Source organism: Streptomyces sp. BoleA5 (genome assembly GCF_000373665.1).
In the GTDB taxonomy this organism is placed as follows: domain Bacteria; phylum Actinomycetota; class Actinomycetes; order Streptomycetales; family Streptomycetaceae; genus Actinacidiphila.
The window spans coordinates 1-115343 of the sequence record NZ_KB892103.1 but is presented as its reverse complement, the minus strand read 5'-3'; the positions used below and the strand labels follow the sequence as shown (position 1 = coordinate 115343).

Here is a 115343-nt window from a genome sequence, read left to right as displayed (position 1 = left end):
ACATCCGATCGATGACCGATGATGGGCCCCCGCCGGGGAGCCGTCAACGCCCCGCACAGGATCGGCCGCGTCCCGTCAGGTCCCCGGACGGACGGTCAACTCGACCTCTTCCGCATTCACTTGATGGGCCCACGGCGGGTTCGGCCCCGGGGCGGCGCAGGTCAGCGCGGCCACCCGGGCCGCGTATGCGCAGGCCGCCGTGACGTCCTCGATCCGCAGGCCGTCGAGCCGGCCACCCAGCAGCCCGCTACCGCCGAGATGGTGCAGCAGCCCCGCCGTGAAGGAGTCCCCGGCGCCGACGGTGTCGACCACCCGCGCCGGCACACCGGGCACGGAGATCCGCCTGCCGTCGAGCGAGGCGAGGACGCCCCGCGCGCCGCGGGTGACCACCACCAGCCGGGCGCCCGCCGCGTGGAAGCCGTCGCAGGCCTCTTCGGGAGGGGTGCCGGGAGCCAGTACGGCGAGGTCGTCCTCGCTCAGCCGGAGGATGTCCGCCGTCGCGCACCACGTCGGGATCCGGTCGCGGTAGACCCGCGGATCGACCAGGGCGGGCCGGACGTTGGGGTCGATGCTGACCGTCGCATGTCGTCGCGCCCCCGCCAGGACCTCCTCCACGAGAGCGGCACCCGGCTCCCTGACCAGGGCGAGCGAACCCGAGTGGACGCAGGCCGGGTCGCCGAGTGCGGGGCGGCCCAGCTCCTCGCGCGTCCACTGCCAGTCCGCTGTGCCCTCGGCGTGGAAGGAGTAGGCGGCCTGCCCGTCGCCGTCCACGTCGGCGACCGCCAGCGTGCTGGGTTCGGGAGCGGCGGGGGCGGCCGACAGGTCGACGCCGGACTCCAACAGGTGGGCGCGGAACAGCCGGCCGAAGACGTCCCCGGACAACCGCGCCAGCAGCCGGGTCGGGGTTCCGAGGCGAGCGAGGCCCACGGCGGTGTTGGCCGGCCCGCCGCCCGGCAGGACGCGCAGCCGCAGCCCCTGAGCGGCGTCCGGGGAGCCGCCGTGCGCACCGGACGGGAACCGCCCGTCGCCGGGTTCGGGGAAGGCATCGGCGACGCACTCTCCGATGACGGTGACCTGAGGCGGCTGCATGGGGAGGTTCCTCCAGGTGGGGACGGGGACGCGGGCCGGATCCCGGCGGCGGCCCGGGGCGGGATGCGGGGGTGGGCTCTGCCGGTCGCCAACGGGCTTTCACTGCTGGGGCATTGACGTTGCCGGAGCGGGAGTCCATCATCCTCCGCAAGCGGTGTCAACGATGACATGTGTCAACGTTGGCACTCTCCTGGCGAGATCCCTTCGCCGACGCAGCGCCACACGGCTGTCCCCGCTCACTGCATCCCCGTAGGAGTCGCAGATGTCCCGTAGAGCCCGTCCGGTCCTCGTCATCGGCGCCGCCGGCCTCGCCCTGTCACTGGCCGCGTGCGGTTCCGGTTCCGGCGGCGGCTCCCCGTCCGGGGGCAAGGTCAAGGTCGGCCTGATCACCAAGACCGACACCAACCCCTACTTCGTCAAGATGAAGCAGGGCGCGGAGCAGGCCGCCAAGAGCGAGAACGTCGAACTGACGACCGCGGCGGGCAAGTTCGACGGTGACAACGCCGGCCAGGTCACCGCGCTGGAGAACATGGTCGCGGCCGGCGTCAAGGGCGTGCTCATCACCCCCAACGACTCCAAGGCCATCGTCCCCGCGATCGCCAAGGCACGCGCCAAGGGCGTGCTCGTCATCGCGCTGGACACCCCACCGGAGCCGCAGGACGCCGCCGACGCGCTCTTCGCCACCGACAACGTGAAGGCCGGCGAGCTGATCGGCGCGTACGCAAAGGCCGCGATGGCCGGCAAGAAGCCGAAGATCGCCACGCTGGACCTCGCCCCCGGTGTGTCGGTCGGCGTGCAGCGCCACGAGGGCTTCGTGAAGGGCTTCGGCGTCAGCGCCTCCGACCCTTCGATCGTCTGCTCCCAGGACACCGGCGGCGACCAGGCCAAGGGGCAGACCGCCATGGAGAACTGCCTGCAGAAGGCGCCGGACGTCAACCTGGTCTACGCCATCAACGAGCCCGCCGCACTGGGCGCGTACACCGCCATCAAGGCCAAGGGCCGCGAGAAGGACGTCATGATCGTCGCCATCGACGGCGGCTGCACCGGCGTGCGGGCGGTCAAGGACGGCAAGATCGCCGCGACCTCCCAGCAGTACCCGCTGAAGATGGCCGCCGACGGCGTCAAGGCGGTGGCCGCGTTCGCCAAGGACGGGAAGAAGACCAGCGGCTACACCGACACCGGCGTCACCCTGATCACCGACAAGGCGCAGCCGGGCACGCAGGCCGAGGACACCGGCTTCGGCCTGCAGAACTGCTGGGGCTGAGCCGTGACCGCATCCACCTCGCTCCCCGCCGTGGGCAAGGAACCGGCGGCGCTGCGCCGGTTCCTCACGGCGCCCGCCGCGGGACCGTTCGCCGCCCTCGTCATCGCCTCGGTGTTCTTCTCCCTGGCCACCGACCAGTTCCTCTCCGGCGGCAACTTCTCGCTGATCCTCCAGCAGGTCATGGTCGTCGGCACGCTGGCCATCGGCCAGACACTGATCATCCTCACCGCCGGCATCGACCTGTCGTGCGGGGCGGTGATGGCCTTCGGCGGCATCCTCATCGCCAAGCTCGCCGTCCAGGGGCCGCTGCCGCCGCTGCTCGCCATCGGCCTGGGCATCCTGGTCTGCGGGGTGTTCGGTCTGGTGAACGGGCTGCTCGTGCGGACGGTGCCGCTGCCCCCGTTCATCGTGACGCTGGGCATGCTCAACGTCGCCTTCGCCCTCACTCACATCTACTCCGACGAGCAGACCGTCACGGGCCTCCCGGAACCGCTCATCGCGCTGGGGCGCACCTTCCCGCTCGGGAGGACGGACGTCACCTTCGGGTCGCTGGTCACCGTCGCCCTCTTCCTGGGCTTCGCCTACGCGCTGAGCAGCACCGCCTGGGGCCGTCACGTCTACGCCCTCGGCAACAGCGCGGAGAGCGCGCGGCTCAGCGGCATCCGGGTCTCCCGGCTGACCGTCGGCGTCTACGCGGTGGCCGGGCTCGTCTACGGGGTCGCCGCACTGCTGCTGGTGTCGCGGACCGGGGTCGGCGACCCCCAGGCGGGGCAGACCGACAACCTCGACAGCATCACCGCCGTCGTCCTCGGCGGTACGAGCCTCTTCGGCGGCCGGGGCACCGTCCTCGGGACCTTCGTGGGCGTGCTCATCGTCGGCGTCTTCCGCAACGGCCTGCAGTTGATGGGCGTCTCGTCCGTCTACCAGACGCTGGTCACCGGCGTGCTGGTGATCCTCGCGGTGACCGTCGACCAGCTCTCGCGAAAGGGGACCCGATGACCGGCCCCGCCCCCCACGAACCGGCACCCCCCGCGCCGGAGACCCCCGCGCCCGCCGCAGGGCCCGAACCCGTGCTCAGCGCGCGCGGCCTGGTCAAGCGCTACGGCCACGTCACCGCCATCGACCACGCCGACTTCGATCTCATGCCGGGTGAGGTGCTGGCCGTCATCGGCGACAACGGCGCCGGCAAGACCAGCCTGATCAAGGCGCTCACCGGCGCCCTCGTCCCCGACGCCGGCGAGGTCCGGCTGCACGGAAGGCCGATCAGGTTCGCCGGGCCGCAGGACGCGCGGGCGCACGGCATCGAGACGGTCTACCAGGACCTCGCCGTCGCCGCGTCCATGGACATCGCCTCCAACATGTTCCTGGGGCGCGAGATCCGCCGCGCCGGTGTGCTCGGCTCGGTGTTCCGTCTGCTGGACAAGAAGGCGATGCGCCGTCAGGCCGCCGACCACATGGCCGCCCTCAAAGTCGGCGTCGGCTCCATCACGCAGCCGGTGGAGACGCTCTCCGGCGGCCAGCGCCAGGCCGTCGCCGTCGCCCGCGCCGCCGCCTGGGCGCGCAGCGTGGTGGTGATGGACGAGCCGACCGCCGCCCTCGGCGTCAAGGAGTCGGGGCAGGTCCTCGACCTCATCCGCCGCGTACGGGACAAGGGCATCCCGGTGATCCTGATCAGCCACAACATGCCCCATGTCTTCGAGATCGCCGACCGCGTCCACGTCCACCGGCTCGGCAGGCGGGAGGCCGTCATCAAGCCGTCGGACTACTCCATGGCCGAGGTGGTGGCCATCATGACCGGCGCGCTCGGCGTGCGTCCGGACGGCGGTACGGTCGTGGCGGACAGTGACGCAGCCTCGGCCGCGGGGGTCCTGGGGAGCTGACCGACGCGCTCCGGTACCCGCGCGGCCGACACACGGAGAAAAGGTGGTCCATGACAGCGACCCGCAGACCGACCCTCGCCGACGTGGCCCGCGAGGTGGGTGTCAGTGCCAAAACGGTCTCCCGGGTGCTGAACGAGGACGGACCCAGCTCCCCGGAGACCAGGAGGCGGGTGCTGGAGGCCGTGGCGAAGCTCGGTTTCCAGCCCAACCTCATGGCCAGGAGCATGCGGGTGGGCGGCCCCGACACCACCGTGGGGCTCGTGGTGCCGGACCTCGGCAACCCGTTCTTCGGCGCCGTCGCGGGCGGGATCGAGGACGCCGTGCACGGCCACGGACTGACGCTGCTGATGGGCTCGTCGGACGACGACCCGGAGCGGGAGCACGCGCTGATCCGCACCTTCCTGGCCCGCCGGGTCAGCGTGCTCATGGTCGCGCCGGCGGTGGGCGCCGACCACGCCCACCTCAAGTCCCACCGCGCCGCCGGGATGCCGGTGGTCTTCCTCGACCGGCCCGGCGACGGCCTCACCACCGACACCGTGGTCAGCTCCAACCGGGCCGGCACCCAGGAGGGCGTCGCCCACCTGATCGCCGGCGGACACCGCAGGATCGGGTTCATAGGCGACCTGCCGGCCCGGCTCTACACGCGCCGCGAACGGCAGGCCGGCTACCGCGCGGCGCTCGCGGAGGCGGGCCTGCCCCACGACCGCGGCCTCGTCGCCGACGCGCACGACCCGGCCGGCGCCGCCGAAGCGACGGCCCGGCTGCTCGCCCTGCCGGATCCGCCCACCGCGCTGCTGTCGGGCAACAACGTCATGACGATCGGGGTCATGACCGAGCTGTCCCGCAGCGGGCGCAAGGACGTCGCGGTGGTCGCCTTCGACGACGTCCCCATGGCCGGCATCCTCGAACCCGCGCTCACCGTCGTGGCCCAGAACCCCGTCACCATGGGCGAACTGGCGGGCTCCACCGCCCTCGAACGCCTCGAGGGCGACCGCACCCGCGCCCGTACCCTCCTGGTCGACACCCGGCTCGTGCCGCGCGGCTCGGGCGAGCTGCCCCCACCCGCACGCACCCGCTGAGCGCCGGCCTCCGCGCTGCGCGGCGGACGGGTGGCCGGGAGCCCTGCCGCCACCGAACGGGTTGCCGGCCCCGCCCGCAGTGCGCGTTACCACCCATACCGACCGTCGTGACCTAAGGTGATCGTCCTGTCGCGAAAGGGTCGTGGTCGATGTGATGGCGGTGGCGAACACGGGCGGTCCGGGTCGGAAGCCCCCCGCGGACGGACGGTGCGGACGGTGACGGGGGCCTGGGACCTCCTGGCGCAGGGCCTGACCTCGGCGGGCGAGCCCGACCAGTTGCTGCCGGCCCGTCAGCAGATGGCGTTCACCCTGGGCTTCCACATCATCCTGGTGCCGTTCGGTGTCGCCCTCACCGCGCTGATGCTCATCGCGAACCACCGCGGTCTGCGCCGCGGGGACGCCGACGCCCTGCTGCTGGCGCGGCGCTGGTCGAAGGTGGCCGCGGTGCTCTTCGCCGTGGGGGCGATCACCGGCACCGTCCTCTCCTTCGAGCTCGGCATCCTCTGGCCGGGCCTGATGCGCGGGTACGGGCCGGCGTTCGGCTTCCCGTTCGCCATCGAGGGGCTGTTCTTCTTCCTGGAGGCGATCTTCGTCTCCCTCTACATCTACGGCTGGGACCGGCTCTCGCCCTGGGCGCACTTCTGGACGGGCGTACCAGTCGCGCTGTCGAGCATCGGCGGCGCGGCCGCCGTCATCGCGGCCAACAGCTGGATGAACCAGCCCGGCGGCTTCACGATGCGCGACGGGATGATCGTCGCCGTCCGGCCCGCGGAGGTCTTCTTCAACGGGGCCTTCCTGTGGGAGTTCCTCCATATGCTGCTCGCCGCCTACATCGTCGCCGGCTTCGCGGTGGCGAGCGTCTACGCGGTGGGCATGCTGCGCGGCCGCACCTCCCGCTACCACCGCACCGGGTTCCTCATCGGGTTCGTCACCGCCGCCGTCGCGCTGCCCCTGCAGGTCCTGGTGGGCGACACCATCGCCCGGTACGTCTACCAGGCCGAGCCCGCCAAGTTCGCGGCGATCGAGATGCTGCCGGACACCGGTACGCACGTCCCCGAGACGCTCGGCGGCGTGCTCGTCGACGGGAAGGTCCGCTACGGCCTCCCCGTACCGGACATGGCATCCCTGCTGGCCGGCTTCCACCCCTCCACCGAGATCAAGGGCCTCGACGCGATCCCCGCCGACGTGCGCCCCTCGGACCGGATCGTCAGCACCGTCCACCTCGCCTTCGACATCATGGTCGGGCTCTCCTTCGCGCTGCTGGCGCTGGCCGTGTGGTTCGCCTGGCTGTGGTGGCGGCGGCGCCCCCTGGACCGGCAGCGGTGGTTCCTGCGCTGCTGCGCGGTCAGCGGGCTCGCCGCGGTGGCCTGTCTGGAGAGCGGATGGGTCGTCACCGAGGTGGGCCGCCAGCCCTGGACCGTCGTCGGCCACCTCCTCACCCGGGACGCGGTGACCACCCAGGGCAACCTGTGGCCGTTCTTCGGGTCGGTCGTCGTCATCTACGCGGCGGTGGGCACCGGCGCGGTGACCGTGCTGCTGTCGATGAAGCGGCGCTGGCGGGCCGAGGGCGACGACAGCGTGGACGTCCCCTACGGCCCGCGCACCGGCCCGGAACCCGTCGGCGCGCGCGCCGGGACGGAGGAGTGATGCCCGACGCCGTCGCCGCCTTCCTCTTCCTCGGCGTCATCGCCTACTGCCTCTTCGGCGGCGCCGACTTCGGCGCCGGGTTCTGGGACCTCACGGCGGGCGGGGCCGCACGGGGCAGACGCCCCAGGCACCTGATCGACACCTCCGTCGCCCCGGTGTGGGAGGCCAACCACACCTGGCTCGTCTACTGCCTGGTCTTCCTCTGGTCGGGGTTCCCGGCCGCGTTCACCGCCATCACCACGACCCTCTACATCCCGCTCGGCATCGCCGTCCTCGGCATCGTGCTGCGCGGCGCGGGCTTCGCCTTCCGCAAGGTGTCGCTGCGCACCCCCGAACAGCGCCTGTACGGCGTGGCGTTCGCCGCGTCGTCCGTCCTGACCCCCTACTGCTTCGGGTCGATCGCCGGCGGCATCGCCTCCGGGCGCGTCCCCACGGCGGGCAACGGGGACGCCGTCACCGGTTGGCTGAACCCCACCTCGGTGCTCGGCGGTGTGCTGGCCGTCCTCGTCTGCGCCTACCTCGCCGCGACCTACCTGTACGTGGCCGCCCGTCAGCAGCGCGACCACACCCTGCAGCGACACTTCCGCGGCAGGGCCCTGGTCGCGGCCGTGCTGACCGGGGCCGTCAGCATCGCCGGAGTGTTCGTCCTGCGGCACGACGCGCCGCACCTGTTCCGCCGGCTCAGCCACGGCGCCCTGCCACTGGTGCTGCTGGCCGCCCTCTGCGGGATCGCGACCATCGTCATGGTGTGGCGTGAGCGGACCCGGTTCCTGCGCGGGCTCGCCGCGGCGGCGGTCGCCCTGGTCGTGCTGGGCTGGGGCGTCGCCCAGTACCCGTACCTGCTCGGCACCCATCTGGAGATCGAAGCGGCGGCGGCCCCGGAGGCCACGCTGGCGGTGACGATCGGAGTCGCCGTGGTGGCCGGACTCCTCATCTTCCCCTCGATCGCGCTGCTCTTGCGGCTCGCCAACCGGGGCAGCCTGCGGCCGTCGGACCAGGAACCGGCCGAGCCCGGTCCCTGAGGGCGCGTGATCGCCTGCCGACGGCGCGCCGCGCCACCGGGGGGTGCCCCTATGTCTTCGGTCAAGGGAAACGAGGGTGCGTCGGGGTAGGGCAGGGGGGCAGCATGGCGGGGTGGCTGATCTGCTCTGGGATGACGTGAGTGCTGTCTTCGACCCGGACTCGATGGGGTCGCTGCCGGACGTGCGCGTCCCGGATGTCTCGGTGGAGGGCTGACAGGCGGTCCTCGATCTTGTCGCGGAGAAGGGCTGGAAGTGCCAGTACTCGGAGGGAGAGACGGTGCTTCCGGTGCCCCGGGCGGAGGTCGTGCTGTCCCGCCCGGTGGATGCCGAGTGTCCGAACCTGCTGGTCCGGCCGACTGCCGATGTGCTGGCGATCTTCCGTTTCCTTGACGACGAGGTTGTCGACTTCGACGTCGATCTGCGGGAGTTGCAGGGGCAGGAACGACTCGATGTGCTGTGCGGCTTTCTCAGGGAGATCGGACGGCGGTTGGGCAGACCAGTGCTGATGGAAGGGGAGGGTGCCTACGGCCATCCGATCCTCGGCTTCGATGTCGAGAGTGATCGGGTCGTCCTTCTCATGGAGCCGTAGGTGAGGCGGCTGAGCCCGGTGGCCGGGGTTCGTGGAAGGTGCCGTCGCGGAGCGTGGCGAAAAGGGCGGGCAACGGACCGGGCGCGGCCCGGCCGGCCTACCCCTGGGGGCACGCCGGCCGGGCCCACCGGTCAGCCGGTGACGCCGAGCACGGTCTCGCCGGAGCGGCCCGCCCCGGTCCCGGTCACCCGTACCGTCAGCGTCCGGTCGTGGCCGTGCGGGACGGGGACGAACGCGTGGGCGAAGCCGCCCGCCGTCGCGCGGCCGGAGCCCACGACCCGGCCGTCGAGCCGCACGGTGAAGCGCTCACGGGGCGACAGGCCCGCCGCGGTGACCGACGCGGTGCTGCCCGCGGCCGCCTCCCGGGGCATGGCGTCCACGACGAACACCGGCCGGGAACCCGAACCGCGCACCGGCTGGAGGTCCGCCGCGGCCACCGGCGGCACGATGATCCGCCGCACCGCCAGGGCCTGGAAGATCGGGCCCTGGACCTCGTAGTACGCGGTGGCCCACAACGGCCGCCCGGCGGGCACCGTGACGGTCCGCGAGACGGGCGCCCCCTCCTGCGCGCTGCGCGGGACGGGGATGCGCTCGTCGAGGAGGAGCGACGTGCCCGCGTAGATCTCCGGGCCCTCGCCGACCGTCAGGGCGAATCCCCCGCTGTACGCCGCGGGGCGGTTGGTCACCGTCATCTTCAGTGATGCGGTACCGCCTTGCTGCTTGGCCGAACCGCCACGCTGGAAGGTCGTGTAGAACGGCTCCACCATCGCGGGGCGGCCGGTGAGCCCGGCGCGGTCCTTGTTCCGGTAGGTGGCCACGGTCGTCCCGTCGATCACGAGGTCGAGGCGGTCCACTCCGGTCGTGTCGTAGGAGCGGGTGAACGTGGACTCCGGATCGGTCTGCAGGGTGGCGAGGACCAGGTCGCCGTTGGTCAGCTTGTAGCGCAGCGTCGGGAAGACCGGCACCTGCGCGTTGTTGGTGTAGTTCACCTGCGCGGTGTGGGCCGCGGAGCGGTCCTCGGTGATCGACGCGCTGCTCGCCTTCACGGCTTTCGGGGTCCACGTCAGGGACGTGCTCTGCCCGGGCCGGCCGTGGCCCGCGACCACGGCGAGCGTGGCGGTGAGCTTCTCCGGCCTGGTCTCGACCGGCTCGGACTTCCAGGCGTACCAGCCCAGTTCACCGGCGTCGACGGCGAGGGTCCGGCTCAGGTAGGTGCCGGACGCGCCGCGGACGGTGATGCGCACCGCGCCCTTGCCTCTGACGGCCGTGGTCATGGCGGCCAGCGGGTTGCCGTCGAAGGCGTGGGCGTCGGAGTGCTCGGAGTCGCCCAGGACGAGCGGGGCGACGGTGAAGGAGCCGCCCGCGCTCCGCTTGCCGTACCTGACCTCCAGGGTCTGCCTCCCGGTGGTGATGTCGGCCGGCAGGGTGACCAGGCGGCCCACACCGCCGTCGTCGGTGGTGCGGCCGCTCGCCAGCACCCGGTTGGTGCCCTTGACCCGGATCTGGAAGTCGACGGCCGGGGTCAGACCCTTCGCCACGACGACGGCGGACTGGCCGGGTACGGCGTAGGCGGGCTGCACGGCGACCGAGGGACGGGTGCCGGGCGAACCGCCGGGCGGGCCACCGCGCGGGTCACCGGTGACGGTCACGTAGGTGGTCCGTCCGGTGTCCCCGTAGGTGACGCGGCCGAGGTACACCGCTCCGGCCCGCAGGCCCTTCCAGGACAGCGTGACCGGCGTGGTGCCGCCCGCCCGGAGGGGCGCCGTGGCGGGCTGCGCGCTGAACGAGCCCTCGGCGCCCTTGTCGTTCAGCGAGAAGCTGGTCACCGTGAAGCCGAGAGGTCCGGACCCGGCGAAGAAGTCCACCTCGACCTCGTACAGACCGGGCTCGGGGTCCTCCAGGTCGAGCTGCTCGTCGGCGGAGTCGGTGGCGGCCCGCTCGACCAGCGCCGTGTCGCCGTACTGGTTGAGCCGGTACACCGACAGGTCGAGGTCGGCGGAGTCGTCGGCGGCGTCGAGCGCGAAGCGGGCGTGCCGCGTCCCGGCGGGCACCTCCACGACGTGGGTCCGCGCGGGACCGCCGACGGTCCCCGAGTCCTGGACCCGCAGGCCGCGGGAGAGCCCGGTGAGGTCCAGCGGCACGTCGCGGTCCTCACCGCCCTTGAGGGTCACGGTGGTCCGGCCGGTGCTGCCCGTGGCGGAGACCGCCGTGGGTGCCACCAGGGTCACCGGTCGTACGGCGAGCGCGCTGCGCACGCTCTGCCCACCGTCGCGCCAGGTCAGGTACCCCGTGGCGTACTCGCCCAGCGGGGCGGTGGTCCGGGTGAACGTCACCTTGAAGGTCCTGGACTGCCCCGCCGCGGTGAACGTCAGCGACCGAGGCTCGACGACGGTGTCCACGCCGGGGATCCGCACGGGGTCCGAGGTGAAGGTGCCGGGCCCGGTCGAGGTCACGGTGCGGGTCACGGTCTGCCGGCCGGCCAGCGAACCGACGCCGATCGACGCCAGGTTGAGGTCGGACGGCGCGGGGGCCGTGCGGTCGCCCTTCACCGCGGCGACGTACCGCTCCCAGTCGTCGGGACCGTTCAGGTACAGCAGCCCCGGTTGCAGGTAACGGGTCGCGTCCACCTGGCCGTTGCCCTGTGCGAACACGTCCTCCGACGCCTCTCCCGCCCCCGTCACGGTGGGCCGGGTGGTGGTCATCAGCGCGGACTTGATCTCGGCCGGGGTCGCCTGCGGATGCAGCCCCAGGTAGAGCGCGCCGAGACCGGCCACGTGCGGGGAGGCCATCGAGGTGCCCGACATGAAGGTGAAGCTCGGCCGCCCGCCCGCGGCGTTGGCGCCGTCGGCGAGGACGGCCACGCCCGGCGCCGCGAGGTCGGGCTTGATCAGGTCGCCGCCGTCGGCCTGGACCGGGCCGCGCGAGGAGAACCCGGCGATCTGCGGGACCGGCGCCGACTCCAGGTGGTGCGGGTTGCCGTCGACCAGGGTCGCCGTGGGCGCCTCGGAGGCGGCGTAGGAGAGCAGCGCGTCGTAGCCGTCCGCGTCGACGGCGATCGTCGGGACGGCGTGGGTGTCGAGGTCCGTCGAGTCCGGCGAGGGGTTCACCAGGACCATCCCGATGCCGCCCGCGCGCTTGACCTCGGCCGACTTGGCGGCCCGGTCGTACGTGCCGCGCTCGCACAGCACGATCGCGCCCTTGACCTTGGCGCCGTCCAGGTTGTCCGGGCCGCACAGCTGCGGCCGGACGGAGATGTCGGTGCCGGCGCCCGAGGCGGCAACCAGCCGGCCGGTCACCTTGCGGCCGTCCGCCGGGAGCGAGACGGACGCGCCCAGCACGTTCTGGCCGTCGCCGAGCTCCACCGTGGCCTCACGGGTGGGCATGGTGCTCGCCGCCGCGGTGGTGATCCACGGCGAGGCGTTGTCGACCGTGCTGTCGCCGGGGCCGGAGTTGCCGCCGGCCGTGGCGACGAAGATGCCGCCGGCGGCTGCGTTGCGGAACGCCTCGTCGACGACCGAGTCGGTGGTGAGGGCGCCGCCGGCCGAGCCGATCGAGTAGTTGATCACGTCGACGTTGTCGGCGACGGCCGCGTCGATCGCGGCGAGCAGGTCACCGGTGGCGCAGCCGTCGTCCGTGGTGTCCTTCGCGTCGGGACCGCTCCAGCAGGCCTTGTAGGCGGCCACCTTGGCGGCCGGCGCGACGCCGGAGACCTGTCCCATCGGCACGCCGCCGAGGTCGGCCTCGACACCGTTGGCACCCGCCGCCGTGCTGGCGGTGTGCGATCCGTGCGCCTCGCCGTCACGCGGCGAGAGGTACTCGCCGATGGAGGGGCCGCCGATGTGGGTGGCGCCGAAGTTGTCGACGAAGTAGCGCGCGGACACCAGCTTGGTGGAGCAGTCCGCGGCGGTGAACTGGACGCCCGCGGTGCAGGCACCGGTGAAGGTGCCGCCGTCCGCCTTGCGGTAGGTGACGGCGGAGCCGTCCAGGTACGGTTCCCGGCCCGGCGCGGTGCCCAGCGGCGCACCGGAGAACGAGGGGTTCTCCGGGGCGATGCCGGTGTCGATGACGCCGACCACCACGCCCTTGCCGGCGCCTTCGACGCCGCCGTTGCCGGCCCACACCCCGCTCTTGCCGCTCAGGCCCAGGTAGTCGGTGGAGTTGACGGCCAGCGGCTTGCGCAGGTCGTCCTTGACGACCGACACCACCGTGGGGTCGGCGCGCAGTTCGTCGACCTGCCGCGGCTGGAGCTCGGCCGTGAAGCCGTTGAGCGCCGCGGAGTACGACGAGATCACGCGGGCGCCCACCGCGCGGGCCGCGTCGTCCTGACGCGAGCGCAGGTAGGTGCGGTAGGCCTTCACGGGGGCCGAGCCGGCCTTCAGGCCCTCGCCGTCGCGGGGCGCCGTGCGGGCCTTGCCGGCCACACCGCCGGTGTAGGCCGCCGCGGCCGGTTCGCGCAGGGTGACGATGTACCGCCCGGCGGACGGCTGTTCGCCGGAGCCCGGGTCGTGCGCGCCGAACGGCGCCGGGACGGCGGGTGGGGTCGGGAGCGGGGCCGCGACGGCGGGCGCCGGGGCGGCGGCGCCGAGGACCGTCAGGCTGACGCCGGCGACGAGGGCCGCGAAGGATCGCGGTATCGCCGAGCGGCGCGCAGGAGGATGGGCAGGTGGTGCCACCAAGGCTCCTTCGTCAGGGGGTGGCCGGGGAGGTCCGGCCGAGTGACACGCCGTTCGGGCGTACACAAGTTCTAGCCGGGTGATCCTTTGGTGACCAACGTCCTCCGCTGCCGAAACCGGCCAGTGGCCAGAAAGGGCCACCGGTCGCGGTCAGATCCAGTTGCGGCGGGCCGCGGCGACGCCCGCGCCGAACCGGTTGGTGGCGCCGAGCTCGGTGAACAGCTCCTGGATCCTGCGGCGCAGCGTCCGCGGAGAGATGCCCAGCCGGCGGGCGATCGCCTCGTCCTTGACGCCGGCGGCGAAGAGCGCCAGCAGGTTCCGTTCCTCGTCGGTCGGCCTGTGGGACCGGTCCGTTCCGGGCGCAGGCGCCTCCGGCGGCGCTGCGGGCAGGGTGCCGGATCCGGGCTCGCCGGTCAACGGGGAGGCGACCGCCCAGTAGTTCTCGAAGAACTCTCCCAAGGTCGCCAGCAGCGGCGGGGATTCGGTGTACAGGTACTCCGCGCTTCCGACCGACAGGCTCAGCGACACCATCGCGGCCGAACGGTCGGCCATCGCCAGCTTGACCGGCAGCGCCGGTACGACCCTGGCCTCCTCCCCGCGCGACACGAGGCTGCCCAGTTCCTGCCATCCGCCGTCGGCCTCGAAACTGGCGGCGGCGTAGACCGCGCGCACCCGCACCCCGCGCCGCACCGCCGCCTCGTCCAGCGGCTCGTTCGGGGCGAGCAGGAACGGCGGGCGGTCCAGGGCGCACAGTTCGCTCCGCGCGGCCTGCTTGAGCCGGTAGTAGCGGTCCCCGACGGCCTCCAGGCCACTGATCACCGCGGTGCCGGGACCGCCGTCCCCGGCCCTCCTCGCCGCGTCGAAGAGCGCCCCGAGCGGGCCGGCCGCCTCGCGCACGGCGGCCAGCTGGCGCTCCCGCGACTCGACCAGCGCGCGCAGCGCGTGCCGCGGGTCCACGGTGAAGAACTCGCCCGAGGAGCGGCGGCTCATCAGCCCCGCGTGGTGCAGCCGTTCGAGGACCGCCAGTCCCTCGGCCGCCGGCACGCCCAGCGCGGACACCACGTCGTCGACGGTCGTGCTGTCGCGGGACAACAGGAGGCGGTAGGCCCGCTCCGCCACCGTGTCCACCCCGACCCACGCGAGCGGTGCGTCATTCTCCACCAGAGCATCCATTCCTGCCGTCCACATGGCCGACGCGATGGAACCAAGAACGGGCATCAACTTCAACGCGGCGGCCTGACGCACGGCTGCAGGGTTGCGAGGGTATGCGGACAGGGGAGAGCGGCGGTGAACGCGCGATGAAGAGTGTCCGGCCGGATTCGGCATCGTCCCGTGCGGGGGACGCCGCCCGCCAGCCGTGCGAGCGGTGACACCTCCCGGCGGCTTCGTCCCTCTGCCGTTCCGGCCGCTGGCGGCCCCGGCAGCCACCGGGTGCGAGGTCGCGTCGCCGCCCGGACCCGACATCGTCGCGGCCCCGGCTCCGGGCGCCCTTCCGGGGGCAGGACGAGGTGCCCGGGGGGCCGCCGAAACGGACGTCCGGGCCCCGCACCCGCGCCGCGCACCCCGCGTGGCGCGGTCTACTGCGGCCGGCGCGGGGGCGCGGAAGCGGACCGGGTGACATTCGTCGCACGGGCTCCGGTGGACAGCGGCGCCCCAATGTTGTTTATTCTTCAACCAGTGAAGCGCGGCCCGCCCTCACGGGCCGCGGGATCCCTTGGATCGTGCACCCCCAACGCGTGGGGCAGGTCCTCCTTGAAAGGAACCACCTTGTCGATCAAGCTTGCGATCGTCTACTACTCCTCCACCGGCACCATCACCGAGATCGCGAAGGAGATGGCCGAGACCGCGGAGAAGGCCGGCGCCGAGGTGCGCCTGCTCAAGGCCGCGGAGCTCGCCCCGCAGGCCGCGATCGACTCCAACCCCGCCTGGGCCGCCAACCACGCCGCCACCGCGGACATCCCCGTGGCCACCCCGGCCGACGTCGAGTGGGCGGACGCGGTCATCTTCGGCACCCCGACCCGCTTCGGCAACATGTCCTCGCAGCTCAAGCAGTTCATCGACACCCTCGGTGGCCTGTGGGCGCAGGGCAAGCTGGCCGACAAGGTGTACAGCGCCTTCGTCTCCACCGCCACCTCCCACGGCGGCCAGGAGTCGACCCTCCTCGCCCTGTACAACTCCATCCACCACTTCGGCGGCATCGTCGTGACCCCCGGTTACACCGACCCCTCCAAGTTCGTCGACGGCAACCCCTACGGCACCTCCCACGTGGACGCCCAGGGCAACAACCCCGTCAACGACACCACCCGCACCGCCGCCCGCATCCAGACCGAGCGTGTCATCAAGCTCACCGCCGCGCTGAACAGCGGCCTCGCGGGCTGATCCCATGCCGACGGCGCGCCCGCTCGACCGATGGGTCGCGGGTGCGCCGTCAGTTCACTCGGCGGCGTCTCCTCCTGTCGTGCCGGAGGCGCCGCCGACCCGTACCCGCGTCGTCGTCAGGCGCGGGAGCGGGTGAGATAGACCCACCCCAGCGGGTTCCACCGCAGGCGCCGCACCTCGACGCCGTCCATCTCGGCGTCGTCCTCGCGCGCCCGGCGGGAACGGGGGAGCGAGGCACGCGCCATCGCGATCGCCACCGCGTCCTCGGCGTCGGCGGCCTCTCCGACGACGAAGAACTGCCTGCCCACCGAGCCCCGGGAAGTGCGGAAGCGGAACCCCACGAACCACCGGTCGCGGCCCGTGCCGCCGGCGTGCTCGCGGACCTCGGCGGTCATGGGGTGACGGTTTCCGATGCCGGTCATGGTGGGGTTCCCCGCTCCTCGACTGATGGGCTCGACGTGACCCAACCGTGACATGGCCGACATTTTGCGAAAAGGGGATAAAAGCCTCCCCCTGGTGTCGGGAATATCCCCCGGGCCGAGGGCACCGCGGCTCCTGTCCGGCCGGTCAGCGGCCGTCCGAAGGCGCCCCGAGCGGTTGCTGGGCCCACACCGTCTTCCCCCGGGCGCGCCGGCGGACGCCCCACTGGTCCGCGATGCCCGCGACGATGAACAGCCCGCGCCCGTTCTCGTCGACGGTGCGCGCGTGCTGCACGTGCGGCGCGCCGGCCGCGCCGTCACTGACCTCGCAGGTCAGCATCTGCTCCAGGATCAGGCGCAGTTGGAGGGGCGGCGCGCCGTGGCGGACCGCGTTGCCGACCAGTTCGCTGACGATGAGCTCGGTGGTGAACGCCGTCTCCTCGGCCACACCCCAGGCCTCCAGCTGCCGTCGCGCCGCCGCGCGGGCGATCGGCGCGGCCTCGGCGCCCGCCGGCAGCGCGCGGGTCATCACCCGGTCCGCGGGCAGCGCGACCGTGCGGGCGAGCAGCATCACCGTCTCGTCGCTCGCACCCGAGGCGGTGAACGCGGACCCGATGGCGTCGCACACCTCCGGGAGGGACCGCGCCGCCGCGCCGTCCAGCAGGGGGCGCAGGGGAGCCGACGGTGCCAGGACCCGCTCCGCGAACGAGGTCGTCGCCATCGCCAGGGTGCTCCCCGCGGGCAGGCCGACGGTGGTCGCCGGGAAGGGGGCGTCGGCCGGTCCGCTGAGCAGGGGACCCGACGGGACGGCCAAAGTGGCCGGCGTGCCGTCCGGGAGGACCGCGACCGGCTCGGGCAGGCCGGCCCGGGCGATGGTGCAGGTGAGATCCACCGGGTCGTACACGGCGATGGCGCAGCCGATGTCCAGCGGCTCGCTGTCCAGTTGCGGCAGCGCGGCGGACGCCGCGGCGAGACGGGCGGCCGTCTCGCTCAGCCGGGCCAGCAGTTCGTCCGGCGGCAGGTCCAGGGCGGCGAGCGTGTGGAGGGCCGTCCGGACCAGGCCCATCGTGATGGCCGCGACGATCCCCCGGCCGGCCACGTCACCGACGACCAGCGCGGTCCGCGCGCCGGGCAGCGCGATCGCGTCGGACCAGGCCCCGCCGCCCTCCGGGCCGGCTTGGTGCAGCCGGGAGACCTCCACGGTGGGCCGTCCCGCAGGCTGCCCCGGGAGCAGCCTGCGCTGCAGGGTCGAGGCGATGATCCACTCACGCATGTACTGCCGGGCGTTCTCGATGCACAAGGCGGCGTGCGCGCACACGGCGGAGGCGACCCTGAGGTCGTCCTCGTCGAAGGGCTCGCGTTCCTGCTCGCGGTAGAAGCTGACCACGCCCAGCGCATGGTCGCGCAGCGTCAGCGGGGCCACGATCAGGGAGTGGGCGCCGCTGCCCAGGATGGCGTCCGCCCGGGCCGGGTCGGCGGCCAGCCACGGGGCGTGCTCGTCGATCGGCACCAGGCGCGCCCTGGCGTCGGCAAGGACGTCCGCGAACGGGGTGCCGGGCGGCAGGGGACGCACCTCGCCCACCGGGTACGCCGACAGGCGGCCCCGGAACGCGGCCCGCCGCAGTGGAACGTCCTGGTGGACGGGCACCTTCGGTGGTTCCTCCCCGCGGACGACGTCGTCGACCATCTCGACGACCGCCGTGTCGGCGAGGGCGGGCACGACCGCGTCCACCAGCTCCCGGGAGACCAGCCCCACGTTGGGCACCTGCCCCACCCGGGCGCGGACCCGCTCCATGAGGTCCAGGCGGTCCCGCGCCTTCTCCCGGTCGGTGACGTCCACCGCGGAGGTCACCAGTCCGAGCGTGTCTCCCCCGGAGTCCTCCAGGCGGAAGTAGCAGACGGAGCGGCTGCGGTACCCGCGCCGCTCCGGCGTCCCGGGGCCGTGGACGATCCGGTCCAGGACCGGCTCCCCGCTCTCCAGGACCCGCCGTGCCACCTCGGCCTCCTCCTCGGGGCGGTCGAGGTCGTACACCTCGGTGAAGTGCCGCCCCAGCGGACTGCCGGCGCGCGCGCCACGCGCCGTGCCGAAGGCGGCGCTCATGCGGACCACACGCAACCGGCGGTCGAGGACGAGCAGTTCCACGGGAGTGCGGGCGAAGACGGTCCTGAGGACCGCCACGTCCTGCCGCGACAGCTCCGGGTCACCCGTCGCGCACACCCGCCACAGCACCGAGGCGCCGCGCAGCACCGGCTCGACCCGTACCGACACCCCGCCCGGCGGTCCCGCGTGCGGGTGTCCGGCGTCCATGGCGGTCGCGCGCAGGAGCGCGCCCAGGGACCGGCCGACGGCCTCCTCGGCCGGGCGCCCGAACAGCTCCTCGGCCGGACGCCCCCATTCGACCACCCGGCCGTCCTCGTCGACGAGAAGCAGCACGTCACCGCTGGGCATGGACCACGCACCTCCGGCTCCATGCCTGCCCGCGCGGTGCCCGCGGCAGGCCCGTCCGAGTACCGGCTCCGCCGATCGGCGCAGCCCTCCCGGGCGCTCCCCGTACGCGCGAGCACCCGGAAGGGCCGGCCGCCCGGGCCCGGCCGCGGTGTACGGCGATCGTCCGCTCGGCGGTCATGCCGTTGACGGCCACGCGCGGCACCGCGGTGCCGGTGCGCAGCGCCTTGAGCGCACCGGTGGCGGGGTCGTAGGCGACGACGGGCGCCGGGCCACCGGGACGGTAAGGGTGCCGTCCTGGCTGATCGTGGCCGAGGCGTGGCCCGCGCCGCCGACGGTGAGCGTGGCCGGGGCGACGATGTCCACCGCGTTGGTGCGGGCGTGCACCTCGGCGCGCAGCCAGGTCCCGGAGTCGCCGGAGAGGACTCGAACGGGTCGGCGACCCGGGCCGTGGCGCGGGTCGACGCGCGGCATCCTCCAGCCGGTGAAGCCGCCGTTGTCCCGACTGGGGCTGTGGTCGCCGTCCAGTTGACGTGCCGTCGGTGTCGCGTTGCCGTGAAACGGTGGTGATCCGGGATGCGCAGTGTGAACATCCGTCACCGCCGCCTCTGTGAGCAGCGGCGGCGTCCGCGAGGCGCCGGCCACGCCGTGCCCGGGGCCGGCGGGCGGGGTGAGGGGCGCGTGAACGCGTTGCGGGCGCCCGCGGTCACATCGCCCCTGGGGTGCCTGGCGCGGGGGCGTCACAGCCGGTGGGGTCATCCCGGTCTTCTCCACGGGTGAGCGCGTGGAGGGAGGCAAGTGCTTGACTAGTCAAGGATAGCCTGACGGCCCCGGCGGGGCGTGCAGGGAGTCCGCGCGTCACCGCCTTGACAGGTTACGTATCGCTGGGCCATGCTCGTCACCAGTCAAAGCGGTGACGAGATGCGGAACTGCTCGCAGAACTGGGAGAACGTGATGGAACTGAAGCTCGAGGTTGTGGTGCTGCCCGTGTCCGACGTGGACCGGGCGAAGGACTTCTACGCGGCGCTGGGCTTCCGGCTGGACGTCGACTACGTCGGCGACGACGGATTCCGCGTCGTCCACTTCACACCGGACGGGTCCGGGGCCTCGATCCTCTTCGGCGACGGCGTCACCACGGCCGCCCCGGGCTCCGTGCAGGGCCTCCACCTGATCGTCGAGGACATCGTGGCGGCCCGCGCCGAGCTGGCGGCCCGAGGCGTCGGCATCAGCGAGGTCTTCCACGACGCGGGCGGCGTCTTCCACCACGCCGGCGAGACCGCCCGGGTCGCCGGTCCGCACCCCAAGCGCGCCAGCTACGGCTCCTTCGCGACGTTCACCGACCCCGACGGCAACGGCTGGGCGCTCCAGGAGGTCACGGACCGCCTGCCGGGACGCTGACCCCTCCCTCCCCGACGACCCACCCTCCCCCGAGCCCCCGCGGTGCCGCGGATCCCCCCTCCGCGGCACCGCGGGCCCCTGATCGGGTCCCCTCCGGCCACCTTTGGAAGCAGGTTATGCAGACCGACGGAATGACGGGTCAAGCGATGAGCGGTACTTCCCGGGAATACGACGTCGTCGTCATCGGCGGCGGACCGGTCGGCGAGAACGTCGCCGACCGGACGAGCGCCGCCGGACTGGCCACGGTGCTGGTGGAGGGCGAACTGCTCGGCGGCGAGTGCTCGTTCTGGGCGTGCGAACCCAGCAAGGCGCTGCTGCGGCCCGTGGTGGCACGGGCCGACGCCCGCCGGATACCCGGCCTGCGGGGCGCGGTCGGCGGACCGCTGGACCTGGCCGAGGTCCTCGCCCACCGCGACCGGCTCTCCGCGCACTGGAAGGACGACGACCAGGTGGAGTGGCTGGACTCCGTCTCCGTCGACCTGGTGCGCGGCCACGGCCGCCTGGACGGCCCCCGCCAGGTGGTGGTGGACACGCCGGACGGCGGGACGGTCCGGCTCACCGCGCGGCACGCCGTCGTCGTCGCCACCGGGACCACGACACGGCTCCCCGGCCTGCCGGGCCTCGCCGAGGTCCGTCCGTGGACCAATCGCGAGGCGACGAGCGCCCGCGAGGCGCCGGGCCGCCTGGTGGTGGTCGGGGGCGGCGTCGTAGCCGTCGAGATGGCCACCGCATGGCAGGCGCTCGGCTCCGAGGTGACCATGCTGGTGCGGGGGAGCGGCGGACTGCTGCCCCGCATGGAGCCGTTCGCCGGCGAGATGGTCGCCGGCGCCCTGCGCGAGGCCGGTGTGGACCTACGGCTCGGCGCCTCGGTGACCGCCGTGGCCCGCGACGACGGCCCGGACGGTCCCGTACGCGTCACGCTGGCGGACGGCGGGACGGTGGTCGCCGACGAGATCCTCTTCGCGACCGGCCGCGCCCCCCGCACCGCGGACCTCGGCCTGGAGACGGTCGGCCTGACCCCCGGCGACTGGCTGACCGTGGACGACACCTTCCTGGTGACGGCCGTCGCCGGCGGCTGGCTGTACGCGGCGGGCGACGTCAACCACCGCGCCCTGATGACGCACCAGGGCAAGTACCAGGCCCGCATCGCGGGTGCGGTGATCGGGGCGCGGGCCAAGGGCGAGCCCGTCGACGACCGCAGATGGGGCGCACACGTCGCGACCGCCGACACCGAGGCCGTGCCGCAGGTCGTCTTCACCGACCCGGAGGTGGCCTCCGTCGGCCTGACGACCCGTGAGGCGGAAGCCGCGGGACGGCGTGTGGACGTCGTGGACTACGACTTGGGGCGCCTCGCCGGCGCCGTGCAGTACGTCGAGGACTACCGGGGCAGGGCCCGCGTCCTGATCGACCCGGACCGCGGCACGGTGGTCGGCGTCACCTTCGTCGGCCCGGGGGTGCAGGAACTGCTCTACTCGGCCACCGTCGCCGTCGCCGGCGAGATCCCGGTCGACCGGCTGTGGCACGCCGTCCCCGCATTCCCGACGATCAGCGAGGTCTGGCTGCGCGTGCTGGAGACCTACCGGGACATGCGGAAGGCCTGACGCCACGGCGAACGCCGAGGACCCGCCTCCCCTCGGGAGAGGCGGGTCCCGACGGCGTGAGGTCAGCGGTGGTGGCGGCCGACGGCACGGAGCACCGCGCCGGCCACGGCTCCTCGCCCCTGGCGTTGGGGTGCGCGGGCGCCGCGGCGCTCGCGGGGGCGAGGGACTCGATCCAGCGCGTACCCGCCGGGTGTCGGCGTACGCGCGCCGGCTTGGCGGGCCTGGGTGGGCAGCACGGCCCGCCCCGCCGGAGTACGCAAGTTGCTGCCGCTGTGCGCCGAGCGCGGGATGGCCGCCGGGGTTTACCAGTCCGGGCTGCTCGCGGACCCGCGGCCCGGCGCGCCCCACGGGTACACCGCCGTGCCCGCGGAACTGGCCGCGCGGGTGGCCGCATGGCGGCAGGTGTGCCGGAGGTACGACGTGCCGTTGCTCGCGGCGGCCGTGCGCTTCCCGCTGGGGCCCCGCGGTCGCGAGCGTGGTCGTCGGTGCCCGCTCCCCTGAGGAGGTCGCGCAGAGCGTCGCTTACTTCGACCACCCGGTGCCGGAGGAGTTCTGGCACGCGGTCAAGGCCGCCGGGCTGCTCGCGGAGCACGCGCCCACGCCGTGACCGGGGCGCCGCGGACGCGGCCCGTCCGGCTCACCGGAGCCGGAAGACGGGCCGCGAACGGTGGCGGGTCAGACGTCGGAGTCGGCGCCCTCGGCCTGCTCCTCGGGGACGAGCAGCACCGCGATGCGGCTGGCGTGGGCGACGGCGTCGCTGACGCGGGGGTTGAAGAAGGCCGCGACCGAGCCGCGGTGATGGGGGCTGAGGACCAGGAGGTCCGCCTTGAACTGCTCCGCTGCGGCGGAGATCGCGCCGGCGACCTCCTGCGTGGTCACGTCGCGGACGACCTCACCGTCGGCCTCCTCGACACCCAGGCCGCGGAGCGTGGCGACGGCCGCGTCGACGACGGCGCCGGCGTCGGAGTCCTCTTCCAGGTTCATGACGGTGTCGAAGGCGACCGCCGAGGCGAGCACGTGCACGACGTGCACCGCGGCGCCGGTCAGCCGGGCCATGTCCCCGGCCGTGCGCAGGGCGGGCTGGGCGAAGGGGCTCGAGTCGACGGCAACCAGAATGCGCTGGTACATGGATACCTTTTCTCTTCTTGCGGGCTGAACAGGGTTCGCGGACTCAGTAGAGGCCCGCGCCGGTGGAGCTTTCCTGACCAGCGCTGATGTGCGGCGTGAATATTCCGTTCACAGTGTGCGCCGACCATGGACGCCCTCCGAGGCCCGGGGGGTGTGCCCTCGGGCCTCGTCCCTGGCGTACCCTTCGCCCCGTCAGCCGGGCAGCTTCGCCGCGAGCACCTCGACCGGGGTGATGACGGGCGGTGCGGCGAACACTTCGTCGCCGAGCGCCTCGATGCGCTGACGCACCTTGCCCCGAAGGTGCGTCTCGCGGTCCTCCTCGGTCTCGAAGGCGTCGAAGATGCGGAAGGAGGAAGGCCCCAGGCGGAAGCCGAACCAGGTGAGCGTCCCCGGCTCCGCGTCCACCAGCGTCTTGGCGTCGACGAGGAAGCGGGCGACGTCCTCCTCCCGCCCCGGTCGGGCCTCGAACTCCACGAAGAATCCGTACGCGGGCATGGCGGTGCTCCCGGTCGCCGGTGGGACGGCCCCTCGGGGCCGCTGGTGAGGGCGACGCTACCCGGCCGTCGCGGCGTGTTCCGCGAAGCCGGTTCGGTGTTTCGGCCCGTTGCACGAGTCTCGGGCCTGCCGGACCGGGCGGGTGCCCGGCTACGCTCGAGTCGTGAAGAGCGAGCCTCACGACACGTCCGGCCCCGGCCGGCGCCGGCCGGTCCGGCGGCCGCACTCACCGCGTGGCTGACGGTGATCGGGCTGATGGTGATGGGCGTCCTCGCCCTGCTCCTCTGGCCCTTCGGCCTGCTGCCCGACGTGAGCCTGCTGCCGGTCGGGACCGCGCTGATCGCAGGTGGCGGTGTCGTCGGCTCGGACCGTGAGCGTCCTCGCCGGTGGGTCCCGGCCGCCGCGGCCGGCATCTGCGTCGTGGCGGCGACGGCAACGCTCGGCGCCACCGTGGCCCGGCTGGTGTCGCCACCCGCCGCGGACCTCGGTCCGCACGTCGGCATCATCCTGGGATTCCCGCCCGCCGCGGCCGTGTTCACCTGGGTGGGCAACCTGGGGAACCCGCCCGCCCCGCCCGCCGCGGCGGGGCCGGACGCCTGACGGAACCCGTTGCCGGGGCGGCACGTCACATCGGCGGGGTCCGAGGGGGCCCGCTGCCCGGGGAGGCGTCATGAGACCGTTCGTGCTGGTGGGAGTCGTCTGCCTGGTGTTGGGATCCGCCGGCTGCGGGTCGCTGACGGGTTCCGGCACGGACGGCAGCGCCGGGGCCGCCGCACGCATGCGGAAGGTCGCCGAGGCCTGGGAGGGCTCGGAGGCGGCGCGATCCTGGCGCGAGGGCTTCTACCCGCTGGAGGACGTCGTCCGCCTGCCGGACAACGCGTTCCGCACCGACACCGACAAACTGGCCTATCTCGCACGGAACTTCGAGCACCGCGGACCGCTGCCCCGCACCGAGCGGGAGGGCCGCATCCGCTGGGCGGACGGCACGTCGAGCCCCGTCACGCCGATGACGGCGCGGGAGACGTACGACCTGATCGACGACGGCCCGCAGGGCCGCGCGGACCCGTTGACCGTCACGAAGGCCACCTTCGGCGAGATGACCCTGCTCACCAGCCGCGGCCGGGCCCGCGTCCCCGCCTGGCACTTCACGCTCGAGGGATACGACACCCCGCTGGTGCGCGCCGCGGTCGACCCCGCGCGGCTGCCGCGCTCGCCGATCGCCGCCCTTTCCGAGGCCACCGACGACGGGGTGCGGCTGTACGGGCTGCGGAAGGTCGCCGGGGACGGCCGGAGCGTCACCGTCCTTGCGGGGCACGGCGGCTGTGACGACGGTCCGGCCGTGGAGGTGCTGGAGACCCGTGACAGCGTGGTGCTCCGCGGCACGGTCCCCGGCAGGGACGACGGCCTGTGCACGAAGGAGCTGCTCATCGAGCCGGTGACGGTCCGTCTGGACCGGCCGCTCGGCGGACGGCTCCTGCTCGACTCCTTCACCGGCGCGCCCATGGCGCTCGCCGGGCGGTAGACCTTCCGCCGCCCCCCGCGGTCACCCCGGTACGACAAAGGCCGCCGCGCCCCGAGGGGTGCGGCGGCCGTCGCGTAGTGGCGGTGCGGCGTCAGGCGGCGCTCCTGCGCCGTACGAAGACGATGATCACGGCGCCCAGCCCGAGGGCCAGCAGCGCGGAGCCGCCGAGGAGCAGCGCGCCGCCGGCGCCGGTGAAGGCGAGGCCGCCGCCGGAGTCACCGCCGGAGGACGAGGTGGCGTCGCTGCCGGACGTACCGGTGGAGCCCGCGGTGTCGTCGCCGGAGGCCGTGGGGTGCGGGGTGGCCGACGGTTCGCCGGAGGACCCCTGCGATCCGTCGCCGCCGCCGGTGGCGTTCAGGACGATCCAGGCGGTGTTGTTGGACTGGTTGGGCTCCACCGGGTTGTCCCACGTCGGCAGGGCGACCTTGCCCTTGGCGTTCTTCACCACCTTGTCGATGCGCAGCTCGAACGGGAAGCTCAGCTTCGTGTTCTCCAGCAGCGGGGTCCCCACCCAGCACAGGTAGCCCTTGACGCCCTCCTCGATGGTGGTGAGGTTGCAGTGCTCGGGGCTCTTGGTCACCTTCGCGCCCTCGGGGACGGCGACCGAGAAGGCGATCGACTCACCGCCGCTGCGCAGCGCGCTCAGCCAGGCCGGTCCGTCGTTGCGGAAGCCGATCTCCGCCTTGACCGTGTCGCCGGCCTTGCCCTGGGCGGAGGCGCCGGTCAGCACCAGGTCGTACGTGTTGGTGGTGGGCAGGTCGAGATCGGAGTAGCGGGCGTAGTCACCCGCGGAGGCGCCGGGAAGCTCCTCGAGGGTCAGCGGCGCCCCGGTGCCCGGCGTGTAGCCGTCGTTCTCCAGCAGCGCCTCGGCCTTCTTCGCGCCGACCGCGGAGAAGCCGTAGGCGAAGCCGTCCCTGAGGGCGAACGCGGCCGTCTTGACCTTCAGCGGTTCGGACAGGGTGTAGGCGGTGCCAGCCTTGTACGTGCCGGGGAAGGTGCAGATCGCGTCGGTGCCCTGGTACAGCAGCGACCCCTCGGTGGTGTGCTTGTAGGCGCAGTTGCCGTAGCTGTCGGGGAAGCTCAGCCCGCGCGAGCCGTGGAAGTGCAGCACGGTGCCGTCGGCCGCCATGCCGCCGACGTTGCGGAAGCCGACCGGTGCCTCGTACGTGTCGCCGGCAGCGAAGCCCTTGGGCTCGGACAGCTTGCGGCCCCGCAGTTCCGGGCCGCCGACCAGCACGTCGATGGTGAGGGGCGCGAAGTCGACGCCCTCGCCCTCGCCGGTCACCTTGATGGTGCCGAAGTCCCCGGCGGCGCTGTCGGCGTCGATGTCGAGGCGGATGCCGCCGATGCGGTTGTAGGCCTCCCCGGCGTTGATCTCGTTGCGGTCGCAGACGGCGGTCAGGCCGGTCGCGTCGCAGGGAAGTTTCACGGCGGCGACGCCCTTGAGGCCGCTGGCGTCGATCTTGATCGTGTACGGGCCCTGGTGGACGACCGGGACCACCCCGTCGTCGCCGGGCTCGTCACTGCCGGGCGCGGCGAGACGCAGTACGACCTGCGGCTGGCTCGGATCGTCGTCGTCGTCACTCTGGAGCGAGAGATCCACGTGGTTCTCGCCGGTGATCGCCACCGGCAGCGGGGCCCCGTCCTCGGCGAAGGCGGTGGAGGCGGGGCCGAAACCGGCGGCCAGGGCGGTGGCCGCCAGGAGTCCGATCGCTGCCCGGAAGACGGATCTGCGGACGGGACGTCTCATCAACGTGTCCTTGTCGGATGTCGGAGTCTGGGGGGTGCGCCGTCCTGGGCACACGCCTGTCAGACCTGCCGGACACCCTCGGCGTTGTACACAGGAAGATCACAGAGGCATCACAGTTGGGGCTGCTGTGCCCCCAGGGATCCCTTTACGTCGGCACCAAAGGCAAATAAGCCGGTCAAATGCATGTTTTACGGCTTCCGGCCGGCGGAATAGTTGCCTCGGCATACGGGGTTGCACTCCCTGTACACCGCACGCACGACCGTCACCACGGTCCTACCTCTGCCCGGAGGCCTCGTCCCATGGCGCTCACGACAACCGATCTGCCCGCCCGGAGACCCGGTGGGGCGGTCGTCCCGGTACTCGCCTTCGTGGGCATCGTTGTCGCGGTCATGCAGACTTTGCTCGTCCCGGTCATCAAGGACCTGCCGCAGTTGCTGGACACCGCGCCGAGCAACGCGACCTGGGTGCTGACCTCCACCCTGCTCGCGGGCGCCGTGGCCACCCCGATCATGGGCCGCCTCGGCGACCTCTACGGCAAGCGCCGCATGCTCATCGGCAGCCTCTCGGTCATGGTCGTCGGCGCCGTGATCAGTGCCGTCACCAGCGAGCTGCTCACCATGATCGTGGGCCGTACGCTGCAGGGCTTCGCCATGGGCGCCATCCCGCTCGGTATCGGGCTCATGCGCGACATGCTGCCGCGTGAGCGTCTCGGATCGGCGATGGCCCTGATGAGCTCCTCGATCGGCGTCGGCGGTGGCCTCGCGCTGCCCGGGGCGGCGCTGATCGCCCAGCACGCGAACTGGCACGCGCTCTTCTACGCCGCGGCCGGCCTCGGGGTGCTCGCCATCGTGCTCGCCCTGGCCGTCGTGCCGGAGTCCACGATGCGCGCCAAGGGCACCTTCGACCTGCCCGGCGCGCTCGGCCTCTCGGCCGGACTGATCCTGTTCCTGCTGCCGATCACCAAGGGCAGCGACTGGGGATGGTCGTCCGGCACCACCCTCGGGCTGTTCGGCGCCTCCGCCGTCGTCCTGCTGCTGTGGGGCGTGATGGAGCTGCGGGTCAAGGCCCCGCTGGTCGATCTGCGCACCACCGCCCGCCGCGAGGTGCTGCTCACCAACCTCGCCTCGATCATGGTCGGGGTCAGCTTCTATGTCGTGTCCCTCGTCCTGCCGCAGCTTCTGCAACTGCCCACCGCCACCGGTGCCGGACTCGGCCAGTCCATGGTCGTCGCCGGTCTGGCCGTCGCCCCGCTCGGCCTGACCATGATGTTCACCGCCCCGGTCTACGCCCGCCTGTCCGCCCGCTTCGGCCCGAAGACCACGCTGATCATCGGCCTGCTGGTGATCGGCGCCGGGTACGGCGGCGGCATCGGGCTGATGGACGCCGTCTGGCAGACGATCCTCACCTCGGTGATCCTCGGTGCCGGCATCGGCCTGGCGTACTCCTCGCTGCCCGCGCTCATCGTCGGGGCGGTGCCGGCCTCCGAGACGGGCGCGGCCAACGGCCTCAACACCCTGATGCGGTCCGTCGGCACCTCGGTGTCCAGCGCGGTGATCGGCATGGTGCTGGCCAACAGCGCGGTGGAGGTGAACGGCGTCGCCGTCCCGACCATGCACGGCTTCCGCCTCTCGTTCCTCATCGCCACCGGCGCCGTCCTCGTCGGCCTCCTGCTCGCCTTCGGCCTGCCCGGCCGGCGGACCGGGCTGCGGCTGCGGGCCGGCAGCGAGGAGCAGGCCGCCCCGGCGCCCGCGGAGCAGGTCCTGAGCGGCTTCCGCGGCCGGGTCGTGGGATCCGGGGGCGCTCCGGTAGCCCGCGCCAAGGTCACCCTCATCGACCGCCGCGGCCGGCAGGCGGGCGCGACGCTGTCCGCGGAGGACGGCAGCTACGCGCTCGCCGTCCCGGCCGCGGGCCCGTACGTGCTCGCCGCCCTCGCGACGGGGCACGGCCCCCTCGCCTCGGCGGCCACGCACGCCGGGGACGAGCGGCTGGTCGACCTCGACCTCGCGCTGCCCGGGGAGACCGTCCCGGCGTGACTGCCGCGTGCCCCCCCGGCCCGCCGTGGCGCGGGCCGGGGGGCACCGGGATCAGTTCCTGCCCGTCAGGCGTGATCCGGCGGGGGTCCGCCGGTACAGCACCGTCCGCCCCGACCGGGCACGGGTCACGAGCCCGGCCCGGTGCAGCACGCCCAGGTGGTACGAGACCGTCGCCGCACTGAGGAAGTGGCGCGCCGCGAGCTGCGTGGTGGACGCCGGCCGCGCCAGCGCCCCGAGGAGCCCCGCCCGGGTGGGACCGAGCAGCCCGGCCAGCTCGGCCGACGGGGGCGCCGGTGCGACGGGCCGGTCCCGCACGGGATAGGCCACCATCGGCGGCCGCCGTCCGCCGGGCACCGGGTCCACGACCACCGCCGGCTCGGTCGCCACCAGCGACGGCAACACGATCACCAGGGGAACGGGGATCGCCACCGTGAAGCGGCTGTCGACGCGCAGCGTGCCGCCGGCCCACCTGATCCCCGGGTGCAGCGAGTTGAACAGCCCCGCGGCGCCCTGCCGGGCCAGCACCCCCGCGCACCGGTCGACCTCGGCGTCGAGCGCGGCCTTCGCGTCGGGCCAGTGCGGGGCGAAGGCGAGCTCCCAGTACCGCCGCAACTCCTCCGCGGCCTGCCGGGCGACGTGTCCGCCGCCCCGCGTCATCGCACGCCGCACCCCGGGCGGCAGCTCCGCTCCGGCCAGCCCGTTGCGGGGGCGGCCGTTGCGCAACGTCTCCAGCTCGTCGAGGACGCGGCCGGGCGGCGTGGCACGGACCCGGTCCAGTTCCTCCTCGACGGTGGGCGAGGGGCCGGACGGATGCGGACTGAGGAAGTCCGGCAGGTAACCGCCGCCGTCCAGGGCCAGTTCGGACAGCAGCGGCAGCCGCGCGCGGCGCAGCACACGGCGGGCGCGGGTCACCCACGGATCGGCCTCCGGATCCCGGCGCAGGCCCCAGGGCAGCAAGGTCGCGGCGACCTCGTGCAACGGCGAGACCACGAAGCGGGAGCGTGCCAGCCCGGCGGCGTCCACGGTGAGTTCGATCATCCTTCTGCCCGCCGTCCTTGCCCCGGGTTGCTTTCGAACGTACTCGAATCGTGGCACGGACTCTCGCTGTGGCGAGCCCTGTTGGCGCAGTCTGATGGCCGACGGACGACAGGGGCTCGAAGGACACCGGAAGACGGGGGTGCGTGCGATGCGGGCGCTGCGCAGGGCCGGAAGGGCACGGGGGACGCGGAGGTCCGGAGCACGCGCGGCGGTGGCGCTGGCCGCCGCCGGTCTGCTGATGGTGTCGGGCACCTGTACGTCGTCGGCCCAGGACCGGGGCGCCGCGGGGCCGTCCGGGGGGAGCGGGGGGCTCTCCGGCACCGCGGCGTGCCCCGGCCTGGAGGGCTTCAGCTGCGCCACGCTGACGGTTCCGCTCGACCACGGCGGCACGGTGCGGGGCCGGCTGGGCCTGAAGGTCGCCATGGCGGACAACGCGAACGCTCCCAAGGGCGTCCTGCTCTTCCTCACGGGCGGCCCCGGGCAGCCGGGCGTGCCCTTCGTGGAACGGATCGCCAAGGCCATGGGGCCGGTGCTCGAGGACTACCGCCTCGTCATGATCGACCAGCGCGGCACCGGCGGCAACGCCCTTCAGTGCCCCGAACTGCAGGCGCAGATGGGGTCGTCCGACCTCACACCGCCCACCGCGGGCGCGGTACGCGACTGCGCCGCTGCCATCGGTCCCGACCGCCGCTTCTACAGCACCGGCGACACGGTCGCCGACCTGGAACTGCTCCGCCGCGCACTGGGCGTGCGGAAACTGACCCTCGACGGGGTCTCGTACGGCACGTACACCGCCGAGCGGTACGCCCTGGCCCACCCCGGGCGCGTGGCCCGGTTGGTGCTGGACTCGGTGGTGCCGCAGACGGGTTACGACCCGATGGACCTCGCCGCCATGCGGGCCGCGCCGCGCGTGCTGACGGACGCGTGCGAGAGCATCGGCTGCACCACGGATCCGGCGGCCGACCTCGCCGAGGTCGTGGACACCTACGACAACGGCGTCGACGTGCTGGACGCCCTGACCACCTGGGGGTTCGTCGACGCGGACTACGCGGAGATGATCGACGCCCTCCACCAGGCCGCCGAGGGGGACCCCGGACTGCTGGGCGGCCTCATCCAGGGCGTGCGGCAGGGCAGCGCAGCGAGCGCGGAGGAGCTCAGCCAGGGACTCCACGCGTCGACGCTGTGCCTCGACGGCCGCTACCCCTGGGGCCGGTCGGACGCCCCGCTCGCCGGCCGCCGTGCCGCACTGGAGAAGGCGGGCGCCGAACTCACCCCGGCCGACCACGGCCCCTTCGACGCCGCCACGGCGACCGGACTCGGCTCCATGCTCAGCTGCCTCGACTGGCCCCGCACCCCAGCCCCGCCCCTGCCCGCCGCGCACCGCCGCCTCCCCGGTGTCCCGGTGCTGCTGCTCGGCGGCGACCGGGACCTGTCGACACCCGTGGAATGGCTGTACGACCAGAAGAAGCTGACCCCGGGGGCCCGGGTCGTCGTGGTCGCCGGCGCCGCCCACTCCGTCCAGAGCCGCGCTGCGAGCGACGAGGGCCGCCGGGCGGTCCACGACTTCCTGCTCGGACGCTGAAGGCCGCGCGGGCCGTCCCCGGCGCCGTGTCCGGAGATCCGGATGCGGCGCCGGGGCCGTTCGCGGCCCCAGCGGCCCGTGACCGAGCCGCGAGGCCGCGCGCGGGCCTCTTCTACGGGATCGGCGTGCCGGGCTTCCTCGCGGTCGCCGTCCGTCTCGCCGTCCGTCTCGCCGTTCGCAGGGTCGCGCGCCGGTTCGGAGAGCCGTGGACCGTCCGGCTGACGGAGGCGACCTGCACGCTGCGCACGGCCGCCTCCCAGGCGGAGGTCGGCCGGGACGACTACCGCTACGCGCGGGAGCGCGCGGGTTTCTGGTACCTGCGCCAGGTCGGCGGGGCTTGCGGGTTCTTCCCGAAGCGCGTCTTCGACAAGGCCCAGCAGGCGGCCGTGGCCGCCTTCTTCGCCCGGCGGCGGCTGCCGCCGGTGAAGCGGCCCTGGTACCGGCCCTTCTCCTGACCGAGGGCGCTGCGGGGGCCGGCACGTGCCACCGGCCCCTTGCGACGCTCAGGCGCGGGCGAGGAGTTCGAGGGTGTCGACGACGCGGTTGGAGAAGCCCCACTCGTTGTCGTACCAGGCCACGACCTTGATGTGGCGGCCCTCGACGCGGGTGAGGGCGGCGTCGAAGATCGACGAGGCCGGGTGGCCGGTGATGTCGCTGGAGACCAGCGGCTCGGTGGCGTAGTCGAGGACGCCCTTCAGCTTGCCCTCTGCGGCGGCGCGGTAGGCGTCCAGCACCTGCTCGAGGGTCACGTCGCGGGAGACCGTGGTGTTGAGCTCCACGATCGAGCCCACCGGTACGGGCACGCGGATCGAGTCGCCCGAGAGCTTGCCGTCGAGGTTCGGCAGCACCTTGCCGATGGCCTTGGCGGCCCCGGTGGTGGTGGGGACGATGTTCACGCCGGCGGCACGGGCGCGGCGCATGTCGCGGTGCGGGCCGTCCTGGAGGTTCTGCTCCTGGGTGTAGGCGTGCACCGTGGTCATGAAGCCGTGCTCGATGCCGGCCAGGTCGTCCAGCACGGACGCGAGGGGGGCCAGGGCGTTCGTGGTGCACGAGGCGTTCGACACGATGACGTGCCGGGCCGGGTCGTACTCGTCGGTGTTGACGCCGTACGCGAGGGTGACGTCCGCACCGTCGGAGGGGGCGCTCACCAGGACCCGCCTGGCACCGGCGTCCAGGTGCGCGCGGGCGGCCTCCGCGGAGGTGAAGCGGCCGGTGGACTCCAGCACGACGTCGACGCCCAGTTCGGCCCACGGCAGCTTGGCCGGCTCGCGCTCGGCGAGCACCTTGATCCGGCGGCCGTCGACGACCAGGTCGGAGCCGTCCACCTCTACGGTGCGGCCCAGCCGGCCGAGGGAACTGTCGAACTTGAGCAGGTGCGCCAGGGACTCGGGCGCGGTGAGGTCGTTGACGGCGACCACTTCCAGGTCGCTGTCGCGCTCGACGAGGGCGCGGAGGGTGTTGCGTCCGATGCGGCCGAATCCGTTGACGGCGATGCGGGTCATGGGGGGTTCCTTTCGTTGCCGTCTCCATGCTCCGCGGCGGGGCGCCGCTGCGGCAGTGGCCCGAACGACAGTGTGCGCAAGGATCTCGCCAGAGGTTTCGCCATCGTCCGCAAGGATCCCGCCACTAGGCGGAGAAGGTGTTCCGGTACTCGGTGGGGGAGGTGCCGAGGATGCGGTGGAAGTGCAGGCGCAGGTTCGCGCCGGTGCCGAGGCCGACGCGGTCGGCGATCTGCTCCACGCCCAGGTCGGTGCGTTCCAGCAGTTCGCGGGCGAGGTCGACGCGGGCGCGGAGCACCCACTGCATCGGCGTGTAGCCGGTGTCCTCCACGAACCGCCGGGAGAAGGTGCGCGCCGACACCCGGGCGTTGCGGGCGAGGGTGTCGAGCGTGAGCGGTTCGGCGAGGTGCGCCAGCGCCCACTCGCGGGTGCCCGCGAACAGGTCGCCGAGCGGCTCGGGCACGCTCCGGGGGACGTACTGCGCCTGGCCCCCGCTGCGGTAGGGCGCCGCCACCAGTCGCCGTGCCACGTGGTTGGACAGGCCGACGCCGTGGTCGCGTCGCACCAGGTGCAGGCACAGGTCGATGCCGGACGCCGCTCCGGCCGAGGTGAGCACGTCGCCCTCGTCCACGAACAGCACGTTCTCGTCCACCCGTACCAGGGGATGCCGCTCGGCGAGGGCCTTGGTGTAGTGCCAGTGGGTCGTGGCCCTTTTGCCGTCGAGCAGGCCGGTCGCCGCCAGCGCGAACGCCCCCGTGGAGATGGCCGCGAGGCGGGTCCCGCGTTCGTGGGCCGCCATCAGCGCGCCGACGACGGCCGCCGAAGGTGCGGTGCCCGCGGGCTCCCGGTAGCCGGGGATGAAGACGGTGTCGGCGTCCTCGAAGGCCTCCAGGCCCTCCGCCACGTGGTACGACAGCCCGTCGCCCCCCGTCACCAGCCCGGGTGCGGCGCCGCACACCCGCACCTCGTAGGGCATGCTCGGCCGGCTGGAGAACACCTGCGCCGGGATACCGACGTCCAGCGGCTTGGCGCCCTCCAGCACGAGCACGACGACGCGATGGTTCTTCCCGCGGTTCAACGGGCCTCCTCCGGTTCTCCCGTCCGGTGGCGTGGCCGGCCACCACCGCAAGCATCCTGCCATCGGCCGCCCGGCGCCCGCCCGGCCCGGAGGCGGCGGTGAGGCGAACGCGGGATCTACGCGCGAAGAAATTTTAACATTTCATTGTCATGGACACTTCCATCAGGCCGGTTTCGGGGCTACCAAGTGGTAGTCAACTCTCCGCCCAGGGAGGTTCCGTGAGACGCACCACGTCGTTGTCGGCCCTGACCACCCTGATCGTCACCCTGGCCCTCGGCCTGTTGTGGACCACCCCGGCACACGCCGCCGGACCCGCCTACGTCGCGCTGGGGGACTCGTACGCCGCCGGCAACGGTGCGGGCAACTACGACAGCGCGAGCGGCAGTTGCCATCGGAGTCTCAGCGCGTACCCGTACCTCTGGAAGAACGCCCACGCCCCCTCGTCGTTCGCCGACACCTCCTGCTCGGGTGCGGTGACCACGGACGTGACCAACAACCAGCTCGGCCCGCTGAACTCCGCCACCGGTCTGGTCTCCCTGACCGTCGGGGGCAACGACGCGGGCTTCTCCGACGTCATGACGACCTGTGTGATCGGCTCCGACACCGACTGCGTCAACCGGGTCAACCAGGCGGAGAACTACGCCCGCAACACCCTGCCCGCCCGGCTGGACGCCACCTACAACGCCATCCGCGCCAAGGCCCCCAACGCCAAGGTCGTCGTCCTCGGCTACCCCCGCGTGTACACCCTGAACGTCCTGTGCGTCGGCCTGTCCGACACCAAGCACCGCAAGATCGACGAGGCCGCGGACGTCCTCGACGGTGTCATCGCCGCCCGGGCCGCCGCCCACGGCTTCGTCTTCGGGGACGTCCGGGGGACCTTCAACGGCCATGAACTGTGCTCCGGCGACGACTGGTTGCACTCCCTGGTGGTCTCGCCGAGCTGGGAGTCCTACCACCCCACCGCCAAGGGCCACGCGAGCGGTTACTACCCCGTCCTGAACGCCAACAGCTGACCGCCCGCCCTCCCGCACCCCGTGGGGCCGGCCCCGCCCGGCCCCCTCCGGCGACCCCGTACGGCCACGCCCCAAGGCCGGTACGGGGTCGCGTCGTTGCCGTACGCCGCCGTCGCCCGCCACCACCGGAAGGTGGAGGAGAGACAAAGTGGATGAGTGGCTGTACCACTCCTTGCGTACCGGACCCTCCCTTTGCCAGGCTTGGCGGGCCCGGTCCCGCGCTCCACGGCCGGGTGGTTCGCGCGCCTCCCTCGTCCCCCCCTCGCCATGCCGTGCTGCCCGCGCACGGCGGCTGACGACCGAACAGGATTCGGAATGTCTCTGACGCGCCGAAGAATGCTGATGGCGACCGCCGTGAGCGTGGTGACCGCCGCCGTCGCCCCGGGCGGCCTCGCCGGCCTCGCGGCCGCCGCCCCACGGACCACCGCCGCCGACGGTTCCGTACCGGGCCTGTCGACCCTGGACCGCACGCTGCTGCGCGGCCCGGACCTCGGATCCGGCTACCGCGGGATCGTCGCGGGGCCCGGCGAACCCCACCTCGTCCGCAAGGACCTGGCCAACGTCACCGCGCCCACGGTGACCCGGTCGCTGATCGCCTTCGCCCAGATGTCCGACCTGCACATCGTCGACGACCAGTCACCGCTGCGCGTCGAGTGCCTCGACCGGCTCGCCGACCACGGCCCACCGCACTACAACTCCTACCCCACCGAGTCCGCCTACCGGGCGCACGAGTTCCTGTCGACCCAGACGACCGACGCGATGTGCCGCGCCGTCCGGCAGATCGGCCGCGGGCCGCGGACCGGCGCGCCGCTGGCGTTCACCGTCGTCACCGGTGACGCCGTCGACAACTGCCAGTACAACGAGACCCGCTGGTACATCGACCTGCTGGACGGCAACACCGTCACCCCCGACTCCGGCAACCCCGCCCTCGACGAGAGCGTGAGCAGCGGACGCTTCGGCACCGACGTCCACTACTGGCACCCGCAGGCCCGGCAGAGCCCCGCCGACAACAACGAGCTGGCCGGCTTCCCCCTCGTGGCCGGCCTGCTCACCGCCGCCCGCAGGCCGTTCGCCGCCGGCGGGCTGCGCATGCCCTGGTACGCCGCCTACGGCAACCACGACGGACTCGTCCAGGGCAACGTCGCACCGGACGTCCTGCCGTTCGACCCCCTCAAGAGCATCGCCACCGGCTCCACGAAGATCACCCAGATCGAGGGCGTCCCCGACGTCTTCGACAACGGGCCCGCCTACTACATCGAGCTGCTGACGGACATCATCACCGGCGACTTCACCCTCGACACCGAGAAGGTCACCGCCGACCCCGCGCGACGCCTGCTGGAGCGGCGCGAGTTCGTCGCCGAGCACTTCCGCACCACCGGTGCCCCGGCGGGGCACGGCTTCACCTCCGGCAGCGACCGGGCCTACTACGCCATACCCTCCGGGCCCTCCGACCTCGTCCAGGTGCTCGTGCTCGACACCACCAACGCGAGCGGCGGCGCGAACGGCGCCCTCGACGAGGCGCAGTGGGAGTGGCTGGACGCACAGCTCAGGGCGAACAGCTCCCGCTACGAGACGGACCGCGCCAACGGCACGGGTCCCGGTACCGTCGTCACCCAGCCCGGGGTCAAGGACAAACTGATCGTCGTCTGCTGCCACCACACGCTCGACTCGATGGACAACACCGACGACGACTCGCCCTACAGCGGCGCCGACCTGCGCGACAAGCTGCTGCGCTTCCCGAACGTCGTACTGATGGTGGACGGCCACACGCACACCAACAACATCACCGCGCACAAGCCCGCCTGGACCTCCGCGCTCAGCCGCGGCTTCTGGGAGGTGAACACGGCCTCGCACATCGACTGGCCCGTGCAGTCCCGGATCGTCGAGATCGCCGAGGGCGGCGGCTACCTGTCGATCTTCACCACCATGGTCGACGCCGACGCGCCGCTGTCGTTCGGCGGGGACACCGGCACCCCCGCCGCTCTCGCCTCCCTGGCACGCGAACTCGCCGCCAACGACATCCAGTCCGTCGGCCGCGGCATCGACCTGCGGCGAGGTGCGCCCGCCGCCCGCAACACCCAACTGCTGCTCCCGCTGCCCTTCGCGCTGCCCACCGGCGCCGGCACGCCCGCACCCGACTGGCCCCTGCTGCAGCAGGGCCAGAGCGGCACCCGCGTCAGGGCGCTGCAGTACCTGCTGAACGCCCGCGGGACAGGGCTCGCCGTGGACGGTGTCTTCGGCATCACGACCGCCGCCGGGGTCCGCTCCTTCCAGACCGCGCGCGGTCTGCCCTCGAACGGCGTCGTGGGTCCCGCGACCTGGCAGCCGCTGGTCTTCGCGGGGCTGGGGCAGGGCGACTCGGGTCCCGCGGTCTCCGCCGTGCAGTACCTGCTGAACACCCGCGGAGCGGGACTGACCGTGGACGGAGTCTTCGGCACGGCGACGGACGCCGCGGTGCGCTCGTTCCAGTCCGCCCGAGGCCTGCCCGCGGACGGCACCGTCCGGACCGGTTCCTGGCTGAACCTGCTGGCGCCCTGACGGCCGCGGGCGCCGCCGGCGGAGCCGGTGTACGCGCGGCGGCCGGTGCCCGCACCCTCACGGGTGCGGGCACCGGCCGCTCGCCGGAGGCTACTTCAGGCCGAACGCCCGGATGACGGTCTGGGTGACACCGCCGCCATTGTGCTGCTTGGCGGTCACTCGGACGGACACGTGACCCGCCCGGGCCGGCGCGTGGAGCTGCGCCTGCCAGGTGCCGTCGGCCGCCTTCAGGGCCTGCGGCTGCCAGGAGGCCCCGTCGTCGTAGGACACCTCGAGCTCGACCGAGGAGACCGCGTCCTCGGCCGCGTCACTGCCGGGGACCACGGGCTTGACGGAGAACACCGACGTGCGCTTCGCCCGGCCGGCGAGGTCCACCTCCGTTCCGTAGTCGAGTTGGACCAGGGGGAGGGCCTGGTTGTCGGCTGTGCCGGACTGGAAGGTCCACTCGGTGTGCGTGGTGGTGGAGTAGGGGGTGACGTCGGTGTTCCCCCGCCCGTCGACCACGAGCCGGTAAGGAACCTTCCCGGGGGCCAGGTCGCCCACTCCGAAGTCAGGGACCGGGCCGCCCTGCAGCAGCTTCCTGTCTCCCTGGTAGAGGGCGAAGTCGCGTGACATCAGACCGGTGTCACCACTGTGGGCGGATCCTCCGTCACCGAAGGCGGTGATCGTTCCCGCGATGACGTCGCCGACTCGGTGGGGAAGCTGGAAGCTGAGCAGGCGCGGCCGGATGAGGGGGCCGAACCAGTGCTCGCTCTGCACGCTGCCCGGCCGGTAGCCGACGATGTCGGTGAAGGCAGACAAGCCGTCGGCGACGCCGGCGTACTGCTGCCATTTCACGCCGTCGCCCGCGGACACCCAGTCGGTGCGGGGGCCTGGTGCAACCGGTTCCCGCGGGAACGGCGGTACGCGCGTCATCCCGGGCTGATTGGCGTAGGGGTAGGCGGCCGGCCAGTGCTCGTACGACGGGCTGTCCTCCCGGCTCTCCTTGATCTGCCCCCCGGTGGGCGAGGTGAAGACGTTGTCGATCCGCGCGAGACTGCCGGGGTCCGTCGCCGCGGAGGGGTCGTCCGGTATGCCGCCGTGGTGGTAGTCGGCCAGGTCGTACAGGTACCGCGGAGAAGGATGGGCCTCGATCGCCAGCGTGGTCCTCCCCGGGGCCGTGATCCTCCTGATCAGGTCCGCGCCTTCGTCGACGGTGAGCGAGGCGACCGGAATGCGCCCGGCCGTGCCGTCCTGGTTGCCGTACCAGTCGCTCAGCCGGCCGTCGCCGTCGTTGACCACCAGGAGCATCGCCGCGCCCGCGGCGCGGGCGGCCGCCGCCCGGTCCGCCGGGGCCACCCACGCGTCGGCGCGGACGACCACGGCCTTGCCGCGGGCCGACAGGCCGGCGTAGTCGGCGGGCCTGCCGGTGCCTGCGAACACGGCCTCGACGCGCGAAGTGCCGTCCTGGAAGGGAGCGGAACCCGGCTGCACGAGTACGGTGTCGTCGAGGCTGCGCCCGCCGTAGGTGATCTTCAGCGGTGTCTGCTTGGCGCGGATCCTGGTGGTGAAGACGAAGCTGCCCTTCTTCACCTTGCCCTTGGACGGAAGCGCCCACAGGCTGTCGTACTCGGGCGAGAGCATGATGATCTCGTGCAGCGCCTGACTGTCCATGGGCGTGGGCTGCGACGAGGTGAAGGAGCGGTACAGGTCGATCCTGCTGGTGGTGACGGCCGTGGGCTTGGGCGTGTCCACCTTCACCTGGCGGATGCCCGACGCGTCAAGTTCCACCTCACGGTCGGACCTGAGGTCGACCTCGGGCGCGGTCAGTACGGCGTAGCCCAGCGAGTGCGGGCCGTTGCGTCCTTCGACGTCGAGGGTGGAGACGACGGTGTAGGAACCGGGGGCCCAGCGGGTGGTGAGCCTGCCGTCCGGGGCCCACATGACGGAGGTCGCCCCGTCGGCGCCGGTGATCTCGACCTCACCGCTCACGGGCTTGCCGGCCTTGTCCTTCAGGCGGACCGTCAGGTCGTACTTCTGGGCCTCGACGGACATCCCGACGGCCGTGTGCACGACGCCGGCCGCGGAACGCGCGGTGACCTGGCCGGAATATAGACCCGCCGCGAGACCCTTCGGGTCCGCGACGACCTCGACCGCCGCAGTGCCCCGGGCCGGGACCGTGACACGGTCGGCGCCCAGTGTGAACACCCCCGCGGGCGACGCACCGCGGTCCACCGCGAGTCGCAACGTGATCGCGTGTTCCGTGGTGTTGGTGTAGGTGATCTTCCGCTTGACCGGAGTCCGCTTCTGGTCCTTGCTCCAGCGCACGAGTCCCATGTCCACGGACCCGGTCGCCAGGACCTGGTCCCGCAGGTAGGCGGCGGCGACGTCCAGGCGGCCGGCGCCGGCCTGGTAGGGGGTGTAGGCGGGGGTCGGCGCGCTGGTGCTCATCAGCGCGTCCTTGATCTGCCGCCCCGTCCACTCCGGGTGCTTCTGGGCCAGCAGCACCGCCGCCCCGGTCACGTGGGGCGCCGCCATCGAGGTGCCACTCGCGGTGATGTAGTAGCCCTCACCCTCCGTCATGTACTGCGAGCGTGCGGCGAGGACGTCGACGCCCGGCGCGGTCAGGTCCGGCTTGAGGCCGTCGTCCTTCAGCCGGGGTCCGGCGCCGGAGTTCCAGGCGAGGACGTCGGAGGAGTCCACCGAGCCGACGGTGAGCGCGGCGTCCGCGGTGCCCGGCGCACTCACGCTGTAGGGACTGTTACCCGCGTTGCCCGCGGCGATGACGAACAGCGCGCCCGTCTCGGCACTCAGCTTGTTGACCGCCTGGCTCACCGGATCGTCCTGGGTGTGCCACGCCGCCGTGCCCAGGCTCATGTTGATCACCTTGGCGTGCTCGGTCCGAGCAGCCCATTCCATGCCGGCGATGATCCCCGAGTTGTAACCCGTGTTGTCGTCGCCCAGGACCTTGCCCACGATCAGGTCGGCGCCCGGGGCGACTCCCCGTTCCTTCCCTCCGGAAGCGGCGCCGGTCCCGGCGACGGTGGAGGAGGTGTGGGTGCCGTGGCCGTTGCGGTCGACCACCTCCTGGCCCTCTACGAAACTGCGGGACGCCACGACGCGCTTGAGCAGGTCCGGGTGGGTGGGGTCCACTCCGCTGTCCAGAACGGCGACCCGGACGCCGGCTCCCGTGCCACCGGCCTTCCACACCTGGGGGGTGCCGATCTGCGCGTTGGTCTCCGCCATGGTCGCCTTCGCCTTGGCGTCGAGCCACACCTCGTCGACGCCGGCGGCGAACGTGGGGGCGTCTGCATCGTCCGGGCTCTTGGCGGTCCGTGCCGCCGACCCGGCGGAGTCCTGCCCGGCCGGGTCGGTGAGCGCGTTCCAGAAGGTGGCGGCCTTCGACCGCTGGGCCCTGACGGCCGCTCCCTTGATGGAGGGAAGTTCCAGCGTGGCCGTCGCCCCCGGCAGAGCCGCACCGGACGGCGGCGCGTCCTCGCCGGCACCGCTCTTGCGGGCGGCCGCGCCGCCGGACTGGGTGATGATCAGGGGGAGTGCGCCGATGTGGGCGTCGTCGTAGCCCTGTGCCACCAGCTGCGTGATGTTGAAGAGCTGCCTGTCGAGCCGACCGGTCGCGATGTAGGCCATGGCCTGATCGGGATACACGTAGGTGTCGCCGTTCTCGACAGCGACACGGACCGACCCTCGGGCTCCTGCCGCGCGCTGCACGTCTTCCACCGACACCGCGCCGCGCGGCCCCTGAAAGGCCTTCACCTCGTCGCCGGTGATCAGCGTGACCGAGACCGGCTTGCGCTGCGAGTCGCCCTGTCCGGCCGCGGCGCCGGGCAGGGGCTGTGAGGCCGAGGCACTGGACGCCGCCGGAGCGGCTGTCAGGCCCGCGACCACAGCCGCTGCAAGCGGCACCGCAAATCTTCGGGATATAGGAAGCCGCACGTACCCTCCTGGGTTTGCTGATTGCCCCGAATTTGATCACCGATGGAGCGCGGATGTAAAGTGCTTGAATTCGCGCTCAATTGCCGCTAGCTTCGGTGCGGCTGTCGACCGCTATTCACCGGGTTTCCCCGGGCGTGGGCGTTGCCGTCCAGAGCCGGAGAGGCATGCACAGGCCTTGTTCCGCATCCTAATGCGGCTTCCTACAGGCAGAGTTGCGAGCCCAGCGCCGATGAACGGCCACCTGACTCACTGTCGCCCCCGAATGGAGGGCGATCGGCGGACGCACGCGGGCGGCTCAATCGTGCATGGCGGCGGGATTTCTTAACACTTGCGAAACCTGTTGGTGACGGTCCATGTGCTGAGTAATTCCGGATTCTCGATCGTTGTGCCGGATGGCGCAAAGGTGTGCGATGTCTGATGTGAATTCAGGGGAGACGCCGAATTGCGGTGATCGACCGTCATGTGTGATGTGCTCGACTCCGCCGTTGCCGCCCCGGCCGTGTCCGGTACCGCTGTCGTGGCCTCGGAGTCGTTCGCGGGCCGGGGGAGGGGGGTCGCGGCCCCTGCCGCGGACCTGACGCCGGCCCCGCGGTGAACGACGAGGGCGGGAGCGGAGTTCACTCCGCGCCCGCCCCTTCGCCCTGGGGGGATCAGCCCAGCAACTCCACCTCCGCCAGGGTCGACTCGGCGTCCAGGACCAGGCGGTACCGGGTGTAACCGCCCGGTGCGGCGACCGAGAAGGCCCGGGTCTGGCGGTCCCAGGTGAAGGACTCACCGGAGCGCTTGTCGAGGGTCGTCCAGTGCGTGCCGTCCGAGGAGCCCTGCAGCGTCCAGCCGGTGGGCGCCTTGGCGCGGTCCGCCGACGAGGTCAGCGTGTACTGGACGGCCTTGGTGCGTCCCTCCACCGGAAGGTCCACGGTCGTGACCGCGGCGTCCGTCGCCGAGGTGTTGTCGAACAGCGCGCCGTCGCCCTTGACGACGTCCGCGCGGGGCGCGGGAGCCTTGTCGTCCTGGGTGATCGACACCGGCGCCGCGTTCTTGCCGGTGCCCCAGGACGAGGGCTTCGGGCCCATGTCGAACTCCAGCACGCCGCCCTTGGCGAGCAGCGAGTGCGGCAGCGAGGTGGACTTCCAGGAGCGGCCGTTGACCTTGAGCCCCTGCACGTACACGTTGCGCGTGCTGTTCTTCGGCGCCTTGACGACCAGGTCCTTGCCGTTCTCCAGGTGGACGGTCGCCTTGGTGAACAACGGGGAGCCGACGGCGTACTCGCCGCTGCCCATCACCAGCGGGTAGAAGCCGAGCGAGGAGAAGAGGAACCAGGCCGACTGCTCGCCGTTGTCCTCGTCGCCGTGGTAGCCCTGCCCGATGTCGCTGCCGGTGTAGAGGCGGGAGAGCACCTCGCGGACGTTCTTCTGCGTCTCCCAGGGGCGCCCGGCCGCGTCGTACATGTAGGTCACGTGGTGGGCCACCTGGTTGGAGTGCCCGTACATGCCCATCCGCACGTCGCGCGCCTCCGTCATCTCGTGGATGACGCCCCCGTAGGAGCCCACGAACTCCGGCGAGGCGGTCTCCGGGGTGGCGAAGTACTCGTCGAGCTTCTTCGCCAGGCCGTCCCGGCCGCCGTACAGGTTGGCCAGACCGCGGCTGTCCTGCGGAGCGGTGAAGGCGTAGCCCCAGCCGTTGGTCTCGGTGTAGTCGTAACCCCACACCCGCGGGTCGTACTTCGCGGAGTCGACCCGCCAGTTCCCCTGGGCGTCACGCCCCTGGAAGAAGCCGGCCTTCGAGTCGAAGAGGTTGACGTAGTCCTGCGCGCGGTTGAGGAAGTACTCGGACTCCTCCTTGTAGCGCTTCTTGCCGGTCTTCGCGTAGAGGGTCTTGCCCATCTGGGCGATGCCGTAGTCGTTGAGGTACCCCTCCAGCGCCCACGACAGGCCCTCGTGGGTGTCGGTGCTCGTGTAGCCGAGGAAGGGCGAGGTGGCCATGCCCTTGCGGCCCACGCCCGACTGCGGCGGGACGACCGTCGCGTTCTTCACGGCCGCGTCGTACGCCGCTTCGGCGTCGAAGTCCACGCCCTTGACGTAGGCGTCGGCGAAGGCCACGTCCGAGGACGTGCCCGTCATCAGGTCCGCGTAGCCGGGCGACGACCAGCGCGAGGTCCAGCCGCCGTCCTTGTACTGCTGCACGAAGCCGTCGACCATCTCGCCGGCCTGGCTCGGCGTCAGGAACGAGTACGCGGGCCACGTGGTCCGGTAGGTGTCCCAGAAACCGTTGTTGACGTAGACCTTGCCGTCCACGATCTTCGCCCCGGTGTGGGTCGGGGTGTCGGGGCCGGGCATCGCGGAGAACGGCGACGCGTACTGGAACTTCGAACCAACCTTCTCGAAGCCCGAGTTCGGGTACAGGTACAGCCGGTACAGGCTGGAGTAGAGCGTCGTCAGCTGGTCCGGCGTCGCGCCCTCGACCTCGACGCGGCCCAGCAGCTTGTCCCACTGCTTCTGCGCGCGCGACTTCACCGTCTCGAAGGAGGTGCCGTCCGGTATCTCCTGGCGCAGGTTGTCCTTCGCCTGGTCGATGCTGATCAGCGAGGTGGCCAGACGCAGCGACACCGTGCGGTCCTCGCCCGCGTCGAAGCGCAGGTAGCCCTTCACGCCGCTCGACGTGCCCTCGGTGACGGGGGCGTCGAACTCGCCGTACAGGAACAGGCGGGTGGCGCCGGTGGACAGCCCGGACTTCACGTCGGAGTAGCCGGTGAAGGTGCCGGTCTCCTTGTCGAGCGTCAGGCCCGCCTGCTCGGTGACGTTGTCGAAGAGCACGCTCGCGTCGGCACCGGGGTAGGTGAAGCGCAGCACCGCCGCGTGGTCGGTCGGCGCCATCTCCGTCTTGAGGCCGTTCTCGAACTTCACCCCGTAGTAGTAGGGGCGGGCGGTCTCGTTCTCGTGCCGGAAGGGCAGCGCGCGTGCGCCGCGCGCCGTGTCCGGGGTGCCGGAGGCGGCGGACGGCATCACCTGGAAGGTCTGCCGGTCGCCCATCCAGGGGCTGGGCTCGTGGCTGGCGCTGAACGCCTGGATGGTGGGCAGGTTGTCCGAGTTGTTCGCCTTGGCGTAGTCGTACAGCCAGTTGAGGGTGCCCGCGTTGGTCACCGGCGTCCAGAAGTTGAAGCCGTGCGGGACGGCCGTCGCCGGGAAGTTGTTGCCGCGCGAGAAGCTGCCGCTGGAGTTGGTGCCGCGGGTCGTCAGCGCGTAGTCCGACTTGTGCGCCTTCGGCTTCTGCGGCGGCAGCGGCTTCAGCGCCACGTCGTCCAGCCAGCCGCGGAACTTCGCCGGGCCCTTGGGCGAGTCGTACGCCACCAGGATGCGGTCGACGGTCTTGCCGGCGGCGACCGATCCGATCCGCGAGGAGACGTCGTTCCACTGGTTCACGTAGAGGATCTTGGCCGCTCCCTGCCCCTGCGGGGTGAGGGCGAAGCCGTGCTGGTCGGTGGCGCCCAGGCGGCTGAGGTAGGTGCCGTCGGTGAAGACCAGGTCGACGGAGACGTTGGTGGCGTCGTAGTCGCGGTCGCCGTCCGCCATCGAGGGGTAGATCCGGTACGACAGCGCGGTGTCCCGGCGGACGGGCACGTCGACGTCGAAGACCTTGTTGTACGAGTACGCCGGGCCGTCGCCGGTGTGCCGGCCCGCGTACCGCAGCGCCCGCGTACCGGTGAAGCCGGCGCCCGACTTCGCCGTCGGGGAGCCGCTCGGGCCGCGGTCGACGAGCGTGAGCATGTCCTGCGGCACGGGGTCGCCGCTGCTGCCCGTCGACAGCTGCAGGTCGGCGAGCTGCGTGATGCCCGAGGCGCCGTTGTTCCTGGTGATGTCGATCCGGAAGCGCTGGTACTCGGCGGGCTCGGCGAGGTCGTACGACTTCGTCTGGAACCGCTCGGGGAAGGACTCGCCGGAGCGGGTGTCCAGGGTCTTCCAGTCCTTGCCGTCGGTGGAACCCTGCAGGGTCCAGTCCCGCGGGTCGCGTTCCGCGGCGTCGTTGGCGGACGTCAGCGCGTAGTTGACCACCTTCGCGGGGCCGTCGAGGTCGAACTCCACCCAGCCGGTGGGCTGGAATACCAGCCACTTGGTCCCCGGCTCGGCGTCGACGAGGTTCTCCTTGACCTCGCCCGAGTCCGCGTACTCGCCGTTGGCGCGGATGTCGGTGACGTGGTCGTTGAGGTTGCCGGGAATGCCGGTGCTGTAGCCGCCGTCCACCCCCGAGGCCCGCTTGGACCCGTCCGCCGCGGTGTCCACCGTGTTGCGCCAGTCGACCGCCGGATCATCCGACTCGAACGACGACGCGAAGGTGTCGACGCGCGGCTTGGTTTCGGGAACGGCGACCGCCGCTTGCTGCGTGGCCGCGGCCAGAGCGAAGGCGGTCGCCAACACGACCGCCGAGGAACTCCATCTGTGCCGGGCAGCTCTCTGCTGCATATGAGCGAGCACCCCTTCTGCGCCTAGACAACGTTGTCAAGTTCGCTTTGCAAGGGCTAGTAGGGGGTCAAGGCACCGGTGGTGTCAAGGGTGTTGGTGTGACTTTCGGACCGGCTGGGTTCGGTTGTCCGGTCATGTCCCGGCCCCTCGGCGGACGACGGACCTCGGCGCGGCCCGGACGGGACACCGTCCAGGGCCGGGAGCCGGCCTCCCGAGAGGGCGCCGTCCGATCCGGCGCGCTCGTTGTGACCTACCGTTTCGCCCGGCGCTTGAGCCTTCGAGTCGGTGAGCCGAGCGGGAGACCCGGTGGGCACGGCACCGAGCGGGGCCGGCGGGTCGCCCCGCTACCGTGGCGGGCAGGCGGCGCTCGAGCTGTCAGTGTCCGTCTCTAGGCTCAGCTCATGAGAAGAGACCCGGTCCGGGAGTCGTGGGACCGCATCGACGAGTGGCTGCGCGCGAACGCGCCTCGCACCTTCGCCACGCTTGGGCCGCCCGCGGAACATGAGGAGATAGCAGCAGCGGAGGAGGAACTCGGCGTCACCTTCCCTCCTGATCTGGTCGCGTCACTGCTCCGGCACAACGGGGCTCTGGACGGCGCGGAGGCTTTCCGGTTCAGCACGCATGACCGGCTGCTCTCCGTGAGCGAGATCGTCGGGGACACCAGGTTCATGCGCGCCATCGCCGAGGGCCTGGACGAGGAGGAGGCCGAGTACTACTGGCTCGACACCTACCTGAAGTTCGGTTCCTACGGGGTGACGGCCGACGGTCTCACGATCGACTGCCGCCGGGGGCAGGACTCCTACGGTGCGATCGGACGCTTCTTCGATGAGACCGGCACCGACTTCGGACGGGCCGGCTCGCTGGGCGCGTATCTGGCAGAGCTTGCCGACCAGCTTGAAAGCGGCCGGGACGGGGGTGCTGTCACGTTCAACGGCCGACTGCTCTGGGAGCGGGCCGGGCCCCTCGGACCGGACTGGGGCAGCGCCGACGACCCCCTTCCCCGACGGGACGAGCAACTGCCGGAGCTGGACCTGTCCTGCAGGCCCACCGATGTTCTGCATGTCGTCCACCTCGACGGGCTTGAGGAACTCGGTGCGCTGCTCGCGATCCTGCCTCGTGAACAGGTGGCCGTGGCAGCGCGGAAGCAACTGCGCAGAGTGGCTGTGGAAACGGGCCTGAACAAGTACCCGGAGGTCAGGTCGGTCCTGGACGCGCTGGACCGGGGCGAAGCCCCACCAAGCCCGGAACAGGCCAACCCGCTGGGCCTGCGACTTCGCATGGTGGTCGCGCAGGCGAACACCCGGCGGGACGCTCCTCGTAGGTGGGCTGCGGAGAAGATGGTGCACGGGATCTGGGGCTCGCCCTACAGGTCCGTCTGCGAGAGCGCGAGCATCCGCGGCCACTTCACCGTCGACTGGCGTACGGATCTGCACGAGGACCTGGGCGGTACGCCACTGCCATCGATCCCCGATGACCGCTTCTGGGGGACCCTGCGCAATCCCGCCATCGACTCCACGTGGCATGCGGCTCAATACGCCCAAGACCAGGGCTGACCCCGGGGCTCCGGTTCCACCTGAGCGGTCCATTCGGCCGGCCCCGCCAAAGGGACCGGACCGGCGTCCGGCACGCCGGATGACCGTGGACGCGCGGGACGCCGCCGCCGGGGCCCGGACCGGACCGGGCCCCGGCGGGGCGGGTGGGATCGGGCGGCGTCAGACCAGGTCCGGGCGCTGCCACTCCTCGCCCAGGACGTGGTGCGCCAGGAAGCCCAGCACCGTGGCGTACCACAGGCGGACGTTGTTGGGCTTGACGATCCAGTGGCCCTCGTCCGGGAAGTACAGGAACTTCGCCGGGACCCCGAACCGCGCCAGGTCGTTCCAGAGCGCCAGGCCCTCGCCGATCGGCACCCGGTAGTCCTTGTCGCCGTGGATCACCAGCATCGGCGTGGTGATCTGCGCGGCCCGCAGGTGCGGCGACTCGCGCTCGTACCGCTCGGTGGTGACCAGCGGGTCGCCCTGCCGCCGCATCCAGTAGGCCGGGAAGTCGGTGACCTGCGCGAAGCTGTACATGTTCCACAGGCTCGCGTGGGTGACGATCGCCTTGAAGCGGTCGGTGCGCGTGGCGATCCAGTTGGCCATGTAACCGCCGTACGAGCCGCCCATCATCGCGGTGCGCCCGCCGTCCAGGTCGTCCCGCAGCAGCGCGGCGTCGGTGAGCGCCATGACGTCGTCGTACGGCGCGCCGCCCCAGTGCGCCCAGCCGCGCTCGTGCATGTGCTGCCCGTAGCCGGTGGACAGCGCCGGGTCCGGCAGCAGCACCGCGTAGCCCGCGGCCGCCGCCACCCACGGGTTCCAGCGCCAGTGCCAGGCGTTCCAGCTGGTCTGCGGGCCGCCGTGCACCCACAGCAGCAGCGGGGCCGGGGTGTCGGCGCCGGCGCCCTCCGGCAGCACCAGCCAGGCCCGCAGCGCCGTCCCGTCGTCGGCGGTGGCGTGCACCTCGGTGAGGCTGCCCGGCAGGGCCGTGTCCTGCCCGGGGCAGGGGAGCGCAGCGGGCTGCTGCCCGGCGGTCGCGGCGTCCAGGCGTACGGGCAGCGGGGGGCTGTCGACCGCGGAGCGCAGCGCGTACACGGCGCCGCCGTCCGGGGCGACCACCACGTCCGAGTACGTACCGGAGGCGGTGAGCGCGAGCAGTTCACCGCTGCCGGTGGAGAGCCGGAAGACCGGGCCGTGGCCGCCCTCGTCGGCGGTGAAGTACACCACCGGGGCGCCGTCCCCACCGGGGACCGGGGAGACGACCGGCGCGCCCGGCCACTGGCCGAAACCGGGCAGCAGGTCGCGCCCGGCGTCCCGGTCGTCCGTGGCGCTCGCGAGCCACAGCGTGACGTCACCGGGGGCGTCCCAGGTGACCCGCTGCCGGCGGGCGCACACCAGGTCCCGGCCGTCCGGGGTGAACGCCGGGGCGCCGAACTCCGCGTCGGGGGACTCCAGCATCCGCAGCGGCTTGCCCGTCTCGGCGTCCGCGACGACGACCACGGAGCGGAGTTCGTCGGGGAGGGTGCCCACCGCCGTCGCGTACGCGACCAGCGAGCCGTCGGGGGAGAGCGCGACGCCCTCGGCGAAGGCGGCGCGGCGCGCGCCGCAGTCCGTGGCGACGGGGTCCTGCGCGGCGGCGTCCGCGACGGTGAACACGTGCGGGACGCCGGGGCCCAGGTCGTGGTCCCAGTACCGCACCGGCACCGACTCGTGCAGGATCGCCGAGACCTTGGCCTTCCGGCGGGCCTCGCGCAGCCGCTGGTCCTCCTCGGCGTCCGTCGCGCCCGGCAGCAGGCAGGCCCCGAGGGCGATCCGGGAGGAGTCGGCGGCCGTCGCGTACTCGTCGATGCCGCCGGCCCTGGCGAGCAGCTGTGCCGCCTCGCCGCCGCCCGCCGGCAGGCTCCACAGCGCCGCCTCCTGCCGGTCCTCCTCGCCCTCGCCGGGGTCGGCGGCCGGACGTGAGGACAGGAACAGCAGGGTGCCGTCGGGCAGGAACCGGGGCGCGGACTCGCCGCGCCCGGAGCGGGTGAGCCGCCGGGCCGGGCGCTCCCCGGCCGGGTCCACCTCCCACAGGGCGCCGATGAACCGGGTGCGGTCGGCGGAGAGCTCCTGAACCGCCGTCACCAGACGGGTTCCGTCGGGTGACAGCGCGAGTGAGGAGACGCGGGGCAGCGCGAGGAACGCCGCCAGGTCGTGGAACGCAGTGGATTCGGGCATGAGGATCATCCTGAATCCCGAGGGTGGCCCCGCACCAGTGGCCCCGGCGGCAAATCGTGGTCAAAGACGCAGGCAGCGCCCGCCCGGCGGTCCCGCGCGCCAGGGGCCGACGGCCCGGGCCCGGAAAGGGGTCCCCAGGGCCGCTACAACCCTCCGCGAACACCAGGTGTCTTGTGGGTGACGGAACACCGGGCGTTGCCGGCCGGCAGGCATCCGGCCCGCGGTTTGACGACGCGGCCGCGGAGGACGGCGAGGGCAACCCAGGAGACCAAGGAGGTTCTTCTGTGCGTCACATCAAGAGCGCGGCCCTCATGGCCGCGGCACTCCTCACCCTCGGCGGCGGCGCCCTGCTCACGGCACCCGCCGCTCAGGCGGAGGTGCCCTTCCCGTCGATCGGGTGGCAGCAGCGCAACTGCGACTTCGACGGCAACGGCCACGACGACGTGCTGATCGGCGCCCCCGGCGCCACCGTGTCCGGGGCCAAGGGCGCCGGATACGTCACCGTGCAGTACAGCGGGCCGGCCGGGCTCAGCACCACCAAGCGGTCGGTCCTCAGCCAGAGCACCTCGGGCGTCGCGGGCGCCGCGGAGGCCGGCGACGGCTTCGGACGGGCCGTCGCCACCGGAGACCTGGACAACGACGGCTACGACGACGCGATCGTCGGCATCCCCGGCGAGGACCTCGGCGCGCTCTCCGACGCCGGCGGCGCGGTCGTCTTCTGGGGCTCCCCGACCGGACTGCACGGCGGCGACAGCTTCTGGCTGGAGGACCCCGACCAGCCGCGGGCCGGCGCGAACTTCGGGCGTGCCCTCGAAGCCGCACGCTACTTCGCCCCGGATCCCTCGGACCCCGACGCCAACCCGCGCGACAGCATCGCCGTCCTGGAGAACGACTCCCTGCTGTTCTTCACCGCGGAGCCGGGAACTGCCGCCGCACCGCGGCTGCGGCAGGCGGACCGGGGAGTGCGCGCCCTCGAACGCATGGCACAGGACACCGGCCTCGCCCTGCGGAGTCTCAGCCACGGCAACTACAACGAGGACCCCTGGGCCGACCTGGCGATCTCCGGGGTGACCACGGGCGACCACCCCGGGGTCGGCGTCACCCAGGTGCTGCACGGCGCTCCCGGCGTCGACGACCTCGCGGACGGCGGCACCTTCGAGGGCGGGCCCGCGGTCGTCTCCAGCGACTTCAACCAGGACGGACAGGACGACCTGGCCATCGGCGACACGGGCACGGGCTCCGCGCTCGGCGGATCAGTCTCCGTCTACCTCGGCAGGGGCGACCTCTCGGGCCTGAACCCGACCCCGGCGCAGACGTGGACCCAGGACTCGGCGGGCGTTCCCGGTGTCGCCGAGGCCGGCGACCGCTGGGGCGCCGAGTTGTCCTCCGGCGACACCAACGGCGACGGCCACCCCGACCTCGCCATCGGCGCCCCGGGTGAGGACATCGGCTCCGTCGCCGACGCCGGCGCGGTCTGGACCCTGCGCGGCGCACGGGGCGGCCTCACCGCGACGGGAGCGCGCAGCTTCGACCAGAACACCGCCGGCATCCCGGGCGCGGCGGAGGCCGCCGACCGCTGGGGCGGCCAGATACGGCTGATCGACGCCGACAAGGACGGCCGTTTCGGCCTTCTCGCGGCGGCCCCGGGCGAGAACACGAACGACGGTTTCGTCTGGGTCGTCCCCGCGTCGTCCTCCGGCCTGGTCGCCAAGGGCACGTGGACGTACAACGGCGCGACCCTCGGCGCGCCGACGGGCGACGCGCAGTTCGGCGCGGCGATCGACGAGTAGGCGAACACGGCAGGCGCGTGTGGGGCCGCACCCGGGAGAACCGGGTGCGGCGCCACACGCCCGCACGGACCCGTCGGGCATGCGGTGCCGGAGGGAGCGGCGGTCCCGTCGGCCCGCGGGCGCCGCATGGCGGCTACCATCACGCGCATGCCGATACCCGAGGGGAACGGTCGCGCCGAGCGGGCGGAGCCCGGCCGGTGGCGCGTCACCGTGGTGGACCGTCACAGTGCGGTGGGGCGGCCGCCGTACCTGTCGCGGCCCGACGGACGGCCGCTGGCGCGGCGCGACGACCTGCGCATCCAGGGGGCGACCGGGGAGGTCAGCTGCGTCGACGTCTCGGGACGGACGCGCTGGACCCATGCCTTCGACGGACGCCCCAACGCCGCCCACGTCTCCGGGGGCAGGGTGCTGGTCACCACGGACTCCCTCGAGTACACGCCGTGGGGGTTCCTCGGCCCGGCCCTCCTGCTCGACCTGGCGGACGGCACCCTGGTCGCCGAACTGCGCGGGGAGCGCGGCGCCGCGCTGCGTGGCGGTCGCTTCCTGCTCGGCCTGGAGGGCTACGACTTCTTCGACACCTGGCAGCACGACCGCGACGGCGCCATTGTGGACTCGTGGCGCAGTTACGGCCACTACGTGGTCGGCACCGGCGTCCGTGTCGTCGAGGCCGACCGGAGGCATCCCACCGAAAGCCGCGTGGTGCGCCTGCTGCCGGGCGGTGTGATCGAGCGCGGCCCACGGCTCACGGACTCGGTGGCGCCGCGGCCGGTGGTGCTGGAGGACGGCACGATCCTGGTGCTCGACGCCGGGGTGCTCCGGGCCGTCGACCGCGGCCTGGCCGGCACCGTCCTCGCCGAACTGCTGCCGGTCGCCGCCGACAACACGTCCGGCCTCATCAGCGAGTTGCGCCTCGACGGCGGGCGTCTCACCGCGGTCATCGGCGAACCCGGGCCGGGCCGGCCCACCACGTACACCGTGCACACCTGGACCCTCGCCCTCCACCGGCGTGACGCGCCCACGAGGCGCACCTGACCGACCGCGCGCGCCACCCGATCTCCGCCGTTTCGACGGCGAAGGTCGGAGTGCCGCCGCCCGGACGGAAAGCGGTCCGCCGTCGGTCACGGAGGACGACCGGTACTTCTCCGGGGACGCGCGGCCAGTTCAGGCGTGATTCACCTCGCCGGTGATCTTCCGGAGAGTGGAAGGCAGTGCGGGGACACAACTGATGCCCCGGTTCCGGGGGCCGTCGTTTTTGCCGCCACGATGACTGGAGCCCCCGTCCATCCGATGAGCGCGCTATGAAATGCGGCCGTCCGATCCCGGACGGCCGCCTTTGCCTCTCCGGACCACCGACCGCGGTGCCGACGGCTGCGCCGTGGCGGGGAGCGGCCTCGTCAGCGGGCGGGGTGAGGCCGCCGGAGGCGAACCGCGCGCGTCTCGGCCGAGTGCGCCGCGCCTTCGGCCGAACCGCCGTTCGGCGGCGGGCCGTCGGGGGCTGTTGGGGGCCGTCGCAGGCGATTCGATCAGCTGTTACGCTGCGTTCGCGCCCTCGATCGCGACAGGAGGTGGGAACCGTGAGCCAGCCGACTCTCATGTGCTCCCACCCCGTTCCGAGGGCGCCGAGGATCTGAACGGGAGCGCGTCACCACCCGGAAGGACCTCGCGTGACCGATCTGGTCATCCGCCCCCTCGCCGCAGGCGAGGAAGCACTCTTCGAATCCCTGCCCGATCCCGGCCTCGTCGGTTTCGCCGCCTTCGGCGACACCTACGGCGGGATGGCCGCCGCCGGTGAGTACCGCCCCGAGTGGAGCTGGGTGGCCCTGCGCGACGGCGTCGTCGTCGCTCGCGCCGCGTGGTGGGCCGGGCCGCAGGACGACAAGCCGCTCGCCCTGGACTGGTTCGACTTCACCGACGCCGGTGCGGCCGTGGAACTGCTCCGCACCTCGCCGCTGCGCGCCGAGTACTCCCTCAAACTCCCGCCCGGCTGGCGCGACGTCCCCGCGGTCCGCGAGCAGGCCCGGGCCCGGATCGACGCGGCCGTCGCCGCGGGGCTGTCCCCGCTCGTCGAGCGCTTCCGCTACCGCTGGACGCCGGAGTGCGGCGTGCCCGCGCGTCCGGGCCGGCTCGAGTTCCGCCCCGAGCCGGACGACGCGGCGGTCCTCGACGTCTTCCGCCGCATCCACCAGGGCAGTCTCGACGCCCATGTGCGCCGCACGGTCGCCACATCCGGGATCGAGGCGGCCGCCCAGGAGCAATTGGACTATCTGCGCTGGTTGCCGAGCCCGCGCGAGTGGTGGCGCCTGGCCTACGACGGTGCCGGGGACCTCGTCGGCCTGAGCGTCCCCGGCCGCCACTACGGGGATCCCCTCATCGGCTACATCGGCGTCGTGCCCGAGCATCGCGGCCACGGATACGCCTACGACCTGCTTGTCGAGGCCACGCACAAGCTCGCCGGCGAGGGTGTGGACCGCATCGTGGCGGGGACGGACCAGGCCAACACCCCGATGGCGGCCCACTTCGCCAGGGCCGGCTACCCGATCGCCCAGGAGCGCGTCGACCTGGTCTGGCCCTGACCCCGCCCGCCGGCAGGCGGGGTGCGGGACCCGGGCACACGACCGGGTTCCGCACCCGGCATCCGCGCGCCGCCGCGGCCCGGCGCGTCCGGCACCGGGAGGCGGTCGTGGCGGCCGTGGGCGCGATGGCCGGGCGACTTTTGCCGCCCGCCGGCGGTCAGAGCTCCGCCTGCCCGCCTCACCCGCCGGCGGTCAGAGCTCCGCCTGCCCGCCTCACCCGCCGGCGGTCAGAGCTCCGCCTGCCCGCCTCACCCGCCGGCGGTCAGAGCTCCGCCTCGCAGGCCTCCAGCCTGCCGAGCAGGCTCGCCAGGGCGCCGTTCCACCGCGGGGTCCCCCGCTGTTCCGCGAGGAGGGCGCGCAGCGCACGGACCTCCTCGGCCGCGAAGGACTCGTGACCGGGGTTGTACTCGAACTGCAGGAACGCGACCTGCAGCTCGAAGTACCGGGAGGGGTCCGCGTCGTGGAGCCAGCGGTTGAGCTCCAGCGCCGCGGCGCACTCCGCGCGGGCGCACCGGAGGCCGACCGACGGCTCCACGACGAACTCGACCGTGGTGACGCCGTCGGGTGTGATGAGGCACATCCGCGCCGGGTCCGCCCCGTTCCGGACCATGCCCAACGCGGCGCCGCGCCGCGGGTCTTCCGGCGTGTCATCCATCTGCTCTCTCGTCTCTTCCGATCCGGTGGGGGACGGGCGGGCCCCGCGCCGGTCACCGGCGCGGGCCCTCGCACACGTCAACAATCGGGAAGGCCCGGGCATACCCGATGTGACGGAAGAGATCTCGCGGATTCCTCGCGGATTCCTCGCGGATTCCTCGCGGAGTCCCGCGGGGACTCCGCGACGCCCGGACGGCGAGGGCCGCCGGGCGGGCTCAGGCGCCGGGGAGCCGTCCGGCGAGTCCGGTGACCTGCCGGCGCACCACTTCCCACGCCTCGGGGTGGAGCGTGGCGAGGTCCGTCTCCCGCAGTGCGTGCAGGGCCGCGCCGGTGTCGCCGTCGAACGGCGCGCTCGCGCGGAGCACTTCGTGGCCGTCGCGGACGGCGACCCGCAGGAGGCGTCCGTCGTCCGCGGCGTGCACGGCGGTGGCGACGACCGGGGGCGGGGGCCCGCCCGCCTCACCGGGCAGCTTGTCGTAGGCGCTGACCAGCGGCTCCCGCCAGCGGATGGCGAGCAGGAGGTGCTGCTTGGCCACGGCCTCGGACAGATCGGTCTCGTGGGTCCGGTCCGGCTCCAGGGTGATCGCTCGGGAGTCGAGGACGAGGGCGGCGGGCAGCAGGCAGCGCAGGGTGCTGCCGACGAGGTTGCCGCCGACGGTGGCCGTCCGCCGCACGGCGCCGGTGCCCACACCGGCCGCCGCCCGCCGCAGCACCTCGGGAACCCGTTCGTCGATCCGGTTCAGCACCACCGCCGCGCCCAGCGCCTCGCGTTCGATCGCGTTGGCCTCCGGAAGGTTGCGCAGCGACATGGCCCGCTCGGGGAACCCGTCGCGCTGCCAGGTGGCCCAGACGAGCGTCGCGCCGCCGACGGGCACCGCCCCCTGGGCCATGAACTCCTGTGCTTCGGGTACGGACGTGGGCAGATGCAGCAGCACGGGAGTCGACCCGCCTTCCGGGAGCCGGCGACCGGACGCGAACGTCCAGGTCGCATGATCGCTGGCGCTGGGCATTCTCCCCGTCCACGCGGGAGCGCGTACAGGGCTCAACCGTTCCCCTTGTGCGCCCTCCGTGCGCGAAGTGCCTCCCGCGCGCGGGTCCGGGGCGACGTGGGCCGCCCCGTGGCGGCTGTCAGGCCTCCGCGTGGCGTGCCTCGTGCCGCCAGAAGCCGGAGAAGGTGATGCGGTCCTTGGGGAGGCCGGCGCGGTGCAGGTGCCGGCGGCCCTTGGTGGCGAGGCTCTGCTCGCCGACGACGAAGGCGTACCCGGTGGCGTCCGACGGGGTGTGCCCCCGCAGTTCGGCCAGTGCGACGGAGCCGGGGACGGCGTGGGGGTCGTCGCGTACGACCCAGGTGACGGCGATCCCGGCGGGGGCGTCGAGGTCGCGCCGGTCGTCGGGGGTGGGGACCTCCTGGATCAGGCGGCCCACCGTGTCGCGGGGGAGGGAGCGCAGGATGCCCGTGGCGGCGGGCATCCCGCTCTCGTCGGCCACGACGAGGACCTCGGAGGCGTCCTCCGGGCAGTCGAACATGACGCCCTGGTCGAGGAGCGCCAGCGCGTCCCCGGCCCGGGCGCCGCAGGCCCATATCGCGGCACGGCCTTCGAGTTCACCGTCCGGTGCGCGGTGCACGACGAACTCGATGTCCATTTCGGCCGTTTCCGGACGGAACGCGGCGACGGTGTAGTTGGAGTAGTGGGGACGCTCGGCCGCGGGGATGGCGAGGTAGGGCTGCCACCACCGGGCGCCGGAGAACTCGGGCAGCCGCAGGGCGTCCTGGTGGGGGAGTTGCATGAAGAGGCGGAACCAGTGGTCGTAGCCCATCCACGGGAAGTCGGCGAGGTCGGCGCCCGTCACGGTCACACGGTGCAGGGAGGGGGTGACCCGCTCGGTCCTGACGACCTCGGCGCGGAACATCCGGGGGTTCTGCGGCATGAGCCGCGGGGTCTTCGCCATGAAGGAAGGTTAGCCTAAGTTTACCGAAGTGGAAGGGGGGTGGTTCGAGTGATGGTTAGGTTAGGCTAACCTTCGTTTGTGAGTTCTACGGAAGAGACTGTCACGGCCTCCGGCGTGCGCGGTCACCGGCTGACGGCGTACGACGTGACCGTGTCGTACGACGGGGTCGACGTCGTCCACGACGCGGCGATCACCCTCCGGCCCGGTGAGGTGACCGCCCTCGTGGGCCCCAACGGCAGCGGCAAGTCGACGCTCCTGCGCACGGTGGCACGCCTGCAGCGTGCCCGCCGCGCCACGTTGACACTCGACGCGCACAACGGGACCGCCGCCGACGGGCTCGCCCTGACGGCGCGTGAGTTCTCCCGGCGGGTGGCCCTGCTGACGCAGGGACGCCCCACGCCGAGCGGGCTGACGGTACGCGACGTCGTGGAGTTCGGCCGCTACCCCCACCGGGGCCGCTGGGGCCGCCCCGACCCGGACGGGCCTGCCGCGGTGGACCGCGCGCTGTCCATGACCGGTGTCGCAGACCTCGCCGCCCGCGGCGCGGAGCACCTTTCGGGCGGCCAGCTCCAGCGCGTCTGGCTCGCGAGCTGCCTCGCCCAGGAGACGGGGGTGCTCCTCCTCGACGAGCCCACGACCTACCTCGACCTGCGCTACCAGGTCGAACTGCTCGACCTGATCCGGGACCTGGCCGACGGCCACGGCATCGCCGTCGGCGTCGTCCTGCACGACCTGGACCAGGCGGCCGCCGTGGCCGACCGGATCGCCCTGCTGCGGGCGGGCCGGATCGTCGCCGACGGCCGCCCCGAGGACGTGCTCACACCGCAACGCCTCACCGACGCCTACGGGATACGGGTCGACGTCGACACCGATCCCCTGACCGGCCTGCTGCGCACCCGCGCCGTCGGCCGCCACCACGCACGCAACGAAAGGCCCGTCACCACCCCATGAGACGCTCCATCGTCATCTCCGCGGCCGCTGCCGCCGCACTCGCTCTCGCCGGCTGCGGCACGACCGAGCCGGCCGCGGACAGCGCCGCCAAGGACACCAAGGGCATCACGCTCACCGACGCGAGCGGGGCGAAGGTCACCCTCGACGGGCCGGCGAAGAAGGTCGTCGGCACGGAGTGGAACGTCGTCGAGTCCCTCATGACGCTCGGGGTGGACCCGGTCGGTGTCGCCGACGTCAAGGGCTACACCACCTGGGACACGGCCGTCCCGCTGAAGAACCGGCCCAAGGACATCGGCACCCGCGGCGAGCCCAGCATGGACACCATCGCTTCGCTCTCCCCGGATCTGATCGTCGCCACCACCGACCTGCCGGACGCCGCGGTCAAGCAGCTGAGGAGGATCGCCCCGGTCCTCGAGGTCCGCTCCGCCGACGCGGCCGACCCGGTCGGGCAGATGAAGGAGAACCTGGACCTCATCGCCGAGGCGACCGGCACCACCGCCGAGGCCGGCGAGGCGAGGAAGGCCTACGACACCAAGGTCGCCGAGGGAAGGAAGGCCCTCGCCGACGCGGGCCTGGCCGGCACGCGGATCGCGTTCGCCGACGGATACGTCGCCTCCAACCAGGTCTCCGTCCGCCCCTACACCGCCGGTTCCCTGATCGGCGGCGTCAACACGGCGCTCGGCCTGGAGAACGCCTGGAAGACCGAGGGCGACAAGGACTACGGCCTGGCCGCCACCGACGTCGAGGGCCTCACGGGCCTCGGCGACGTGCAGTTCGCCTACATCGGCAGCGACAGCGAGGGCGACGTCTTCGCCGACGACCTCGCCGAGAACTCCGTCTGGACGTCGCTGCCCTTCGTCAAGAAGGACAAGGTGCACCGGCTGCCCGACGGCATCTGGATGTTCGGCGGCCCGCGGTCGATGGAGGCGTATGTCGACGCCCTCGTCGGCGCCCTGACGAGGTAGCGCTCGTGGCCGTCACCGCAACGACCCCCGCCGCCCGTCCGCACGCGGCCGGCTCCCGGACGGGAGCGGCCGCGGTGACGGCCGCGCTCGTGCTCCTGGTCGCCGCCCTCGCGGTCGTCGACATCACCCAGGGCACCGCCGCCGTCGGCCCCGCCGAGGTCTGGAAGGCCCTCACCGGCCGGGCCGCCTCCGGCGACGCGTCCGTCGTGGTCGCCTCCCGCCTGCCCCGCATGACCGCCGGCCTGCTGGTCGGCGCCGCCCTCGGCATCGCCGGGGCGGCACTGCAGGCGGTGAGCCGCAACGTGCTCGCCGCGCCCGACACGCTGGCCGTCAACGCCGGTTCGTACCTGGCCCTGGGCGTCCTCATGGTCACCGGGACGTCCCTGCCGCTGCTCGCCTCCTCCGTCGTGGCCTTCGCGGGCGCACTCGCCACCGCCGCCGTCGTCCTGTCGCTGTCGGGGCTGGGCGCCGGGACCGTGCGCCTGGTCCTGGCGGGCAGCGCGCTCACCCTCGGCCTGACCTCCGTCACCGAGGGTCTGATCCTGCTCTTCCCGCAGCAGACCAACGGCCTCTACCAGTGGAGTCAGGGCAGCATCAGCCAGAACGGCTTCGACGGCGTCGTGCAGATGGCCCCCGCCGCCGTGGCCGGCGCCGCCGGACTGCTGCTGGTGGCCCGCCGCGTCGACGCCCTGGCACTCGGCGACGACGCCGCCCGCGGCCTCGGCGTCCCCGTCCGCGGCACCCGGATCACCGTCGTCGTGTTCGCGTCGCTGCTGTCCGCCGCGGCGGTGACCCTCGCCGGGCCCATCGGCTTCGTCGGCCTGTGCGCGCCCGCCCTCGTACGGCCGCTGGCCCGGCACTTCCGCACGCTGGTGCGCACCCGCTCCGCACTGCCCGTCATGGGCCTGACTGGCGCGGGCCTGGTGCTCGGCGCGGACGTCCTGCTGCGCGCCGTGGTCCCGGCGCAGACCGCCGTCGCGGTCCCCACCGGGGTCGTCACGAGCCTGGTCGGCGCGGTGTTCCTGGTCGTGATGGCGCTGCGGGCCCAGGACTCCGCGGGGGCGGGAGCTCCGGACCGGATGCGCATCCCCGGCCGCGCGGCGTTCCTGGTGACCATGGTTCTCCTCGTCGCCGTACTGGTCGGGCTGACCGTCGCCGGTGTTCTGCTGGGCGACACCAAGCTGCTCCTGGGCGACGTCGCCAACTGGACACAGGGCAGGGCCGGTCAGGCCGTCTCCTTCGTCCTCGACACCCGCGTGCCGAGGGTGCTCGCCGCACTCCTGGCGGGGGCGGCGCTCGCGCTGTCCGGCACGCTGGTGCAGGCCGTCACCCGCAATCCGCTCGCGGAGCCCGGCATCCTCGGCGTCTCCGGCGGCGCCGCGCTCGGCGCGGTGCTGCTCGTCACGACGGTCCCGGTCGCCGGCGCGTGGAGCGTGGCGGCCGCCGCGTTCGCGGGCGCCGCGGCGACCGCGGTGCTCGTGTTCGGACTCGCGGCGCGGGGCGGCTTCCAGCAGACCCGGCTCGTCCTCGTCGGCGTCGGCGTGTCCGCGGCCGCGACGGCCCTGATCAGCCTGCTGATCGTTCTCACCGACCCGTTCAACGCGACGAAGGCGCTCACCTGGCTGTCCGGCTCCACCTACGGACGGACCGTGCCCGACGCGCTGCCCGTGGCGGCCGCCCTCGTGCTGGGTCTCGCCGTCGCGGTCGCGCGGCGCACCGAACTCGACCTGCTGTCGGTCGACGACGACACCCCGGCCCTGCTCGGACTGCGCCGCGGCCCGGCCCGGCTCGGCTTCCTCGTGACGAGCGTGCTGCTCACCGCGACGGCCGTGGCCGCGGCCGGCACGATCGGCTTCGTCGGGCTCGTCGCCCCGCACGCCGCCCGGGCCCTGGTGGGACGCCGGCACGTCCGTGTCGTACCGGTCGCGGTGCTCCTGGGCGCCTCGCTGGTCTGCGCGGCGGACCTCCTCGGACGTACCGTCATCGCCCCGGCCCAGATCGGCGCGGGACTGATGACCGCCGTCATCGGCACGCCGTACTTCCTGCACCTGCTGCTGCGCACGCGGCGTTAGGTGTACCGCCCGGTGAGGACAGGGCGGCCCGCGCAGCCGGAAGCCGCGGCGGATCCGTTCGAGGACCCGCTCGCGCCTTCTGCTGCGAGGGTGGCGCAGGGGATCCGCCCCGTGGGTTTCGACCGCCCGGCGGTCACACTCCGATGAAGCTCACTGTTTCCGTAAGGTCCGCCCGCCCGGTGCGCACCCGTGGCACGCCTTCCTTCTCGAATCCCACCGAGACACCGCAGAACAGTACGAGCCCGCCGTCGGCCCCGACCGTCTGACGGACCGTCTCGCGGTACATCGTCCACATCACCTGGGGGCAGCTGTGCAACCCTTCCGCCCTCAGCAGCAGCATGACCGTCTGCAGGTACATCCCGGCGTCTCCCCACTGTCCGGGCCCCATCGTCCGATCGACGTAGCAGAACAGTACGACCGGCGCCCCGAACGCCTCCGAGTTCAAGGCGGCGATCCTCCTGGGCCTTTCGGGGTCGTCGCGTTCGATACCCAGTGCTGTGTGGCGCTGGGCGGCCGCGGCGGAGAAGCGTTCCAGATACGGCGAGGTCAGTTCGGCCGGGTACATCGGATACTCCCGCTCATCACCCGGGTCTCCCGCCCGTGCCCTGGCGGTCGCGCGCCCCTTCAGTTCGGCCAGGGGCTCGCCGGCCACGACGTAGATCCGCCATGGCTGGAGGTTCCCGCTGGACGGAGCCCGCGCCGCCGCAGTCAGCACTCGTCCGAGTGTCTCCCTGGAAACCGGCTCCTCGCTGAAGGCCCGAACGGCCCGGCGGCTGTTCACGGCTTCGTACACATCCACGTCGTCCCGTCCTCCCGCTCACGCGTCCGGGGTGCACTCGCCGCCGTCCACGTGCTTGGAGCACGTCCGACGCGGCGCGGTCTGCCGCCCGACGGTACAGGGCTCGGTCAACGCCCGTCCTCGCGGCCGGGCGTGGCTGCGAAGCCGTGGCAGGAGTCTTCGCAAGGACTGGATGGCCGCCGTCGTCCGGCGGCCATCAGACACGGTTCAGGGGCGGGCCGCGGCCGTCGCGGCCGGCTCGTCCTGACGGGCGGCGAGCGAGGCGACGATCTCACCGGCCCGGACGGCGGTGGTGGACAGCAGAGTGGAGGTCAGCCCGTGCGTGTGCTCGGTGCCGCCCTGCAGATAGATGCCCGCCCGCACCTCGGGGGCGACCGCGACGCGGTGGTCGCGGCCGACGCGGAGTGCGTCGCCGTCGTCGCGCAGGCAGATCTTGGCGGACTCCCCGAGGAGGGTGCCGACGTCCTGCGAGCGGTAGCCGGTCGCGTGCACGAGGACGTCCGCCTCCAGGACGTGCCGCTCGCCGGTCGGCAGGAACTCCACCGTCACGTCGAGGCCGTCGTCCGTGGCGCTCACGTCCCGGATGCGGGAGACGTTGAGGAAGCGCAGCCGTTCCCGGCCCTGCACCTTCTCGCGGTACGAGGTGGCGTACAGGGCCTCGATGAGCTCCATGTCGACCACCGAGTAGTTGGTGCCGCGGTGGTAGTCGAAGAGGGACTGCTTCACCTCGGACGGGGAGCCGAAGTAGAGGTCCACCGCCTCGGGGTCGAAGATCCGGTTGGCGAAGGGGCTGTCGTCGGCGGGCGTGTAGCCGTACTTGGCGAACACCGCGCAGATCTCCGCGTCGGGGAAGGCGCGGTGCAGGAAGTCGACGGCCTCGGCCGCGCTCTGCCCGGCGCCGAGGACGACGGCGCGGCGCACCGGGGCGCCCGTCGCGGTCAGTTCGGCGACCCCGGGCAGCAGCCGGCTGTTGTGCCACACGCGGTCCGACAGCTCGGTGCCCGGCGGCAGATGCGGCTCGAGCCCGACGGCCACGCTGATGTTGCGGGCCCGGTGGGTGACCGTGCGCGTGGGGTCCTGGGGGTCCCGGCACGTCACGTCGAGGTGGTCGACCTCTCCGTCGGCGCCGCGGACGGGTGTGACCGACGACACCTCCGAGGAGTAGTCGACGACGGGGGCGACGCGTGCGGCGGCCCACTCGAAGTAGTCGTGGAACTCGACGCGGAGCGGGAAGAGGGTCTTCTGGTTCAGGAAGTCGACCAGCCGGCCCTGCTCGCGCAGGTAGCACAGGAAGCTGAAGTCGCTGGTCGGATTGCGCATGGTGACCAGGTCCTTGAGGAACGACACCTGCATCGTCGCGTCGTCGATGAGCATGCCGCGGTGCCATCCGAAACGTGGTTGCCGTTCCAGGAAGCGGGCGGTGATCCGCCGGGAGTCGGGGACTTGTGCGTTGTGCTCCTCGATGGCTATCGCCAGAGCCAGATTTGACGGCCCGAACCCGATTCCCAGGACGTCGTGGATGGTGTCCGGCTCACTGAGCGGTGCTGTCACCGTTGCATCGCCTCCCTATGCGCGCCACATACTAGATAAGGTAAGCCTAACCTTGCAATAATCACCGAAGGGGAGGCCGCCCATGCGGGTCGTCATGTTCGGTTACCAGACCTGGGGACACCGGACGCTGCAGGCCCTGCTGGAGTCGGATCACGAGGTCGTCCTCGTCGTGACCCACCCCAGGAGTGAGCACGTCTACGAGAGGATCTGGGACGACTCGGTGGCGGAACTCGCCGAGAAGCACGGGGTTCCCGTGCTGCTGCGCAACCGTCCCGACGACGCCGAACTGCTGGAGACCATCAAGGCCGCGGCACCCGACATCATCGTCGCCAACAACTGGCGCACCTGGCTGCCGCCGGAGATCTTCGACCTCCCGCCGCACGGCACCCTCAACGTGCACGACTCCCTGCTCCCCGCCTACGCGGGCTTCTCCCCGATCATCTGGGCACTCGTCAACGGAGAGGAGCGGGTCGGCGTCACCGCCCACCGCATGGACGGCGAACTGGACGCGGGCGACATCCTGCTGCAGCGCTCGGTGCCCGTCGGCCCCGACGACACCGCGACCGACCTCTTCCACCGCACCTGCGACCTGATCGCGCCCCTCGTACACGAGTCGCTGGACCTGATCGCCTCCGGCCGCGCCGAGTGGACGCCGCAGGACCGCTCCCGCGCCAGCTTCTTCCACAAGCGCTCGGTCGAGGACAGCCGCATCGACTGGACCTGGCCCGCCGAGGACCTGGAACGGCTGGTACGGGCGCAGTCCGACCCCTACCCCAACGCCTTCACCTACCACCGCGGCGAGCGCATCAGGATCGTCTCCGCCGCCGTCTCGCAGGCCCGCTACGGCGGCACCCCCGGCCGCATCTTCATCCGCGAGGGCGACGGCGTCGTCATCGTCGCCGGCGCGGACGCGCGCGGCGGCCACCGCAAGGGGCTGCTGGTGCGCACCGTCCGCACGGACGACGGCACCGAATACGCGGCCGGCGACTGGTTCCGCGCCATGGGCGGCTACCTGACGACCCGTCCGTGACGGCCGCACTGGCCGCCTCCGGGCCGCTGCCCGCCCTGCGCGTGCTCGGGGGCCGCACCGTCGTGGTGAAGGTGGGCGGCAACGCCATGGGCGACGGCTCCCTGCTGCGCACCTTCGCGCAGGACGTCGTCCGCATCCGGGAGGCCGGGGTGCGGGTCGTGGTGGTGCACGGCGGCGGCCCGCAGATCAGTGCCCAGCTCGACCTGGTGGGCATCGAGGCCCGCTTCGTGGGCGGGCTGCGGGTCACCACCCCCGAGGTCCTGGACGTCGTGCGGATGGTGCTGGCCGGCAAGGTCCAGCGGGACCTGGTCGGGCTGCTCAACGAGCACGGACCGTACGCCGTGGGCCTCACCGGCGAGGACGCGCACACGCTGACCGCGGTGCGCCGCTACGCCGAAGTCGACGGTGAGATCGTCGACATCGGCCTCGTCGGCGAGGTGACGGAGGTCAACACGGCCGCCGTGGACGTGCTGCTGGAGCACGGCCACATCCCCGTCGTCTCCTCGCTGGGCCGGGGTACGGACGGCCAGATCTACAACGTCAACGCGGACGCGGCGGCCGGGGCCCTGGCCGCCGCGCTCGACGCCGAGGCGCTGGTCGTCCTCACCGACGTGCCCGGGCTGTACGCCGACTGGCCGCGCCGGGAGCGGGTCCTGGACCGGCTCACCGCTGCCGAACTGGAGGCGATGCTCCCGCTGCTGGGCGATGGCATGGTGCCGAAGATGGAGAGCTGTCTGCGGGCGGTGCGGGCGGGAGTCCGCAGCGCCCGCGTACTCGACGGCCGTGCCCCGCACGCGCTGCTGGGCGCGCTGACGGCGGGGCCGGGCGGCGCAGGTACGACCGTCCTTCCCGCCTAGGTGTTCGTCCGGGGAGGTTCGCCGGGGTGGTGGCCGGGCCGCGGCTGCGCGTGCCCGTCCGCCCCGGCGGACGTTCCGGATCAGGTGCGCCGGCCCCTGTCGGCCGGTCGCCCTCGTCTCCCGGCCCGGGCGGGATGCGGCCCCCCTCGGCGGCGAGCCGGGGGCTGGGACTTCTCGGTGTCCGCGCGGCCCGCCCGTGTGGTCGCCTCGATCAGAAGGGGGCGTGAGGGGCCGAAGCCGTGAGGACGCGTCGGGCGGTTCGGTGAACGTCACGTGCGCGAGGGACGTGGGCGCCCCGGTGTTCGGCGCGTGGAGACGCGTGATCTCCGCCGCCGACTCGGCCTTCTGCCGCGCCGGGACGGTGTTCCGCGTCGTGACGACGTGGTGGACGGGCGTGGGCGGCTCCGATCAGCCGCGTGAACCCCCGTGACACGGCAGGCCGCAGCCGTAAGCGCCACAGGACTGCGGCCGCCGGGCCGCCTCGGAGTCACTCGGCGGCGACGGGGACCGCCTCGTGGTGGCGGCCCATGGGGATCACCAGCGGGGTGCCGCTGACCGGGTCGGTGGTGACCTGGCAGCGCAGGCCGAAGACGTCCGCGACCGTCTCCGCGGTGATCACCTCGTCCGGCGGGCCCTCGGCGGCGATCCGCCCCGCCTTCATCGCGATGACGTGGTCGGCGTAGCGGCAGGCCTGGTTGAGGTCGTGCAGGACCATCACCACCGTGCGGTGCTCACGGCGGTTGAGGTCGGTGACGAGGTCCAGGACGTCGATCTGGTGGGCCAGGTCCAGGTAGGTGGTCGGCTCGTCCAGCAGGAGCACGGGGGTGCCCTGGGCGACGGCCATGGCGATCCAGGCGCGCTGGCGCTGGCCGCCGGACAGTTCGTCCACGGGCCGGTCCGCGAGATCGGCCATGCCGGTGGCCGCCAGTGCCTCGTGGACGGCCAGCTCGTCGGCCTTGGACCACTGCCGCCACCACGTCTGGTGCGGCGAACGGCCACGGCTGACCAGGTCGATCACCGTCAGCCCCTCCGGTGCCACCGGCGTCTGCGGCAGGATGCCCAGCTGCTGGGCGAGTTCCCGGGTCGGCACCGTCCGCAGGGCGCGGCCGTCCAGCTCGACGACACCCTGGCGGGGCGCGAGCAGCCGGGCCAGGGCGCGCAGGAGGGTGGACTTGCCGCAGGCGTTGGCGCCGACGATGGCGGTGATGCGGCCGGTGGGTATGTCGAGGTCGAGGTCCTCGACGACCAGCCGGTTGTCGTACGCCAGGTGCAGTCCGCGCGCCCGCAGGTCGGGTCCGGTGGCGGTGGGGGCCGCGGCGGCGGGGGCGGGGTCGGTGGTCGCCATGGGTTCAGCCTCCTGAGCCCGCGCGGTTGGCGCGGATGAGCAGCCAGAGCAGGACCGGCGCGCCGATGACGCCGGTGATGATCCCGACGGGCAGTTCCGTACCGGGAACCGCTTCACGTGCGATGAGGTCCGACCCCAGGACGACCAGCGCGCCGGTCAGTCCCGAGGCGACCAGGGGCGGCCACGCCGTGCCGGCCATCCGCTGGGCGATCTGCGGCGCGGCCAGCGCCACGAAGGCGACCGGGCCCGCCGCGGCCGTACCGAAGGCGACCAGCCCGACGCCGAGGAGCAGCAGGGCCAGCCGCACCGGCTGCACGGCGGTGCCGAGACCGGCCGCCACGTCGTCGCCGAGCTGCAGGATCCGCAGCCGGCGGCCCATGCCGAGGGCGAGCGGCACGAGGACGGCCATGGCGACCGCGAGCTGCGTGACCTGGTCCCAGGTACGGCCGTTGAGGTTGCCCACGAGCCAGCCCAGGGCGGCCTGCGCCTCGAAGCGCTCGCCGCGCGCGACCAGGTAGTCCGTGGCGCTGGTGCACATCCAGGACACGCCGATGCCGACCAGGATGATGCGGTAGCCGGTGGCGCCGCCCTTCCAGGCCAGCGCGTAGACGAGCAGCGCCGTGACCAGCGCTCCGAGCAGGCCCAGTCCCTGCGTGCCCAGGCCGCCCTCCCAGCCGAGCACGATGCCCGCGACCACGGCGGTGCCCGCGCCCTCGGTCAGCCCGATCATGTCGGGGCTGGCCAGCGGGTTGCGGGTCATCGTCTGGTAGAGCGCGCCGGAGATGCCGAAGGCTGTGCCGACCAGCAGTCCCACGAGCGCGCGGGGCAGCCGCAACTCCCTTACGACGAGCACCGTTCCGGGGTCCCCGGCGCCGGTCAGGGCCTTGACCACGTCGGTGAACCCGATGGGGTAGTCGCCGAGGGTGACGCCCCAGCAGAAGAGCAGGAACACCGCGGCGAGCAGGCCGGCGCACAGCGCGACCAGTCGCGGCCGGAGCACTCCGGAGACCGGCGGGGCCGCCAGGCGGAAGGGCCGGCGGCCGCGGAGGGGGGCGAGGGCGGTCACGGTCAGACCTCCGCGAGTTTGCGCCTGCGGACCAGGGCGATGAAGAACGGGCCGCCGATGAAGGCGACGAGCACCCCGGCCTGCACCTCGGTGGGCCGGGCGACGACCCGGCCGAGGATGTCGGCGGTGAGCAGCAGGCACGGTGCGAGCACCGCCGACAGCGGCAGCAGCCGGCGGTGGTCGGGGCCGATGCCCGCGTACTGGGCGAGCACCCGGGCGACGTGCGGCACCACCAGGCCGAGGAAGACCACCGGGCCGATCACGGCGACCGACGCGCCGGTCAGCAGCATCACCGCGACGACCCCCTGCAGGCGTACGAGGCCGAGCCGGCGGCCGAGCGAGGCGGCCACGTCGTCGCCCAGGGCCAGGCTGTTGAGCGCGGGGGCGGTGGCGAGCGCGAGCACCGCGCCGACCGCGAGGAACGGCAGGATGCCGCGGACCACGGCGGCGTCCTGGTCGGCCAGGGTGCCCGCGGACCAGAAGCGGTAGCGGTCCAGGGCGTCGGGGTCGGTGAGGACGATCGCGTTGGTCAGCGAGAACAGCAGGAAGGTGACGGCGATTCCGGCCAGCGCGAGCTTCACCGGTGTCGCGCCCGAACGGCCCGTCCGGCCGAGCAGGAAGACCAGCACGCTGGTGCCGAGGGCGCCGGCGAAGGCGAACCAGATCGTGCCGTACAGCGAGCCGATCCCGAACAGGGCGACGGCGAGGACGATCCCGAAGGACGCGCCCGCGCTGACCCCGAGGATGCCGGGGTCGGCGAGCGGGTTCCGGGTGAGGGCCTGCATGAGCGCGCCGGACAGCCCCAGGGCCGCTCCCGCGGTGAGACCGAGGACGGTGCGGGGTACGCGGACGGTCCAGACGATGTTGTCGACGAGATCGCTGGAGGGGTGGCCGAAAAGCGCCCGGACGACCTGGTCCGGGGGGATGTCGACGGCACCCAGCGCGATCGAGAGCACGCACAGCGCCATGAGGGCGGTGGCGAGCAACACGACGAGCAGGACTGGGCGCGGGCTTCTGCGGGCGGTCACCGGCCTGGCTCCACGGCCACCATCCTTAGGTTAGGCACACCTTAACCCTACCGCCGTGGCTGTGCGGCGTGCCCCGCGGGGAGGGCTATCAAGTTAGGTAATCCTTACCTTAATATGGCGAGCGGTCGCGGCTCGTCCGAGTCGGATCCGCACGTCTGGGGAGGCACGGGCACCTGTGTCGGGTAACGAAGAACCGGTGATGACGGCAAAGGACTTCTGGCGCGAGACGCTGATCCCGCTCGCACAGGAGACCGTCCTCCCCATCGACCTCCCGTATACGCAAGACCCCGCGGGACCCACCGCCGTCCGCTCCCGCGCGCTGCCCGGTACGGCCGCGGCGGAGGAACGGCACCTGGCGGCGTACGTCGCCCTGCTCCACCACTACGGCGGCGGCGCCACCGATCTCGTCCTCGCCCACGACGGGCTGCCGCTGCGCGTCGCCCTCACGGCGGACACCACCTTCGCAGGGCTCACCGCGCGGGTCTCCGACGCCGCGGCGCGGGCCCGCGCCCACCGCGTCCCCGCCGGCGCCCTCGCCGCCGAACTGGGCGCCGCGGCGACCCGCGGCGGCGGTCTCCTCTGCAACACCGGCTTCGCCGCGGGCGACTGGGCCGGCGGCCCCCTCGACCTCGAACTGCGGGTGACCCCCGGTGAGGTCCACGCCTCGTACCGGCCCGGCCTCTTCGAGGCCCCGACCGTCGACCGGATCCTCGGCCACTACGCCACCCTGCTCGCCGACGCCACCGCGGACCCCGGCCGCGCCGTCGGGGACCTCGTGCTGCTGGACGGGCCGGAGCGGCACCGCGTCCTGCACGAGTGGAACGACACCGGGCACGACGTCCCGCTCGCCACCTGGCCCGCCATGTTCGCCGAGCAGGTCCGCACCCGGCCCGACGAGACCGCCCTGGTCTTCGAGGGCGTCCGCCTCACGTACGCCGAACTCGACGCCCGCGCCAACCGGCTGGCCCACGCCCTGACCGCCCGGGGCGCCGGCCCCGAGACGGTGGTGGCGCTGGCCGTGCCGCGCTCGGCGGAGCTCATCGTCGCCGAGGTCGCGGTGCTCAAGTCCGGCGCCGCCTACCTGCCGGTCGACACCGACTACCCCGCCGACCGCGTCGCCTACATGCTCACCGACGCCGCCCCCGTCTGCCTCCTCACCACCGCCGAGGTCGCCGCGGAGCTGCCCGGCGAGGTGCCCACGCTGATCGTCGACGCCCCGGACACCGTCGCCGAACTCGCCGGGCTGCCAACCCACGCCCCCGACCTCGGCGGCCGGCTGACCGTCGCCAACGCCGCCTACGTCATCTACACCTCGGGCTCCACCGGCCGCCCCAAGGGCGTCGTCCTCTGCCACGCGGGTGTCGCCAAGCTCGTCGCCACCCAGAGCGAGCGCTTCGGCATCGGCCCGCACAGCCGGGTGCTGCAGTTCGCCTCCCCTGGCTTCGACGTCGCCTTCTGGGACCTGTGCCTCGGCCTGCTCTCCGGCGGACGGCTCGTCGTCGTGCCCTCGGAGTGCCGCGTCCCGGGGCCGGCGCTCGCCGACTACGCGAACGCCAACGGCATCACCTTCATGATCCTGCCGCCCGCGCTGCTCGCCGCCATGCCCGACGACGTGCACCTGCCCGCGGAGGCGACGCTGCTCGCCGGAACCGAGCGGGTCTCGCCCGAACTCGTCGGCCGCTACGCGCGCGGCCGCATGATGTTCAACGCCTACGGCCCGACCGAGGCGACCACCAACTCCACGCTCGGCCTGTGCGACCCCGACACCCCGGCCGGAACCATCGTCCCCATCGGCGTGCCCGACCCCGGCACCCACGCCTACGTCCTCGACGCCCGGCTGCGTCCGGTCCCGGCGGGGGTCGCGGGAGAGCTCTACCTCGGCGGCGCAGGACTCGCCCGCGGCTACCTCGGTCGGCCCGACCTGACGGCCGAGCGGTTCGTCGCCGACCCCTTCGGCGAGCCGGGGGAGCGGCTGTACCGCACCGGCGACCTTGTGCGCTGGAAGGCCGACGGGCGCCTGGAGTTCCTCGGCCGCGTCGACAGCCAGGTCAAGATCCGCGGCTTCCGCATCGAGCCCGGCGAGATCGAGTCCGTGCTGCGCGCCCACCCCGCCGTCGCCCAGGCCGCCGTCGTCGTCCGCGAGGACCGTCCCGGCGACCGGCGGCTGGCCGCGTACGTCGTGCCGTCGCTCGACGGCGAGGCCGGGGTCGCCGAGTGGAAGGACCTGCACGAACTCCTCTACTCCGCGGCGGGCTCCGAGGGTTTCCAGGAGAACTTCGCCGGCTGGAACAGCATGTACGACGGGCTTCCCATCCCGCTCGCCGACATGCGCGAGTGGCGGACGGCCACCGTCGAGCGCATCGCCGCGCTCGAGCCGCGCCGCGTCCTGGAGATCGGCGTCGGCAGCGGCCTTCTGCTGTCCCGCCTCGCCCCCGGCTGCGAGGCGTACTGGGGCACCGACGTCTCCGAGGAGGCCGTCGCCGCGCTGCGCGCCCAGATCCGCGACGTGCCGGAACTCGCCGGGCGGGTCGAACTGTCGGCCCGCCCCGCACACGACACCACGGGACTGCCCGAGGGGCACTTCGACGTCGTCGTCATCAACTCCGTCGCCCAGTACTTCCCCGGCGCGGACTACCTCGAGGACGTGCTGCGCAAGGCCGCCGCGCTGCTCGCGCCCGGCGGAGCCCTCTTCGTCGGCGACGTCCGCAACCTGCGTCTGCTGCGCACCCTGCGCGCCGCCGTGGAGAGCCGGCGCGGTGCCGGGAACGCCGATGGCCCCGACGACAAGGAGGCGCTCCGCGCCGCCGTCGACCGGTCGGTGGCCTGGGAGGGCGAACTCCTCGTCGACCCCGACTGGTTCGCGGGCCTCGACGGCTTCGCCGCGCAGGTTCGCGTCAAGCGCGGCACCCACCACAACGAGCTGACCCGCTACCGCTACGACGTCGTGCTGCGCCCGGCGGCGGACGCCGCCCCCGACGCGGGCGAGGAGATCGCATGGGCCGCCCTCGGCGGCCTGGACACCCTCGACGCCCGGCTCGCCGCGCGCCCGGAGCGGCTGCGCGTCACCGCCGTGCCCAACGCCCGCCTCACCGAGGACCTCGACGCCCTCGCCGTCCTCGACGACAGCAGCCGTGCCGACGGCGCCGGCGGCGTCGATCCCGAGTCGCTGCACGAACTCGCCGCGCGGCACGGCCTGTCCGCCGCCGTCACCTGGACCGGCGACGCCGACGACGGCAGCGTCGACGCGGTCTTCGTCCCCGAGGGCGCCGACCCCGGCGCGCTGTACCGGCCGGGCGGCGGCCGCCCGCCCGCGAACCGGCCCGCCCCCTTCCGGGACGTCACCGCGCTGATGCGGACGCTGCGCGCGCACGCCGCCGAATTCCTGCCGGAGTACATGGTCCCCGCGGCCCTCGTCCCCCTGGACCGCCTGCCGGTGACGCCCAGCGGCAAGCTCGACGGCGCCGCCCTGCCCGTCCCCGACTACGCCGCCCTCAGCTCGGGCCGCGCCCCGCGCGACGCCCGCGAGGAACTGCTGTGCGCCCTGTACGCACGGGCCCTCGGCCTGCGGACCGTCACCATCGACGACGACTTCTTCGCCCTCGGCGGCGACAGCATCGTCGCGATCCAGCTGCTCGTGCTCGCCCGCCGCGCCGGGCTGCGGCTCACCCCGCGTGACGTGTTCCGGCACCGCACGGTCGCCGCGCTGGCCGAGGTCGCCCAGGAGGGCGGCCCGGACGACGCCACCGCCACAGACGTGGACGCGCCCCTGGTGTCGCTGACGGACGCGGAACTGGCCGCCGTACGCGACGAGCTGACGGCCACCGTCGACGAGGTGCTGCCGCTCGGCCCGCTGCAGGAGGGCTTCTTCTTCCACGCCCTCGTCGACGGCGCCGACCACGACACCTACGTCGTCCAGCAGGCCGTCGAGCTGTCCGGCCCCGTCGACGGCGCCGCGCTCCGCCGCGCCATGGAACGGCTCCTGGAGCGGCACGCGCCGCTGCGCGCCTGCTTCCGCCAGCTCCCCGACGGCCGGCCCGTCCAGGTCGTCACCGGCGGCGCCGCGCTGCCCTGGCGCGAGGTCGACCTGTCCGCCCAGGGAGACGGCGTGCGCCGCGGCCTCGCGGACGCCGTCGCCGCGGACGAGCGGTCCCGGCCCTTCGACCTCGCCCGGCCGCCCCTGCTGCGCTGCGCGCTCGTCCGTCTCGGCACGGACCGCAGCCGCCTGCTGCTGACGTTCCATCACATCGTCGCGGACGGGTGGTCGCTGCCCGTCCTGCACCGTGAGCTGATGGCCCTGTACGCGGACGACCCGGCGCCCCTGCCCGAGGTGCCCGCCTACGCCGGCTTCCTGCGCCGCGTCGCCGCCGCCGACCGGGACGCCGCCCGCGCCGCGTGGCGTACCGCGCTCGCCGGACTGGAGGGCCCGACGCACCTGGTGGACGCGCCCGCCGACGGCGGCCCGGTGGAGCCCGCGCAGGTCCGCGTCGAGCTCGCCGAGCGCGTCACGGCCCGCCTCGCGGCCCGTGCCCGGGAACTCGGCGTCACTCTCGGCACCGTCGTGCAGGGCGCCTGGGGCCTGCTGCTGGGCCGGCTGACCGGACAGCAGGACGTCGTCTTCGGCACCACCGTCTCCGGCCGCGACGTCGCCGTCGACGGCATCGACTCCATGGTCGGCCTCTTCATCAACACCCTGCCGACCCGCTTCGCCTGGGAACCGGCCACCGGCATCGGCGCCCTGCTGCGCCGCCTCCAGGACGAGCAGAGCGCCCTGCTGGACCACCAGCACCTCGGCCTCGCCGAGATCCAGCGTGCCTCCGGGCACGCGGGCGGCGGCGAACTCTTCGACACCCTCGTCGTGTTCGAGAACTACCCCGCCGAGACCGGACTCGCCGACCCCTCGGGCACCGTGCGCGTCACCGGCCACGCCTTCCACGACACCGTGCACTATCCCCTCGCGCTCATCGTGAAGCCGGGCCGCCGCATGGACCTGCGGCTCAAGCACCACGCGCGCAGGATCGGCGCCGACGCCGTCCGCGCCCTCGGCGCCCGGCTCACGCTGCTGCTGGAGGCGATCGGCGACGACCCCGGCCGTCCGGTGGCCTCCGTCGACCTGCTCACCCCGCGCGAGCACGACACCGCCCACCTCGAAGGCGCCGTCCGCGCCGTCCCCGTCACCACGCTGCCCGCCGCCATTGCCGGGCAGACCGCCCGGACGCCCGACGCGACCGCCGTCGTGTACGGCGACACCACCCTCACGTACGCCGAACTCGACGCGCGCGCCGAGGCGCTGGCCGTGCGGCTGCGTGCCGGCGGCGCGGGCCCCGGGCGCTTCGTGGCCGTCGCCGTCCCGCGCTCGGCGGAGCTGATGGTGGCGCTGCTCGGCGTCCTCAAGTCCGGCGCGGCCTACCTGCCCGTCGACCTGGACTACCCGGCGGAGCGCGTCGCCTACATGCTCGCCGACTCCGGTGCGGCCACCGTCGTCACCACGGCGGCCGACGCCCCGCGGCTGCCCTCCGCGGAGGGCCTGACGCCGCTGCTGGTGGACGCCCCGGCCGAAGACGTCCGGGGCACCGGTGCGGGCGACGCGGCGGTGCCCGACGACCCGGCGTACCTCATCTACACCTCCGGCTCCACCGGGCGCCCCAAGGGCGTCGTCGTCACCCACCGGGCCATCGTCAACCGCCTCGCGTGGACGCAGGGCGAGTACGGCCTGACGGCCGGCGACCGCGTGCTGCAGAAGACCCCGTCCAGCTTCGACGTCAGTGTGTGGGAGTTCTTCTGGCCGCTGTGCGAGGGCGCCGCCGTCGTCCTCGCCCGGCCGGACGGGCACCGCGACCCGGCCTACCTCGCCGGACTCGTCCGCGAACAGGGCGTCACCACCATGCACTTCGTGCCCTCCATGCTGGAGGCGTTCCTGAGCACCCCGGAGGTGACCGCCGACGCGTCGTGGGCGGCGGGCCTGCGCCGAGTGCTCAGCAGCGGCGAGGCCCTGCCCGGCGGAGCCGCCGCGCGCTGGACGGCGCTCACCGCAGTACCGCTGCACAACCTCTACGGGCCCACCGAGGCCGCCGTCGACGTCACCCACCACCCCTTCGACGGCGCCCCGGACACCACCGTGCCCATCGGGCGCCCCGTGTGGAACACCGGACTGCGGGTGCTGGACGCCTGCCTGCACCCGGTACCGGAGGGCGTGCCCGGCGAGCTCTACCTGACGGGCGAGCAGCTCGCCCGCGGCTACCACGGCCGCTCCGCGCTCACCGCCGAGCGCTTCGTGGCCGACCCGTACGGCGCGCCGGGCACCCGCATGTACCGCACCGGCGACCTGGTTCGTCGGCGTGCCGGGGGAGTCGTGGAGTACCTGGGCCGCACCGACCGCCAGGTCAAGCTGCGCGGCAACCGCATCGAGCCCGGCGAGACCGAGGCCGCCCTGGTACGGCTCCCGGAGGTCGCCCAGGCCGCTGTGACAGTGCGCGAGCAGCGCCTCGTCGCGTACGTCGTGCCGTCCCAAGGCGCCCGGCCGGACACCGCCGCGCTGCGCGCCGCCGTGGCCGACGTGCTGCCCGCGCCGCTCGTCCCGGACGCCTTCGTCGTGCTGGACGCGCTGCCGCTCACCCCCAGCGGCAAGCTCGACCGCTCCGCGCTGCCCGCGCCCGAGGCCGAGCGGGCCCCCGCCCGCGCCCCGCGCACCGACCGCGAGCGGACACTGACCGAGGTCTTCGCGGCCGTCCTCGGCCTGCCGGACGCGGGCCCCGACGACGACTTCTTCCTCCTCGGCGGCGACAGCATCAGCTCCATCGGCGTGGCCGGCCGCGCCCGCGCCGCCGGTCTCGAACTGACCCCGCGCGACGTCTTCGAGCACCGCACCCCCGCCGCTCTCGCCCTGGCCGCCGGCACCGGCGCGGCGTCCGTAAACCGCCCCGGGCCCGTCAGCCCGGAGCTGACGCCCGAGGAGACCGAGCGCGTCCACCGCACCGCCGGGGGAGCGGTCGCCGAGATCTGGCCCCTCGCCCCGCTCCAGGAAGGGCTGTTCTTCCACTCCGCCTACGACGACGGCGCCCTGGACGTCTACACCGTCCACGAGACCTTCGACTTCGCCGAGCGCCTGGACGAGGACCGGCTGCGCGCCGCCGCCCGCACCCTGCTCGACCGCAACCCCGGGCTGCGCGCCGGATTCACCAGCGACGGGCTGCGCCGGCCCGTGCAGTTCATCGTCGCCGAGCCCGAGGTGCCACTGGCGACGGTCGACCTGTCGGCGCTGCCCGCCGCCGAGCAGGAGGCGCGGCTGCGCGCCCTGATGGACGAGGAGCGCACCCGCCGCTTCGACCTGTCCGCGCCGCCCCTGTTCCGCATGCTGCTCGTACGCCGCGGCTCTGAGCTTGGCGACCGCCTCGTCATCGGCCGCCACCTGATCCTGTGGGACGGCTGGTCCGCCTGGCTCCTCCTCGACCAGCTCTTCGCCCTCTACGCGACGGGCGGCGACGACACCGGCCTGCCGCGCCCCGGCTCCTACGGTGACTACCTGGCCTGGCTGGGCACCCAGGACGACGCCGCCGCGACCGCCGCCTGGCGCGCCGCGCTGGCCGGCCTGGAGGAGCCCACCCTCCTCGTGCCGGCCGTCGCCGACGCCGGCCTGGAACCCGTCATCCCCGAGCAGCTGGACGCGCTGCTGCCCGCGGAGCTGGGCGACCGGCTCCGCGAGCGGGCCCGCGCCCACGGCCTCACCCTCAACACGGTGCTCAACGCCGCCTGGGGCCTGACCCTGGCCTCCGCGACCGGCCGCACCGACGTCGTCTTCGGCACCACCGTCGCGGGCCGGCCGACCGAGGTGCCGGACGTCGAGAACGTCATCGGCATGTTCCTCAACACCGTCCCCGCCCGCGTCGCCCTCGACCCGGCGGAGACCGTCCTCGACCTGCTGCGGCGCATCCAGGGCGAACGGCTGGAACTGATGCCGTACGAGTACCTGGGCCTCGGCGTGCTGCAGGCCGAGACCGGCCACCGGCGGCTGTTCGACACCCTCTTCGTGCTGCGCGACAACGACACCGAGGACCGGCTGGAGCGGCTGCGCACCGAGCACGGCGCCACCGCCGTCGCCAACGTCGACGCCACGCACTACCCCGTCAACCTGATCGTGACGCCGGGACAGCGCGTCCTCGTCACCCTCGCGCACCGGCCCGACGTCGTCCCGCACGAGTCCGCCCGCGCGCTGCTGGACCGCTTCACGCTGCTGCTGGGGCGCATGGCGGAGGACCTGGCGGCCCCCGTCGGGCGTCTCGACCCGCTGCTGCCCGCCGAACACGCCGCCCTGGAGCGGGAGTGGGCCGGCAGCCGGGTTCCCGAGCCCGCCGAGACCGTCGCCGACCTCCTCGCCGCGCAGGCCGCCCGGACCCCGGACGCCACCGCGCTCGTCTTCGGCGAGCGCACCCTGACCTATGCCGAGCTGGACGCGGCCGTGAACCGCACGGCCCGGCTGCTGCTCGCCCGCGGCGCGGGACCGGAGAGGGTCGTCGCGCTGGGCCTGCCGCGCTCCCTGGACATGGTCGTGGCCCTCTTCGCGGTGCTGCGCACCGGTGCCGCCTACCTGCCGCTGGAACTGGACCACCCCGCCGACCGGCTCTCCCTGATGCTGGAGGACGCCCGCCCGCTGCTGCTCCTGACGAACGCCGCCGTCTCCGCCACCCTGGACGCCGGCACCCCGCGCGTCCTCCTCGACGACCCGGCCGTCGCCACCGAGCTGGCGGAGCTGTCCGGCACCCCCGTCGAGGTGCGCTTCAGCCTGGAGCACCCCGCGTACGTCATCTACACCTCCGGCTCCACCGGCCGCCCCAAGGGCGTCGTCACCCCCTACCGGGGCCTGACGAACATGCAGCTCAACCACCAGAAGGAGATCTTCGAACCGGCGATCGCGTCGGCCGGCGGGCGGCGGCTGCGCGTCGCGCACACCGTGTCCTTCGCCTTCGACATGTCGTGGGAGGAGCTGCTGTGGCTGGTCGAGGGCCACGAAGTGCACGTCTGCGACGAGGAGCTGCGCCGTGACGCCCACGCCCTGACCGCCTACTGCGAGCGGCACCGCATCGACGTCGTCAACGTCACCCCGACCTACGCCCGGCTGCTCATCGAGGAGGGGCTGCTCGAAGGGCACGTCCCGCCGCTGGTGCTGCTCGGCGGCGAGGCCGTCCCCGAGACGGTCTGGACCCGGTTGCGCGACACCGAGGGCACCTACGGCTACAACCTGTACGGCCCGACCGAGTACACCATCAACACCCTCGGCGGCGGCACCCACGACAGCGCCCCCCCGACCGTCGGCCGCCCGATCCGCGGCACCCGCGCCCACGTCCTCGACGCTTGGCTGCGCCCGGTGCCGGACGGCGTGCCCGGCGAGCTGTACATCGCGGGCATCGGCCTGGCCCGCGGCTATCTGGACCGGCCGGGGCTGACCGCCGAGCGGTTCGTCGCCGACCCCTTCGGCGAACCCGGCGAGCGGATGTACCGCACCGGCGACCTGGTGCGCCGGGGTGCCGAAGGCAACCTGGACTTCCTCGGCCGCACCGACGACCAGGTCAAGATCCGCGGCTACCGCGTCGAGCCGGGCGAGATCGAGAGCGCCCTCAGCCGCCACCCGCGCGTGTCTCAGGCCGCCGTCGTCGTCCGCGACGACCGCCTGGTGGGGTACGTCGTCCCCGCCCCCGCCCCCGCCGACGCCGCCGAGCGCGAGTCCCTCGAGCGCGCCCAGGTCGGCGACTGGCAGGAGATCTACTCCGACGAGTACGAGGAGATCTCCGCCGCCGTCTTCACCGAGGAGTACGCGGGCTGGGACAGCTCCTACGACGGGCAGCCCATCCCCTTCGACGACATGCACGAGTGGCGCGAGGCCACCCTCGCCCGCATCCGCGAACTGCGCCCGCGCCGCGTCCTGGAGATCGGCGTCGGCTCCGGCCTGCTGCTGTCCCGGCTGGCCCCGGACGCCGAGGCGTACTGGGCCACCGACTTCGCCGCCCCCGTCATCCGCAAGATCGGCGAGGAGCTGCGGCGCGACCCGGAGCTCGCCGCCAAGGTGGAGCTGCGCTGCCGCCCCGCCGACGACCTGGAGGGGCTGCCCACCGGGTACTTCGACACGATCGTCGTCAACTCCGTCATCCAGTACTTCCCGAGCGCGGCCTACCTGGAGTCGGTCGTGCGCGGCGCCATGGAGCTGCTCGCCCCCGGCGGCGCGCTCTTCGTCGGCGACGTCCGCAACCTGCGGCTCGCCCGCACCTTCCACACCGAGATCCAGCGCGCCCGGGGCACCGGCGCAGCGGACGTCGAGCGGGCCGTGGAACGCGGACTGCGCCTGGAGAAGGAACTCCTGGTCGACCCGGACTTCTTCGCGCACCTCGGGTACGGACTCGACCTGCGCACCAAGCGAGGACACCACCACAACGAGCTGACCCGCCACCGCTACGACGCCGTTCTCTACCGGGCGGAGCCCTCCCTCCGGCTCGGCGACGAGCCCGAGGCGGGCTGGTCGCCCGGGCTTCCCGAGCGGCTGCGCGAGGAGCGACCCGAGCGGCTGCGCGTCACCGGCGTGCCGGACGGCCGCGTCCGGCCGGACGGCGTCGACCCGGAGGCCCTGCACGACCTGGGCGCCGGTCTCGGCTACCGCGTGCTCACCACGTGGGGTGCCGAGACGGGCACCTACGAGGCCGTGTTCGTCCCCGCCGGCGCCACCGGCACGACCGCCGGGCTGTACCGGCCGGGCGGCGGCAGCGCACCGTACGCCAACGAACCGGCGGCGGCCCGCGACGCGAGCGCCCTCGTGCGCGTGCTGCGCGAGGACCTGAAGCGCGAACTGCCCGAGTACATGGTCCCCGCGGCCTTCGTCACCCTCGACCGGCTGCCGATGAACGTCAACGGCAAGCTCGACGTCCGGGCGCTGCCCGACGCGGAGCCGGCCGTGGCCCTCGGCGGCGGACGAGGACCGCGCTCCCCGCAGGAAGAGGTGTTGTGCCGCCTGTTCGCCGAGGTGCTGGGCCTGCCGTCGGTGGGCGCCGAGGACGGCTTCTTCGACCTGGGCGGCCACTCGCTGCTCGCCACCCGGCTGGTCAGCCGGGCCCGCACCGAACTCGGGGCCGAACTCGCGATCCGCGACCTCTTCGAGGCCCCGACGCCCGCCCTGCTCGCGGTCCGCGCGGACGCCGGACGGCCCGCCCGCCCCGCGCTCGCGGCGGCAGCCGAACGGCCCGGCCTCGTGCCGCTCTCCGCCGCGCAGCGCCGTCTGTGGCTGGTGGAGCGCCTCACCGGCGGCGGCGCCGCGTACAACTTCCCGCTCGTCTTCCGGCTGCGCGGTGCCCTCGACACCGACGCGCTGGGCCAGGCCCTGTGCGACGTCGCGGGCCGCCATGAGGCGCTGCGCACCCTCGTCGGGGAACAGGACGGCGAGCCGTACCAGCGGATCGTCCCCGCCGGCGAGGCGCTGCCGGAGTTCACCGTCGCCGAGTGCGCCGGGTCCGACCTCCCGGGGCTGATCGGGTCCGCACAGCGCCGTCCCTTCGATCTTGCCACGCAACTGCCGCTGCGCTGCGAGGTGTTCCGGGTCGGTGCTGACGACCACGTGGTGGCGGTCGTGCTGCACCACATCACCACCGACGAGTGGTCCGACCGCCCCTTCATGGCGGACCTGACGTCCGCCTACGCCGCCCGCGTCGCGGGCTCCGTCCCGGCCTGGCAGCCGCTGCCCGTCCAGTACGCGGACTACACCCTCTGGCAGGAACGCCTCCTCGGCACGGTCGGCGGCACGCAACTCGCCTACTGGACCGAGCGGCTGCGCGACCTGCCCGAGGAGCTGAGGCTGCCGCTCGACCGCCCGCGTCCCGCCGCGCCCACCGGTGCCGGGGCGATCGTGCGCGGCGAGGTCCCGGTCGGCCTCGGCCGGGAACTGCGGGAGCTGTCCACCGCCACCGGCACCAGCATGTTCATGCTGTTCCAGGCCGCAACCGCCGCCCTGCTGCACCGCCTCGGCGCGGGCGAGGACGTGCCGCTCGGCGCGCCCATCGCGGGCCGCACCGACAGCGGCCTCGACGACCTGGTCGGCTTCTTCGTCAACACCCTGGTGCTGCGCACCGATCTGTCCGCCGACGGATTGACGTTCCGTCAGCTGCTGGCGCGGGTGCGTGAGTCCGCGCTGGCGGCGTTCGAGCACCAGGACATGCCCTTCGACCGGGTCGTGGAAGCGGTGAACCCGCCGCGCGCGGCGGGCCGCAACCCGCTGTTCCAGGTCATGCTGGGATACCACCACCGCCCGGACGGCGACCCCGACGTCTTCGGGCTGCCCACCGAGTGGTTCGACATGGACACCGGCACGGCCAAGTTCGACCTCGACTTCACCTTCGTCGACCACGGCGAGGCGCACCCGCTGGCGCTGCTGCTGGAGTACGCCACCGACCTGGCCGACGAGGCCACCGCCGCGCTGCTCGTCGCCCGGCTGGTCCTGCTGCTGCGGCAGGCCGCGGCCCAACCCGACCTCCCGCTCGCGGAGTTCGACCTGCTCGCGCCGGCCGAGCACGAGGCCGCGGCCGTCGCCTGGAACGACACCGCGCGGTACCCCGCCGAGACCCGCGCGGTGCCGGAGATCCTCGCCGACACCGTCCGCGCCCACCCGCGGCGGACGGCGCTGGTCACCGCCGAGGGCGCGCTGACCTTCGCCGCACTGGGCGAGCGGGTCGACGCCATCGCCGCGATGCTGCGCGGTCACGGCGCCGCCGAGGGCGCCGTCGTCGGCCTCGCGCTGCCGCGGCACGCCATGGTCCCCGCGATCCTCGGCGTGCTCGCCTCCGGCGCCGGCTACCTGCCGCTCGACCCCGCGCTGCCCGCCGACCGGCTGGAGTTCATGCTCCGCGACACGGCACCGGTCTGCCTGCTGACCACCGCCGAACTCGCCGAACACCTCCCGGCCGTACGGGGCGTCACACGGTTGCTGCTCGACGGCACGCTGCCCGACGGCCCGCCGTCCGGGACCGAGTCCGCGCGCCCGGCCGGGTACCCGGCGCTGAGCGCCGCGTACACGATCTACACCTCCGGCTCCACCGGTACCCCCAAGGGCGTCGTCGGCACCCATCAGGGCCTGTCCAACCTGTACGGCGCGCACCTGCGCGACATGATCGAGCCGGCGGTCCGCGCCACCGGCCGCGAGGCGCTGAAGGCCGCGCACACCGCCTCGTTCAGCTTCGACGGGTCGTGGGACCCGCTGCTGTGGCTGCTGGCGGGCCACGAACTCCACGTCGTGGACGAGGCGACGATGCTCGACCCGGCCGGATTGCCGGCCCATCTGGCCGAGCACGGCGTGGACTACGCGGACTTCACCCCGACCCACCTGGGCGAGCTGATGCACCACGGCTTCCTCGCCCCCGGCGGCTACGCGCCCGCCGTCCTCACCGTCGGCGGCGAGGCCACCCCGGCCCCGCTGTGGCGGCGGCTCACCGCGCTGCCCGGCACGGTCGTCCACGACCTGTACGGGCCGACGGAATGCGCCGTCGACGCCTACGGCAGGCACGGCGGGCCCCCGGAGTGGGCGGCGCCGCTGGACAACACGCGCGCGTACGTCCTCGACGAGCGGCTGCGCCCCGCACCGCTCGGCGTGCCCGGCGAGCTGTACCTCGCCGGTGCGGGCCTGGCCCGCGGCTACCTCGGCCGCCCCGGTCTGACAGCCGAGCGCTTCGTGGCCGACCCGTCGGGGGAGCCGGGCGACCGCATGTACCGCACCGGCGACCTGGCGCGCCGCAGGGCCGACGGCTCGTTGGACTACCTGGGCCGCACCGACGACCAGGTCAAGATCCGCGGCTTCCGCGTCGAGCTCGGCGAGATCGAGTCCGTCCTGACCGCGGGTCCCGGCGTGGCGGCGGCCGCCGTCCTCGTCCGCGAGGACACACCCGGCGTGCCGCGCCTGGTCGCGTACGTCGTCCCCGCCCCCGGCCACGAGCCCGACCCGGCCGCGCTGCGCGCCCGCGTGGCCGCCGCGCTGCCCGACCACATGGTGCCCGCGGCGTTCGTCGGCCTCGGGGCCCTGCCGCGTACCGTCAACGGCAAGCTGGACCGCGCCGCGCTGCCCGCGCCCGACCTGTCCGCCGCCGTCGGCGGCCGCCTGCCCCGCACCCCGCGCGAGGAACTGCTGGCCGAGCAGTTCGCCGCCGTGCTGGGCCTGGAACGCGTCGGCGTCGACGACGACTTCTTCGTGCTCGGCGGCCACTCGCTGCTCGCGATGCGCCTGATCAGCCGCGTCCGTACCGCGCTCGGCGCCGAGGTGACACTGCGGGCCGTCTTCGACGCGCCCACCGTCGCCGGCCTCGCCGCCCTGCTGGACGGCGAGAGCGCGGTGGAGCGCCCGCCGCTGGTCGCCGGCCGTGCCCTGCCCGAGCGGCTGCCGCTCTCCTCCGCCCAGCACCGGCTGTGGCTGCTGCACCAGGTCGACGCCGCCGACCCCTCCTACAACCTCCCGGCCGCCTGGCGCCTCACCGGGGCTCTCGACCACGCCGCCCTGGAGGAGGCGCTGAACGACCTTGTCGCCCGCCACACGACGCTGCGCACGGTCTTCCCGGCCGTGGACGGCGTGCCCCACCAGCGCGTCCTGGCCCCCGAGCAGGCGCGGGTGACCCTCGGCGGCGCGTCCCCTGACGAGCTGCCCGGGATCGCCGCGCGGCCGTTCGACCTGGAGCGCGAACTCCCGCTGCGCGCCGCGCTGTGCGCGACCGGGCGGGACGAGCACGTGCTGCTGCTGGTGCTGCACCACATCGCCACCGACGAGTGGTCGGACCGGGCGCTGCTCGCCGGCCTCGGCACCGCCTACGCCGCGCGCGCCGCCGGGCATGCCCCCGACTGGGCCCCGCTGCCGGTGAGTTACGCCGACTACACCCTGTGGCAGCGCGAGCTGCTGGAGCACTCCGGCGACGATCTCCTCGCGTACTGGACCGAGACCCTGCGCGGACTCCCCGAGGAACTGGCGCTGCCCACCGACCGGCCGCGCCCCCAGGAGTCCTCGCACACCGGCGGCACCGTGGGCTTCACGATCCGGCCCGAACCGGAACGCGCCCTGCGCACGCTCGCCCGCCGCGAGGGCGCCAGCATGTTCATGGTCTCCCAGGCCGCCGTCGCCGCCCTGCTCCACCGCCTCGGCGCGGGCGACGACATCCCCCTCGGCGCGCCCGTCTCCGGACGCGGCGACGAGCGCCTGGAGGACCTGGTCGGCTTCTTCGTCAACTCCCTCGTGCTGCGCACCGACCTGTCCGGCGACCCGGGCTTCGCCGAGGTGCTGCGCCGCGTCCGCGCCGCCGACCTGGCCGCGTACGAGCACCAGGACCTGCCCTTCGAACGCCTGGTCGAGGCACTCGACCCGGGCCGCTCCCTGACCCGCCACCCGCTGTTCCAGGTGATGGTCGTCCACCTCGCCGAGCGCGCCGGCGCGCCCGTGCTGCCGGGCCTCACGGCGCGGCCGGAGCCGTTCGCCCAGGACACCGCCAAGTTCGACCTCAGCTTCGACTTCGTCGAGCAGGGCGAGGGCAACGGCATCCAGGGCTGGATCGAGTACAGCGCCGACCTGTTCGACCGGACCACCGCCGAACTCCTCGCCCGCCGCATGGAACGCCTGCTGGAGCAGGCCGCCGCCGAACCCGAGCGGCCGGTCGGGCACCTCGACGTAATGGACGGCGGCGAACGCGCCCGCGTCCTGGGGGAGTGGAACGCCACCGGCCACCCCGTGCCCGGCCTCACCCTCCCCGAGCTGTTCCGCGCCCAGGCCGCGGCGACCCCGTCCGCGCCCGCGCTGCTGGTGGAGGACGCCGCCGTCGGGTACGCCGAGCTGGACGCCCGCGTCGAACGCCTCGCCCACGTCCTCGCGGGCGCCGGCGTCGGCCCGGAGACCACGGTGGCCGTGGCGCTGCCCCGCTCCGCGGCCCTGGTCGTCACACTGCTCGCCGTCCACCGCGCGGGCGGCGCCTACCTGCCCCTGGACACCGGCTACCCCGCGGAGCGGCTGGCGTTCATGCTCGCCGACGCCCGCCCGGCGTGCGTGGTGACCGCCGAGGGCGTGGCCCTGCCGGACACCGGCGCGCCGCGCCTGGTGGTCGACGCCGACGGGACCCCGGCGGCGGACGCCCCCACCGGCCCGCTCCCGCGGGCGTACGACCCGCGCCGGCCCGCCTACGTCATCTACACCTCCGGCTCGACCGGCCGCCCCAAGGGCGTCGTCGTACCGCAGGAGGGCATCGTCAACCGCCTGCTGTGGATGCAGGACACCTACGGCCTGACCCCTGAGGACCGCGTGCTGCAGAAGACACCGGCCGGCTTCGACGTGTCGGTCTGGGAGTTCTTCTGGCCGCTGGTCACCGGTGCCGCACTGGTCGTGGCGCGACCCGAGGGCCACAAGGACCCCGCGTACCTGGCGCGGCTCATCCGGCGGTCCGGCGTCACCACGGCGCACTTCGTGCCGTCGATGCTCCACGCCTTCCTCGCCGAACCGGCCGCGGCCGGCTGCACGGGCCTGCGCCGCGTGATCTGCAGCGGCGAGGCGCTGCCCGCCCCGCTCGCCGCCCGATTCCACGAGGTGCTGGGCACGGCCGCGCTGCACAACCTGTACGGCCCCACGGAGGCGTCCGTCGACGTCACCGCCCACCAGGTGGTGCCGGGTGCGGCCGCCGTCCCGATCGGCCGCCCGGTGTGGAACACCCGCGCCCTCGTGCTGGACGCCTCCCTGCGCCCGGTTCCGCCGGGCGTACCGGGCGAGCTGTACCTCGCCGGCGTCCAGCTGGCGCGCGGCTACCTCGGCCGGTCCGGCCTGACCGCGGAGCGATTCGTGGCCGACCCGTACGGGGAGCCCGGGAGCCGCATGTACCGCACCGGCGACCTGGCCCGATGGAACCGCGACGGGGAGCTGGAGTACCTGGGGCGCGCCGACGACCAGGTCAAGCTGCGCGGCTTCCGTGTGGAACCGGGCGAGACCGAGGCCGTACTGACCCGGCACCCCGCCGTCGCCTCGGCCACCGTCCTGCTCCGCGACGAGCGCCTGGTCGCCTACGTCGTCCCCGCCGCCGGGCAGGAGCCCGACACGGCGGCCCTGCGCGCCGACGCCGCCGCCGCGCTCCCGGAGCACATGGTGCCCGCCGCCTTCGTCGTCCTGGACACCCTCCCGCTGACGCCGAACGGCAAGCTCGACCGTGCGGCCCTGCCCGCGCCGGACTTCGCCGCCCAGGTCACCGCGACCGCGCCGCGCACCCCGCTCGAGGAGCGCATGTGCGGGCTCGTCGCGGCCGTCCTCGGCCTCGAACGCGTCGGCGCGGACGACGACTTCTTCACCCTCGGCGGGGACAGCATCGTCGCCATGCAGCTCGTCGTCCGGGCCCGCGCCGCCGGGCTGACGATCACGCCGCGCGACGTCTTCCGCCACAAGACCCCCGCGGGCCTGGCGGCCGTCGCCTCCGACACCGTCCGCCCGGACACGGCGGCCGGCACCGAGCTGCTGCCCGGCCTCACCGACGCCGAACGCGCCGAACTCCGCGGCGCCGGAACGGCCGAGCCGCTCCCGCTCTCCCCGCTCCAGGCCGGTCTGCTCTTCCACGCCTCCTTCGACTCCGGCGACCAGGGCCCCGACGTCTACACCGTCCAGGTGTCGTACGACATCGAGGGCGCGCTCGACCCCGAGCGGCTGCGCGCCGCCGGGCAGGCCCTCCTCGACCGGCACGAGAGCCTGCGCGCGGGCTTCCGCTACCTCTCCTCCGGCCGCCCCGTGGCCGTCGCGCCGCGTTCGGTGCCGCTCCCGTGGCGCCACGTCGACCTGACGGCCGTCGCGGACGCCGAGACGGAGTGGGAACGCCTCCTCCTGCAGGAACGCCGCCGCTTCGACCCCGCGGAACCGCCGCTGCTGCGGCTGCTGCTGGCGCGGACCGGCGACGGCGGGCACCGCCTCGTCCTCTCCCACCAGCACCTGCTGCTCGACGGCTGGTCGGTGCCCCGCCTGATGGCGGAACTGACCGCCCTCCACGACGGGACCACCCCGCCCGCCACCGCCCCCTACCGCGACCACCTGCGCTGGCTCGCCGGGCAGGACACGGCGGCCTCCGCGGCCGCCTGGGCCGCGGCCCTGGAGGGACTGGAGGAGCCCACCCACCTGGTGCCCGCCGACGCCGACCGGGCGCCGGCCGTGCCGCGCACCCACACGGTGGAGGCGGACGAGGAGCTGAACCGGGCGCTCGGCGCGCTCGCCCGGCGCCGCGGCCTCACCGTCAACACGCTCGTGCAGGCCGCCTGGGGGGTCGTGCTCTCCCGGCTGACCGGCCGCGACGACGTCGTGTTCGGGGCCACCGTGGCCGGACGCCCGCCGGAGCTGGACGGCGTCGAGTCCATGATCGGCCTGTTCGTCAACACCGTGCCCGTCCGCGTCCGGCTGCGCCCGCAGGAGCCGGTCGGTGCCCTGCTGGACCGCCTCCAGGACGAGCAGTCACGCCTGCTGCCGCACCAGTACCTGGGCCTGGCCGACATCCAGCGCGGCGCCGGGCTCGGCGACCTCTTCGACACGCTGGTGGTCTTCGAGTCCTACCCGGTCGCGGAGGACACCGGCGACATCGACGAGGCGGCCCTGCGCCTGTCCGTGCGCGAGCACGAGGACTCCACGCACTACCCGTTCGCCTGGGCCGTCGAGCCCGACGAACGCCTGCGCCTCACGGCCGAGTTCCGCCCCGACCTGTTCACCCCGGCCGCCGCCCGGCGCATCGCATCGGCCATGCTCCGCGTCCTGGCGGCGATGGCCGCCGACCCGGACACCGCCGTCGGACGGCTCGACATCCTCGCCGACGCCGACCGCCGTCTGCTGCTGGAGACCTGGAACGACACGGCCCTGCTCCCGCCGGCCGGCGACGCCACCGTCCCCGCCCTGTTCGCCGCGCGGGCGGCGGCGTCCCCGGACGCGGTCGCCGTCACCGACGCCACCGTGACGTGGACCTTCGCCGAACTCGGCGCGCGCACCGGGCGGCTGGCCCGCGTGCTGGCCGGCGCGGGCGCGGGCCCCGAGGGGATCGTGGCGCTGGCGCTGCCGCGCACCGCCGACCACATCACGGCGATCCTCGCCGTCATGACGGCGGGCGCCGCCTACCTGCCCATCGACCCCGACCTGCCCGCCGACCGCGTCCACGACATGCTCGCCGACGCCGGGCCGAGGCTGATCCTGACCACGCGCGAACTCGCCGCGTCCCTCCCCGGCACGGACGTCCCGGTGCTGCACCTGGACGCCCTCGACGGGCTGCCCGAGGCGGCCCCGCAGGCCCCGGCCCCCGACCACCCGGCGTACGTCATCTACACCTCCGGCTCGACGGGCCGGCCCAAGGGCGTCGTCGTCACCCAGCGCAGCCTCGCCAGCCTCTTCCACAGCCACCGCCACGACCTCCACGACCGCGCCAAGGAACTGACCGGCCGCCGCCACCTGAGGGTCGGCCACGCCTGGTCGTTCTCCTTCGACGCGTCCTGGCAGCCGCAGCTGTGGCTGCTGGACGGGCACGCGCTGCACATCGTGGACGACGAGACGCGCCGCGACGCGGAGCGCCTCGCCGCCCTCATCCGCGCCGAGGGGCTGGACTTCATCGAGGTGACCCCGTCGCTGCTCGCGCAGATGGCCGACACCGGCCTGATCCAGGACGGCCACTGCCCGATGGCGGTGGTCGGCGTCGGCGGCGAGGCCGTACCCGACGCGCTGTGGTCGCGCCTGGCGGCGCTGGAGTCCACCGAGGCCTTCAACCTGTACGGGCCGACCGAGGCCACCGTCGACGCCCTCGTCGGACGGGTCGCCGACAGCGACCGGCCCGTCGTCGGCCGCCCGGTCCGCAACACGCGGGCGTACGTCCTCGACGCCTCGCTGCGCCTGGTGCCGCCCGGCGTCACCGGCGAGCTGTACCTGTCCGGTGCCGGGCTCGCCCGCGGCTACCTGGGCCGCCCGGACCTGACGGCCGAGCGCTTCGTCGCCGACCCGTACGGGGAGCCGGGGAGCCGCGTGTACCGCACCGGCGACCTCGCCCGGTGGACCGAGGAGGGGCAGCTGGAGTACGCCGGCCGCTCCGACGACCAGGTCAAGATCCGCGGCTACCGGGTCGAGCTCGCCGAGGTCGAGACCGCCCTCGCCGCGCACGACTCCGTCGCCCAGGTGGTGGTCGCCGCACGCGAGGAGCGGCCGCGCGTGCGTCAGCTCGTCGGATACGTCGTCCCCGCCGAGGGGCGCGCCCCCGACCCCGTCGCGCTGCGGGCCCATGTGGCGGCGAGCCTGCCGGAGTACATGGTCCCGGCCGCCGTGGTCGTCCTGGAGCGGCTGCCGCTGCTGTCCAACGGCAAGCTGGACCGCAAGGCCCTGCCCGCCCCCGACTTCACCGCGGGCACCGGCGGCCGCAGGCCCGGCAACGGCACCGAACGCACCCTGTGCGGCATCGTCGCCGAGGTGCTGGGACTGCCCGTGGAGGCCGTCGGCACCGACGACGACTTCTTCGCCCTCGGCGGCGACAGCATCGTCGCGATGCGGTTCGTCAGCCGGGCCCGTGCGGCGGGACTGCGGATCACCCCCCGGCAGGTCTTCCAGCACCGCGACGTCGCCTCGCTCGCCGAGGCCGCCGTCCCGCTCGCCGGCGACGAGCTGGTCCGTACCCACGACGACGGCACCGGCCTGGTCCCGCTCACCCCGATCATGCACGCGCTGTGCGAGCGTGGCGGCCCCATCTGGGGATACCACCAGGCCGCGCTCCTGCAGACCCCGGCGGACACGGACGAGGACGGCCTGCTGGCGGTCCTGCGCGCGGTCGCCGACCGGCACGACATGCTCCGCGCCCGCCTGGAACGCACGCGCACCCGGCCGTGCTCCGAGGGCGAGCGCGGCGAGCGGTGGGCGCTGCGCGTGCCCGCCCCGGGCACCGTCGACGTGACGTCCTGGCTCGTCCGCGCCGACGTCGCCGGCGCGGACGACGCCGAGCTGCGCGAGACGATCTCCGCCCACGCGGTCACCGCGCGGGCCGGACTCGACCCGGACACCGGCGACATGGTGCGCGCGGTGTGGTTCGACGCCGGACCCGGGCGCCCGGGACGGCTGCTGCTGCTCCTGCACCACCTCGTCGTCGACGGCGTGACCTGGCGCATCCTGCTCCCCGACCTGGAGACCGCCTGGGCGGCCGTCGCCGCGGGCCGCACACCGGAACTGCCCCCCGTGGACGTCTCCTTCCGCCGCTGGGCCGAACTGCTCACCGCCCGCGCGCAGGACCCCTCCCGCGAGGACGAACTGCCCCGCTGGACCTCGGTCCTCGCCGACGGGGCGGGCCTGCCGCTGGCCCGCCCGCTGGACACGGAACGCGACACCGTGGAGAGCACCCGCTACCTGACGCTGACCCTGCCCGCCGACATCACCGGACCCCTGCTCGGGCGGGTGCCCGCCGCGTACGGCGCGAGCGTCAACGACGTGCTGCTGACCGCCTTCGCGCGGGCCGTCGCCGACTGGCGGACCAGGGTGCTCGGCGCGCAGCCCGGCAGCGCCGTCCTCGTCGACCTCGAAGGCCACGGCCGCGAGGAGGAACTCGCGGGCAACGCCGATCTGTCGCGCACCATCGGCTGGTTCACCAGCGTCGTCCCGGTCCGCCTCGACCCGGGCCCCGCGGGCCTCGACCCCGACGAGGCCGTCGCCCGCGTCCGCGAGCACCTGACCGCCGCGCCCACCGGCGGCGTCGGACACGGCCTGCTGCGCCACCTCAACCCGGTCACCGGGCCCGAACTGGCCCGGCTCGCCCAACCGCAGATCGAGTTCAACTACATGGGCCGCTTCGACGTCCCCGAGGCCGCCGACTGGTCGTACGCGCCGGAGGGCGACGCCGCCGACCTCGACGCCGACCCCGGGATGCCGATGTCCCACGCCCTCACCCTCAACGCCCTCACCGAGGACCGCCCCGGCGGCCCCGAGCTGAGCGCCCACTGGGCCTACGCCGGCGAACTCCTCACCGAGGAGGCCGTCCGGGATCTGGCGCAGACCTGGTTCCGGGCCCTTGAGGCCCTGGTCACACGGAAGGAAACCACCCGATGAGCAGCAACCCCTTCGAGAACCCCGACGGCGTCTACTCCGTCCTGGTCAACGCCGAGGGCCAGCACAGCCTGTGGCCGGACTTCGTCGCCGTCCCGGCCGGCTGGACGGTCGCCCACGGCCCGGCGGGCCGCCAGGAGTGCCTGGAGTACGTGGAGACCCACTGGACGGACCTGCGCCCGAAGAGCCTCGTCGAGGGCCGCTGACGGTCGACGCACGTCGAAGGGGCCGCCCCGCGCACCGCGGGGCGGCCCCTTCGTGCCCCTCGTGGGGCGCTCTGCGACGCCGCCCCCGGCCGGAAGGAGTGCTGACGGAATACATGCTCAAAGTTCGGCAAAACCATGAAGAATGGATCATTTGCCGCAGTACGGTGGGAATCTGCCGTCCAATGCAGGCTCCGCGACCGGTTCAGGAGGAAGCCCGCGTGGCAGATCGACTCGACGTGGCGTCGCTGGCTCCGAGTGATCGGGCGAATGCGATCCGTGAACTCTCGGGGTCCGTCGTCAACGGCCGCGCAGAGGTGGATCTTCCCTCGGACCCGAATCGCCAGCAGGCCTACGCGACCACCAGTGCGCTCGGGTCGGTGAAAGTCTCGGAGATCGGCTGGAACGTGACCCGTATCCGGCGCACTGATGCCCCGGTGGACGGGTGCATGGTGCCGCAGATTCTCGTCTCCATCCGGGAAGCGGGGGTCTCCCAGTTCCACCAGGCGGGCAGGCACGGAGTGATAAGGGCCGGGGATCTCATGGTGCTCGACAATGCGAAGCCCTACGAGGTCCTGTTCCACGGCCCAGTACGTGGAGTTCTCGTGAGCGTTCCCACGCACATCCTGGGGCTGCGGCCGTCCCTGCTCGATCGGATCACGGCTGGTCCACTCAGTTCGGAGCGACCGGCCGTGGGCGCCACAGCAGCGTTCTTCACCCGACTGGCTCGTCATCGGGGCGCTGCCGGCAAGGCTGATACCGCCCTGTTCACGGAGCCCAGTGTCGACCTGATCAGGGCTGTGGTCACCATGGTCCTGTACGGGGACGACCTGACCAGAAGGCTCCTGAACGACACACTTCTTGAGCGTGTTCAGGAATACGTGCGCCTCCATCTGGCAGACCCCGATCTGACCGCTGAGCGAATCGCAGCCGAGCACGACGTTTCCGTACGCTGGCTCTACCTGACCCTGTCCCGAGCGGGAATCACCCTCGGCGAATGGATAAGGACCCAGCGCCTCGAAGAGTGCCGGAGGGAACTGGCGTCGCCAGTGCACCAGTTCATGACCATCGAGGCCATCGCCCACCGGTGGGGGTTCGCCCGCGCATCCCACTTCAGTCGTGTCTTCAAGGCGGCGTACGGCGTGAGCCCCCGCGACTTCCGGTGGGGTCGCAGTGGGCTTTCACCGGAGACGAAACATCGCCGGCAGAGCACTTGGGACGGACCACCCTGACCGTGCCGGTTCCGGCGCGCCGGATGGTCGCCGCGTGCGCGTGCGCGTGCGCGTACGCCTCGCAGCGGCACGGCGGCCCCGGCGGATTCCTGGGGTGAGGAGGGATGGGCCCGGGGCAGGTCACCGGCCGGTGATGCGGGGCCGGCGCGCTTGGATCACCGGGGCGGGCTCCGTGCCCTTGCTGCTGTCGACGACGTGGTAGCCGTGGTGCTGGGCGGCGGTGGCGGAGGCGTGGTTGGGCAGGATGCGCAGCCGGGTGCCGACCGGCAGGTCGGGCAGTTCGGTGAAGCAGGTGCGGGGAAGGTTCCCCGAGGGTGTCAGGGCACAAAGACCGGCGGGCGGTGCGTGCCTGGGCACGCACCGCCCGCCGGGGCGTTCCACGGTCCTGCGGCGCGGTACGGAGCGCCGCGCCGGCGGACACTCAGGAGGCGGGCTGCTCCACCTTCGTCGCCGGGTCGCCGTCCACCGCGGCGGCCAGCTGCGGGACGAGGCGGTCCAGGACGTAGGGGATGCTCAGCACCGTCGACAGGGAGACCGCGTTGCCGTAGTCGCCGGTCTCCTGGACGAAGACCTCGCGGCCCTCCTTCACGACCTTCAGGCCGGCGTACAGCTTGTCCTTGTGCAGCTTGGCGACGGCCCCGGTGGTGTCCGGCACGATCCACACGGCGACGCCCTGGTCGAGCAGGTCGGTGCGCTCCTTGCTGATGTTGGCGCCGAACTGGTCGCCGATCACCTTGTCCAGGTCCGCCGGGAGCTTCAGCCCGAGGTCGGACAGCAGCCGCGAACGCGCGTCCTGGCTGCCGTAGACGAAGGTGCCCTCGTACGGGGTGGCCATCACCGCGGTGGAGCCGGCGAAGTCGGGGTGCGCCCTCTTGGCCTCGGCGAACTTCGCCTCGACGCCCTCGACGAGCTTGGCGGCCTCCCCGGACCTGCCCAGCGCCTTGCCTATGGTCTGCGTCTGCTGCTGCCACGGGATGCCGTAGTCGTTGAACTCCTTGGGCTGGGCCACGACCGGGGCGAACTTCGACAGCGTGTCGTACTGCGCCTTGGTCAGGCCCGAGTACAGGGCGAGGATCAGATCGGGCTTGAGCGCGGCGATCTTCTCGACCTGCGGCCCGGTGCCGGTGTCCTTCAGGACGGTCGGCGCGGCGGCGGAGCCCAGCTTGTCCTGGGCCCAGGGGCCGACGGCGCCCTTGTAGCCGCCGATCCACTCGGTGGTGCCGACCGGGACGGTGCCGAGCGCGAGGACGGCGTCCTGGTCGGTGAGGCCCACGGTGACCACGCGCTTGGGCTCGGACTTGATCGTGGTACTGCCGTACTTGCTGGGGATCGTGACGGGGAAGGCGCTGCTCGCCGGCGCCTTGCCGGAGCCGGAGCGGGAGCCCGACTCGGCCTCGTCGGAGGGGGAGTCGGAGGAGCCGCAGGCGGTTGCCGCGCCGACGAGTATCAGCACGGAGGCGAGCAGTCCGGTGATCCGGGTGGCTCTGGTGGCGCGGGGCATCGCGTGATCCTTCTGTTCGTTTCGGTTGTGGTCAGGTCTGTGGCTGGTGGCGGCCGGCTACGGCCGGGGGGTGCTGCGCTGCTCCGCCCACGCCTGCCACAGGGCGGCGTACGGCCCCCCTGCGGCGCGCAGTTCGTCGTGGGTGCCGCTCTCGGCGATGCGGCCCTCCTCCATCACCACCACCCGGTCGGCGGCGGCGGCCTGGCTGAGCCGGTGCGCGACGACCAGCGCCGTACGGCCCTCCAGCGCGCGTTCGGCGGCCTCCTCCAGCCGCCCGGCGCCGGAACTGCCGGCCTCCGCCGTCGCCTCGTCGAGGACGGCGACCGGCGGGTCGGCCAGCACCAGGCGGGCGAGGGAGAGTTGCTGCGAGCGGTCCGCGGTCAGCCGGTGACCGCCGTCGCCGACGACGGTGTCCAGGCCCTCGGGCAGCGCCTGCGCCCATCCGAGCGCGCCCACCCGTTCCAGGGCCTCGCGCAGTTCCTCGTCCGTGGCGTCCGGGCGGGCCAGGCGCAGGTCGTCGGCGAGCGGGCCGGAGAAGACGTGCACCTCCTGCGTGACCAGCGCGACCGTGCGCCCGGTCTCCGCGGGTTCGCCGCCGCCGACCTCGACCCGGCCCGACGACGGCCGGTGGATGCCGACGACGATCTTGGCGAGCGTGGTCTTGCCGGCGCCGCTGGCACCGACGAGGGCGACCTTCTCCTTGGGCCGGAGCACCAGGTCCACGTCACTGAGCACCGGCCGCCCCGGGACGTAGGCGTGGCCGACGCCCTCGACGGTGACGCCCGGAACGCCGGGGACGTCCCGCTGCGGTGCGTCTTCCGCGGCGGCGGGTGCGGGTTCGTCGACGACCCCGACCAGCCGGGCCAGGGCGGCCGTCGCGGACTGGGCGTCGTCCAGCAGCACCAGCGCGGTGTTCACCGGGCCGAACAGACTGTGGAAGTACAGGGCCGCCGCCGTCGCCGTGCCGATCGACGCGGAACCGCCGCGCACCAGCAGGAAACCGGTGACCAGCACGGCGGCCAGCCCGGTGTACTCGGCCACGTGCAGCCGGCTGTAGAAGCGCAGCACAAGCTGCACCCCGCGCAGCGTCAGGTCCACGGCGGCGCGGGAGCGTTCGGTGACCCGCTCGGTGTGCGCGGCCTCGGCACGGTAGGCCCGCACCGTCGCCGCCCCGCCGATCGTGTCGAGCAGCTGCTGCTGCTGCGCCCCGGTGGCGACGCGCTCCTTCGCGTACAGCGGGGTGGCGTTGCGGACGTACCAGCGCGCGGTGTGCGCCTGAACCGGCAGTGCGAGCAGCGCCGCCAGCAGGAACCGCCAGTCCAGCACCGCGAGGGCGGCCAGCGTCAGCACGATGGACAGCCCCGACCGCACGAGTTCCGGCAGCGCGCTGCGCACCGCCTCCGCCACCCGTGACACGTCGCGCGTCACCCGGGAGTTGAGGTCGCCGGACCCGGCCCGCTCCAGCCGCTCCAGCGGCAGGGACAGCGCCCGCTCGACGAAGCGCTCGCGCAGTTCGGCGAGCACCGTCTCGCCCAGCCGCGACACCAGCGACATGCCGAGGGCCGTGGCCACGCCCTGCGCCACCGCGACCAGCACCAGCAGCACCACGGGAAGCGTCAGCGCCCCCGCCGGGTGCCGGTCGGTGACCAGGTCGACGATGTGCCCCAGCAGCGGCTGTGTCAGCAGCCCCACCGTGGTCGCCACCAGCATCACCACGGCTCCGCCCACGGCCGCCGCCCGGTGCGGCCGCAGCAGTTCGCGCACCGCGGCGCGCGTCCGCGCGGGCGTCGCGGTGGGCAGCAGCTCGCGCGCCGCGGATCCCGATGCCGTCGTCATGCCAGTACCGCCGTCCGGTAGGTCGGGTCTCGGTGCACGAGGTCGCCGTGTGCTCCGTCGGCGGCCACCCGGCCGCCGTCGAGCAGGACGACGCGGTCGGCCATGGACAGCAGGGCCGGGCTGTTGGTGACCAGCAGCGTCGTACGGCCCCGGCGGTGCTCGCGCAGGCCGCAGGCGATGCGGGCCTCGGTGACCGCGTCGACCGCCGTGGTGGGGTCGTGGACGACGAGCACCGGGCGGTCGGCGACGAGGGCGCGGGCGAGCGCGACGCGCTGGCGCTGGCCGCCGGAGAGCGAGCGGCCGCCCTCGGTGACCTCGGTGGCGGTGCCCTGAGGCAGGGCCCGGGCGACCTCGTCGGCGCAGGCGGCGGCCAGCGCGCGGTCGCACTCCCCGGCGCCGCCCAGGTTGTCGGCGAGGGTGCCCTCGAACAGGTCGGCGTCGTGCGCCGCGACGAGGACCACGGTGCGCAGCCGCGCGGGGTCCAGCTCCGGCAGGGGCACGCCGTCCAGTTCGACGACGCCGGCCTCCGGGTCCGTGGCGCGGCCGAGGCAGGCGAGCAGCGCCTGCGCGGCGGCCGGGTCGGTGCTGGCCACGCCGAGCAGTTCGCCGGGCCGTGCCTCGAGGTCGGCGTCGCGCAGCGCGCCGAGGGTGACGCCGCGCAGCCGCAGGCCGCCGAGCACCGGTTCCGGCAGGGCGCGTCCACCGGGCAGCACGTCGGGTTCCGCGGAGAGCACGGCCGCGATGCGACCCGCGGAGGCCCGGCCCTGGGCGAATTCGGCGTTGACCCAGGCGAAGACCTCCAGCGGGCCCAGGAGGAACAGCGCCAAGCCGACCGCCGAGACGAGCTGACCCAGCGTGATGTCGCCGGCCGCGGCGAGCCGTCCGCCCACCAGCGCGACCAGCGCGATGAAGACGCCGGTGAGGGTGAGCACCACTCCGCTCTGCCAGGCCTCGGCGCGCGCCGCCCGCACCGTCGCGCCGAGCGAGGCGCGGCTGGTGCGCCGGTACCGTTCGACGGCGGCGGCCTGCGCGCCGATGCCCTTGAGCACCCGCAGTCCGGCCACCAGGTCGGCGGCGATCCCGGAGGCGTACGCGGCCCCCTCCTGCTCGGCCTCGCTGCGCCGCTCAAGGGGCTTGCTCAGCAGGTGCCCGAGCCAGAGCAGCAGCGGTGTGCCGAGGAGGACGACCAGACCGAGCGGCACGGAGATGCGCAGCAGTGCCACGGCGCTGACCAGGAGCCCGGTCAGGGCGGAGATCCCCGTCATGACGGCCATGTTGACGGCGCCGACCCGTTTGGCGTCCTCGGTGGCGATGTTCGCCAACTCGCCGGGCAGGTGGCCGCGTTCGGCGCCGCCGCCGGGGTCGAGGACCCGTCGTACGAGGGCGATCCGCAGGTCGTGCGCGGCCTGTTCGGCGGCGCGTTCGCCGGCGCGGGCGCCGAAGCGGAAGCTGAGGGAGAGCCCCACGTACACGACGGCCAGCACGGCGAGCCAGCCGAAGAGGGCGCGCCCGTCGCCGTCGGAGACGGCCCGGTCGATGACGACGCCGATGATGACGGGGACGAGAGCCTCCCCGAACTGATGGCCGGCGCCGAGCACGGCGCCCATGGCGACGTCCCTCCGCCGGCCCCTGACCGTCCGCAGCAGTACAACCCGCCCCGACGGTGCCTTCGTTCCCACCCCGCGAACCCTCCGGTACCAAGCCGACGGCGACCAGCACCCCATGTCTGGAGCTTAGGTAAGGCTACACTAAGTTGACTCGGGGATGAGGTCCCCCGGAGGCATCCGGAGCACCGCGGCGGACGACGAGCCGGTGCCGCGGCGAAGTGACCTCGGCACGGGCGAGCGGTTCCTCGTCGGCAGCGGCACGCCGGCGAGCTTCCTGCGGATGGCCCGCGTCCTCCCGGAGGGCCTGGGCGAGCGCGCCGCGAAGGTGCCGGCGCGGGAGCTGACCCCGGAAGAGGTGCGGGAGGGCGCGCGCACCGACCCGGCGCTGCGGGAGGCGGCGAGCCGCCTGGGACGGACCGAGCCCGCCCCGTCACCTGCCGTCACCATCCGTCGGCACCGGCACCGGCACCGGCACCGGCACCGGCACCGGCGCCGTGAGGGCGGGGCCCGTCGGATCGTCGTGGCGTCCCTGGGGAGGCCGAGTCCGGCGCGGTTCCGCATCTCGCCGGTGCCCGCGAGGTCCTCGTGCAGCCGGTCGTGTCCGCGGAACACCTCGGCGCGCTCCTCGGCGGTCATCGCCTCGGTCGCCGCCGGGTCGGCCTACATCAGCACCATGCACTTCCTGCCACCACCTCGGCAGAAGGCCGCTCACCGCGGCCTTCTGCCAGGCCACCTCAGACCGCCGTGACCCGGAGCCTGATCGTGCGGGCCTGCGGGCGGAGCGCGAACTCCGGCCACACGTCGGGTCCGCACGCCCGGGAGCCGAGGCCGTGCTGCGCCGCGTCGACGAAGAGGTGGCTGGTCGACGACTCCGGGAGCTCGAACGGGTGCGCCGCCCGGGCGATCTGCTGCGGCGTGTGACGGCTGAGCGTGAAACCGGGCAGGCGGCCCTGGACGTCCGGGACGGCCGCGAGGCGCAGCACCGCGGTTCCGCCACTGGTCAGCTCCAGTTCACGCCACCTCGAGCGGTGCCCGGTCTCCTGGGGGCGCGCGTAGTCGACCGAGAGCTCGTCGACACCGGCGGAGAACCGGCCGGTGCGCGCCGCGCGAAGGCTGTCGGGGTAGGACTCGTGCGGTCCGAGGCCGAACCACTCGGCGCCGTCGACCGGAGCGGCGCCGTCGGGGAGGTCGAAGCGGACGCCGATGCGCGGCCACACCGTCGTCCAGCCGACCGACGGCTCGATCTCCACACGCAGTTCGAGGTCGTCGCCCTCCAGGGACCAGACCGTCTCGACCGTCACCGACGACGCGGAGTCCGCCGCGGATACCCTGGCGACGGTCCGCAGGGCGTCCGCGGCGGTCTCCACCGACACCAGCCGCGAGGTCAGCCGGTCCAGGCCGTCGCGCCGCCACAGTTCGGCGTTGGAGACCCCGGGGACGTGGGCGTCGCTCTCCTCGGCCACCCCCGAGGTGCCCTCGTCGTTGTCGGTCGGGGCACGGAACAGCTCCAGGCGAGGGCCCGCCACCGGGCGGCCGGCGAGCCGTACGAGGGCCCCTCCGGTGAACTCGGCGACGCCGAGCGTCAGCGTCCCGTCGCTTTGCCGCCAGTCGGCCGGAGGCCGGACGGCGGGCACGGTACGCCGCGCCGAACGGTCCAGCTGGGCGGTCGCGACCACATGCCCCTCGTCCGCCCACGTGGTGCCGGCGGCCAGGACCGCGTCCAGGGTGAGCCATGTCTCCGACTCCCCGGACACCTCGATCCGCGGCAGCGGCACGCGCGCCGACCCGCCGGCCGCGACGACGGGCACCTCCAGCTCCCCGGAGTCCACGGGTCTGCCGTCGTGCTCGACGCGCCAGCGGAAGCGCAGGTCGGAGGTGTCCGCCGAGTGCCGCAGATTGGCGACTTCCACCGTCCCGTCGTCACCGTGGTGGAAGGTGAGGCGAAGGGGCTGCACGACCGCCTTGAACTCATGGAGACCGGGGGTCGGGACGCCGTCGCTGAGCACCATCCCGTCCATCACGAAGTTGCCGTCGTGCACGACCTCCCCGAAGTCGCCGCCGTACGCGTAGTAGGGGGTGCCGTCCGGCGCCGTCGCCCGGATGCCGTGGTCGCGCCACTCCCAGACGAACCCGCCGTGCAGGCGCGGGTGCCGGTGCACCAGCTCCTCGTACTGGTCGAGCGCACCCGGCCCGTTGCCCATCGCGTGGGCGTACTCGCACAGCAGGAACGGCTTGGTGCGCTGTCGCGCACCCTGCGAGGGGGTGCAGCCCTGCAGCGGCGTGCGTGAGCCGTCCGTCCCGATCTGCTCGGTCTCCGCCACCGACGCGTACATACGCGAGTAGACGTCCGTGTACGCGCCGGCGTGGTCGCCCTCGTAGTGCACGGGGCGCCCCACGTCGCGGGCGTGCACCCACGCCGACATCGCGGCGAGGTTGCCGCCCGTCCCCGCCTCGTTGCCGAGCGACCACATCACGATGCTGGGGTGGTTCTTGTCCCGTTCCACGGTGCGCCGGACACGGTCCAGGTACGCCTCGCGCCACGCCGGGTCGTCGCTGGGGTTGCCGGCCCAGCTGCCGTCCTTGTCGAAGCCGTGCGTCTCCAGGTCGCACTCGAGGACGACCCAGAAGCCGAGTTCGTCGGCGAGGTCGAGCAGCCGCGGGTGCGGCGGGTAGTGGCTGGTGCGGATCGCGTTGACGTTGAACCGCTTCATCAGGGCCAGGTCCTCGCGCGCGTGCTGCTCGTCGAAGACACGGCCGCGTTCGGGGTGGGTCTCGTGACGGTTCATCCCGTGGAAGACGACGCGCCGGCCGTTGACGAGGAACCGGTCGCCGCGGATCTCGACCGTGCGGAAGCCGGTCCGCACGGTGACGGTCTCCGCGGCCGAGGCCACGGTGACCTCGTACAGCCGCGGCACTTCGGCCGACCAGGGCTCGACCCCGCCGACCTCGAACGGGGCCACCTCGGCGGCGGATTCCCAGATGCGCTCGACGCCGAGTTCGGGGATGCGGAGGGTGATGGGGAAGGCCGCCGCCTGAGCGGTGACCTCCGGGTCGATCCGCCCGCGCCCCCGCTCGAACCCGGTGCGCAGCCAGACGTCCTCGACGCCTCCGGCCGGCCGCGCGATCAGGGTGACGTCGCGGAAGATGCCCGGCAGCCACCACTGGTCCTGGTCCTCGAGGTAGCTCGCCGCCGACCACTGGTGCACCCGCACCGCGACGACGTTGTCACCCGGGCGCACCGAGGAGGTCACGTCGAACTCGTGGGCGAGCCGGCTGCCGGAGGCGCTGCCGATCTCGTGGCCGTTCACCCAGACCTTGAACAGCGACTCGACCCCGTCGAACCGCAGCACGACCCGTTCGGCCCGTGACCAGTCGGATGGGAGGTCGAAGTGGCGGCGGTAGTCGCCGGTCGGGTTCTCGTCCGGTACGTGGGGCGGGTCGACGGGGAAGGGGTACCGGATGTTGGTGTAGATCGGCCGGCCGTAGGCCCCGTCGCCCTGGAGCACCCAGTGGGAGGGCACCGGGATGCCGTCCCAGCCGCCGTCGTCGAATCCTTCGGCCGCGAAGTCCTCCGCCGCCGTCGCCGTGGGCGACAGCCGGAACCGCCAGTGCCCGTTGAGGGAGTGGGAGGGGGCGTCGGAGTGCAGCCACGACCGCGCCGGGCGCAGCGCGCCACGCCCTGGGGTGGTGTCCGAAACATACGCGGAGAGCTGGGAGGGCAAGAGGTCACAACTCTTTCTTGGTAGCGGAGGGGGGATCCCGGGTGGGGTCGCGGGCGGGTCCGCGACCGCTACCGGAGCACGATCGTCCGGATCTCCCACGGGCCGAGGGCGAGTTCGAGGCCGCCCTCCGCGGGTTCGGCGGCCAGCGGCCGGCCGAGCAGGTCGACCGTGGTCACCCGGGTGAAGGCGCCGGTGACGCGGGCCGTGGCGCCCGTGCCGCTCATCGCCACCAGCCGCACCTCGGTGCCTGCGCCGAGGCCGTCACCGGTGACGCGGCGCACGGCCGAGACGAACACGTCCGCGCCGTCGACCCGCACGCCGGCCGTGTCGGCGGGCAGCGGCCCCCCGGCGGGCGCGGTGCCGCGGGTGACCAGCACGTCGTTGCGGAACTCCTCGGCCAGCGCGACCGCGTCCGCGTCCTGCCAGCCGCCCGCCGAGGGCACGACGGCGAAACGGTTCTCGATGCGCACCCCGAGGTCCTGAGCCCCCGGCGCGGGGATCTCGCTCGCCGCCGGCTCGTCGCGCAGCGGATGGATGTTGACGCTGATCGAGCCGATCGCGCGCAGCAGGGTGACGGCGAGTTCGGCGCCCTCACCGGTGAGCTCGTACTCGGTGGCGTGGTCGAGCAGCACGGTGGCCGCTCCGGCCGAGACGAAGGTGCTCGCGGGGAAGGTCGGGATCGGGTACTCGCCCCAGCCGCCCTCGGCGGTGAGTCCGCGCTCGGTGACGGCGAGCTGCCCGGCCGACGCCGAGACGGCCGCCGGCCGGGGGAGCGGGACGTGGAAGCGCAGCCGGTGGTCGGCGGCCTGGTTCAGGAACGAGGTCGTGACGCGCACGAACGGCTCGCCCACCCGCAGTTCCACCAGGGTCTCGACCGGGGTCGGCACTGTCCGGCCGGCGCGTACGTCGCGGTCGGGGGAGAGCGCGGCGGGCCACGCGTACACACGGGTGATGCGCACCCTCGACCGCAGGGGGCCGTTCTCGAGGAGCTCGGCGCCGACCTCCGTCGGTTCCGAGACGAGCAGATCGTGCGCCGGCGGGCCGTAGTTGTAGCTGTCGCCGCGGTCACCGCCGTCGACGAGACGACCGACCCCCCGCAACACGGTACCGTCCGCCCCGGTGACCTCCAGGGTGCCGTCGGGGGCGATCACGACCTCGACGAGCCCGTTCGACAGCGCCCCGGCCGTCGCCGTCGCCGGCGCGAACCTCATGCCCGGCGCGGATGTCCGCACGGCCGGTGCCACCGTGAAGCTCGCGAGCCCGGAGGCGGGGACGGAGACCGGCACCAGCGCGGTCGCCCGTGCCTCCTCCAGCGTCAGCACCCGCCACCCGCCCGGGTGCGCGGCGGCCGCGGCGGCGACCTCGCGGCGCAGGATCAGCAGGTCGAACGGACCGCTGGAGGGCACCTCGGCGAGGTGGAAGACGAGCGACCCCGCGGTGAGCTCGTAGTGGTCGATCTGCCGGCCGAACAACTCACGGCGGTGGATGCGGCGCAGTACGCGTTCGAGCTGCGAGGCGTCCATGCGCTCGTCGCTGAGCACGGTCGGCGCCTGCGCGACCAGCTGCACGGGGTGCTCGGAGCCGTCGGCCGCGGTCGCGACCAGGGCGGACCCCTCGGGCGGGGCCATGACGTCGACCTCGACCAGCGTCGTGCGGGGGGTGGCCAGCGGGTTGGCGACGAGGTGGCCGTCGGCGGGCACGCGGGCGGCCGGACCGGCCAGCGCCGCGTCCCGGACGGCGCGCGCGGCGTGGGCGGCCTCGGCTAGCCGCGCCTCGACCTGGTCGGCGGTCTCGTCCGTGCCGGAGCCGACGACCGAGTCGTGGGCGCTCGACTCGATGATCTTGTGCCAGGCGAGGGAGAGGAACGGCGAGTCGTCACGAGCCGACCACAGCGCGTTCATCCGCTCGGCATGGTCGACGGTGCGCTCGGCGACGGCCATCCGGCGCTTGAGCCCGCGCCGCACCGAGAGCACGCCCGGCAGGATGTTGCCGCGCACATGGCTGCGCAGTTCGCCGGTGACGACCGCCGGGACCTCGTCGCGCACGTGCTCGCGAATGTACTCGTCGAGCGTGGCGATGGTGATGGCGCGTTCCTCGCCCGAGGCCTGCCGCAGCCACTCGGCCAGCCGCGGGTCCGGTGCGTTGTGGTCGGTGCCCGCCATCGCGAGCACCGGGTCGCCGCCCCACCGCCCCGCCGTCATCTCCGCGTACTCGCCGAGCGCGCGGGCGATCTGATCGGGGACCAGCAGCACGTCGAGACCGTTGTCGTAGCCGTCGAAGAGGAACTCGGTGCGCACCTCCGAGCCGTCCGGTGCGCGCCAGCGGAAGGCGTGGCCGTCGACGGAGCCGGGCACCCCGCGCCACAGCGCCGCGTGCTCGATGCCCGCGCGCGCCAGGATCTGCGGCATCTGGGCGACGTGGCCGAACATGTCCGGCAGGTAGCCGATGGGCATGGAGCCGCCCAGCTCGGCCGCGGCCGCCCAGCCCATCTGCAGGTTGCGCACGATCGTCTCGCCCGAGCAGAGGAACTCGTCGAGCAGGATCAGCCACGGCCCGATCGCGAGCCGGCCCTCGGCGACCAGGGCCGTGACGCGTTCGCGGTTCTCCGGCCGCATCTCCAGGTAGTCCTCGAGCGCGGCCATCTGCCCGTCGACGGTGAAGCGGAAGTCCGGGTTCGTCTCGGCCGTCTCCAGCACGGTGTCGAGGGCGGTGACGAGCCGGTGCCGGAAGACCTGGAAGGGCTCGTACCATTCCCGGTCCCAGTGGAAGTGGGGCACGAAGACGGCGGATGTGGGCATGGCAACGGGACCTTCTGTGCAGGTGGGGCGGCGGGGAAGGGGAGAACCGGGAAGGGGTGGAGGGAAAGCGAGGGGCTAGCGCAGCGAGCCGGCGGCCAGTCCGGTGCGCCAGAACCGCTGGAGGAGGATGAACACGACGATCACGGGCACGATCGAGACCAGCGAGCCGGTGATCACCGACTCCTGCAGCAGAGGCGCGCGGGCGGTCTGGCCGTTCCACTGGTACAGGCCGAGCGTGATCGGGAAGAGCGACTCCTTCTGCAGCATCACCATCGGCAGGAAGAAGTTGTTCCAGATCGCGACGAACTGGAACAGGAAGATGGTCACCAGCGAGGGCGTCATCAGCTTGAACGCCACCGAGAAGAACGTCCGGAACTCGCCGGCACCGTCGAGGCGCGCCGACTCCAGGATCTCCTGGGGGACGGCGGACGCGGCGAAGATCCGGGCCAGGTAGACGCCGAACGGGCTGACGATGCTGGGCAGGAACACCGCGAACCAGGTGTTGACGAGCCCGGTCGCCGAGAACAGCAGGAACAGCGGCAGCGCGAGCGCGGTGGTGGGTACGAGGATCCCGCCGAGGATGACGGAGAAGAGGAACTCCCGTCCCCTGAAGCTGAACTTGGCGAGCGCGTAGCCGCACAGCGCCGAGATCAGGGTCCCCACGGCCGCGCCCAGCACCGCGTAGAGCACGCTGTTCAGCGCCCAGCGCCCGAAGATGCCGTCGCTGCGCGTGAAGAGGGTGTCGAGGTTGCCGAACAGGTCGAAGTGCGAGAACGCCAGGCCGTTGGTGGAGGCGAGATCGCCCTGCGGCTTGGTCGCCGCGACGACCAGGAAGTAGACCGGCAGCAGGAAGTAGACCGCCAGCAGGAACATCAGCGCCATGGCGGCCGTGCGGCTGATCCGGCTCTCGCGGACGGGGGCGTGGGTGCTGGTGGTCCGGTCGCTCACAGTCCCGCCTTCTTCGAGGTCAGTCGCATGAACCCGAAGCTCAAGACGAAGGTGATGACGGCGATGACCACGGAGATCGCCGCCGCCTGCTGGTAGTTGTTCCCGGAGGCCACCGTGTACGCGAGCATGTTCGGGGTGAAGGTGCTCGAGATGTTCGAGGAGATCTGCCGCAGCACGGCCGGCTCGGCGTACAGCTGCAGTGTGCCGATGATGGAGAACACCGTGGTGAGGACGACGGAAGGGGCGATGATCGGCACCTTGATCCGCCAGGCGATCGCCCAGTTGCTCGCGCCGTCGAGCTTGGCGGCCTCGTACAGCTCCTGCGGGATCGACTGCAGCGCCGAGAACATGATCAGCATGTTGTAGCCGGTCCAGAGCCAGGTCGACACGTTCGCCGCCGACCACAGCACGGCGCCCGGCCCGAGGAAGTCGGGCTGCAGGCCCACGCCCTCGAGCAGGTCGACCACCGGGCTGAGCTGCGGCGAGTAGAGGTACGACCACATGATCGCGGCGATGACGCCGGGTACGGCGTACGGCATGAAGGCCGCGATGCGGAAGAACGACTTGAGCTTGAGCAGGGGAGTGTCGAGCAGCAGCGCCATCACCAGCGCGACGAAGAGCATCACCGGCACCTGTACGACGCCGAAGAGCCCGATGCGCCCGATGCTGCCCCAGAACTCGGTGTTCCGGAACACCTGCGCGTACTGCTCGAAGCCGCCGAAGGTGGTGTACGAGGTGCCGTACTGGCCGCCCGTGCGGCGCACCACGAGCAGGCTCTGCCAGAGCGCGTAGCCGATCGGCACCAGGTAGAAGAGGACGAACGGCAGGAAGAACGGGGTCACGAACGCGGCGATGGTGCCCGCCCGCGGGCCGCCGCCGTTGTGACGGCGACGGCGCCCCTCGGTGGTCGCCACCACGCGCGCGGCGCGGGTTGCGAGGTCGGTCATGCCGCGGTCACTCGCCCGCCGCGGCCGGGATCGCCTGGTCCTTCATCGACTTCAGCGCGGCGTCCTGGGCGGCCGTCAGCGCGTCGCCGACGGTGCCGTCACCGGCGGCCGCCTTGGCCATCGCGTCCTGCAGCGCCAGGTTCACCGTCTTCTGGGTCGGGCCCCAGGTGAAGCCGGTGTCGATCTTCGTGGAGGAGTCGGCGAAGACGTCGAAGATCTTCTCGTTGTTGTAGTACGGCACACCCTGGGAGAGCGCGGGGAGCGCCAGACCGGCCGTGGCCGCAGGGTAGAGGCCGCCCAGCTTGTTCTCCAGCGCCAGCGCCTCCGGGTCGGTGTTCAGCCAGGTGTTGAACTTGACCGACTCGAAGGGGTGCTCGCCGCCCTTCATGAAGGCGACGGTGGAGCCGCCCCAGTCACCGGACGCCGCGTTCGTACCCCAGGTCGGCATCGGCACGATGGACCACTTGCCCGCCTGCTTGGGCAGGTTGTCGCGGAACATGCTGTAGCCCCAGGCGGCGCCGACGTAGGTGGCTATCTGGTCCTTCTGGTACGCCGTGTACATCTGCGTCGAGCCGTGGGCGAGGTCGGTCCGCACCAGCTTGGCGTCGATCAGCTTCTGCCAGTAGTCGGCGACCTGCTTGCTCTGCTCGGACTCGACGGTGACGTGCCACTTGTCGCCGGAGTAGGAGTACATCTCGGCGCTGTTCTGCCAGAGGAGCCCGTTGAACCACTCGGCGTTGTTCGGGTCGAAGAACGTCATACTGAGGTTCGGGTCCGCCTTGTGGAGCTTCTGCGCCTCGGTCGCGTACTCGTCCCAGGTCTTGGGGATCTCCAGGCCGTGCTTCTTGAAGAGGTCGCTGCGCACGTACAGGGCCATCGGGCCGGTGTCCTGCGGCATGGCGAACACCCCGGTGCCGCCGAAGCTCGCCTGTGACCAGGTCCACGGCACGAACGCCGACTTGGCGCCGGTGGCCGCCTTGCAGGCGGAGACGTCCGTGAAGGCGTCCTGGCTGCGCAGGTTGGGCAGTTCGTCGTAGCCGACCTGCGCGAGGTCCGGCGCCTTGCCCGCCTTGAGGGCGTTGCCGAGTGTGCCGTACTGGTCGTTGGAGATGTTCTTCGTCTCGACCTGGATGTTCGGGTTCTTCTTGTTCCACAGCGCGACGACTTCGTCCATGCCGGGAACGGTGTTCCAGTACTGGAGGGTGACTTTGCCCTTCGCGGGGGCGCAGGAGTCTGCCGATGCGCTGTTACCCGAAGGAGCCGGCGATGAGCATCCGGCGAGTACGGCGATGCTGGCTGCCGCGGCGACGGCGGCGAGGCGGATGCGCGTGACTGTGCTGCTCATGGTTTCCGTTCCGGAGGACGACTAGCGAGGTCGCTAGACGGGTCGACGTTGACACCTCAGGCGGGACGTGCTGTTGAGAAGGGGAAACAAGCGCAACGGGTTCCGGCGCAAGCACCGAACGACCGTCGCAAGTAGGGGCAAAACCGGTTGTTCTGGTCCCGTGAGCGTTCACGTGAGCGTTCACGTGAACGCTCACGGGCTGATTGAGAATTGTTCGGAAGTGTGCGCTCCGGTGGCTTCAAGTGTCAAGGGTTTGCGGCGCACACGGGTCCGGGAGGTTAGGCGGAACCGCCCAGCCGCAGTTGCGCCCGGACGACGAGGTCGTCGGCGCCGAGCGGTTCCAGCCCGGTCAGCAGGCGTGCGACCTGGTCGATGGCGAGTGCGCCGAGGCGGCGCGTGTCGAGCGCGACGCTGGAGAGCGGGGGTTCGACGAGCGTGCCGAGCTGCAGGCCGTCGAAGCCGACCACGGCGAGGTCCTCGGGGACGCTCCTGCCCAGCCGGCGGGCCTCGCGCAGCGCGCCGATCGCGATGATGTCGTTGAAGGTGAACACCGCGGTGACCTCGGGGTGGGTGCCGAGCAGCTTCCTGAGGGCCGTCCCCCCGCCGTCGGCCGACTGCTGGGCCCCGACCACCCTGTCCGGGGCGATCCCGTGGGCCGCCGCGGCCGTCGCAAACCAGTCGCGCCGCACGCTCGGCTCGGCGCGGCCGTCGTGGTCGAGCATGCCGATGTGCCGGTGGCCCGCGGCGACGAGGTGCGCGACCGCGGTCTGGACGCCCTCCTCGCCGTCGATGCGGATCGAACTGAACCGCCCCGTGGGGTGCTCACGGCCGATGAGCACCACGGGCAGTCCGCGGGTGAAGCGTTCGAGGTCGTGCTCGGAGCAGCTGAAGTAGCCGACCACCGCGTCCACTTGTGAGGCGATCACCTGAAGGGTCCCGAACTCCTCCTCGGCGCGGTCCGCGGTGTCGTAGACCACGACGTGCCAGCCGCGCGCCCGGGCCGCCTCCAGCGCGGCCGCGGCCACCTCGGTGAAGAAGGGGTTGAGCAGGTCGGGGATGACCAGCCCGATCGTGGTGGTGTCCTGCCGGACCAGGCCGCGGGCGAAGCGGCTCGGCCGGTAGCCGAGTTCGCGGGCGGCGTCGAGGACGCGCTGCTTGGTCGCGCCGTCGATCTCGTCCTTGTCGTTCAGCGCCCGGGACACGGTCTGCCGGGACACCCCGGCGGACCGGGCGACGTCATGGATCGTGACCCTCCGGGATTCCGTTCCCGACGACGACACCATCGCGCACCTCCCGATCGTCGCGGGTGCCGGCGCGCCCGCAGGGCCCGAGTATGCACGTCCGGGACGCGGCGGCGCGAGATCGGGCCACCGTGCGACCGGGCGGGCCGGGACTCCTCGGCGCGGCCCTGACCTCGGGAAAGGCGGCCTCGGGAAAGGCGGCCTCGGGTCAGGTGGCCACGGGAAAGGCGGCCTCGGGTCAGGTGGCCACGGCACGCAGCGCCGCGCCGAGGGCCCGGAGGTCGAGACCGGCGAGGTGGTCCAGGAAGTGGCGGCGCATGGAGGCGAGATGGGACGGCCAGGCCTCCTCCAGGCGGGCCAGTCCGGTGTCGGTGAGGACGGCGTTCCAGCTCCTGCCGTCCCGCGCGCCCTTGACCCGCCGGACGTACCCCTGCCCCTCCAGCCGGTGCACCACGCCCGTCATGCCGCTGAGCGACCTCTCGCAGGCGGTGGCGAGGTCGCTCATGCGCAGCTGACGGTCCGGCGCCTCCGAGAGGTGCATCAGTGCCTGGTACTCGATGAGGGGCAGCCGCTGCTCGCGGGCCATGTCGGCGTCCAGCGCGCGGGGCAGGGCGTAGATGACCCGGCTGAGGGACCGCATCAGGTCCTCTTCGTCCGGATTGAGTGAATCCGGGGGCCCCGGAGTGGATTCCGGCGAGTGCGTGGGGTCTGGCATGCCCCCCACTTTACTTGCTCCGCGAAGGATATATATTTGCTGCGCGAAGCAATTAGCGCCGGGCCGTGCGGTCCGGCGACCCCTGCCCGCACCGCCGGACCGACTCCGCACACCATCCCGGAAAGAGACGCACATGCCTCAGTCGCTGACGAACCCCCAGGCCACCGCCGGACTCCGGTACGCGGGACCCGGCCCGGGCGGTGGCCGGCACCGGGGCCGGCGCGCCGACGGCGAGCAGTATGGGCGCGGGAGCGGTACGGGGCCCGGCAGCGGCCGGCACCGCAGGAGCGTGCGCGCCCCGCAGGGCCGGCCGGCCGTCGACGGACCGGTTCCGCCCGTCGCTGACGGCGACCCGCCCCGGTTCGCGGCCCGCTTCGAGCGCGATGTGCTCGCCCACCTGGATCCCGTCTACCGGGCCGCGGCCGGCGTCACGGGCGACCCGGCCGAGGCGGAGGAGCTCGTGCTGGAGGTCTTCACTCGGGCGCACGCCGCGTTCCCGCGACTCCTCGACGGCGTCGACCACAGGGCGTGGCTCTACGACCTGCTGGCGACCGCGTTCATCGGCCCCCATCCCGAGGTGTGCGTGCTGCCTCCGGAGTCCGGAGTGCCGCACGCCGTGCGCGCCCTGACGCTGGACGACTTCGTGCTGCTGCCCGAGGCGGACGTCCGCGCCGCGCTCCTCGCGCTGCCGAAGGAGCAGCGGTTCGCCGTGTACCTCGCGTCCGTCGAAGGTTACGAACACCAGGACATAGCCGACATCATGGACGTGCCTCCCTCGATCGCGGCGTACTGGCTGTACGACGCGCGGCTGCGGCTGTGGGCGGCCGAAGGTCCGCGTACGGGGGTGTCCGAGGAGGAGTACCTCTCCGCCGGCCTCGTCGGTGCCGGGCACCCCGGCTGCGGGTGACGGACCGCCGTGCGGGGCGGTGTTGCGAAGCCCGGGCGGGTCCGCCCGTCACCCGGGCGATGTGTGATCTTCGCCGCTTCGTCACGATCCCGTGGCCCGGACGGTCATCCCTGCCGGGACGCCCCGCGACCTGCGGAAATCGGGTTCCGGCGGCCGGGAATCGTTTGGGGCCCGTCGCGGTTGACGCCAGCGCAGAAAGAAGATGATCACAGTGAACGAAGAAGCAACCGCAACCGCGGAACCGTTGCAGCGACTGGCCGCCGAGGGAGTCTCGGTCTGGCTCGACGACCTGTCACGCAGACGCATCGCCTCCGGCGACCTGGCCCGGCTCGTCATGTCGGGACGTGTGGTGGGCGTCACCACGAACCCGTCCATCTTCCGGGCCGCCATCGGCTCGGGGGAGGACTACCGGGAGGAACTCGCCGGTCTCGCCGCGCGCGGCGTCACCCCGGACGAAGCCGTCCGCACGATGACCGCCGCCGACGTCCGTGCCGCGGCCGACGTCCTGCGCCCGGTGTACGAGGCGACCGGCGGCCGGGACGGCCGGGTCTCGATCGAGGTCGACCCGCGCCTCGCCCACCTCACGGAGGCGACCGTCGCCGAGGCCCGGCGGCTCGCCCGGCTCGTCGACCGCCCCAACGTGATGATCAAGATTCCGGCGACCACGGAGGGCCTGCCGGCCATCACCGAGGTGACCGCTCTCGGCATCAGTGTGAACGTCACGCTGATCTTCTCCCTCGACCGCCACCGCGAGGTCATGGAGGCCTACCAGGCCGGCCTGGAGAAGGCACGCGCGGCCGGGATCGACCTGTCCACCGTGCACTCCGTCGCCTCCTTCTTCGTCTCCCGCGTCGACACGGAGGTCGACCGGCGGCTGACGGAACTGGGCACGGACGAGGCGTCGGCGCTGAAGGGCAGGGCCGCGCTCGCCAACGCCCGGCTGGCGTACCGGGCGCAGCGCGAGTTCTTCACCGGCGACCGCTGGGCCGCGCTCGCCGCGGCCGGCGCCCACGAGCAGCGGCCCCTGTGGGCCTCCACCGGCGTGAAGGACCCGGCGTACCGCGACACGCTGTACGTCGAGGAACTCGTCGCACCGGGAACGGTCAACACCGTGCCCGAGGCGACCCTCGACGCCGTCGCCGGCCACGGCCGCATCGACGGCGACACCGTCACCGGCCACTACGACCGGGCCCGCGCCGACCTGGCGGCCCTGGAACGGCTGGGGATCCCCTACGACACGGTCGTCCGGCAGCTGGAGGACGAGGGCGTGGCGAAGTTCGAGGCGGCCTGGGCCGAACTGCTGCAGGCCGTGGCAACCGCACTGAACGGCAAGGGAGCCGACGCGCGATGAGCAAGGACACGACCGGACCCGGCACCCCGTGGTCCAACCCCCTGCGCGACCCGTCCGACCGGCGGCTCCCACGCATCGCGGGGCCGTCCGGACTGGTGATCTTCGGGGTGACGGGCGACCTGTCCCGCAAGAAGCTGATGCCGGCCGTCTACGACCTGGCCAACCGCGGGCTGCTGCCGCCGGGCTTCTCGCTCGTCGGCTTCGCCCGCCGCGACTGGGCGGACCAGGACTTCGCGCAGGTCGTGCACGACTCGGTGCGGGAGCACGCCCGTACGCCGTTCCGCGAGGAGGTCTGGCAGCAGCTCGCCGAGGGCATGCGCTTCATCCCCGGCGACTTCGACGACGACGTCGCGTTCAAGCAACTGGCCGTCACCGTGGACGAGCTGGACGCGGCCCGGGGCACCAGCGGCAACTACGCCTTCTACCTCTCGGTGCCGCCGAAGTTCTTCCCCAAGGTCGTACGGCAGCTGAAGAAGCACGGTCTCGCCGACGCCCCCGAGGGCTCCTGGCGACGGGCCGTCATCGAGAAGCCCTTCGGCCACGACCTGACCAGCGCCCGTGAACTGAACGCGCTCGTCCACGAGGTGTTCGCCCCGGAGCAGGTGTTCCGGATCGACCACTACCTGGGCAAGGAGACGGTCCAGAACATCCTGGCGCTGCGTTTCGCCAACACGATGTTCGAGCCGCTGTGGAACCGCTCCTACGTCGACCACGTGCAGATCACGATGGCCGAGGACATCGGCATCGGCGGCCGCGCGGGCTACTACGACGGCATCGGCGCCGCACGCGATGTCATCCAGAACCACCTCCTCCAACTCCTCGCCCTGACCGCGATGGAGGAGCCCGCCTCCTTCGACGCCGAGTCCCTGCTCACCGAGAAGCTGAACGTGCTGCGCGCCGTACGGCTCCCCGGCGACCTGGGCGCGCACACCGTGCGCGGCCAGTACGCGCACGGCTGGCAGGGCGGCCGCGAGGCGGACGGCTACCTGGAGGAGGAGGGCATCGACCCGGCCTCCACCACCGACACCTACGCCGCCATCAAGCTGGAGATCGACAACCGCCGCTGGGCGGGCGTCCCGTTCTACCTGCGCGCCGGCAAGCGTCTGGGCCGCCGCGTCACCGAGATCGCGGTCGTCTTCCAGCGCGCCCCGCACTCGCCGTTCGACCCGGAGGACACGCAGGAACTCGGCCAGAACGCGATCGTCGTCCGCGTCCAGCCCGACGAGGGCATCACGGTGCGCTTCGGCTCGAAGGTGCCCGGTACGTCGATGGAGATACGCGACGTGACCATGGACTTCGCCTACGGCGAGTCCTTCACCGAGTCCAGCCCCGAGGCCTACGAGCGGCTCATCCTCGACGTGCTGCTCGGCGACGCCAACCTCTTCCCCCGCCACCAGGAGGTCGAGGAGTCCTGGAAGATCCTCGACCCGATCGAGCGGTACTGGGACACACACGGAAGGCCGGCGCAGTACGCCGCGGGCAGCTGGGGCCCCGCGGAAGCCGACGAGATGCTCGCACGAGACGGACGGAGCTGGCGCAGGCCATGAGGATCGACCTGACCGACACCACGGCAAGCCACATCAACAAGGCCCTGGTCCGGGGCCGCCGCGCCATCGGCTCCCCCGCCGTGGGCATGGTCCTGACCATGGTCGTCGTGACCGACGAGGAGAACGCCCACGACGCCCTGAAGGCGGCGGAGCAGGCGGCGCAGGAGCACCCCTCGCGCACCCTCGTCGTCATCAGGCGGCCGTCGCGCACCACCCGCCGGCACACCCCCTCCCGCGTCGACGCCGAGGTACGCGTCGGCTCGGACGCCGGATCCGGCGAGGCGGTACTGCTGAGGCTGTTCGGCGAAGTGGCCGAGCACGCCGACTCCGTGGTCCTGCCGCTGCTGCTGCCCGACGCCCCCGTCGTCGTGTGGTGGCCCGTTGACGGCCCCGACGCACCGGCGAAGGACCCGCTGGGCGCGCTCGCCCAGCGCCGCATCACCGACGCCTACGCCGTCGACCGCCCGCTGGAGCGGCTGGCGGCCCGGGCCGGTGCGTACGCGCCCGGCGACACCGACCTCGCGTGGACCCGGCTGACGCCGTGGCGCTCCATGCTCGCCGCCGCGCTGGACCAGGCCGGTGCCCGGGTGACCTCCGCGGTCGTGGAGAGCGAGGCCGACAACCCCAGCGCCGAACTGCTGGCCCGCTGGTTCGCCGACCGGCTGCGCGTGCCCGTCGAACGCGTCGTCACCGGCGGGCCCGTCGTGACCGCGGTCCGGCTGCGCACCACGGACGGCGACGTCCTGATCGACCGGCCCGAGGGCGCTGTGGCCCGGCTGTCCATCCCCGGCCAGCCCACGCGCGCTCTCGCGTTGAAGGTGCGCACCACCGCTGAGCTCATCGCGGAGGAGCTCCGCCGCCTCGACCCCGACGAGGCCTACGCCGCCGCGCTGCGGGCCGAGGTCAGGGCACCCCGCGCTAAGGCGGTCCCGGCCAAGGCCCCCGCCGCGAAGGCCCGTTCCACGAAGGCCCGTTCCACGAAGGCCGCTCCGGTGCCGCCGCAGCGCGCGCACCAGCACGAGAACCAGGAGAAGCACGATGCCTGACACACCCAAGCCGAGCCACCGCGCGCAGTGGGCCGCGCTGGCGGAGCACCGCGCCGCCGGCCGGCCTGGACCGCACCTGCGCGAGCTCTTCGCCGCGGACCCCGACCGCGCGCGGCGCTACACGGTGGAGGTCGGCGACCTGCGCATCGACTACTCCAAGAACCTGGTCACGGACGAGACCCTCGCGCTGCTGCGCGACCTGGCCGCCGCCACCGGCGTCTTCGAGCTGCGCGACGCCATGTTCCGCGGCGAGAAGATCAACGTCACCGAGCGCAGGGCCGTCCTGCACACCGCCCTGCGCGCGCCGCGGGACGCCGTCGTGGAGGTGGACGGCGAGAACGTCGTGCCGCGGGTCCACGCGGTGCTCGACAAGATGTCCGCCTTCGCCGACCGGGTGCGCTCCGGGGAGTGGACCGGCCACACCGGCAGGCGGATCAGGAACGTCGTCAACATCGGCATCGGCGGCTCCGACCTCGGCCCCGCCATGGCGTACGAGGCGCTGCGCCCCTACACCGACCGCTCGCTGACGTTCCGTTTCGTCTCCAACGTCGACGGCGCGGACCTCCACGAGGCCCTGCAGGGCCTCGACCCGGCCGAGACGCTGTTCGTCGTCGCGTCCAAGACCTTCACCACCATCGAGACGATCACCAACGCCACCTCCGCGCGCGGCTGGCTGCTGGACGGGCTCGGCGGGGACGAGAAGGCCGTGGCCCGGCACTTCGTCGCCCTGTCCACCAACACCGGCAAGGTCACGGAGTTCGGCATCGACCCGGACAACATGTTCGAGTTCTGGGACTGGGTGGGCGGCCGCTACTCCTTCGACTCGGCGATCGGCCTCGCCCTGATGATCGCCATCGGCCCGCGGCGCTTCCGCGAGATGCTCGACGGCTTCCGCACGGTCGACGAGCACTTCCGCACGGCGCCCGCCGAGGCCAACGCCCCGCTGATCCTCGGTCTGCTCGGCGTCTGGTACGGCAACTTCCTCGACGCGCAGTCGCACGCCGTCCTGCCGTACTCCCACTACCTGTCCAAGTTCACGGCCTACCTGCAGCAGCTGGACATGGAGTCCAACGGCAAGTCCGTGGACCGCGACGGCAATCCCGTGGAGTGGGAGACCGGCCCCGTCGTGTGGGGGACGCCCGGCACCAACGGGCAGCACGCCTACTACCAGCTGATCCACCAGGGCACCAAGTTGATCCCGGCGGACCTCATCGGCTTCGCCCGTCCGGCGGGCGAGCTGAGCCCCGAACTGACCGCCCAGCACGACCTGCTGATGGCCAACCTGTTCGCCCAGGGCCAGGCGCTCGCCTTCGGCAAGACCGCGGACGAGGTCCGCGCCGAAGGTGTGCCCGAGGAGCAGGTCCCGCACCGGACCTTCCGCGGCGACCACCCCACCACCACCGTCCTGGCGACCGAGCTGACCCCCTCGGTCCTCGGCCAGCTCATCGCGCTCTACGAGCACAAGGTCTTCGTGCAGGGCGCCCTGTGGAACGTCGACTCCTTCGACCAGTGGGGCGTCGAGCTCGGCAAGGTCCTCGCCAAGCGCGTCGAACCCGCCCTGACCGGAGACGCCGACGTGCCGGGCCTCGACCCCTCCACCGCGGCCCTGGTGGCCGCGTACCGCACCCTGCGGGGCAACTGACCCGGGACCTCCACGGCGGCGCCGGCCCGACCCCGGGGTGCGCGCCGCCCGCCGGCCACACCCGTGACACACAGAAGGAGCACCTGACATGCAACTCGGACTCGTCGGCCTCGGCAAGATGGGCGGCAACATGCGCGAGCGGATCCGCCGTGCCGGCCACACCGTCGTCGGCTACGACCGGGACCCGGACCTGGCCGACGTCGGCAGCCTCACCGAACTGGTCGACAAGCTCGACGCACCGCGCGTGGTGTGGGTGATGGTGCCGGCGGGCGCCGCCACGCAGTCCGTGGTCGACGAGCTCGGCGGCCTCCTGGAGCCGGGCGACATCGTGGTCGACGGCGGCAACTCCCGTTGGACGGACGACGAGAAGCACGCCGAGGAGCTGGCCGCCAAGGGCATCGGCTTCGTCGACGCCGGAGTGTCCGGCGGCGTCTGGGGCCTGAAGAACGGCTACGCCCTCATGGTCGGCGGGCAGGCCGAGCACGTCGAGAAGGTGCAGCCGGTCTTCGACGCCCTCAAGCCCGCCGGCGACTTCGGCTTCGTGCACGCGGGCGCGGTCGGTGCCGGCCACTTCGCGAAGATGGTCCACAACGGCATCGAGTACGCCATGATGCAGGCCTACGCCGAGGGCTGGGAGCTGCTGGAGAAGGTCGACTCGGTCACCGACGTGCGCGAGGTGTTCCGCTCCTGGCAGGAGGGCACCGTCATCCGCTCCTGGCTGCTCGACCTGGCCGTCAACGCCCTCGACGAGGACGAGCACCTCGAC

At 73.2% G+C, this 115343-nt stretch carries 68 protein-coding genes and 2 pseudogenes; 37 read left to right on the top strand and 33 right to left on the bottom strand.

Annotated elements, in window-relative coordinates:
* Positions 1-75: 75 nt before the first annotated feature.
* Positions 76-1089, bottom strand: a complete 1014-nt coding sequence (locus B085_RS0118885) for a carbohydrate kinase family protein (protein WP_018560139.1) — start codon at positions 1087-1089, stop codon at positions 76-78.
* Between the two features lie 262 nt (positions 1090-1351).
* Here B085_RS0118885 and B085_RS0118880 point away from each other — a divergent pair, with 262 nt between their 5' ends.
* From B085_RS0118880 to B085_RS42910, 7 genes and pseudogenes are all read left to right on the top strand, one after another.
* A complete protein-coding gene (locus tag B085_RS0118880) occupies positions 1352-2353 on the top strand; it encodes a sugar ABC transporter substrate-binding protein (protein ID WP_018560138.1) in 1002 nt (333 codons plus the stop codon).
* A 3-nt stretch (positions 2354-2356) separates the two neighbouring features.
* Positions 2357-3352 carry an ABC transporter permease gene (locus tag B085_RS0118875; RefSeq protein WP_018560137.1) on the top strand — a complete coding sequence of 332 codons (996 nt, stop codon included), beginning with the start codon at positions 2357-2359 and terminating at the stop codon, positions 3350-3352.
* Positions 3349-4233: an ATP-binding cassette domain-containing protein gene (locus B085_RS0118870; RefSeq protein WP_018560136.1), complete on the top strand. Its 885-nt coding sequence runs from the start codon at positions 3349-3351 to the stop codon at positions 4231-4233. The genes B085_RS0118875 and B085_RS0118870 overlap by 4 nt, the downstream gene beginning before the upstream one ends.
* Before the next feature lie 50 nt (positions 4234-4283).
* A complete protein-coding gene (locus tag B085_RS0118865) occupies positions 4284-5312 on the top strand; it encodes a LacI family DNA-binding transcriptional regulator (protein WP_018560135.1) in 1029 nt (342 codons plus the stop codon).
* A 216-nt stretch (positions 5313-5528) separates the two neighbouring features.
* Positions 5529-6959, top strand: coding sequence for a cytochrome ubiquinol oxidase subunit I (locus B085_RS0118860; RefSeq protein ID WP_018560134.1), 1431 nt, complete (start codon positions 5529-5531; stop codon positions 6957-6959).
* Positions 6959-7981 carry a cytochrome d ubiquinol oxidase subunit II gene (locus B085_RS0118855; protein ID WP_018560133.1) on the top strand — a complete coding sequence of 341 codons (1023 nt, stop codon included), beginning with the start codon at positions 6959-6961 and terminating at the stop codon, positions 7979-7981. Before B085_RS0118860 ends, B085_RS0118855 begins: the two co-directional genes overlap by 1 nt.
* Before the next feature lie 112 nt (positions 7982-8093).
* Positions 8094-8570, top strand: a pseudogene (locus B085_RS42910) (hypothetical protein).
* 131 nt (positions 8571-8701) lie between these two features.
* On the opposite strand, the gene B085_RS45700 reads toward B085_RS42910, so the two are convergent.
* Together B085_RS45700 and B085_RS0118840 are read right to left on the bottom strand one after the other, a co-directional pair.
* Positions 8702-13243 carry a S8 family serine peptidase gene (locus B085_RS45700; protein WP_018560130.1) on the bottom strand — a complete coding sequence of 1514 codons (4542 nt, stop codon included), beginning with the start codon at positions 13241-13243 and terminating at the stop codon, positions 8702-8704.
* A 150-nt stretch (positions 13244-13393) separates the two neighbouring features.
* Positions 13394-14404, bottom strand: coding sequence for a helix-turn-helix transcriptional regulator (locus tag B085_RS0118840; RefSeq protein ID WP_018560129.1), 1011 nt, complete (start codon positions 14402-14404; stop codon positions 13394-13396).
* Between the two features lie 606 nt (positions 14405-15010).
* On the opposite strand from B085_RS0118840, the gene wrbA reads away from it, so the two are divergent.
* On the top strand, positions 15011-15622 hold the full coding sequence (wrbA, locus tag B085_RS0118835; protein ID WP_018560128.1) for an NAD(P)H:quinone oxidoreductase: 612 nt from the start codon (positions 15011-15013) through the stop codon (positions 15620-15622).
* Positions 15623-15738: 116 nt separating this feature from the next.
* Here wrbA and B085_RS42900 read toward each other — a convergent pair whose 3' ends face one another.
* Both B085_RS42900 and B085_RS0118825 read right to left on the bottom strand, forming a co-directional pair.
* Positions 15739-16044, bottom strand: coding sequence for a hypothetical protein (locus tag B085_RS42900; RefSeq protein ID WP_018560127.1), 306 nt, complete (start codon positions 16042-16044; stop codon positions 15739-15741).
* A 145-nt stretch (positions 16045-16189) separates the two neighbouring features.
* Complete coding sequence (locus tag B085_RS0118825) at positions 16190-18490, bottom strand: SpoIIE family protein phosphatase (RefSeq protein WP_018560126.1); 2301 nt, start codon at positions 18488-18490, stop codon at positions 16190-16192.
* 951 nt (positions 18491-19441) lie between these two features.
* On the opposite strand from B085_RS0118825, the gene B085_RS0118820 reads away from it, so the two are divergent.
* The 3 genes from B085_RS0118820 (at position 19442) to B085_RS51465 (ending at position 22093) form a co-directional block, all read left to right on the top strand.
* The gene (locus B085_RS0118820; RefSeq protein ID WP_026251197.1) at positions 19442-19885 is read left to right on the top strand and encodes a VOC family protein; all 444 of its coding nucleotides are present in this window, start codon (positions 19442-19444) and stop codon (positions 19883-19885) included.
* Positions 19886-20031: 146 nt separating this feature from the next.
* On the top strand, positions 20032-21486 hold the full coding sequence (locus B085_RS0118815) for a dihydrolipoyl dehydrogenase family protein (protein WP_018560124.1): 1455 nt from the start codon (positions 20032-20034) through the stop codon (positions 21484-21486).
* Between the two features lie 475 nt (positions 21487-21961).
* Positions 21962-22093 carry a hypothetical protein gene (locus tag B085_RS51465; RefSeq protein ID WP_018560123.1) on the top strand — a complete coding sequence of 44 codons (132 nt, stop codon included), beginning with the start codon at positions 21962-21964 and terminating at the stop codon, positions 22091-22093.
* 68 nt (positions 22094-22161) lie between these two features.
* Here B085_RS51465 and B085_RS0118800 read toward each other — a convergent pair whose 3' ends face one another.
* Both B085_RS0118800 and B085_RS0118795 read right to left on the bottom strand, forming a co-directional pair.
* Positions 22162-22614 (bottom strand): universal stress protein, encoded by a 453-nt coding sequence (locus B085_RS0118800; RefSeq protein WP_018560122.1) that lies wholly within the window; start codon positions 22612-22614, stop codon positions 22162-22164.
* Between the two features lie 192 nt (positions 22615-22806).
* Complete coding sequence (locus B085_RS0118795; protein WP_018560121.1) at positions 22807-23109, bottom strand: putative quinol monooxygenase; 303 nt, start codon at positions 23107-23109, stop codon at positions 22807-22809.
* Positions 23110-23364: 255 nt separating this feature from the next.
* Here B085_RS0118795 and B085_RS42890 point away from each other — a divergent pair, with 255 nt between their 5' ends.
* Complete coding sequence (locus B085_RS42890; RefSeq protein WP_018560120.1) at positions 23365-23709, top strand: hypothetical protein; 345 nt, start codon at positions 23365-23367, stop codon at positions 23707-23709.
* A gap of 70 nt (positions 23710-23779) precedes the next feature.
* Positions 23780-24631 (top strand): hypothetical protein, encoded by an 852-nt coding sequence (locus B085_RS0118785; protein ID WP_018560119.1) that lies wholly within the window; start codon positions 23780-23782, stop codon positions 24629-24631.
* Positions 24632-24722: 91 nt separating this feature from the next.
* Here B085_RS0118785 and B085_RS0118780 read toward each other — a convergent pair whose 3' ends face one another.
* A complete protein-coding gene (locus B085_RS0118780; RefSeq protein ID WP_018560118.1) occupies positions 24723-26381 on the bottom strand; it encodes a hypothetical protein in 1659 nt (552 codons plus the stop codon).
* A 179-nt stretch (positions 26382-26560) separates the two neighbouring features.
* On the opposite strand from B085_RS0118780, the gene B085_RS0118775 reads away from it, so the two are divergent.
* Positions 26561-28414 (top strand): MFS transporter, encoded by a 1854-nt coding sequence (locus B085_RS0118775; protein WP_158689765.1) that lies wholly within the window; start codon positions 26561-26563, stop codon positions 28412-28414.
* A 51-nt stretch (positions 28415-28465) separates the two neighbouring features.
* Here the strand turns inward: B085_RS0118775 and B085_RS0118770 are convergent, their stop codons facing one another.
* Positions 28466-29452: an ArsR/SmtB family transcription factor gene (locus B085_RS0118770; protein WP_018560116.1), complete on the bottom strand. Its 987-nt coding sequence runs from the start codon at positions 29450-29452 to the stop codon at positions 28466-28468.
* 211 nt (positions 29453-29663) lie between these two features.
* On the opposite strand from B085_RS0118770, the gene B085_RS0118765 reads away from it, so the two are divergent.
* Together B085_RS0118765 and B085_RS0118760 are read left to right on the top strand one after the other, a co-directional pair.
* The gene (locus tag B085_RS0118765) at positions 29664-31034 is read left to right on the top strand and encodes an alpha/beta fold hydrolase (RefSeq protein WP_018560115.1); all 1371 of its coding nucleotides are present in this window, start codon (positions 29664-29666) and stop codon (positions 31032-31034) included.
* A 125-nt stretch (positions 31035-31159) separates the two neighbouring features.
* Positions 31160-31489, top strand: coding sequence for a hypothetical protein (locus B085_RS0118760; RefSeq protein WP_018560114.1), 330 nt, complete (start codon positions 31160-31162; stop codon positions 31487-31489).
* 48 nt (positions 31490-31537) lie between these two features.
* Here B085_RS0118760 and gap read toward each other — a convergent pair whose 3' ends face one another.
* Both gap and B085_RS0118750 read right to left on the bottom strand, forming a co-directional pair.
* Positions 31538-32536 carry a type I glyceraldehyde-3-phosphate dehydrogenase gene (gap, locus tag B085_RS0118755; protein ID WP_018560113.1) on the bottom strand — a complete coding sequence of 333 codons (999 nt, stop codon included), beginning with the start codon at positions 32534-32536 and terminating at the stop codon, positions 31538-31540.
* 124 nt (positions 32537-32660) lie between these two features.
* The gene (locus B085_RS0118750; protein WP_018560112.1) at positions 32661-33611 is read right to left on the bottom strand and encodes a GlxA family transcriptional regulator; all 951 of its coding nucleotides are present in this window, start codon (positions 33609-33611) and stop codon (positions 32661-32663) included.
* Between the two features lie 218 nt (positions 33612-33829).
* Here B085_RS0118750 and B085_RS0118745 point away from each other — a divergent pair, with 218 nt between their 5' ends.
* Positions 33830-34624, top strand: a complete 795-nt coding sequence (locus tag B085_RS0118745; protein ID WP_037731958.1) for an SGNH/GDSL hydrolase family protein — start codon at positions 33830-33832, stop codon at positions 34622-34624.
* A gap of 342 nt (positions 34625-34966) precedes the next feature.
* Positions 34967-37162: a TIGR03767 family metallophosphoesterase gene (locus B085_RS42885; RefSeq protein ID WP_158689764.1), complete on the top strand. Its 2196-nt coding sequence runs from the start codon at positions 34967-34969 to the stop codon at positions 37160-37162.
* 90 nt (positions 37163-37252) lie between these two features.
* Here the strand turns inward: B085_RS42885 and B085_RS0118735 are convergent, their stop codons facing one another.
* On the bottom strand, positions 37253-41065 hold the full coding sequence (locus B085_RS0118735; protein WP_234018600.1) for a S8 family serine peptidase: 3813 nt from the start codon (positions 41063-41065) through the stop codon (positions 37253-37255).
* Positions 41066-41745: 680 nt separating this feature from the next.
* A complete protein-coding gene (locus B085_RS0118725) occupies positions 41746-45552 on the bottom strand; it encodes a GH92 family glycosyl hydrolase (RefSeq protein WP_199789218.1) in 3807 nt (1268 codons plus the stop codon).
* A gap of 401 nt (positions 45553-45953) precedes the next feature.
* Between B085_RS0118725 and B085_RS0118720 the strand changes: the two genes are divergently transcribed.
* On the top strand, positions 45954-47105 hold the full coding sequence (locus tag B085_RS0118720; RefSeq protein ID WP_018560106.1) for an SMI1/KNR4 family protein: 1152 nt from the start codon (positions 45954-45956) through the stop codon (positions 47103-47105).
* Between the two features lie 159 nt (positions 47106-47264).
* On the opposite strand, the gene B085_RS0118715 is transcribed toward B085_RS0118720, so the two are convergent.
* Positions 47265-49301 carry a S9 family peptidase gene (locus tag B085_RS0118715; protein ID WP_018560105.1) on the bottom strand — a complete coding sequence of 679 codons (2037 nt, stop codon included), beginning with the start codon at positions 49299-49301 and terminating at the stop codon, positions 47265-47267.
* 284 nt (positions 49302-49585) lie between these two features.
* Here B085_RS0118715 and B085_RS0118710 point away from each other — a divergent pair, with 284 nt between their 5' ends.
* The 3 genes from B085_RS0118710 (at position 49586) to B085_RS0118700 (ending at position 53664) form a co-directional block, all read left to right on the top strand.
* Positions 49586-51091, top strand: a complete 1506-nt coding sequence (locus tag B085_RS0118710) for an FG-GAP-like repeat-containing protein (RefSeq protein ID WP_018560104.1) — start codon at positions 49586-49588, stop codon at positions 51089-51091.
* A 147-nt stretch (positions 51092-51238) separates the two neighbouring features.
* Complete coding sequence (locus tag B085_RS0118705; protein ID WP_158689763.1) at positions 51239-52123, top strand: hypothetical protein; 885 nt, start codon at positions 51239-51241, stop codon at positions 52121-52123.
* A 632-nt stretch (positions 52124-52755) separates the two neighbouring features.
* Complete coding sequence (locus tag B085_RS0118700) at positions 52756-53664, top strand: GNAT family N-acetyltransferase (protein ID WP_018560102.1); 909 nt, start codon at positions 52756-52758, stop codon at positions 53662-53664.
* 262 nt (positions 53665-53926) lie between these two features.
* Here B085_RS0118700 and B085_RS0118695 read toward each other — a convergent pair whose 3' ends face one another.
* From B085_RS0118695 to B085_RS0118685, 3 genes are all read right to left on the bottom strand, one after another.
* A complete protein-coding gene (locus tag B085_RS0118695; RefSeq protein WP_018560101.1) occupies positions 53927-54319 on the bottom strand; it encodes a hypothetical protein in 393 nt (130 codons plus the stop codon).
* Positions 54320-54533: 214 nt separating this feature from the next.
* Positions 54534-55253 (bottom strand): FAD binding domain-containing protein, encoded by a 720-nt coding sequence (locus B085_RS0118690; protein WP_018560100.1) that lies wholly within the window; start codon positions 55251-55253, stop codon positions 54534-54536.
* A 193-nt stretch (positions 55254-55446) separates the two neighbouring features.
* Complete coding sequence (locus B085_RS0118685; protein WP_018560099.1) at positions 55447-56268, bottom strand: siderophore-interacting protein; 822 nt, start codon at positions 56266-56268, stop codon at positions 55447-55449.
* Between the two features lie 78 nt (positions 56269-56346).
* On the opposite strand from B085_RS0118685, the gene B085_RS0118680 reads away from it, so the two are divergent.
* From B085_RS0118680 to B085_RS0118670, 3 genes are read left to right on the top strand one after another with little or no spacing between them, the layout of a single operon-like run.
* On the top strand, positions 56347-57219 hold the full coding sequence (locus tag B085_RS0118680) for an ABC transporter ATP-binding protein (protein ID WP_026251189.1): 873 nt from the start codon (positions 56347-56349) through the stop codon (positions 57217-57219).
* On the top strand, positions 57216-58184 hold the full coding sequence (locus B085_RS0118675) for an iron-siderophore ABC transporter substrate-binding protein (protein ID WP_018560097.1): 969 nt from the start codon (positions 57216-57218) through the stop codon (positions 58182-58184). The genes B085_RS0118680 and B085_RS0118675 overlap by 4 nt, the downstream gene beginning before the upstream one ends.
* A 5-nt stretch (positions 58185-58189) precedes the next feature.
* Entirely contained in the window at positions 58190-60256 is a 2067-nt protein-coding gene (locus B085_RS0118670) for an iron ABC transporter permease (RefSeq protein WP_018560096.1), read from the top strand.
* Between the two features lie 133 nt (positions 60257-60389).
* Here B085_RS0118670 and B085_RS0118665 read toward each other — a convergent pair whose 3' ends face one another.
* On the bottom strand, positions 60390-61055 hold the full coding sequence (locus B085_RS0118665; protein WP_018560095.1) for a nitroreductase: 666 nt from the start codon (positions 61053-61055) through the stop codon (positions 60390-60392).
* A 207-nt stretch (positions 61056-61262) separates the two neighbouring features.
* A complete protein-coding gene (locus B085_RS0118660) occupies positions 61263-62606 on the bottom strand; it encodes a lysine N(6)-hydroxylase/L-ornithine N(5)-oxygenase family protein (protein ID WP_018560094.1) in 1344 nt (447 codons plus the stop codon).
* A gap of 82 nt (positions 62607-62688) precedes the next feature.
* Here B085_RS0118660 and B085_RS0118655 point away from each other — a divergent pair, with 82 nt between their 5' ends.
* Both B085_RS0118655 and argB read left to right on the top strand, forming a co-directional pair.
* Positions 62689-63636, top strand: a complete 948-nt coding sequence (locus tag B085_RS0118655) for a methionyl-tRNA formyltransferase (RefSeq protein WP_018560093.1) — start codon at positions 62689-62691, stop codon at positions 63634-63636.
* On the top strand, positions 63633-64493 hold the full coding sequence (argB, locus tag B085_RS0118650; protein WP_018560092.1) for an acetylglutamate kinase: 861 nt from the start codon (positions 63633-63635) through the stop codon (positions 64491-64493). The genes B085_RS0118655 and argB overlap by 4 nt, the downstream gene beginning before the upstream one ends.
* A gap of 487 nt (positions 64494-64980) precedes the next feature.
* Here argB and B085_RS0118640 read toward each other — a convergent pair whose 3' ends face one another.
* The 3 genes from B085_RS0118640 to B085_RS0118630 are packed head-to-tail and all read right to left on the bottom strand — an operon-like array spanning position 64981 to position 67872.
* Entirely contained in the window at positions 64981-65838 is an 858-nt protein-coding gene (locus B085_RS0118640; protein ID WP_018560090.1) for an ABC transporter ATP-binding protein, read from the bottom strand.
* A gap of 4 nt (positions 65839-65842) precedes the next feature.
* The gene (locus tag B085_RS0118635) at positions 65843-66904 is read right to left on the bottom strand and encodes an iron chelate uptake ABC transporter family permease subunit (protein ID WP_018560089.1); all 1062 of its coding nucleotides are present in this window, start codon (positions 66902-66904) and stop codon (positions 65843-65845) included.
* 2 nt (positions 66905-66906) lie between these two features.
* Positions 66907-67872: a FecCD family ABC transporter permease gene (locus B085_RS0118630; protein WP_199789220.1), complete on the bottom strand. Its 966-nt coding sequence runs from the start codon at positions 67870-67872 to the stop codon at positions 66907-66909.
* A gap of 259 nt (positions 67873-68131) precedes the next feature.
* On the opposite strand from B085_RS0118630, the gene B085_RS0118625 reads away from it, so the two are divergent.
* The 3 genes from B085_RS0118625 to B085_RS42880 all read left to right on the top strand — a co-directional run bounded on the left by B085_RS0118625 (position 68132) and on the right by B085_RS42880 (position 91424).
* Positions 68132-89992, top strand: coding sequence for a non-ribosomal peptide synthase/polyketide synthase (locus tag B085_RS0118625; protein ID WP_018560087.1), 21861 nt, complete (start codon positions 68132-68134; stop codon positions 89990-89992).
* A complete protein-coding gene (locus B085_RS0118620) occupies positions 89989-90195 on the top strand; it encodes an MbtH family protein (protein WP_018560086.1) in 207 nt (68 codons plus the stop codon). The genes B085_RS0118625 and B085_RS0118620 overlap by 4 nt, the downstream gene beginning before the upstream one ends.
* Before the next feature lie 218 nt (positions 90196-90413).
* Positions 90414-91424: a helix-turn-helix domain-containing protein gene (locus B085_RS42880; protein ID WP_018560085.1), complete on the top strand. Its 1011-nt coding sequence runs from the start codon at positions 90414-90416 to the stop codon at positions 91422-91424.
* 120 nt (positions 91425-91544) lie between these two features.
* Here B085_RS42880 and B085_RS0118610 read toward each other — a convergent pair.
* The 4 genes and pseudogenes from B085_RS0118610 to B085_RS0118595 all read right to left on the bottom strand — a co-directional run.
* A pseudogene (locus B085_RS0118610) lies at positions 91545-91703 on the bottom strand (DSD1 family PLP-dependent enzyme); the annotation flags it as partial.
* 142 nt (positions 91704-91845) lie between these two features.
* Positions 91846-92925 (bottom strand): iron-siderophore ABC transporter substrate-binding protein, encoded by a 1080-nt coding sequence (locus B085_RS0118605; protein ID WP_018560083.1) that lies wholly within the window; start codon positions 92923-92925, stop codon positions 91846-91848.
* A 57-nt stretch (positions 92926-92982) separates the two neighbouring features.
* Positions 92983-94761, bottom strand: a complete 1779-nt coding sequence (locus tag B085_RS0118600; protein WP_018560082.1) for an ABC transporter ATP-binding protein — start codon at positions 94759-94761, stop codon at positions 92983-92985.
* Complete coding sequence (locus tag B085_RS0118595; RefSeq protein ID WP_018560081.1) at positions 94758-96368, bottom strand: ABC transporter ATP-binding protein; 1611 nt, start codon at positions 96366-96368, stop codon at positions 94758-94760. The genes B085_RS0118600 and B085_RS0118595 overlap by 4 nt, the downstream gene beginning before the upstream one ends.
* Before the next feature lie 157 nt (positions 96369-96525).
* Here B085_RS0118595 and B085_RS0118590 point away from each other — a divergent pair, with 157 nt between their 5' ends.
* Complete coding sequence (locus tag B085_RS0118590; RefSeq protein WP_018560080.1) at positions 96526-97116, top strand: hypothetical protein; 591 nt, start codon at positions 96526-96528, stop codon at positions 97114-97116.
* Here the strand turns inward: B085_RS0118590 and B085_RS0118585 are convergent.
* The 7 genes from B085_RS0118585 to B085_RS0118555 all read right to left on the bottom strand — a co-directional run bounded on the left by B085_RS0118585 (position 97103) and on the right by B085_RS0118555 (position 108009).
* On the bottom strand, positions 97103-100090 hold the full coding sequence (locus B085_RS0118585; protein ID WP_018560079.1) for a glycoside hydrolase family 2 TIM barrel-domain containing protein: 2988 nt from the start codon (positions 100088-100090) through the stop codon (positions 97103-97105). The two genes, B085_RS0118590 and B085_RS0118585, sit on opposite strands and share 14 nt — an antisense overlap.
* A 68-nt stretch (positions 100091-100158) precedes the next feature.
* Positions 100159-102888, bottom strand: coding sequence for a glycoside hydrolase family 38 C-terminal domain-containing protein (locus B085_RS0118580; RefSeq protein WP_018560078.1), 2730 nt, complete (start codon positions 102886-102888; stop codon positions 100159-100161).
* A 75-nt stretch (positions 102889-102963) separates the two neighbouring features.
* Positions 102964-103770, bottom strand: a complete 807-nt coding sequence (locus tag B085_RS0118575; RefSeq protein WP_051102105.1) for a carbohydrate ABC transporter permease — start codon at positions 103768-103770, stop codon at positions 102964-102966.
* A gap of 62 nt (positions 103771-103832) precedes the next feature.
* Positions 103833-104783 (bottom strand): carbohydrate ABC transporter permease, encoded by a 951-nt coding sequence (locus B085_RS0118570; protein ID WP_018560076.1) that lies wholly within the window; start codon positions 104781-104783, stop codon positions 103833-103835.
* Between the two features lie 7 nt (positions 104784-104790).
* Complete coding sequence (locus B085_RS0118565; RefSeq protein ID WP_037731953.1) at positions 104791-106128, bottom strand: ABC transporter substrate-binding protein; 1338 nt, start codon at positions 106126-106128, stop codon at positions 104791-104793.
* Positions 106129-106406: 278 nt separating this feature from the next.
* Positions 106407-107411, bottom strand: a complete 1005-nt coding sequence (locus B085_RS0118560) for a LacI family DNA-binding transcriptional regulator (RefSeq protein WP_018560073.1) — start codon at positions 107409-107411, stop codon at positions 106407-106409.
* 196 nt (positions 107412-107607) lie between these two features.
* Entirely contained in the window at positions 107608-108009 is a 402-nt protein-coding gene (locus B085_RS0118555) for a MarR family winged helix-turn-helix transcriptional regulator (protein WP_018560072.1), read from the bottom strand.
* A gap of 208 nt (positions 108010-108217) precedes the next feature.
* On the opposite strand from B085_RS0118555, the gene B085_RS47090 reads away from it, so the two are divergent.
* The 6 genes from B085_RS47090 to B085_RS0118525 all read left to right on the top strand — a co-directional run.
* Positions 108218-108991, top strand: coding sequence for an RNA polymerase sigma factor (locus B085_RS47090; protein WP_158689762.1), 774 nt, complete (start codon positions 108218-108220; stop codon positions 108989-108991).
* Between the two features lie 202 nt (positions 108992-109193).
* The gene (tal, locus tag B085_RS0118545) at positions 109194-110342 is read left to right on the top strand and encodes a transaldolase (protein ID WP_026251182.1); all 1149 of its coding nucleotides are present in this window, start codon (positions 109194-109196) and stop codon (positions 110340-110342) included.
* Entirely contained in the window at positions 110339-111889 is a 1551-nt protein-coding gene (gene zwf, locus B085_RS0118540; RefSeq protein ID WP_018560069.1) for a glucose-6-phosphate dehydrogenase, read from the top strand. Before tal ends, zwf begins: the two co-directional genes overlap by 4 nt.
* Positions 111886-112935, top strand: coding sequence for a glucose-6-phosphate dehydrogenase assembly protein OpcA (gene opcA, locus B085_RS0118535; RefSeq protein ID WP_018560068.1), 1050 nt, complete (start codon positions 111886-111888; stop codon positions 112933-112935). Before zwf ends, opcA begins: the two co-directional genes overlap by 4 nt.
* A complete protein-coding gene (gene pgi, locus B085_RS0118530; RefSeq protein WP_018560067.1) occupies positions 112928-114577 on the top strand; it encodes a glucose-6-phosphate isomerase in 1650 nt (549 codons plus the stop codon). Before opcA ends, pgi begins: the two co-directional genes overlap by 8 nt.
* Positions 114578-114665: 88 nt before the next feature.
* Positions 114666-115343: NADP(+)-dependent, decarboxylating phosphogluconate dehydrogenase (locus tag B085_RS0118525; RefSeq protein ID WP_018560066.1), on the top strand; the 678-nt coding region annotated here is incomplete at its 3' end.

Bases quoted from the DNA above. Each gene is read 5' to 3' on its own strand.
- B085_RS0118885 (WP_018560139.1), bottom strand. From the start codon at position 1,089: ATGCAGCCGCCTCAGGTCACCGTCATCGGAGAGTGCGTCGCCGATGCC.
- B085_RS0118880 (WP_018560138.1), top strand. From the start codon at position 1,352: ATGTCCCGTAGAGCCCGTCCGGTCCTCGTCATCGGCGCCGCCGGCCTC.
- B085_RS0118870 (WP_018560136.1), top strand. From the start codon at position 3,349: ATGACCGGCCCCGCCCCCCACGAACCGGCACCCCCCGCGCCGGAGACC.
- B085_RS0118865 (WP_018560135.1), top strand. From the start codon at position 4,284: ATGACAGCGACCCGCAGACCGACCCTCGCCGACGTGGCCCGCGAGGTG.
- B085_RS0118855 (WP_018560133.1), top strand. From the start codon at position 6,959: ATGCCCGACGCCGTCGCCGCCTTCCTCTTCCTCGGCGTCATCGCCTAC.
- B085_RS42900 (WP_018560127.1), bottom strand. From the start codon at position 16,044: ATGACCGGCATCGGAAACCGTCACCCCATGACCGCCGAGGTCCGCGAG.
- B085_RS0118825 (WP_018560126.1), bottom strand. From the start codon at position 18,490: ATGCCCAGCGGTGACGTGCTGCTTCTCGTCGACGAGGACGGCCGGGTG.
- B085_RS0118820 (WP_026251197.1), top strand. From the start codon at position 19,442: ATGGAACTGAAGCTCGAGGTTGTGGTGCTGCCCGTGTCCGACGTGGAC.
- B085_RS0118815 (WP_018560124.1), top strand. From the start codon at position 20,032: ATGAGCGGTACTTCCCGGGAATACGACGTCGTCGTCATCGGCGGCGGA.
- B085_RS0118800 (WP_018560122.1), bottom strand. From the start codon at position 22,614: ATGTACCAGCGCATTCTGGTTGCCGTCGACTCGAGCCCCTTCGCCCAG.
- B085_RS0118795 (WP_018560121.1), bottom strand. From the start codon at position 23,109: ATGCCCGCGTACGGATTCTTCGTGGAGTTCGAGGCCCGACCGGGGCGG.
- B085_RS42890 (WP_018560120.1), top strand. From the start codon at position 23,365: ATGGTGATGGGCGTCCTCGCCCTGCTCCTCTGGCCCTTCGGCCTGCTG.
- B085_RS0118785 (WP_018560119.1), top strand. From the start codon at position 23,780: ATGAGACCGTTCGTGCTGGTGGGAGTCGTCTGCCTGGTGTTGGGATCC.
- B085_RS0118780 (WP_018560118.1), bottom strand. From the start codon at position 26,381: ATGAGACGTCCCGTCCGCAGATCCGTCTTCCGGGCAGCGATCGGACTC.
- B085_RS0118775 (WP_158689765.1), top strand. From the start codon at position 26,561: ATGCATGTTTTACGGCTTCCGGCCGGCGGAATAGTTGCCTCGGCATAC.
- B085_RS0118770 (WP_018560116.1), bottom strand. From the start codon at position 29,452: ATGATCGAACTCACCGTGGACGCCGCCGGGCTGGCACGCTCCCGCTTC.
- gap (WP_018560113.1), bottom strand. From the start codon at position 32,536: ATGACCCGCATCGCCGTCAACGGATTCGGCCGCATCGGACGCAACACC.
- B085_RS42885 (WP_158689764.1), top strand. From the start codon at position 34,967: ATGGCGACCGCCGTGAGCGTGGTGACCGCCGCCGTCGCCCCGGGCGGC.
- B085_RS0118725 (WP_199789218.1), bottom strand. From the start codon at position 45,552: ATGCAGCAGAGAGCTGCCCGGCACAGATGGAGTTCCTCGGCGGTCGTG.
- B085_RS0118720 (WP_018560106.1), top strand. From the start codon at position 45,954: ATGAGAAGAGACCCGGTCCGGGAGTCGTGGGACCGCATCGACGAGTGG.
- B085_RS0118715 (WP_018560105.1), bottom strand. From the start codon at position 49,301: ATGCCCGAATCCACTGCGTTCCACGACCTGGCGGCGTTCCTCGCGCTG.
- B085_RS0118705 (WP_158689763.1), top strand. From the start codon at position 51,239: ATGCCGATACCCGAGGGGAACGGTCGCGCCGAGCGGGCGGAGCCCGGC.
- B085_RS0118695 (WP_018560101.1), bottom strand. From the start codon at position 54,319: ATGGATGACACGCCGGAAGACCCGCGGCGCGGCGCCGCGTTGGGCATG.
- B085_RS0118685 (WP_018560099.1), bottom strand. From the start codon at position 56,268: ATGGCGAAGACCCCGCGGCTCATGCCGCAGAACCCCCGGATGTTCCGC.
- B085_RS0118675 (WP_018560097.1), top strand. From the start codon at position 57,216: ATGAGACGCTCCATCGTCATCTCCGCGGCCGCTGCCGCCGCACTCGCT.
- B085_RS0118655 (WP_018560093.1), top strand. From the start codon at position 62,689: ATGCGGGTCGTCATGTTCGGTTACCAGACCTGGGGACACCGGACGCTG.
- B085_RS0118640 (WP_018560090.1), bottom strand. From the start codon at position 65,838: ATGGCGACCACCGACCCCGCCCCCGCCGCCGCGGCCCCCACCGCCACC.
- B085_RS0118630 (WP_199789220.1), bottom strand. From the start codon at position 67,872: ATGGCGCTGTGCGTGCTCTCGATCGCGCTGGGTGCCGTCGACATCCCC.
- B085_RS0118625 (WP_018560087.1), top strand. From the start codon at position 68,132: ATGACGGCAAAGGACTTCTGGCGCGAGACGCTGATCCCGCTCGCACAG.
- B085_RS0118620 (WP_018560086.1), top strand. From the start codon at position 89,989: ATGAGCAGCAACCCCTTCGAGAACCCCGACGGCGTCTACTCCGTCCTG.
- B085_RS0118605 (WP_018560083.1), bottom strand. From the start codon at position 92,925: ATGCCCCGCGCCACCAGAGCCACCCGGATCACCGGACTGCTCGCCTCC.
- B085_RS0118600 (WP_018560082.1), bottom strand. From the start codon at position 94,761: ATGACGACGGCATCGGGATCCGCGGCGCGCGAGCTGCTGCCCACCGCG.
- B085_RS0118595 (WP_018560081.1), bottom strand. From the start codon at position 96,368: ATGGGCGCCGTGCTCGGCGCCGGCCATCAGTTCGGGGAGGCTCTCGTC.
- B085_RS0118590 (WP_018560080.1), top strand. From the start codon at position 96,526: ATGAGGTCCCCCGGAGGCATCCGGAGCACCGCGGCGGACGACGAGCCG.
- B085_RS0118580 (WP_018560078.1), bottom strand. From the start codon at position 102,888: ATGCCCACATCCGCCGTCTTCGTGCCCCACTTCCACTGGGACCGGGAA.
- B085_RS0118575 (WP_051102105.1), bottom strand. From the start codon at position 103,770: ATGGCGCTGATGTTCCTGCTGGCGGTCTACTTCCTGCTGCCGGTCTAC.
- B085_RS0118570 (WP_018560076.1), bottom strand. From the start codon at position 104,783: ATGACCGACCTCGCAACCCGCGCCGCGCGCGTGGTGGCGACCACCGAG.
- B085_RS0118565 (WP_037731953.1), bottom strand. From the start codon at position 106,128: ATGAGCAGCACAGTCACGCGCATCCGCCTCGCCGCCGTCGCCGCGGCA.
- B085_RS0118560 (WP_018560073.1), bottom strand. From the start codon at position 107,411: ATGGTGTCGTCGTCGGGAACGGAATCCCGGAGGGTCACGATCCATGAC.
- B085_RS0118555 (WP_018560072.1), bottom strand. From the start codon at position 108,009: ATGCGGTCCCTCAGCCGGGTCATCTACGCCCTGCCCCGCGCGCTGGAC.
- B085_RS47090 (WP_158689762.1), top strand. From the start codon at position 108,218: ATGCCTCAGTCGCTGACGAACCCCCAGGCCACCGCCGGACTCCGGTAC.
- tal (WP_026251182.1), top strand. From the start codon at position 109,194: ATGATCACAGTGAACGAAGAAGCAACCGCAACCGCGGAACCGTTGCAG.
- zwf (WP_018560069.1), top strand. From the start codon at position 110,339: ATGAGCAAGGACACGACCGGACCCGGCACCCCGTGGTCCAACCCCCTG.
- opcA (WP_018560068.1), top strand. From the start codon at position 111,886: ATGAGGATCGACCTGACCGACACCACGGCAAGCCACATCAACAAGGCC.
- pgi (WP_018560067.1), top strand. From the start codon at position 112,928: ATGCCTGACACACCCAAGCCGAGCCACCGCGCGCAGTGGGCCGCGCTG.